Annotated in this window: 108 protein-coding genes and 6 pseudogenes (1 of these 114 running past the window's edge); 58 read left to right on the forward strand and 56 right to left on the reverse strand. The window is 64.1% G+C overall.

The window, feature by feature from the left end; all coding sequences use genetic code 11:
- Positions 1 to 66: 66 nt before the first annotated feature.
- The gene (gene thpR / locus PPL01S_RS10345; RefSeq protein ID WP_016393693.1) at positions 67 to 612 is read right to left on the reverse strand and encodes an RNA 2',3'-cyclic phosphodiesterase; all 546 of its coding nucleotides are present in this window, start codon (positions 610 to 612) and stop codon (positions 67 to 69) included.
- A gap of 158 nt (positions 613 to 770) precedes the next feature.
- Between thpR and lpxO the strand changes: the two genes are divergently transcribed.
- The 3 genes from lpxO (at position 771) to PPL01S_RS10360 (ending at position 2772) form a co-directional block, all read left to right on the forward strand.
- Entirely contained in the window at positions 771 to 1670 is a 900-nt protein-coding gene (gene lpxO, locus PPL01S_RS10350) for a lipid A hydroxylase LpxO (protein ID WP_016393692.1), read from the forward strand.
- 108 nt (positions 1671 to 1778) lie between these two features.
- Positions 1779 to 2123, forward strand: a complete 345-nt coding sequence (locus PPL01S_RS10355) for a carboxymuconolactone decarboxylase family protein (protein WP_028624945.1) — start codon at positions 1779 to 1781, stop codon at positions 2121 to 2123.
- Positions 2124 to 2202: 79 nt separating this feature from the next.
- Positions 2203 to 2772, forward strand: a complete 570-nt coding sequence (locus PPL01S_RS10360; RefSeq protein ID WP_016393690.1) for a GNAT family N-acetyltransferase — start codon at positions 2203 to 2205, stop codon at positions 2770 to 2772.
- Positions 2773 to 2775: 3 nt separating this feature from the next.
- Here the strand turns inward: PPL01S_RS10360 and PPL01S_RS10365 are convergent, their stop codons facing one another.
- From PPL01S_RS10365 to iacA, 7 genes are read right to left on the reverse strand one after another with little or no spacing between them, the layout of a single operon-like run.
- Complete coding sequence (locus tag PPL01S_RS10365) at positions 2776 to 3273, reverse strand: flavin reductase (protein WP_016393689.1); 498 nt, start codon at positions 3271 to 3273, stop codon at positions 2776 to 2778.
- Positions 3274 to 3284: 11 nt separating this feature from the next.
- Positions 3285 to 4244 carry a PDR/VanB family oxidoreductase gene (locus PPL01S_RS10370; RefSeq protein ID WP_016393688.1) on the reverse strand — a complete coding sequence of 320 codons (960 nt, stop codon included), beginning with the start codon at positions 4242 to 4244 and terminating at the stop codon, positions 3285 to 3287.
- A 20-nt stretch (positions 4245 to 4264) separates the two neighbouring features.
- Positions 4265 to 5005 carry an SDR family NAD(P)-dependent oxidoreductase gene (locus tag PPL01S_RS10375; protein ID WP_016393687.1) on the reverse strand — a complete coding sequence of 247 codons (741 nt, stop codon included), beginning with the start codon at positions 5003 to 5005 and terminating at the stop codon, positions 4265 to 4267.
- A gap of 10 nt (positions 5006 to 5015) precedes the next feature.
- A complete protein-coding gene (locus tag PPL01S_RS10380; protein ID WP_028624946.1) occupies positions 5016 to 5492 on the reverse strand; it encodes an aromatic-ring-hydroxylating dioxygenase subunit beta in 477 nt (158 codons plus the stop codon).
- A gap of 14 nt (positions 5493 to 5506) precedes the next feature.
- Positions 5507 to 6781 carry an aromatic ring-hydroxylating oxygenase subunit alpha gene (locus PPL01S_RS10385; protein WP_016393685.1) on the reverse strand — a complete coding sequence of 425 codons (1275 nt, stop codon included), beginning with the start codon at positions 6779 to 6781 and terminating at the stop codon, positions 5507 to 5509.
- A gap of 15 nt (positions 6782 to 6796) precedes the next feature.
- Complete coding sequence (locus PPL01S_RS10390) at positions 6797 to 7159, reverse strand: hypothetical protein (RefSeq protein ID WP_016393684.1); 363 nt, start codon at positions 7157 to 7159, stop codon at positions 6797 to 6799.
- 17 nt (positions 7160 to 7176) lie between these two features.
- Positions 7177 to 8346, reverse strand: coding sequence for an indole-3-acetate monooxygenase (gene iacA / locus PPL01S_RS10395; protein WP_028624947.1), 1170 nt, complete (start codon positions 8344 to 8346; stop codon positions 7177 to 7179).
- Positions 8347 to 8827: 481 nt separating this feature from the next.
- Here iacA and PPL01S_RS10400 point away from each other — a divergent pair, with 481 nt between their 5' ends.
- The 5 genes and pseudogenes from PPL01S_RS10400 to PPL01S_RS26010 all read left to right on the forward strand — a co-directional run bounded on the left by PPL01S_RS10400 (position 8828) and on the right by PPL01S_RS26010 (position 14176).
- Complete coding sequence (locus tag PPL01S_RS10400; RefSeq protein ID WP_028624948.1) at positions 8828 to 9745, forward strand: LysR family transcriptional regulator; 918 nt, start codon at positions 8828 to 8830, stop codon at positions 9743 to 9745.
- A gap of 210 nt (positions 9746 to 9955) precedes the next feature.
- Complete coding sequence (locus PPL01S_RS10405) at positions 9956 to 11200, forward strand: OprD family outer membrane porin (protein WP_016393681.1); 1245 nt, start codon at positions 9956 to 9958, stop codon at positions 11198 to 11200.
- A gap of 81 nt (positions 11201 to 11281) precedes the next feature.
- Complete coding sequence (locus PPL01S_RS10410; protein ID WP_016393680.1) at positions 11282 to 11908, forward strand: NIPSNAP family protein; 627 nt, start codon at positions 11282 to 11284, stop codon at positions 11906 to 11908.
- Between the two features lie 1263 nt (positions 11909 to 13171).
- A pseudogene (locus PPL01S_RS26005) lies at positions 13172 to 13318 on the forward strand (HAMP domain-containing protein); the annotation flags it as partial.
- A gap of 132 nt (positions 13319 to 13450) precedes the next feature.
- Complete coding sequence (locus PPL01S_RS26010; RefSeq protein ID WP_415639428.1) at positions 13451 to 14176, forward strand: methyl-accepting chemotaxis protein; 726 nt, start codon at positions 13451 to 13453, stop codon at positions 14174 to 14176.
- Here PPL01S_RS26010 and PPL01S_RS10420 read toward each other — a convergent pair.
- From PPL01S_RS10420 to PPL01S_RS10450, 7 genes are all read right to left on the reverse strand, one after another.
- Complete coding sequence (locus tag PPL01S_RS10420; protein ID WP_028624949.1) at positions 14138 to 15148, reverse strand: 3-hydroxybutyryl-CoA dehydrogenase; 1011 nt, start codon at positions 15146 to 15148, stop codon at positions 14138 to 14140. The genes PPL01S_RS26010 and PPL01S_RS10420 overlap by 39 nt on opposite strands.
- Complete coding sequence (locus PPL01S_RS10425; RefSeq protein WP_016393677.1) at positions 15145 to 16245, reverse strand: NAD/NADP-dependent octopine/nopaline dehydrogenase family protein; 1101 nt, start codon at positions 16243 to 16245, stop codon at positions 15145 to 15147. The genes PPL01S_RS10420 and PPL01S_RS10425 overlap by 4 nt, the downstream gene beginning before the upstream one ends.
- A 97-nt stretch (positions 16246 to 16342) precedes the next feature.
- Complete coding sequence (locus PPL01S_RS10430) at positions 16343 to 17302, reverse strand: helix-turn-helix transcriptional regulator (RefSeq protein ID WP_028624950.1); 960 nt, start codon at positions 17300 to 17302, stop codon at positions 16343 to 16345.
- A 1-nt stretch (position 17303) separates the two neighbouring features.
- Complete coding sequence (locus PPL01S_RS10435; RefSeq protein WP_028624951.1) at positions 17304 to 18662, reverse strand: spinster family MFS transporter; 1359 nt, start codon at positions 18660 to 18662, stop codon at positions 17304 to 17306.
- A 118-nt stretch (positions 18663 to 18780) separates the two neighbouring features.
- On the reverse strand, positions 18781 to 19716 hold the full coding sequence (catA, locus tag PPL01S_RS10440) for a catechol 1,2-dioxygenase (RefSeq protein ID WP_016393674.1): 936 nt from the start codon (positions 19714 to 19716) through the stop codon (positions 18781 to 18783).
- Between the two features lie 42 nt (positions 19717 to 19758).
- The gene (gene catC, locus PPL01S_RS10445; RefSeq protein ID WP_016393673.1) at positions 19759 to 20049 is read right to left on the reverse strand and encodes a muconolactone Delta-isomerase; all 291 of its coding nucleotides are present in this window, start codon (positions 20047 to 20049) and stop codon (positions 19759 to 19761) included.
- Between the two features lie 15 nt (positions 20050 to 20064).
- Complete coding sequence (locus tag PPL01S_RS10450; protein WP_016393672.1) at positions 20065 to 21186, reverse strand: muconate cycloisomerase family protein; 1122 nt, start codon at positions 21184 to 21186, stop codon at positions 20065 to 20067.
- Between the two features lie 133 nt (positions 21187 to 21319).
- On the opposite strand from PPL01S_RS10450, the gene PPL01S_RS10455 reads away from it, so the two are divergent.
- The 3 genes from PPL01S_RS10455 to dsdC all read left to right on the forward strand — a co-directional run bounded on the left by PPL01S_RS10455 (position 21320) and on the right by dsdC (position 24536).
- Positions 21320 to 22216, forward strand: coding sequence for a LysR family transcriptional regulator (locus PPL01S_RS10455; protein WP_016393671.1), 897 nt, complete (start codon positions 21320 to 21322; stop codon positions 22214 to 22216).
- 70 nt (positions 22217 to 22286) lie between these two features.
- Positions 22287 to 23621 (forward strand): D-serine ammonia-lyase, encoded by a 1335-nt coding sequence (gene dsdA, locus PPL01S_RS10460; protein ID WP_016393670.1) that lies wholly within the window; start codon positions 22287 to 22289, stop codon positions 23619 to 23621.
- A 3-nt stretch (positions 23622 to 23624) separates the two neighbouring features.
- The gene (dsdC, locus tag PPL01S_RS10465) at positions 23625 to 24536 is read left to right on the forward strand and encodes a DNA-binding transcriptional regulator DsdC (protein ID WP_028624952.1); all 912 of its coding nucleotides are present in this window, start codon (positions 23625 to 23627) and stop codon (positions 24534 to 24536) included.
- 295 nt (positions 24537 to 24831) lie between these two features.
- On the opposite strand, the gene PPL01S_RS10470 is transcribed toward dsdC, so the two are convergent.
- From PPL01S_RS10470 to PPL01S_RS10475, 3 genes are read right to left on the reverse strand one after another with little or no spacing between them, the layout of a single operon-like run.
- Complete coding sequence (locus PPL01S_RS10470; protein ID WP_248694056.1) at positions 24832 to 25635, reverse strand: M24 family metallopeptidase; 804 nt, start codon at positions 25633 to 25635, stop codon at positions 24832 to 24834.
- Positions 25542 to 25937 carry a hypothetical protein gene (locus PPL01S_RS25095; protein ID WP_156042648.1) on the reverse strand — a complete coding sequence of 132 codons (396 nt, stop codon included), beginning with the start codon at positions 25935 to 25937 and terminating at the stop codon, positions 25542 to 25544. Before PPL01S_RS25095 ends, PPL01S_RS10470 begins: the two co-directional genes overlap by 94 nt.
- Positions 25934 to 26413, reverse strand: a complete 480-nt coding sequence (locus PPL01S_RS10475) for a VOC family protein (RefSeq protein WP_016393667.1) — start codon at positions 26411 to 26413, stop codon at positions 25934 to 25936. The genes PPL01S_RS25095 and PPL01S_RS10475 overlap by 4 nt, the downstream gene beginning before the upstream one ends.
- Before the next feature lie 229 nt (positions 26414 to 26642).
- Between PPL01S_RS10475 and PPL01S_RS10480 the strand changes: the two genes are divergently transcribed.
- Both PPL01S_RS10480 and PPL01S_RS10485 read left to right on the forward strand, forming a co-directional pair.
- Complete coding sequence (locus PPL01S_RS10480; protein WP_016393666.1) at positions 26643 to 27860, forward strand: hypothetical protein; 1218 nt, start codon at positions 26643 to 26645, stop codon at positions 27858 to 27860.
- A 207-nt stretch (positions 27861 to 28067) separates the two neighbouring features.
- Positions 28068 to 28706 (forward strand): TIGR04211 family SH3 domain-containing protein, encoded by a 639-nt coding sequence (locus PPL01S_RS10485; protein WP_016393665.1) that lies wholly within the window; start codon positions 28068 to 28070, stop codon positions 28704 to 28706.
- 112 nt (positions 28707 to 28818) lie between these two features.
- Here the strand turns inward: PPL01S_RS10485 and PPL01S_RS10490 are convergent, their stop codons facing one another.
- The gene (locus tag PPL01S_RS10490) at positions 28819 to 29055 is read right to left on the reverse strand and encodes a PA2433 domain-containing protein (RefSeq protein ID WP_016393664.1); all 237 of its coding nucleotides are present in this window, start codon (positions 29053 to 29055) and stop codon (positions 28819 to 28821) included.
- 29 nt (positions 29056 to 29084) lie between these two features.
- Positions 29085 to 29210, reverse strand: a pseudogene (locus PPL01S_RS25630) (LysR family transcriptional regulator); the annotation flags it as partial.
- Here PPL01S_RS25630 and PPL01S_RS10495 point away from each other — a divergent pair.
- A pseudogene (locus PPL01S_RS10495) lies at positions 29209 to 29520 on the forward strand (SDR family NAD(P)-dependent oxidoreductase); the annotation flags it as partial. The pseudogenes PPL01S_RS25630 and PPL01S_RS10495 sit on opposite strands and share 2 nt — an antisense overlap.
- Positions 29521 to 29538: 18 nt before the next feature.
- Entirely contained in the window at positions 29539 to 29745 is a 207-nt protein-coding gene (locus tag PPL01S_RS10500; RefSeq protein ID WP_016393661.1) for a tautomerase family protein, read from the forward strand.
- 44 nt (positions 29746 to 29789) lie between these two features.
- On the opposite strand, the pseudogene PPL01S_RS10505 reads toward PPL01S_RS10500, so the two are convergent.
- Positions 29790 to 30316: pseudogene (locus tag PPL01S_RS10505) on the reverse strand (LysR family transcriptional regulator substrate-binding protein); the annotation flags it as partial.
- Between PPL01S_RS10505 and PPL01S_RS10510 the strand changes: the two are divergent.
- Positions 30242 to 30823 (forward strand): annotated as a pseudogene (locus PPL01S_RS10510) (N-acetyl-gamma-glutamyl-phosphate reductase); the annotation flags it as partial. The pseudogenes PPL01S_RS10505 and PPL01S_RS10510 overlap by 75 nt on opposite strands.
- A gap of 81 nt (positions 30824 to 30904) precedes the next feature.
- Positions 30905 to 31591, forward strand: coding sequence for a GNAT family N-acetyltransferase (locus PPL01S_RS10515; protein WP_028624953.1), 687 nt, complete (start codon positions 30905 to 30907; stop codon positions 31589 to 31591).
- 12 nt (positions 31592 to 31603) lie between these two features.
- On the opposite strand, the gene PPL01S_RS10520 is transcribed toward PPL01S_RS10515, so the two are convergent.
- The 5 genes from PPL01S_RS10520 to PPL01S_RS10540 are packed head-to-tail and all read right to left on the reverse strand — an operon-like array spanning position 31604 to position 36043.
- Positions 31604 to 32359: an ABC transporter permease gene (locus tag PPL01S_RS10520; protein WP_016393658.1), complete on the reverse strand. Its 756-nt coding sequence runs from the start codon at positions 32357 to 32359 to the stop codon at positions 31604 to 31606.
- Entirely contained in the window at positions 32359 to 33564 is a 1206-nt protein-coding gene (locus tag PPL01S_RS10525; protein ID WP_016393657.1) for an ABC transporter substrate-binding protein, read from the reverse strand. The genes PPL01S_RS10520 and PPL01S_RS10525 overlap by 1 nt, the downstream gene beginning before the upstream one ends.
- On the reverse strand, positions 33551 to 34372 hold the full coding sequence (locus PPL01S_RS10530; protein WP_016393656.1) for an ABC transporter ATP-binding protein: 822 nt from the start codon (positions 34370 to 34372) through the stop codon (positions 33551 to 33553). Before PPL01S_RS10530 ends, PPL01S_RS10525 begins: the two co-directional genes overlap by 14 nt.
- A complete protein-coding gene (locus PPL01S_RS10535) occupies positions 34369 to 35433 on the reverse strand; it encodes an acyl-CoA dehydrogenase family protein (RefSeq protein ID WP_016393655.1) in 1065 nt (354 codons plus the stop codon). The genes PPL01S_RS10530 and PPL01S_RS10535 overlap by 4 nt, the downstream gene beginning before the upstream one ends.
- A 49-nt stretch (positions 35434 to 35482) precedes the next feature.
- The gene (locus PPL01S_RS10540) at positions 35483 to 36043 is read right to left on the reverse strand and encodes a carboxymuconolactone decarboxylase family protein (protein ID WP_016393654.1); all 561 of its coding nucleotides are present in this window, start codon (positions 36041 to 36043) and stop codon (positions 35483 to 35485) included.
- Between the two features lie 102 nt (positions 36044 to 36145).
- Between PPL01S_RS10540 and PPL01S_RS10545 the strand changes: the two genes are divergently transcribed.
- Complete coding sequence (locus PPL01S_RS10545; protein WP_016393653.1) at positions 36146 to 37054, forward strand: AraC family transcriptional regulator; 909 nt, start codon at positions 36146 to 36148, stop codon at positions 37052 to 37054.
- Between the two features lie 9 nt (positions 37055 to 37063).
- Here the strand turns inward: PPL01S_RS10545 and PPL01S_RS10550 are convergent, their stop codons facing one another.
- Entirely contained in the window at positions 37064 to 37582 is a 519-nt protein-coding gene (locus tag PPL01S_RS10550) for an RrF2 family transcriptional regulator (RefSeq protein WP_016393652.1), read from the reverse strand.
- Positions 37583 to 37664: 82 nt separating this feature from the next.
- Positions 37665 to 39044 (reverse strand): trimethylamine monooxygenase, encoded by a 1380-nt coding sequence (locus PPL01S_RS10555; RefSeq protein WP_016393651.1) that lies wholly within the window; start codon positions 39042 to 39044, stop codon positions 37665 to 37667.
- Positions 39045 to 39581: 537 nt separating this feature from the next.
- Here PPL01S_RS10555 and PPL01S_RS10560 point away from each other — a divergent pair.
- Both PPL01S_RS10560 and PPL01S_RS10565 read left to right on the forward strand, forming a co-directional pair.
- Positions 39582 to 40781: an NAD(P)/FAD-dependent oxidoreductase gene (locus PPL01S_RS10560; RefSeq protein ID WP_016393650.1), complete on the forward strand. Its 1200-nt coding sequence runs from the start codon at positions 39582 to 39584 to the stop codon at positions 40779 to 40781.
- Positions 40782 to 40874: 93 nt separating this feature from the next.
- The gene (locus tag PPL01S_RS10565; protein WP_081833279.1) at positions 40875 to 42014 is read left to right on the forward strand and encodes a methyl-accepting chemotaxis protein; all 1140 of its coding nucleotides are present in this window, start codon (positions 40875 to 40877) and stop codon (positions 42012 to 42014) included.
- Positions 42015 to 42135: 121 nt separating this feature from the next.
- Here the strand turns inward: PPL01S_RS10565 and PPL01S_RS10570 are convergent, their stop codons facing one another.
- On the reverse strand, positions 42136 to 43542 hold the full coding sequence (locus tag PPL01S_RS10570) for a purine-cytosine permease family protein (RefSeq protein ID WP_028624954.1): 1407 nt from the start codon (positions 43540 to 43542) through the stop codon (positions 42136 to 42138).
- Between the two features lie 316 nt (positions 43543 to 43858).
- On the opposite strand from PPL01S_RS10570, the gene PPL01S_RS10575 reads away from it, so the two are divergent.
- From PPL01S_RS10575 to PPL01S_RS10620, 10 genes are all read left to right on the forward strand, one after another.
- Complete coding sequence (locus PPL01S_RS10575; protein ID WP_016393647.1) at positions 43859 to 44344, forward strand: flavin reductase family protein; 486 nt, start codon at positions 43859 to 43861, stop codon at positions 44342 to 44344.
- Positions 44345 to 44410: 66 nt separating this feature from the next.
- On the forward strand, positions 44411 to 45451 hold the full coding sequence (locus PPL01S_RS10580; RefSeq protein ID WP_016393646.1) for an LLM class flavin-dependent oxidoreductase: 1041 nt from the start codon (positions 44411 to 44413) through the stop codon (positions 45449 to 45451).
- A 251-nt stretch (positions 45452 to 45702) separates the two neighbouring features.
- Entirely contained in the window at positions 45703 to 46299 is a 597-nt protein-coding gene (locus PPL01S_RS10585; RefSeq protein WP_003256068.1) for an amino acid synthesis family protein, read from the forward strand.
- A 66-nt stretch (positions 46300 to 46365) separates the two neighbouring features.
- Complete coding sequence (locus PPL01S_RS10590) at positions 46366 to 47199, forward strand: alpha/beta fold hydrolase (RefSeq protein ID WP_016393645.1); 834 nt, start codon at positions 46366 to 46368, stop codon at positions 47197 to 47199.
- A complete protein-coding gene (locus PPL01S_RS10595; RefSeq protein ID WP_016393644.1) occupies positions 47196 to 48677 on the forward strand; it encodes an aldehyde dehydrogenase in 1482 nt (493 codons plus the stop codon). The genes PPL01S_RS10590 and PPL01S_RS10595 overlap by 4 nt, the downstream gene beginning before the upstream one ends.
- 13 nt (positions 48678 to 48690) lie before the next feature.
- On the forward strand, positions 48691 to 49182 hold the full coding sequence (locus PPL01S_RS10600; RefSeq protein ID WP_028624955.1) for a flavin reductase family protein: 492 nt from the start codon (positions 48691 to 48693) through the stop codon (positions 49180 to 49182).
- Between the two features lie 172 nt (positions 49183 to 49354).
- Positions 49355 to 49744, forward strand: coding sequence for a carboxymuconolactone decarboxylase family protein (locus tag PPL01S_RS10605; protein ID WP_028624956.1), 390 nt, complete (start codon positions 49355 to 49357; stop codon positions 49742 to 49744).
- Positions 49745 to 49832: 88 nt separating this feature from the next.
- Positions 49833 to 50585 carry a GntR family transcriptional regulator gene (locus PPL01S_RS10610; RefSeq protein ID WP_016393641.1) on the forward strand — a complete coding sequence of 251 codons (753 nt, stop codon included), beginning with the start codon at positions 49833 to 49835 and terminating at the stop codon, positions 50583 to 50585.
- A 2-nt stretch (positions 50586 to 50587) separates the two neighbouring features.
- Positions 50588 to 51151, forward strand: a complete 564-nt coding sequence (locus tag PPL01S_RS10615; RefSeq protein WP_028624957.1) for an NUDIX hydrolase — start codon at positions 50588 to 50590, stop codon at positions 51149 to 51151.
- A gap of 126 nt (positions 51152 to 51277) precedes the next feature.
- Positions 51278 to 52495, forward strand: coding sequence for a M12 family metallo-peptidase (locus tag PPL01S_RS10620; RefSeq protein WP_028624958.1), 1218 nt, complete (start codon positions 51278 to 51280; stop codon positions 52493 to 52495).
- A gap of 10 nt (positions 52496 to 52505) precedes the next feature.
- Here PPL01S_RS10620 and PPL01S_RS10625 read toward each other — a convergent pair whose 3' ends face one another.
- The gene (locus tag PPL01S_RS10625) at positions 52506 to 54668 is read right to left on the reverse strand and encodes a response regulator (RefSeq protein ID WP_042155866.1); all 2163 of its coding nucleotides are present in this window, start codon (positions 54666 to 54668) and stop codon (positions 52506 to 52508) included.
- 121 nt (positions 54669 to 54789) lie between these two features.
- Positions 54790 to 55404, reverse strand: coding sequence for a LysE family translocator (locus PPL01S_RS10630; protein ID WP_016393637.1), 615 nt, complete (start codon positions 55402 to 55404; stop codon positions 54790 to 54792).
- Between the two features lie 111 nt (positions 55405 to 55515).
- On the opposite strand from PPL01S_RS10630, the gene PPL01S_RS10635 reads away from it, so the two are divergent.
- Together PPL01S_RS10635 and PPL01S_RS10640 are read left to right on the forward strand one after the other, a co-directional pair.
- Entirely contained in the window at positions 55516 to 55968 is a 453-nt protein-coding gene (locus PPL01S_RS10635; RefSeq protein WP_028624960.1) for an Lrp/AsnC family transcriptional regulator, read from the forward strand.
- A 313-nt stretch (positions 55969 to 56281) separates the two neighbouring features.
- Positions 56282 to 57691, forward strand: coding sequence for a purine-cytosine permease family protein (locus tag PPL01S_RS10640; RefSeq protein ID WP_028624961.1), 1410 nt, complete (start codon positions 56282 to 56284; stop codon positions 57689 to 57691).
- A 67-nt stretch (positions 57692 to 57758) separates the two neighbouring features.
- On the opposite strand, the gene PPL01S_RS10645 is transcribed toward PPL01S_RS10640, so the two are convergent.
- Positions 57759 to 58646 (reverse strand): LysR family transcriptional regulator, encoded by an 888-nt coding sequence (locus tag PPL01S_RS10645; RefSeq protein WP_028624962.1) that lies wholly within the window; start codon positions 58644 to 58646, stop codon positions 57759 to 57761.
- 110 nt (positions 58647 to 58756) lie between these two features.
- Here PPL01S_RS10645 and PPL01S_RS10650 point away from each other — a divergent pair, with 110 nt between their 5' ends.
- Together PPL01S_RS10650 and ppnN are read left to right on the forward strand one after the other, a co-directional pair.
- The gene (locus PPL01S_RS10650) at positions 58757 to 59818 is read left to right on the forward strand and encodes a YeiH family protein (protein ID WP_028624963.1); all 1062 of its coding nucleotides are present in this window, start codon (positions 58757 to 58759) and stop codon (positions 59816 to 59818) included.
- Between the two features lie 50 nt (positions 59819 to 59868).
- Positions 59869 to 61242, forward strand: coding sequence for a nucleotide 5'-monophosphate nucleosidase PpnN (gene ppnN / locus PPL01S_RS10655; protein ID WP_028624964.1), 1374 nt, complete (start codon positions 59869 to 59871; stop codon positions 61240 to 61242).
- Between the two features lie 26 nt (positions 61243 to 61268).
- Here the strand turns inward: ppnN and PPL01S_RS10660 are convergent, their stop codons facing one another.
- Positions 61269 to 62435 (reverse strand): GGDEF domain-containing protein, encoded by a 1167-nt coding sequence (locus PPL01S_RS10660; RefSeq protein WP_033743026.1) that lies wholly within the window; start codon positions 62433 to 62435, stop codon positions 61269 to 61271.
- Positions 62436 to 62517: 82 nt separating this feature from the next.
- Entirely contained in the window at positions 62518 to 63843 is a 1326-nt protein-coding gene (pssA, locus tag PPL01S_RS10665; protein WP_028624966.1) for a CDP-diacylglycerol--serine O-phosphatidyltransferase, read from the reverse strand.
- Between the two features lie 157 nt (positions 63844 to 64000).
- On the opposite strand from pssA, the gene cahR reads away from it, so the two are divergent.
- Entirely contained in the window at positions 64001 to 64993 is a 993-nt protein-coding gene (gene cahR / locus PPL01S_RS10670; RefSeq protein ID WP_016393628.1) for a transcriptional regulator CahA, read from the forward strand.
- Positions 64994 to 65113: 120 nt separating this feature from the next.
- On the opposite strand, the gene katG is transcribed toward cahR, so the two are convergent.
- Positions 65114 to 67360, reverse strand: coding sequence for a catalase/peroxidase HPI (gene katG, locus PPL01S_RS10675; RefSeq protein WP_028624968.1), 2247 nt, complete (start codon positions 67358 to 67360; stop codon positions 65114 to 65116).
- Between the two features lie 384 nt (positions 67361 to 67744).
- Here katG and PPL01S_RS10680 point away from each other — a divergent pair, with 384 nt between their 5' ends.
- The 5 genes from PPL01S_RS10680 to PPL01S_RS10700 all read left to right on the forward strand — a co-directional run bounded on the left by PPL01S_RS10680 (position 67745) and on the right by PPL01S_RS10700 (position 72423).
- Complete coding sequence (locus tag PPL01S_RS10680) at positions 67745 to 68062, forward strand: DUF2388 domain-containing protein (RefSeq protein ID WP_016393625.1); 318 nt, start codon at positions 67745 to 67747, stop codon at positions 68060 to 68062.
- Between the two features lie 173 nt (positions 68063 to 68235).
- Entirely contained in the window at positions 68236 to 69735 is a 1500-nt protein-coding gene (gene glcD, locus PPL01S_RS10685; protein WP_016393624.1) for a glycolate oxidase subunit GlcD, read from the forward strand.
- The gene (gene glcE / locus PPL01S_RS10690) at positions 69735 to 70787 is read left to right on the forward strand and encodes a glycolate oxidase subunit GlcE (protein ID WP_016393623.1); all 1053 of its coding nucleotides are present in this window, start codon (positions 69735 to 69737) and stop codon (positions 70785 to 70787) included. The genes glcD and glcE overlap by 1 nt, the downstream gene beginning before the upstream one ends.
- 9 nt (positions 70788 to 70796) lie before the next feature.
- Positions 70797 to 72032 carry a glycolate oxidase subunit GlcF gene (gene glcF / locus PPL01S_RS10695; RefSeq protein WP_016393622.1) on the forward strand — a complete coding sequence of 412 codons (1236 nt, stop codon included), beginning with the start codon at positions 70797 to 70799 and terminating at the stop codon, positions 72030 to 72032.
- A complete protein-coding gene (locus PPL01S_RS10700; RefSeq protein ID WP_016393621.1) occupies positions 72025 to 72423 on the forward strand; it encodes a heme-binding protein in 399 nt (132 codons plus the stop codon). The genes glcF and PPL01S_RS10700 overlap by 8 nt, the downstream gene beginning before the upstream one ends.
- 107 nt (positions 72424 to 72530) lie before the next feature.
- Here PPL01S_RS10700 and PPL01S_RS10705 read toward each other — a convergent pair whose 3' ends face one another.
- Positions 72531 to 73112: a flavin reductase family protein gene (locus PPL01S_RS10705; protein ID WP_016393620.1), complete on the reverse strand. Its 582-nt coding sequence runs from the start codon at positions 73110 to 73112 to the stop codon at positions 72531 to 72533.
- Positions 73113 to 73314: 202 nt separating this feature from the next.
- On the opposite strand from PPL01S_RS10705, the gene PPL01S_RS10710 reads away from it, so the two are divergent.
- The gene (locus tag PPL01S_RS10710; protein WP_016393619.1) at positions 73315 to 73653 is read left to right on the forward strand and encodes a hypothetical protein; all 339 of its coding nucleotides are present in this window, start codon (positions 73315 to 73317) and stop codon (positions 73651 to 73653) included.
- Between the two features lie 19 nt (positions 73654 to 73672).
- Here the strand turns inward: PPL01S_RS10710 and PPL01S_RS10715 are convergent, their stop codons facing one another.
- Positions 73673 to 74593, reverse strand: coding sequence for a LysR substrate-binding domain-containing protein (locus PPL01S_RS10715; RefSeq protein WP_016393618.1), 921 nt, complete (start codon positions 74591 to 74593; stop codon positions 73673 to 73675).
- A gap of 161 nt (positions 74594 to 74754) precedes the next feature.
- Here PPL01S_RS10715 and PPL01S_RS10720 point away from each other — a divergent pair, with 161 nt between their 5' ends.
- The 8 genes from PPL01S_RS10720 (at position 74755) to PPL01S_RS10755 (ending at position 80274) form a co-directional block, all read left to right on the forward strand.
- Positions 74755 to 75537, forward strand: a complete 783-nt coding sequence (locus PPL01S_RS10720; protein WP_016393617.1) for a YqcI/YcgG family protein — start codon at positions 74755 to 74757, stop codon at positions 75535 to 75537.
- Positions 75538 to 75539: 2 nt separating this feature from the next.
- A complete protein-coding gene (locus tag PPL01S_RS10725) occupies positions 75540 to 76166 on the forward strand; it encodes a LysE family translocator (RefSeq protein ID WP_016393616.1) in 627 nt (208 codons plus the stop codon).
- Between the two features lie 27 nt (positions 76167 to 76193).
- Positions 76194 to 77279 carry a hypothetical protein gene (locus tag PPL01S_RS10730; RefSeq protein WP_016393615.1) on the forward strand — a complete coding sequence of 362 codons (1086 nt, stop codon included), beginning with the start codon at positions 76194 to 76196 and terminating at the stop codon, positions 77277 to 77279.
- Between the two features lie 88 nt (positions 77280 to 77367).
- Positions 77368 to 78072: a hypothetical protein gene (locus PPL01S_RS10735; protein WP_016393614.1), complete on the forward strand. Its 705-nt coding sequence runs from the start codon at positions 77368 to 77370 to the stop codon at positions 78070 to 78072.
- A 93-nt stretch (positions 78073 to 78165) separates the two neighbouring features.
- On the forward strand, positions 78166 to 78867 hold the full coding sequence (locus tag PPL01S_RS10740) for an AzlC family ABC transporter permease (RefSeq protein ID WP_033743027.1): 702 nt from the start codon (positions 78166 to 78168) through the stop codon (positions 78865 to 78867).
- On the forward strand, positions 78864 to 79178 hold the full coding sequence (locus PPL01S_RS10745) for an AzlD domain-containing protein (protein ID WP_016393612.1): 315 nt from the start codon (positions 78864 to 78866) through the stop codon (positions 79176 to 79178). Before PPL01S_RS10740 ends, PPL01S_RS10745 begins: the two co-directional genes overlap by 4 nt.
- A complete protein-coding gene (locus tag PPL01S_RS10750; RefSeq protein WP_016393611.1) occupies positions 79175 to 80008 on the forward strand; it encodes an AraC family transcriptional regulator in 834 nt (277 codons plus the stop codon). The genes PPL01S_RS10745 and PPL01S_RS10750 overlap by 4 nt, the downstream gene beginning before the upstream one ends.
- A 38-nt stretch (positions 80009 to 80046) precedes the next feature.
- Complete coding sequence (locus PPL01S_RS10755; RefSeq protein ID WP_016393610.1) at positions 80047 to 80274, forward strand: hypothetical protein; 228 nt, start codon at positions 80047 to 80049, stop codon at positions 80272 to 80274.
- A gap of 41 nt (positions 80275 to 80315) precedes the next feature.
- Here PPL01S_RS10755 and PPL01S_RS10760 read toward each other — a convergent pair whose 3' ends face one another.
- The 5 genes from PPL01S_RS10760 to PPL01S_RS10780 all read right to left on the reverse strand — a co-directional run bounded on the left by PPL01S_RS10760 (position 80316) and on the right by PPL01S_RS10780 (position 85748).
- Positions 80316 to 80795, reverse strand: coding sequence for a copper chaperone PCu(A)C (locus tag PPL01S_RS10760; protein WP_028624971.1), 480 nt, complete (start codon positions 80793 to 80795; stop codon positions 80316 to 80318).
- Positions 80796 to 81404, reverse strand: a complete 609-nt coding sequence (locus PPL01S_RS10765; protein WP_016393608.1) for an SCO family protein — start codon at positions 81402 to 81404, stop codon at positions 80796 to 80798.
- Positions 81405 to 81590: 186 nt separating this feature from the next.
- Positions 81591 to 82175: a Fe-S biogenesis protein NfuA gene (gene nfuA / locus PPL01S_RS10770; protein WP_016393607.1), complete on the reverse strand. Its 585-nt coding sequence runs from the start codon at positions 82173 to 82175 to the stop codon at positions 81591 to 81593.
- A 58-nt stretch (positions 82176 to 82233) separates the two neighbouring features.
- Positions 82234 to 83268, reverse strand: a complete 1035-nt coding sequence (locus PPL01S_RS10775) for an acyltransferase family protein (protein ID WP_028624972.1) — start codon at positions 83266 to 83268, stop codon at positions 82234 to 82236.
- A 179-nt stretch (positions 83269 to 83447) separates the two neighbouring features.
- Positions 83448 to 85748: a fatty acid cis/trans isomerase gene (locus tag PPL01S_RS10780; RefSeq protein ID WP_016393605.1), complete on the reverse strand. Its 2301-nt coding sequence runs from the start codon at positions 85746 to 85748 to the stop codon at positions 83448 to 83450.
- A gap of 167 nt (positions 85749 to 85915) precedes the next feature.
- Here PPL01S_RS10780 and metH point away from each other — a divergent pair, with 167 nt between their 5' ends.
- Positions 85916 to 89623 carry a methionine synthase gene (metH, locus tag PPL01S_RS10785; protein WP_028624973.1) on the forward strand — a complete coding sequence of 1236 codons (3708 nt, stop codon included), beginning with the start codon at positions 85916 to 85918 and terminating at the stop codon, positions 89621 to 89623.
- An 85-nt stretch (positions 89624 to 89708) separates the two neighbouring features.
- Complete coding sequence (locus PPL01S_RS10790; RefSeq protein ID WP_028624974.1) at positions 89709 to 89927, forward strand: DUF2970 domain-containing protein; 219 nt, start codon at positions 89709 to 89711, stop codon at positions 89925 to 89927.
- Positions 89928 to 90197: 270 nt separating this feature from the next.
- On the opposite strand, the gene PPL01S_RS10795 is transcribed toward PPL01S_RS10790, so the two are convergent.
- Positions 90198 to 91274 carry an ABC transporter substrate-binding protein gene (locus PPL01S_RS10795; RefSeq protein ID WP_028624975.1) on the reverse strand — a complete coding sequence of 359 codons (1077 nt, stop codon included), beginning with the start codon at positions 91272 to 91274 and terminating at the stop codon, positions 90198 to 90200.
- A 210-nt stretch (positions 91275 to 91484) separates the two neighbouring features.
- Between PPL01S_RS10795 and PPL01S_RS10800 the strand changes: the two genes are divergently transcribed.
- Positions 91485 to 93137, forward strand: a complete 1653-nt coding sequence (locus PPL01S_RS10800; protein WP_016393601.1) for a nitrite/sulfite reductase — start codon at positions 91485 to 91487, stop codon at positions 93135 to 93137.
- Entirely contained in the window at positions 93121 to 93615 is a 495-nt protein-coding gene (locus PPL01S_RS10805) for a DUF934 domain-containing protein (RefSeq protein ID WP_016393600.1), read from the forward strand. Before PPL01S_RS10800 ends, PPL01S_RS10805 begins: the two co-directional genes overlap by 17 nt.
- A gap of 220 nt (positions 93616 to 93835) precedes the next feature.
- On the opposite strand, the pseudogene PPL01S_RS25905 reads toward PPL01S_RS10805, so the two are convergent.
- Positions 93836 to 96160: pseudogene (locus PPL01S_RS25905) on the reverse strand (NEL-type E3 ubiquitin ligase domain-containing protein); the annotation flags it as partial.
- 221 nt (positions 96161 to 96381) lie between these two features.
- Here PPL01S_RS25905 and dkgB point away from each other — a divergent pair.
- The 3 genes from dkgB (at position 96382) to PPL01S_RS10825 (ending at position 98997) form a co-directional block, all read left to right on the forward strand.
- A complete protein-coding gene (gene dkgB, locus PPL01S_RS10815; RefSeq protein ID WP_016393598.1) occupies positions 96382 to 97185 on the forward strand; it encodes a 2,5-didehydrogluconate reductase DkgB in 804 nt (267 codons plus the stop codon).
- A gap of 6 nt (positions 97186 to 97191) precedes the next feature.
- Positions 97192 to 98373 (forward strand): MFS transporter, encoded by a 1182-nt coding sequence (locus PPL01S_RS10820; protein WP_016393597.1) that lies wholly within the window; start codon positions 97192 to 97194, stop codon positions 98371 to 98373.
- Between the two features lie 159 nt (positions 98374 to 98532).
- Positions 98533 to 98997: a nuclear transport factor 2 family protein gene (locus tag PPL01S_RS10825; protein WP_028624980.1), complete on the forward strand. Its 465-nt coding sequence runs from the start codon at positions 98533 to 98535 to the stop codon at positions 98995 to 98997.
- Positions 98998 to 99003: 6 nt separating this feature from the next.
- Here the strand turns inward: PPL01S_RS10825 and PPL01S_RS10830 are convergent, their stop codons facing one another.
- Positions 99004 to 100353, reverse strand: coding sequence for a HAMP domain-containing sensor histidine kinase (locus tag PPL01S_RS10830; protein ID WP_028624981.1), 1350 nt, complete (start codon positions 100351 to 100353; stop codon positions 99004 to 99006).
- On the reverse strand, positions 100350 to 101060 hold the full coding sequence (locus PPL01S_RS10835) for a response regulator (RefSeq protein WP_028624982.1): 711 nt from the start codon (positions 101058 to 101060) through the stop codon (positions 100350 to 100352). The genes PPL01S_RS10830 and PPL01S_RS10835 overlap by 4 nt, the downstream gene beginning before the upstream one ends.
- Positions 101061 to 101229: 169 nt before the next feature.
- Here PPL01S_RS10835 and PPL01S_RS10840 point away from each other — a divergent pair, with 169 nt between their 5' ends.
- Positions 101230 to 101997, forward strand: a complete 768-nt coding sequence (locus PPL01S_RS10840) for an MlaA family lipoprotein (RefSeq protein WP_016393593.1) — start codon at positions 101230 to 101232, stop codon at positions 101995 to 101997.
- Positions 101990 to 102226 (forward strand): hypothetical protein, encoded by a 237-nt coding sequence (locus PPL01S_RS10845; RefSeq protein WP_016393592.1) that lies wholly within the window; start codon positions 101990 to 101992, stop codon positions 102224 to 102226. Before PPL01S_RS10840 ends, PPL01S_RS10845 begins: the two co-directional genes overlap by 8 nt.
- Before the next feature lie 18 nt (positions 102227 to 102244).
- Here PPL01S_RS10845 and PPL01S_RS10850 read toward each other — a convergent pair whose 3' ends face one another.
- The 10 genes from PPL01S_RS10850 to flgE form a co-directional block, all read right to left on the reverse strand.
- Positions 102245 to 102532 (reverse strand): DUF3303 domain-containing protein, encoded by a 288-nt coding sequence (locus PPL01S_RS10850; protein ID WP_016393591.1) that lies wholly within the window; start codon positions 102530 to 102532, stop codon positions 102245 to 102247.
- 428 nt (positions 102533 to 102960) lie between these two features.
- Positions 102961 to 104007, reverse strand: coding sequence for a hypothetical protein (locus PPL01S_RS10855; protein WP_016393590.1), 1047 nt, complete (start codon positions 104005 to 104007; stop codon positions 102961 to 102963).
- Positions 104008 to 104022: 15 nt separating this feature from the next.
- Positions 104023 to 104928 (reverse strand): flagellar hook-associated protein FlgL, encoded by a 906-nt coding sequence (gene flgL / locus PPL01S_RS10860; RefSeq protein WP_033743029.1) that lies wholly within the window; start codon positions 104926 to 104928, stop codon positions 104023 to 104025.
- 33 nt (positions 104929 to 104961) lie between these two features.
- A complete protein-coding gene (flgK, locus tag PPL01S_RS10865) occupies positions 104962 to 106329 on the reverse strand; it encodes a flagellar hook-associated protein FlgK (protein ID WP_028624984.1) in 1368 nt (455 codons plus the stop codon).
- Positions 106326 to 107357, reverse strand: coding sequence for a lytic transglycosylase domain-containing protein (locus PPL01S_RS10870; RefSeq protein WP_028624985.1), 1032 nt, complete (start codon positions 107355 to 107357; stop codon positions 106326 to 106328). Before PPL01S_RS10870 ends, flgK begins: the two co-directional genes overlap by 4 nt.
- A gap of 12 nt (positions 107358 to 107369) precedes the next feature.
- Positions 107370 to 108473 (reverse strand): flagellar basal body P-ring protein FlgI, encoded by a 1104-nt coding sequence (locus PPL01S_RS10875; protein WP_033743031.1) that lies wholly within the window; start codon positions 108471 to 108473, stop codon positions 107370 to 107372.
- Between the two features lie 15 nt (positions 108474 to 108488).
- Positions 108489 to 109151 carry a flagellar basal body L-ring protein FlgH gene (gene flgH, locus PPL01S_RS10880; protein WP_028624987.1) on the reverse strand — a complete coding sequence of 221 codons (663 nt, stop codon included), beginning with the start codon at positions 109149 to 109151 and terminating at the stop codon, positions 108489 to 108491.
- Positions 109152 to 109159: 8 nt separating this feature from the next.
- Positions 109160 to 109945, reverse strand: coding sequence for a flagellar basal-body rod protein FlgG (gene flgG, locus PPL01S_RS10885; RefSeq protein ID WP_016393584.1), 786 nt, complete (start codon positions 109943 to 109945; stop codon positions 109160 to 109162).
- A gap of 19 nt (positions 109946 to 109964) precedes the next feature.
- Positions 109965 to 110693 carry a flagellar basal body rod protein FlgF gene (locus PPL01S_RS10890; protein ID WP_028624988.1) on the reverse strand — a complete coding sequence of 243 codons (729 nt, stop codon included), beginning with the start codon at positions 110691 to 110693 and terminating at the stop codon, positions 109965 to 109967.
- Positions 110694 to 110702: 9 nt separating this feature from the next.
- Positions 110703 to 110837: the 3' end of a flagellar hook protein FlgE gene (flgE, locus tag PPL01S_RS10895; RefSeq protein ID WP_028624989.1), read on the reverse strand. 1053 nt of this gene lie beyond the right edge of the window; the window shows 135 of its 1188 coding nt (coding positions 1054–1188); its start codon lies off the right edge, out of view; the stop codon is at positions 110703 to 110705.

The following is a 110837-nucleotide window of genomic DNA, read 5'->3' on the forward strand; positions in this document are numbered from 1 at the left end:
GCTCGCGATGCGCCGCGCGGGCGGCGCTCGATCTCACATCCCCAGAAATAACCAAGTCAAACACCATCACTCCACCAATGGCCACTCGGCCAGTGGCCAATAGCGCCCTTTGCGCGACTCGTACAAGGTGAAATGCCGGGCGCTGATGAAGAACTCCGGCGCCACCGTGGCCTCGGGCGCCTGGCCGCGATAATCCCGGGACAGGGTCAGGTGCGGCCGATACTCACGTGCCTGCTCGGCGAACCCCAGGGGCAGCAACGCCTGCTGCAACCCGTACACCAGTTGCCGCAACGCCACGGGTGTCTCATCCGGCTCCAATACCAGCACATTGGCCCGCGGCCACACCTTCAGCTGGTCGAGCAGCAACCGCAGCGCCGCCCCCGGGCGCGCGAGGGTGTCCACGGCGGCACAGATCGCCGGCACCTGGCCGGCGTCCACATCACCGAGAAACAGCAGCGTCAGGTGCAAGTTTTCACTCGGCACCGGCTTGCCACTGCGCAGGCTCAGGCCGCGTCGCCATTGGGCCAGCGAGCGCCGCTGGGCATCGCTGAGCGACAAGGCGAAGAACAGCCGTTTGAAGGGGGCGCCACTGGGGCGCAGGTCCTGAACCATGGAGTGCTCCTCATCCTGAATCGTTTGTGCAATCTACAGGCCATTACACCTAAGTCGCCCTGCAATCACCCAACAATATGTACAAACTACCCCACTGAACGTTTATGCTGGCGAGCTTATGCCATGGCGCATGGCCATTTTTCGATAAGTAACCGTCCATGAAAATTGCAATCGTACTGATCTTCGCCCTCTCGATCGCCTATGTTCACCTGCGCGGTCGCGTGCGTCACAAGCCGTCTCGCCAACTGGGTGACCACTCCAGCTTCCTGGCCCCGGTCAACAGCTTCCTCTACCTGTTCTCCAGGCACCCGGCCAAACCCTACCTGCCGGTAGAAGCCTTCCCCGAGCTGCAGCCGCTGCAGGATCACTGGCAAGAGATTCGCGAAGAAGCCCAGCGCTTGCTGCATGTGGGCGAGATCAAGAAATCCGACAACTACGACGACGTCGGTTTCAACTCGTTCTTCAAGACCGGCTGGAAGCGCTTCTACCTGAAGTGGTACGGCGAAAGCCACCCATCGGCGATGAATCTGTGCCCGCGCACCACCGAGTTGCTGCAGGGCATCGGTTCGGTCAAGGCCGCCATGTTCGCCACCCTGCCGCCGGGCGCCAAGCTGGTGCGCCACCGCGACCCCTATGCCGGCTCCTACCGCTATCACCTGGGGCTGGACACGCCGAACGACGATGGCTGCTACATCGATGTGGACGGCGAGAAGTATTCCTGGCGCGACGGCGAAGGCGTGGTGTTCGACGAGACCTACATCCATTACGCCGCCAATACCACCGAACACAACCGCATCATCCTGTTCTGCGACGTCGAGCGCCCGCTCAAGTACCGTTGGGCCACGGCGTTCAACCGCTGGTTCAGCCGCAATGTCATGGCGGCGGCGGCAGCGCCGAACGATGCCAATGACAAGACTGGCGGAATCAACCGCCTGTTCACCCGCATCTACAGGATCCGTGAACGCGGCAAGGCACTGAAGAAGCGCAACCGCAAGCTCTATTACCTGGAGAAGTGGGCGTTCGTGGCGGCGCTGGTGCTGGTGTTCATCTATATCTGATGGGCTGTACCGGCCCTATCGCCGGCAAGCCGGCGATAGGGCCGGTAGAGACACCCGATCTTCGTCTAGTCTGAAAGCTCCACTCGCAACCTCCCCAAGGTGAAGATGATGAGCATGATGGACTGGGACGCCTACCGTAAGCAGTTGATGGCCGGTATCGGCGACCTCAAGCAGTTGTCCCCCGACACCGTGGCCGGTTACATGACCGCCAGCGGCGCCGGTGCCAAGACCAACCACCTGGATGCCAAGACCCGCGAGCTGATCTCCCTGGCCGTGGCCGTCACCACCCGCTGTGACGGCTGCATCGCCGTGCATTCGCAGCAGGCGCTCAAGCAAGGTGCGACACGCGAAGAAATCGCCGAAGCCCTGGGCGTGGCGGTGGCAATGAACGCCGGTGCCGCACTGGTCTACTCGGCGCGTGCCATGGATGCGCTGGGCAAGGCCGGCAACTGAGCCGCAAACGGCGTCGCCGCCCTTGCGCGACGGCGCCGCGCCGCCCAGACTTGGCGCCCTAGCCCCGACAGGTACCGCCATGATCCACATCCGCCCCATGACGCCCGACGACTTCGAGCGCTTCTGGCCGACCTTCCAGGCCATCGTCCAGGCCCGCGAAACCTACGCCTACGACCCGGCCCTGAGCTTCGAGCAGGCCCGCCAGCTATGGCTGGAGCTGCCCTTGCGCACGCTGGTGGCCGAACAGGACGGTGAGTTGCTCGGCGCCTACTACCTCAAGGCCAATGCCGCCGGCCCCGGTGGCCATGTCGGCAACTGTGGCTACATGGTCAGCGAGGCCGCCCGTGGCCGCGGCGTGGCACGGCAGATGTGCGAACACTCGCAGAAACTGGCGCGCCAGGAAGGCTTCCTGGCGCTGCAGTTCAACTCGGTGGTGGCCAGCAACGAAGTGGCGGTGGCGCTGTGGCACACGCTCGGCTTCGACACGGTCGGCCGCCTGCCCAAGGCATTCCGCCACGCCCGCCTGGGCCTGGTGGACTGCCTGGTGATGTACAAGTGGCTGGCCGATGAGCCGGTGGTGGAGAAACCGCCGCTGCTGATCGGCCGCAAGAACATCGAGGCGCGGGTTTCGCGGCGGCGCGGTCGCTAGACCTCAGCAGGCCTTCGAGGCGTCGCACACCCGGTGATAGGCACGGTTGAAATACACCAGCCCGTCATCGGCGCCACCCTGGCGGATTTCCTGGATTTCGCAGTAGAAGATGCTGTGCGAGCCCACCTCATGCACCTGGGCAATCCGGCAGTCGAAGTTCACCAGCGCTTCCTGCATCACCGGCGCGCCACTTTCCAGCACGCTCCAGTGGGTGCTGGCGAAGCGCTCTTCCATGCTCAGCTGGCGATTGGCGAAAGCCCCTGACAGCTCCTGATGGGTCCCGGCCAGCACGTTCACGCACAACGCACCATTGGCCTTGAACTGCTCGTTGGAATACGACGAACGATTCATGCACACCAGCAAGGTCGGCGGCGAATCGGTGACGCTGCACACCGCCGAGGCGGTAAAGCCAAAGCGACCGGCAGGGCCATCGGTGGTGATGACCGACACGGCGCCACCGAGCATGGCCATTGCGTTGCGAAATTGGGTTACGTCAACCATGGTCATGCTCCTCAGATATCCAGCACCAGCTTGTTGGACTTGGCCCGCGAGCAGCACACCAGGATCTGGTCGTTCGCGGCTTTCTCTTCATCGGTCAGGTACACGTCGCGATGGTCCGGCTCGCCTTCGAGCACCTCGCACATGCAGGTACCGCACACACCCTGCTCGCACGAGATATCGATCTTGATGCCGACCTGGGCCAACGCATCGAGGATGCTCTGGCCCTCGGCAACCTGCACGGTCTTGTTGCTGCGCGCCGCGACCACTTCGAAGCTGGCGCCACTGGCATCCACCTCGACCTGGAAGTACTCCTTGTGGATGTGGTCCTCGGCGTAGCCCTGCTGGCGCGCGCCGGCGATCACCCAGTCCATGAAGCCCGACGGGCCGCAGGTGTACATGTGGGTGCCGGTCGCGCTGGCGCCGAGTACGGCAGGCAGGTCCAGGCGCTGGGCGGCGTCTTCGTCGTCGAAGTGGGTGAACACCCGCTCGGCGAAGGGCGCACTGGCCAGCGCTTCAAGGAACGCGCTGCGGCTGCGCGAACGCCCGCAGTAATGCAATTCGAAATCGGCGCCCTGCTGGTGCAGGGCATGGGCCATGGCGATCATCGGCGTGATGCCGATGCCGCCGCCCAAGAGGATCGAGCGGCGCGCATCGGCTGCCAGCGGGAACAGGTTGCGCGGCGTGCTGATCTGCACCTCGCGCCCCTCCACCAGCACCTCATGCACCCCCACCGAACCGCCACGGGAGGCCGGGTCCTTGAGCACGCCCAGGCGATACACCGAGGCATCGGCCGGGTCGCTGCACAGCGAATACTGGCGCACCACGCCAGGGGCCACATGGATATCCACGTGCGCGCCCGCCTCGAAGGCCGGCAGCGCCGCGCCATCGGCCAGCGCCAGGTCGAGGACGACCACGTCGGCCCCTTGGATCTCGCGCTTGCGCACGACGACATTCAACAATTGTTCATTCATGACCGGTGTCCTGTAGTGATTCATCGCATGAACAGGCCGCCGTTCACGTCCCAGGTCGCCCCGGTGGTGAAGTAGGCCTCGGGCCGCGCCAGCTGCACGATCAGGTCGCCCAGGAAATCCGCATCGCCCAGGCGCTGCACCGGGATGTTCGCCAGCAGCCCCTGCAGGCGTTCGGCTGGCACCGCGGCGTGCACCGCCGGCGAGTCGATCGGGCCGGGGGCGATGGCATTGACGGTGACGCCGCGGGCGGCGAATTCCTTGGCGAAAATCTTGGTCAGGGTGACGATCGCGCCCTTGCTCGCCGCATAGTGCGCGCCGGTGGCGGTACCGCCGTTCTGCCCGGCCAGCGAGGCCAGGTTGATGATCCGCCCGTAGCCGGCTTCGGCCAGGTGCGCACCCAGCACCTGGCAGCCGAGGAACACGCTGCGCAAGTTCAGGCCGACCACCGCGTCGAACTCTTCCGGGCTGATCTGCATCAGCGGCGTGGTCTTGGTCACCGCCGCGTTATTGACCACCACGTGCAGGGCGCCGAAGCGCTCCAGCACCTGGGCCAGGGCTTGCTCGAAATCCGCCTTGCTGGCGACGTCGAGCTTGACTGCCAAGGTGCGACCACCCTGCCCTTGCAGCTGCTCGGCAGCGGCCTGGGCCAATGCCAGGTCGCGGTCCGAGACCACCACATCGAAGCCTGCGGCCAGCAGTCGGGCGCAGAAGCGCTGGCCCAACCCTTGCCCTGCCCCGGTTACCAATGCGACTTGGTTCATGGCTGCTACCTCAGAGGATGTAACCGATACCTGCGAGGGTATCGTCGCTGTTGATCAGGCTGATCACCTTGCGCTCGATCTGGAACCCGCCCTCGGCACGCACCAGGGTGTAGGTCAGGTCGGCGCTGTAGTGCTTGAGGCTTTCCTTGCGGAACTCGCGGATGTTCTGCGCAGCGCGCACGGTGACCTTCACCCCGTCGTCGCTCAGCACGCGGATGCGCGAGATGCTGCGCACGGTACGCGGCTGCGGGCTGGTGGAGATCGACTCGCCGCCGATCAGCCGCTGCACGCGCAGGCGGCGCATATGGTGGTCGTCGTAGGCATAGTTCAAGGTGTTCTCGAAGTCGGTTTCCTTGGGGTTGATCGGGATGATGTAGGTCCCTTTCGCGGTCCACTGATCCAGCCAGACTTCGTACTCGCCGTGGTCGAGCATGTCGCCTTCCTGCCAGATGAAAGCGGTGACTTCTTGCAGCAATTGCAGGTTCATGGGGTTCTCCACTCTCAGGCCGACATCATCTTTTTCCACTGCTGGTACGCCGCGCGCATGCCGGTTTCGGCACTCACGTCGGACACCAGGCCATCTTCGCTCGGGCGCTCGCCCGGCAGACCGCGGTTCAACATGATCCACAGGTCTTCGCCGGCGTTGGCGCCCTTCTGCACGCGCTCCCAGGCTTCGGAATCGTCCGGGGTGCCAAAGCCCATCGGGCCCTGGAAGTGCTCGTGCAGGCGCAGGCGGTAGCGGTTGGCTGCGGCCGGGCCGCCGTCCATGGTGATCACCGAGTGATGGATTTCGGTCTCGGTCACCGAGATCGGCTGCAGCACGCGGAAAAACGCCATCGAGCAGGCGACGTTGGGGAACAAGTTAAGGTTGAAGCCCGACCCGCCGACGGCGCGCACGATGCGCCGCACTTGCTGCTCTTCGATACCTTCGTCGCGCAGTTCGGCAGCCAGCGATTCGAAGCGCTCGGGGATCGGCTTGTCCAGGTCGGCTTCCAGGTCGACCAGCTCGGGGATCATCACCATCACGCTGTGACCGTTGCCCAGGTCCTCGACGTAGCCGGGGCCCTTGACGAAGTCGAACAGTTCAAGCGTCTGCTCGTCCACGGACGACAGGAAGCTTTTGTGCACCAGCGGGAAGTGGTAGGCGTCGGTGGTGTTTTCCAGCTGGATCTTCCAGTTGCCGGGGAAGCGGAAGCGGTGCTCGCCCGGCACCTTGATGCCGTAGCCGGCGCCCTGTTTCATGAACAGGTCCATCCACTTCCTGGCAGCGCCGAGGAAGTCTTCCAGCGGCTCGATGTCGTCCTTGAAGGTGGCGAAGATCATGCCGGCATAGCTTTCGGTGCGCAGGCTGACCAGCGGCAGCTCGGCCTTGTCCAGGCAGTCGCCGTAGCTTTCCGGGTGCGGCACGCCACGCAGCGAGCCGTCGAGGGCGTAGCCCCAGCCGTGGTACGGGCAGACAAAGCTGTTGGTCTTGCCCTTCTTGTGCTCGCACACCGTGGCACCGCGGTGGCGGCAGCGGTTGAGCAGCACGTTCACGGCCTTCTTGCGGTCGCGCACGACGATCACCGGCTGCTTGCCGATGTAGGTGGTCTTGTAGCTGCCGGCCTCGGGGATCTCGCTCTCGTGGGCGACCCAGATCCAGGTGCTGTGGAAGATCTTCTCGAGCTCGGCGTCGAACAGCGCCGGGTCGGTGTACAAGGAGGTGTGAACGCGGTCGGCTTGCACCAGCTCGGCCGGGTCGACGCTCAGGTTGACGGCAGGAATCAGGTTGGTCACGGAATACTCCTCCACTCAGGCGCGCTGGATGATCAGTTCGCGGCCGACACGGGCCTCGACCTTGGCGTAGCGCCACAGTTTGTAGGGGCCATCGCCAACAGCGGTGGTACGGAACAGGTTGCAGGCGGCGTGCACGGTCTGGATGTCCGGTACATCGGCCAGCAGGTAGGTGGTCCAGGGGAAGCCATCGGACGGTCCGACCATGCTCTGGTCGTCGTCCATGTTGCCCAGCACGTCGACGCCGGCCAGGTCATGGATGCCGTTCCACATCGCGCTGAACGCGGCCCACACCTGCAGTTGCTCCTCGCGCGGGGCATCGAAGAAGTTCTGGTTGATGCCCATGCAGAACAGCACGCGCAAGGCTTTCTTATCGCTCATGACAAATATCCCGAGAGTTACAGGTAGCCTGGAAGAGGCTGTTTACCGAAGAACATCGCCCCGGCGTTCTGGTAGGTGACGTCGCCCATGAAGGCGTGCTGGGTAACCACCTGCGCATCGTTGACGCAGCGGGCTAGCGGGCTTTCGTTGTAGATGCCGGTCATGCCCGACAGCAGTTGCGCACTGCGCGCCACTTCCGCCGCCACCCGTGCGGCGTGGGTCGAGGACAGGCGCAGCAGGTTGGTCACTTCCATCGGCACCGGGTCGCCGGTCAGCACGTGCTGCCAGGCGCGCTCGATGGATTCGTAGAAGAACGCGCGGGCCGAACGCAGCGCGGCCTCGGCCTTGGCCACGTCGACCTGGGCCAGTGGCCGGTCGGCCAGGGCCGGGGCGCCGGTTACCGAGATACGCCCGCTGGCCATGCCCGACAACTCGTCCAGTGCGGCGCGGGCAATCCCTAAGCCGACCACCGAAAGCACCTGAGTGGCGAACGACAACGACGGGTAGCGGAAGAACGGCTCGTCCAGGTTGGGCTTGCCGCCGCGAACGAAGGTCCACTGCTCGCCCACCACCACGTCCTCGACCACCAGGTCGTGGCTGCCGGTACCGAGCAGGCCGACGGTGTCCCAGGTTTCCTCGATGCGCGCCTGGCTGCGCGGCATCACTGCCAGGCGTGGCAGGTCGAGCTTGTCGCCATTGCGCGGGGCGATGCCGACACCGACGATGTCGGCGCCCATGGAGCCGCTGGAGTACTTCCAGCGGCCATTGACCTTGAAGCCACCGGCGACGATCTCGGCAGGCTGCGGCGGGAAGATGCCACCAGCGAACACCGTGTCGGGGCTGTTGCCGTAGATCTCGGCGATGGTCTCCAGTGGCAGCGCCGCCAGGTACACCGGGCTCATGCCAAAACTGGCGACCCAGCCGGCGGAGCCGTCGGCGTGGGAAATGCGTTCGATCATCTCGCAGAACACACCCGGGGAGCATTCAAGCCCGCCAAAGCGCTTGGGCACCAGGGCGCGGTAGACGCCGTGGGCCTTGAAGGCATCGATCACATCGCGGGAAATATGGCGCTGGCGATCGAACTCACCCAGACGGGCACGATCACGAACACCGTCAAGCAGAGCCTCGAAGGCAGGGCCGGAGGCAAGCGCCGACTCGGGCGCGGCACGCAGGCAAAGCGAATCCATGGACATTCTCCGTCTCAGGCGCGGTTTTATTGTTGGAGCAGGTGTCGGTAGACAGGAGGCGAAATAGCAGGCTCGGCCACAGGCAAGTGGCGACCATGCAGGGGAGCAAAGGCGGGTTCGTGCGGCATGTTCTGTCTCTCTTGTTTTGGGTGCCGATGGCCAAAATCTGCGATGATTTACGTGAATTGTCAATTGAATTTTCAAGCTTAAATTCGTGATTTTTTCTCTCGAAAATGAGATACAAAAAGCATAAATACGCCTTAGCTAATTGATTTATATGCATTTTTCATGAAAAACCTGACACTACCGTCCAGCCAAAAAAACTAACAAAGACCGGCGATATGACGAAATATTTTTAATGGATTATTCACATGATTTCGCAAGGAAAGGACCTCGTGTAGCATGGCCGGGCATGGAGCCAGAAAAACAACCAATCCATCCCTCCGCCGCTGCCTGGCGTGCGTTCACCGAGGTCGAGGTCATGCCCACCCGCCCTATCGATCTGCAGGATCACCGCCTGCGCTACCTGCACCTGAGCCACGAGAAAGGCTCCATGCGCGCCGCCGCCGAAACACTGGGCGTCGCCACCTCATCGGTCAGCCGACAGATCGCCCGGCTCGAAGCAGAACTGGGCATCGACCTGGTGCGCCCTGGCACCCACCGCATCAGCCTGACCTGCGCCGGCGAAGCTGCGGTGGACTACTACGTCGAGCGCCTGCGCCAGCACAGCCAACTGCTCGGCCGCCTGGACGAACTGCGCAACCAGCAGCAAGCCTCGACGGTGATCGCGATCGGCGAAGGCCTGCTCGGTGCGCGGGCAATCAATGCGGTGCAGGGCTTTCTCCAAGCCCATGGCGCGCACAAGACGGAAATCATCAGCGCACCTTCGCTGGAAGTTCAGCGCATGGTCATGGCCGACCAGGCCGACCTGGGCGTGGTCTTCGCGCCCAGCCAGACGGCCTGCCTGAGCCGCCTGTTCAGCCTGGCGCAGCCACTGCGCCTGATCGTGCACCGCGACAGCCGCCTGGCCGAACGCAGCACCGTCAGCCTCGAAGACCTCGCCCGCGAATCGCTGGTGCTGCCCGGCCCCAATTTCCGCTTGCGCGAACTGGTGGACGAGGCCTGCAAGGGGCAGGCACTGAGCATCGTGCCAACGCTGACCTCCAACTCGCTGGCAGTGATCCTCGACTTCGTCCGCTCGGGCCTGGGGGCGACGGTGCTGGCCGAACTGCCCATCATCGACGAGCTCAAAGGCGGCACCTTCAAGGCGCTGAGCATCGATTGCGCGCAGATGAACACCACCGATATCCAGATCGTCAGCCGCCGCGGGCGCCCCCTGGACGACCTGACCCGGGCGCTGGCGAACGAAATGGCCAGGGCGATGCGCCGGGTACTGTGAGCCTGGCCGCAGGCATGCACCGTTGCGCAAAACGCAACGACATTGACCGTCCCTGTCATTGAGCCCCTGCCGCCCTGCCTTTAGCGTGCAGCCTTGTAACGCCTAGCCAAAACAACAAAAACAACGTGACAGACAAGCGGGCGCCAGACCTGCTGCCCAGTTGCACGACTGCCCGGCACTTGTCCTGATCACTCTGCAGGAATCCCCTCCATGGAACTCCGATGGTCCTTGCGTGCGAACGCGTTCTGCCTGTGCATGGCCTGCGCCCTGCCCCAGGCCAGCCTGGCCGACGTGGTCGATGACAGCCACCTTGCGGTGAACATCAAGAACCTCTACCTGAACCGCAACTTCACCCAGGAAAACGCGCCGGTGTCCAAGGTCGGCAACTGGTCCCAGGGCTTCGACCTGCAGTTCGAATCCGGCTATACCGACACGCCGCTGGCGCTGGGCTTCGACCTCGACGGGCAGTACGCCGTGCGCCTGGACTCCACCGGCAACGATGGCTCGCTGCCCTTCAGCCGCCATGACCGGCAGACTGCCGACGACTACAGCCGTGGCGGCGCGACGCTGAAGCTCAAGTACGCCAAGAGCGTGGTGAAGATCGGCGACCAGCGGCCGTTCTACCCGGTCGCCTCGAACGACCCGAGCCGTCAGCTCGACACCATCTACCAAGGCGCGGTGATCGAGTCGCGCGACATCGACAAACTGACCCTGGTGGGTGGGCGCTTCTGGTCGATCGTCACCCGCGAGTCGTCCAACCACGAGCGCCTGTACCGCTTCGGCACCTCCGACAGCCAGGACAGCGATGGCCTCGACTTCGCCGGCGCCACCTACGCCGTGACCCCGGATCTGCAGGGCAGCTACTTCCACGGCGTGCTCAACGACATCTACAAGCAGGACTACGCCGGCATCAAGCACACCCTGCGCTTCGCCGACGGCTACCAGCTGAAGACCGACATCGGCTACTTCAACAACCAGGAAGATGGCGCCGCCCGCAGCGGCGCGGTGGACAACCGCGCCTACTACGGCCTGGTGAGCGTGGAGAAGAGCGGCCACACGGTTGGCGTCGTCTACCAGCGCATGACCGGCGACACGGTGTTCCCGACCCTCAACGGCTTCGTGCCGCAGCTGTGGCTGCCGAACTGGGGCAGCATCCCGTTCATCCGCCCGGACGAACGCAGCTGGTCGCTGCGCTACGGCTACAACTTCGCGGCCCTTGGCATTCCGGGTCTCAAGCTGTTCACCCGCTACACCAAGGGTACCGACGTCGACCGCGGCCAAGGCCTGGCACGGGACGAGGAAAGCGAGCGCGACATCATGTTCAGCTATGTGGTGCAAAGCGGGCCGCTCAAGGACCTGGCCTTCGACCTGAAGAACATGCACACCAAGCAGAAGTACGGCAACGACTACGACGAAGTGCGCTTCATCACGTCCTACACCTGGAAGTTCTGGTAGACCCCCACCACCGTTTTTGCCCGGGCCTTTCCGTGCGGGGAGGGTTCGGGCTTTTCATTTGCAATCGAAGGAAACCCGTTGATGTCCGACCTCTACGAACTGCTCCGCTTCACCCTGCGCGTGCGTACCCCCGCCCAGGCCCTGCCCCGCCTTCAGGCGGCGCTGCAGGACGCAGGTCCTGGCGTGCAGCTGATCGGCTGCTGGCTCGCGGAGATCGGCCCGCAGAACAGCATTGCCGTGCTGCGCCGCTTCACCGATGCCCAGGCCCAGGCCGCCGAACGCCAGCGCGTGTTGCTCGCCAGCGATGCGTTCGGTATCGGCGAGTTCATCCTCGAACAATACATGGAGGACTACCGGCTGTTCCCCTTCCTCGAACCCCTGGCCCCCGGCAAGCACGGCCCGTTCTACGAGCTGCGCGAGTACGACCTGGTCACTTCGGGGCTGGCGCCAACCCTGGCCGGCTGGCGCAAGGCCGTCGGCCCGCGCACCGGAGCGGACTACTCCCAGGTCTATGCCGCGTTCTACGCCACCAGCGGCCGGCTGCCGCGCTACTTGCACATCTGGCCCTACGCGAGCCTGGAGCAGCGCCTGGATGTGCGCACCCGCGCAGTGCGCGACGGGGTCTGGCCACCGGAAAATTCGGCGCCGCAACTGGAGAAGATGCAGTCGGCGGTCTACCTGCCAGCGCCCTTCTCGCCCCTCGCCTGAAGCCGGTATTGCCTCTGCGTGCCAACCTCTTGCCGCTGCCTGCCAATCGGCAGCGCGCCCATACCGCTGGCGGCGACGGCCCGGTAGCCTGCCGCGAGCCCACCTCGCGTCGCGGAAACCACCGACATGACCAACGCCTTGAGCATTCACAACAAGATCACCTTGCTCGCCAGCCTGTGCCTGGCCGCCGTTGTCGTACTCCTCACCGCACTGGCCCTGGCCCAACGCCAGGCCAGTGAGGACCAGGTCAAGCGCAGTGCCAGCGACATGCTGCTGAGCGCTGCGCGAAGCAACCTGCGCGCCGAAGGCCAGGCCCAGGCGCTGCATATCCAACAGGGCTTCGACCGTGCCTTGAGCTTCGCCGAAGGCGTAGGCCGCCAGGTCATGCACCTGCGCCAGCGCGACGCCAACGGCCAGCTGCCCGCAGCCGAGCTGCGCCGCGACCTCACCGAGGTCCTGCGCCAGGCCCTGGCCGGACGACCGGAACTGCTGGGGCTGTTCATCACCTTCGACCAGAACGCCCTCGACGGCCGTGATGCCGACTTCCCTGGCCAGCTGGAACTGGGCAGCAACGACCAGGGGCGCTTCGCCTTGTACTGGCTGCAATCGGCCCCCGGCCAGCTACAGGCCGTACCGGGTGACGAGCATCTGCTGGCCGACACCTCGCCCGGCCCCAGCGGCGCGCCGTTCAATGCCTTCTTCAGCTGTTCGCGCCAAGCGGCCAAGCCCTGCCTGCTGGAACCCTATGTCGACAGCTCCAGCGGCACCGCGCGGCTGGTGACCAGCCTGACCCTGCCGCTGCTCGACCAAGGCCGGGTGGTTGCGGTGATCGGCCTGGACATCGACCTGGGCTCGCTGCAGCACGATGCCGAAGCTGCCAGCGCGGCGCTGTACCAAGGCCAGGGCGACATCGCCATTGTCAGCTCGGCCGGCCAGCTGGCCGGCGACAGCCGCCAGCCCGAACACCTCGGCGCCTTGCTCAAGGCGCGCCACCCCGAGCATGCCGCGGCGATGCTCGACGCGGTTCGCGCAGGCCTTGGGCAGACCTTCGAGGACGCCGACGCCATGCGCATGCTGGTGCCCATCAAGCCGCTGCCCGATGCCAGCCCGTGGGCGGTGCTGGTCAGCGTGCCAAAGGCGGTGCTCGGCGCACCGGTGAGCGCCCTGCAGGCGCAGATGCGCGAGCAACGCCTGCGCAGCCTGGCACTGCAGATCGGCCTGGGGCTGAGCATCGCCGTGCTGGGCGTGCTGATGATGTGGCTGATGGCGCGCAGCGTCAGTCGCCCGCTGCTCAATGTCGCCCACGTGCTGGAGGACATCGCCGAAGGCGAAGGCGACCTGACGCGCCGGCTCGCCTACCCCGGCCGCGATGAACTGGGGCGTCTGAGCCGCGCCTTCGACCGCTTCCTCGAGCACCTGCAACCGGTGGTCGCGCAGGTCCAGGCCGGTGTGCGCGATACCCGCGACACCGCCGACCAGTCGGCGCGCATCGCCAGCCAGACCAATGCCGGCATGCAGCAGCAGTTGCGCGAGATCGAGCAGATGGCCGCCGCCTTGCAGCAGATGTCCGCCACCGCCCAGGCCGCGGCCCACAGCGCCGCACAAGCGGCCGAGGCAGCGCGCCATGCCGACCAGGCCACCGGCGATGGCATGCAGGTGATCGAGGACGCCAGCCAGGGCATCCAGGCCCTGGCCCATGACATGAGCGAGGGCATGCAACGCCTGCATGCCCTGGCCAGCAGCGGTGAGCAGATCGGCACGGTGATGGCGGTGATCCTCTCGATCGCCCGGCAGACCAACCTGCTGGCCCTCAACGCGGCCATCGAGGCGGCCCGCGCCGGTGAAGCCGGCCGAGGCTTTGCCGTGGTCGCCGATGAGGTGCGCGGCCTGGCCCAGCGTACCCAGGCCTCGGTCGAGGAGATCGGCGCGATCGTCGACAGCCTGCGCAATGGCACCCGCGAGGTGACCCACGCCATGCAGCACAGCCACGAGCAGGCCCAGGCCAATGCCGAACAGGCCCGTCAGGCCCGCCAGGCGCTGGCGCAGATTCGCCAGGCGGTAAGCGTGATCACCGACATGAACGTGCAGATCGCCTGCGCCGCCGAACAGCAGAGCAGTGTCGCCGAAGAGGTCAACCGCAACGTCGAAGCGGTGCGCGATGTCACCGCTTCGCTGTCCGGCCAGGCCGAGCGTTCGGCGGGCATCAGCCAGCAGTTGAACGACTTGGCGTCAGAGCAGCAAGGGCTGATCCAGCGCTTCAAGGCCTGAAGCGAAATGCGGCGCCAGGCCCGCCTGGCGCACCCGCTGCATCAGCGCGGCCAGGCGCCCATGGCGATAGGCCGGCACATCGACCTGGCGGTAATCGTAGAAGCCCACGCCTTCGCGCAGGCCGTTGCGCCCTGCCGCCATGTTGTCCAGCACCGCCTGCGGCGCCTGGTAACGCTCGCCCAGGTGCTGGCTGAGGTAGCCCGAGGCGTGGTGCAGGATATCCCCACCGCCCCAGTCGATGAACTCCAGCAGGCCGAGCACCGAGAAGCGCAGGCCGAAGCCGCTGCGCACCGCCAGGTCGATCTGCTCGGCACTGGCCACGCCCTCCTCGACCATGCGCGCCGCCTCGTTCATCACCAGGGCTTGCAGCCTCGGCACGATGAAACCGGGGCTCGCATTGCAGACCACCGCCACCTTGCCGATACCCTGCAACGTCGCCAACAGCTCGGCGACCACCGTGTCGCAGGTCTGCGCGCTGCGCGAGACTTCCACCAGCGGCATCAGGTGCGCCGGGTTGAGCCAGTGCGCATTGAGCATGCGCTGCGGGCCAGAAACCATGTGGGCCAGTTCGGTGACCAGGAAGGTCGACGTGGTCGAGGCGATGATGCTGTCCGCCGCGACATGCCGATCGATCCAGGTCAGCGCCTCGCGCTTGGCCGCCAGCACTTCCGGCACGGCCTCGAATACCAGCCCGCAACCGGCCAGCGCCTGCCCACCGGCCTGCGGTCCCAGCAGGCGGATGCGCGCCAGCAGCTGCTGGGCCTGCACGCTGCCGATCAGCTCGAGAGCGACCAGGCTGTCGGCCTGGGCCTTGAGATTGCGTTCTATCGCCTGGAAATAATCGGCCTGGGCGGCGCGCTCCTTGAGGTCGATCAAGCTCACCTGCAGCCCGGCCTGGGCGAAGGCCAAGGCGATGCCCTCGCCCATGCGCCCGGCACCGACCACGGCAATATGGCGCAGTGGCCCGCTCATGCCGCCACCCCGTCCTGCAGCACGGCGGCCATCTGCGCCCGGTCCAGTGCAGCCAGCCCGAGGTTTTCCAGGGTCCGTCCTTCGCCGTAGAGGTCACGCCCGGTGACGGCCGACGCCAGCGCCAGCAAACCTTCGGCCACGGGCGTCGGCACACCGGCCCAACGGCCGACGGAGACCAGCAGCGACAGGCCCAGGCGCGTGTCTTCAAGCATGTAGCGGTGCTGCTGCAGGTCGATCTTCTCGCGCCAGTCGCCGCTGTCGGTGAGTTTGCCGTGGGCGCCACGGCCGTACATCCATTCATCGCCCTGGTCGGTGTTGTAGTGGTCGGCCAGCGGGAAGTGCGGCGCCGGGTAGCCGAGCGCTTCACGCACACGCATACGCTCGCTGTCGAGCTGGCTGGTGACGCGGCGGATCGCCGGCTGGGTGCCTTCGTTGTGAATGTCCCAGGACGGGAAGTGTTCCAGGGGGCCGGCGTTCATCAGGATCAGTGGTGGGTGGATGACCGGGCCTGCGTTCATCAGCGCACCGCTCAACGCGTCCTCGATCGGCTCGACGCTGGGATAGGCCTCGCGCAGCACCGCGAACGCGTGCGCCGCCAGGCGGCTGGGTAGCACGCCCGTCGGCAGGCGCGTGGCGTAGGCACTGATCACCAGCTGGTCGGGGCCATGCTTGCGTACCAGGTAAGGCAAGGTGCCGGTTTCGGCGAAGGCCACCTCGGCCGTGTTGCCACACTGGCGCATGGCCTTGGCGAACAGGTAGCTGCCGAAGGTCCCCGGCGGCAGGAACACCACCTGGCCATCGCGCAGCAACGGCGCCACTTCGGCGGCCAGCGCCTCGTGGGTAGTGGCTGGCAGCGGAATCACCACCAGCTCGGCACCTTCCAGTGCTTGGGCCAGGTCGCCGACCAGTTGCAGACGCGCGTCCAGCGGCACCTGCCGAGTGCCGCGATAGTCGCGCACGGTCAGGCTGCCGATGGCCTGCAGCGCCTGCAGCGCCACACTGTCGCGGCGCCACAGACGGGTGTCGTGGCCGCGTTCTGCCATGTCCACAGCTGCCGCGTAGCAGCCGTGGCCGCCGCCAAGGATAGTCACTTGCATGGGGGTAACTCCGCGTGTTGAGGTAGGCCGATGCTAGCCAGCGCGGGCATTGCCGACGCATCCGATCACGCAAACAGGCTACCGATTGCGCAGCTTCTCAGCGCTTGAGCGTGTCGGAGGGGCGGCAACCGAAGCGTTGCCGATACTGGCGGGTGAAATGCGCGGGGCTGTTGATGCCGTATCGCAGCAACACCTCGGTCACGCTGCCCTCGCCTTGTTGCAGCGCCCGGTGCACGGCCAGCAGGCGCCGGTCGCGGATGTATTCCACTGGTGTCTGGCCAAGGAACTGGCGAAAGCCGTTCTGCAGGGTGCGCACGGAAACGCCACTCAGTGCGCACAGTGTCGACAAGGCCAGCGGCTGGTCCAGGTGCGCCTCGATGTGGTCGCGTGCCCGGCGCACGTGGCTGGGCAGCGGTGTGCTGGCAGCCTCGCAGAGCACTTGGGAGTAGTTGTGCGGCAACTGGGTTAGCAACAGTTGCACCAGGTGGTCGGCCAGACCTTGGCGCATCGGCGCCAGGTCAAGGCCCAGGGCGAACAGCCGGCACAGGTAGTCAAGGGCCAGACCCAGGGCATGCACGCCAGGGTGGCCGGCACCGAGGGGCACCTGGAACGCCAGCGGCTGCCCCAGGCTGCGCCCCAGCAAATGCTGCAAGTGCAGCTCCAGGGCTTCGCGCGGCATGCTCAGCACCGCGTTGCGGCAGCCGCCACCGGTGACGATGCGGCTGCTGGCGAAGGGCGAGCTGACGCTCAACCCACCCGCGCCGACCGCCGCGCGCTGCTGGCCGTCACTGACTTCGCACTGCCCCTGCAAGGTGCTGCGGAACAGGTAGTGGGCACCGCTGCCTTCCAGGCTGATTTCCACCGGCGCGCCATAGTCCATTTGCAACAAGGAGGCGCCGGCGAACTCGATGCCGTTGACCTGCAGGTGTGGCGGCGTAGCATCCAACAGCCGCAGCCGATGCGGGCACAGGTAGCGGGCCAGTTGCACCTGCATCTGCGCCACATCGTGGCAATCGAGCAGCGGGAAGCGCTGCAGCAGCTGGATATCGGCGAGCATCTCAGGCCTGTACGGGGTGTTCGCGGCCCATGCTCTCACGGAAGCACTTGCAGCCTCTGGCCAGCAGCACGATGGCCAGCAGCGAAGCCACGCAGCTGACGATCGACATCGACGAGCCGACCGCCGCCGGTGCACCGAAGTAGCGGTCGGTGATCAGCGCCACCAGGGTGGTGCCAAGACCCAGCCCGAGCAGGTTGCTGATCAGCAGGAACACGGCCGATACCTGGGCCCGCACCTGGTTCGGCGAGAGGATCTGCATGGCCGCGGTGGAGGCTGGCATCGGGAACGAGGCGAAGAACATCGCCGGCACCAGCAAGGTCACCGACAGCCACAGCGGCTCGACCTGCGAATACAGCACGGTCGGCACGATCATGCCCACGGCCCCGATCACCCCGGTGCGCATGGCCGCATCGCGGTAGCCACGCTTGGCCAGGTGGTCGGTCAGCCAGCCGCCGAACACCACGCCGGTGGTGTTGGCCAGCAGCAGGATGGTGCCGAGCATGAAGCCGGCCTCTTGCGGGCTCAGGCCGTACTTGCGGATATACAGCGCCGGCGTCCAGCTCATCATGCAGAACAGCGCCATGGCGTAGAACGAGAAACCCAGGTAGTGGCAGCCGAAGGTCGCCCGGTGACGGCCGATGAAACGCAGGCCATCGGTGATCCTGACCTTTCGCACCTGGCCATCGGCATCGAGCTGCGCGCCCTTGCGCTGCGGGTTGCGTACCGTCAGCCAGATCAGCAGGCCGACAATCACCCCCGGCATGCCGACGATGAAGAACGCCAGTTGCCAGGCTTTCATGGCACCGAGCACGGCCACTTCGATGGTTTGCGCATCCTTGAGCAAGGTGATCACGTAGCCGCCGACCAGGAAGGCGATACCGCCGCCGACGAACGAGCCGATCGAGTAGATGCCCACGGCGCGGCCGAGCTTTTCCTTGGGGAACATGTCGCTGAACATCGAGTAGGCCGAGGGCGACAAGGCTGCCTCGCCGACACCGACGCCAATGCGCGCCAGGAACATCTGCGCGAAGTTCTTGCTCAGGCCACAGGCAGCGGTGGCGATGCTCCAGAACACTACCCCGAGCGCGATGATGCGTGGGCGGGAGAAGCGGTCGGCCAGGTAGGCGATGGGCATGCCCATGAAGGCGTAGAACAGCGAGAACGCCAGGCCGTGCAACAGGCTGAACTGGGTATCGCTGAGCTGCAGGTCGGCCTTGATCGGCTCGATCATCAGGGCCAGGATCTGCCGGTCAACGAACGAGAAGATGTAGGCCACCATGCACAGGATGACCACGTACCATTCGTAGATGTAGCGTTTGTTCTGCTGCTTGAGGGGTTGCTCTTGGGTGAGGATCGTCATGCTCGCACCTTTTATTGTTATTGGAATGGTGTATGGCGGGTGAACTGGCTGGGTTTGTACTGGCCCTATCGCCGGCTTGCCGGCGATAGGGCCATCACAGACAACACAAAGCTGTAAGTCAGCCGTCCTGCAGCGCCCGTGGGCGGTGGCTGCGGGCTTCGGCTTCGGGCGCCTTGGCCGTCTGCAACTGGAAGTCGAACGACAGCTCGGCAAAACGCTCGCCCTGCACGCCACGGTCATGTGCCGCGGCAGCATCGTCGACAAAGCGCAGATCACCGACCAGCCCATCACGGGTGGCGTAGGCAAAGTCGTCCCAGAGGTACTTGTCACCGGCGAAGTTGATCTGCGTGGTCAGGTGCCGATGCCCCGGCGCCGAGATGAAGAAGTGCACATGGGCCGGACGCTGGCCGTGGCGGCCGAGCAGGTTCAGGCATTCCTGGGTCGGCCCCTGCGGGTCGCAGCCGTAGCCCGACGGCACGATGGAGCGCGCGCGGTAGCGGCCTTCGGCATCGGTGACGATGCGTCGGCGCAGGTTGTACTCGGACTGGGTCGAGTCGAAGTACGAGTAGGTGCCTTGGGTATTGGCGTGCCACAGGTCGACCGTGGCACCCGCCAACGGCTGGCCCTCGGCATCGAACACCTGGCCCTGGAGGAACATCACCACGCCCGGGTCGGTGCCGTCGTCCATGCGCGCCTCACCCTCGGTCAGCGGCGCGCCAGCCACGTACAGCGGCCCTTCGATGGTGCGTGGCGTGCCACCGGTCAGGCCGGCTTCGGCGTCCTTGGCGTCCTGCAGCAGGTCGAGGAAGTGCTCGATGCCCAGGCCTGCGGCCACCAGGCCCGCCTCGTTGCGCCCGCCCAGGCGGTTGAGGTAGTCGACGGCGTGCCAGAACTCGTCCTCGCTGACCTCCAGGTCCTCGATCAGACGCGCCGTGTCCTGCAGCACACGCAGGATGATCTGCTTGAAGCGCGGGTTGCCTTCGGCGTTGCCCAGGCCCGCCACTTGCTCGAAGAAGGCCTGGATTTCAGGGGTGTGGGAGATCTTCACGGTCATGTTGCTTACCTCGTATTGTTCTTGTCAGGTAGTCGGGGCGATTCAGCGGTCGTCGGCATGGATCGACGAGGGATGGCGGCACAGGCCGTCGACCTCGATGTCCATGTACGGGAACAGCGGCAGCTGCATCAGCGTGTCGTGCAGCGCCTCGACGCTGGGCACGTCGAACACGCTGTAGTTGGCGTAGTGCCCGGCGATCCGCCACAGGTGGCGCCAGCTGCCCTCGCGCTGCAAGCGCTGGGCCAGTTCCTTCTCGTCGGCCTTCAGTTGCGCGGCCTTGGCCGGGTCCATGTCGAGCGGCAGCTTCACGGTCATCTTCACGTGGAACAGCATGGGGTTCTCCTTCGGTTATCGGCGGGCGAAACGCGCAAGACGGGCTTCGTCCAGGCTCAGGCCCAGGCCCGGGGTGCGCGGCACATGCAGCTGGAAATCGTGGTACTGCGGCGGCTCGTTGACGATCTCCTCGGTCAGCAGCAGTGGCCCGAACAGCTCGGTGCCCCAGGTCAGCTGGCGCAGGGTAAGGAAGGCGTGGGCCGAGGCCAGGGTGCCGACCGAGCCTTCGAGCATGGTCCCGCCGTACAGGGCGATACCGGCCGCCTCGGCGATCTGCGCGGTGCGCAGCACGGCGCGCGGGCCGCCGTTCTTGGCGATCTTCAAGGCGAAGATGCTGGCCGCGCCATCGGCAGCCAGGCTGAAGGCGTCCTCGACGCTTTCGATGGATTCGTCGGCCATGATCGGCGCCGGGCTGCGCTGGTTCAGGCGGATCTGCCCGCCGCGGTTGATGCGCGCAATCGGCTGCTCGATCAGGTCGATGCCGTTGTCGCCCAGCACCTGGCAGGCGCGGATGGCCTGGGACTCGTCCCAGTACTGGTTGACGTCGACACGCACGCTGGCGCGCTCGCCCAGCTCGCGCTTGATCGCCACCACGTGCTTGAGGTCCTGCTCCAGCGGGTTGGCGCCGATCTTCAGCTTGAACACCCGGTGCCGGCGCACTTCGAGCATGTGCTCGGCCTCGCTGATGTCGCGGGCGGTGTCGCCGCTGGCCAGGGTCCAGGCCACTTCCAGGCTGTCACGCACACGCCCGCCGAGCAGTTCGCTGACCGGCAGGCCCAGGCGCTTGCCCTGGGCGTCGAGCAGCGCGCTCTCGATACCGGACTTGGCGAAGGTGTTGCCCTTGGCCAGCTTGTCGAGCTTGAGCATGGCGGCGTTGATGTTGTCGGCCGGCAGGCCGATCAGCGCCGGCGCCAGGTGCGCGTCGATGTTGGCCTTGATGCCCTCGGGGCTTTCGTAGCCGTAGGCCAGGCCGCCGATGGTGGTGGCCTCGCCGAGGCCTTCGACGCCATCGCTGCATTTCAGGCGCAGGATCACCAGGGTTTGCTGCTGCATGGTGTGCATGGCCAGCTTGTGCGGGCGGATGGTCGGCAGGTCGACGATGATCGCGTCGATACGCTCGATCAGGGCGTTTGTCATGGTTCGAAGTCCCGTCAAATCGGGCTGCAGGGCGCAGATCCGATACTACATTTACTTGATTATTCAAGCATTGCGCGAGACCCTGAGGGCCGTCCAATATCAAATGAATCTCCCACCATACCCAGGAGGTCTGATGGAGCTGCGCCACCTTCGCTACTTCAAGGTCCTGGCCGAAACCTTGAACTTCACCCGCGCCGCCGAGTTGCTGCACATCGCCCAGCCACCGCTGAGCCGGCAGATCGGCCAGCTCGAGGAACAGCTCGGTACCTTGCTGGTGGTGCGCGAGCGCCCGCTGCGCCTGACCGAGGCCGGGCGCTTCTTCTATGAACAGACCTGCACCCTGCTGCAGCAGCTGGACAACATCAGCGACAACACCCGGCGCATTGGCCAGGGCCAGCGCCAGTGGCTGGGCATCGGCTTTGCCCCGTCGACCTTGTACACCGTGCTGCCGGAGCTGATCCGCGAGTTGCGCCAGGACAGCGAGCTGGAGCTGAGCCTGAGCGAGATGACCACCTTGCAACAGGTCGAGGCCCTGAAAAGCGGCCGCATCGACATCGCCTTCGGCCGCATCCGCGTCGACGATCCGGCCATCGTGCAACAGGTGCTGCGCGAAGACCCGCTGGTGGCCGTGCTGCCCAAGGGCCATGCCCTGGCCGGCGCTCCCCTGTCGCTGGCCCAGCTTGCCGGTGAGGCGTTCATCCTCTACCCCGCCAACCCCCGGCCCAGCTACGCCGACCACATCCTCGCGCTGTTCGCCCACCATGGCATGAGCATCAAGGTCAGCCAATGGGCCAATGAATTGCAGACCGCCATCGGTCTGGTCGCCGTCGGCCTGGGCGTGACCCTGGTGCCCGATTCGGTGCAGCGCCAGCACCGCACCGACATCGAGTACGCCAGCCTGCTCGACAGCAGCGCCGTCAGCCCGATCATCCTCAGCCGGCGCAAAGGCGACATGAGCCCGGTGGTGCAGCGCTGCCTGGCACTGATTGCGCAGCAGGCCTCACTTGACGCTGCATCATCCATGGCCTGAGCAGCCATCGTTTGTCGCGCTCGGCACGCTGTTATCTAATCGGGCGATCAACCCACAGGAAGCCCCTGCAATGATTCACGGAAAAACCCTTGCTCAATGGCGCGCCTCCCATCCCTTGATCGAGGATCTGGTCGCCCTGCGGGAAACCCAATGGTTCAACCCGGCCATCGCCCCTGCGGCCGAGGCCCTGGGCGACGTCGGCCTCACTGCAGCCGATGTGCAGGCCGCCAGCGCCCGCCTGCAGCGCTTCGCGCCGTACCTGGCCATGGTGTTCCCGGACACCGCCGCCAGCGGCGGGATCATCGAATCGCCCCTGCGGCCACTGCCCACCCTGCAGCGCACCTTGCAGCAGGAGGCTGGCCTTGCGCCCAGCGGCGCGCTGTGGCTCAAGGCCGACAACGAATTGCCGATCTCCGGCTCGATCAAGGCCCGCGGCGGCATCCACGAGGTCCTCAAGCATGCCGAGGACCTGGCCCTGGAAGCCGGCCTGATCACCCTGGACAGCGACTACCGTGTGCTGGCCGATGCACCGGCGCGGCAGTTGTTCAGCCAGTACAAGGTCGCGGTCGGCTCCACCGGCAACCTCGGCCTGTCGATCGGCATCATGAGCGCCAGGCTTGGCTTCCAGGCCACCGTGCACATGTCGGCCGATGCCCGGCGGTGGAAGAAAGACAAGCTGCGCGCCAGCGGCGTGAGCGTGGTCGAACATCAGTCGGACTACAGCGTTGCCGTCGAGCAAGGGCGCCAGCAAGGGGCGTGCGACCCGCTGTGCTATTTCGTCGATGACGAGAACTCGCCGCACCTGTTCCTGGGCTATGCAGTGGCAGCCGAGCGGCTGGCACGCCAGTTCGAGCAGCAGGGCATCGTGGTCGATGCCGAGCACCCGCTGTTCGTCTACCTGCCCTGTGGCGTCGGCGGCGGGCCTGGCGGTGTGGCCTTCGGCCTGAAACAGCTGTTCGGCGACCATGTGCATTGCCTGTTCGCCGAGCCCACCCATTCGCCGTGCATGCTGCTGGGGGTGTATACCGGCCTGCACGACCAGGTGTGTGTCCAGGATTTTGGCATCGACAACGTCACGGCCGCCGATGGCCTGGCAGTGGGCCGCCCTTCCGGCTTCGTCGGCAAGGCCATGCAGCGCTTGCTCGACGGCTACTACACGGTGACCGACGAAGCGCTCTACCGCCTGCTGGTGCTGGCCCACGACCAGCAACAGGCACGCCTGGAGCCTTCGGCGCTGGCCGGTGTGCCGGGTATGGTGCGGGTGCTGCAGGCCGCCCCCTACCTTGCGCGCATGGGGTTGTCGCCGGCGCGCCTGGCCAATGCCACGCACCTGGTCTGGGGCACCGGCGGCAGCATGGTGCCGGCCGACGAATACGCGGCCTACCTGGCCAAAGGCCGGAGCTGACGGATGCGCGAGCTCAGCGGGGCCCAGCTGGCCAACCTGCATACCTTCCTGGTCGCGGCGCGGCACCTGAGCTTCGCCCGGGCTGCCGATGAACTGTGCCTCACCGCCAGCGCGGTCAGCCACCGGATTGCCCGGCTGGAAGACGAACTGGCGCTGAAGCTGTTCCAGCGCCTGCCGCGCAAGGTTGCCCTGACCGATGACGGCGAACGCGTCTATCGCTCCATGCAGCAGGCCATGGATGGGCTGACCGACGCGGTGCGGGAACGCTCGGACGCGCAGCTGGCCGGGCAATTGACGCTCCATGTGCGGCCATCGGTGGCGCAGTGCTGGCTGGTGCCAAAGCTTGCCGATTTCACTGCCCGTTATCCGGACATCCAGCTGGACATCCGCGTGGGCAACGAGCGCATCGACTACCGCACCCGGCAGGTCGACTTGCTGCTGTGCTACTCCGATGGCGAACACCCCGGGCTTGTCAGCACCCGCCTGATGCCCGAACGCATCGCCCCGGTCTGCTCGGTGCAGTACGCCCGGCGGCTGGGCCTGACAAACAGCCCGGATGCCCTGGACGGCACTACCCTGCTGCACGATGTGGCGGCCTGGGACAACGCCGCTTTCGATGCCGAATGGCGGTTGTGGATGGGTACAGTGGGGTGGCAGCGTGCGCTGCCGTCGCGTCTGCTCACCTTCGACCGTTCCGACCTGTGCAGCCTGGCGGCGGTACACCACACCGGTATCGCCATCGGCCGCGAGCAGCTGGTGCGCGAACGGGTGGCCAGTGGCGAACTGGTGCTGCCGTTCGGCGATTTCCGGGAGGTTGGCAAGCAGGGCTATTACCTGGTGCATCCGGCGCATGAAGCCATGCCACGGCGCTTGCAGGTGTTGATCGAGTGGCTGCGCAGTGTGGTTGGCGGTTGAGGCATACAAGTGCATGCCTGGGGATTTGCTGCGCCGCGTAGATCGAGCGCCGCCCGCGCGGCGCATCGCGGCTGAAGCCGCTCCTACGTTTGTTTTTGGCCAGTAACGCCTGTCAGAGGCGCGCGCGACCGCCTTGTTGACACGACGCGATATCGAGCCAGGCGCCAAGGCGTTCGCGCGCAAACCACACAGGCATGATTGGCCAAAAACAAACGTAGGAGCGAGCATCGCTCGCGATGCGCCGCGCGGGCGGCGCTCGATCTACCGGACACTGCAAAACTCACGACATGCGCCCCTAGCCCCGCAAGAAGCTGTCCTCGAACGGATAACGCGTCAGCACCTCATGCCCCGTCTCGGTCACCAGCAACTGGTTCTCCAGCTTGATCCCGTCACGCCCGCCCACTTCGCCGACATAGGCCTCGACGCACAGCGCCATCCCCGCCTGCAACTCACCTTCATAGCCATACGACTCCAGGTCCTCCGGATAACGAATGCTCGGGTACTGATCGCACAGCCCGACCCCATGAAACATCACACCATAGCGCTGGGCACGGCAGCTTTCTGGCAAGCGGTGCCCGTTGCGGGTGAGCTCGGTAAATCGCACGCCAGGCCTGACCATGTTGGCATTGACCTGGATATGCTCGTGGGCAATGCGGTACAGGCGCTTCTGCTCGACTGTAGGCTCGAGGCCGCCGCAAATCCAGCTGCGCGACATGTCGACGCAAAAACCGTAGACACCGATCAGGTCGGTGTCGAACGAGAGCAGGTCGCCATCGCTTAACACACGCGGGCCGGATTCCTGGAACCAGGGGTTGGTACGCGGGCCGGAGCTGAGGATGCGGGTTTCGATCCATTCGCCGCCGCGGCGGATGTTGCCGGCATGCAAGGCGGCCCAGACATCGTTCTCGGTCGCCCCCGCACACATGGCCTGGCGCATCTCGCCCACTGCGGCTTCGCAGGCGGCAACGGCGCAGCGCATGGCGAGGATTTCGTCAGGGCCTTTGATCAGGCGGGCGAACTCGGTGACCTCCTGGCCGCTGTGCACCTGCACGCCAAGGGCGTCGAGGGCTCGCAGGCCGGCGACCTCGATGCGGTCCACGGCCAGCCGGCGATTGTTGCCGGCGTGACTGCGCAATACCTGGTCGACTTCGGCGCAGAAGCGCCGCTGCGCAACTCGCTGATCAAGGGCAAATGCGCACTGAGGTGATCGCAGCCGTGGAAATCCCACAGCACCACATGGCCACTGGCGGCGACGAAGCAGGCACGGGCGGGGTTGTGGGCGGTCCACAGCTGCATGTTGGTGGTGTCGGTGGCATAGCGGATGTTCAGCGGGTCGAACAGCAGGATGCCGCCCAGGTCGCGGGCGACCAGTTGCTCGACCTGGGCGCATCGATCGTTCACCCACGCAACGCCGCCTCGATGGCTGCCACGTCGATCTTGCCCATGGTCATCATCGCCTCGAAGGCACGCCTGGCCGCGGCCTTGTCCGGGTTGCCCAGCGCTTCGATGAGAATCCGCGGGCAGATCTGCCAGGAAATGCCCCACTTGTCCTTGCACCAGCCGCACTCGCTTTCTTTGCCGCCGTTGCTGACAATGGCGTTCCACAAACGGTCGGTTTCTGCCTGGTCTTCAGTGCTGACCTGGAACGAAAACGCCTCGCAATGCTTGAAAAAAGGCCCGCCATTGAGCCCCACGCAGGGGATGCCCATGACCGTGAACTCGACGGTGATCACATCGCCGGCCTTGCCCGACGGGTAGTCGCCGGGAGCCGGGTGCACGGCCACCACTCGGCTGTCCGGGAAGGTGCTGGCATAGAAGTTCGCGGCTTCTTCGGCGTCCTTGTCAAACCACAGGCAGATCGTGTTCTTGGCAGTCATGTCGGTCTCCGGCAAATCAGCGGTGAACCTTTGAGTCTAGCCATCGCACCCTGGTTGGCGATGCCCAGGGCCTGCGTTTCGTCGCAATAGGCCGATAAGCGCAACACTCAGAAAAGTCCTACAAACCTAGGTGAACTTCCCTACGGCCCGCCCCCTTCACAGTGCTGTCTGATTACCACCATCATCCCTCGCGAACCTAACAAGCGACGCTACGCAGGGAGAATCAGGTTTGTCCGATTTAGAAAGCAAGCTGCAGCACCTCACCCCGGAACAGGTCGAGGTGTTGTACCGCGAATACCTCGGCGGTGAAAGAATCGCCCTCCTGATCGAGCGCTACGCCATCGACGTGGCCCCCAACAGCCTGATCAAGACGTTCCCGCCCGTGCCCTGTCCGGCGCTGGCCTGCCCCTATTGCCAGGCCATCCTGTTCGAGCGGCGCAAGAGCAAGTCGGCCCACAGCTGGAACGACAACATGGCGTTCTGCAAGACCTGCGCGCACCGCCACTACTATCCGGGCCGTTCCCGCTGGCCGCGCGCCTGCACCTGCCCGCCCTGCCAGAACGCACGCGAACAGGCCAGGCAGGAGCAGGCGGTCGACCAGCGCAAGCGGATCAGGACACATTGGTCGCTGGCCAAACGCAAGCCACTGGTCCTGCACAGGCTTTCGTTTACCCGCAAGCTGCAGCTGCTGGCCATGCTCGACGTGCGCATGGACGTCCAGCACAACTGCCTGGCGCCCGGCGGGCAGTCCACACTGGACGCCCGTGTCAGCCCTTCCTCGGCCATGGATGCGGCCATCCTGCAAGCGCTGCACGAAGAGTCGATCCTGTTGGTCGACCCCGGCTCGCCACTGAATGCCTTCAGCGACGACCTGACCCCCAAGGCCTGGCGGGACAAGGTGCGCTGGGTTGCCAATGTCAGCCTGGACGGCCAGCAGCGAGCGGGCCTGGCGGACTTGTACCGGTTGCTGCACAAGGAGCTGTCCGGCGGACCGCTGCCACAATGGCGCGCACAGATCGTCGCGGTGATCCAGGCGTTGTCGACCGAAGAGGTATGCGCCTACATGGCCGACAGGTGCGCGGAGCATGGCTTGCCCTTCGAAGCCCGGAAAAAGACCGCAGAAATAGCCACACAACTGCTCCAGGCTCACCCCGTACGGCATGTATGGTCACTGGGCAACAGTGCCCTGCGCGGGGCGCTGTCCTACATGGCACGGGCCAACGTGACCCGGCGGCACGCCAGCAACACCATTCCCGCCAGCATGCTGGCGATGGGCGAGCGGGCGCTCAGGCAACAGTGGCAGTTCAACCCGTCGGGCTACGACAATCACCCGCCGCGTTCGAGCCTCAACCATCTGCTGTTCGACGTGCTGCTGCAGCAGGCTGACCATGGGCTGGAGCGCTGCATCGACGACTATGTCGCCGAGCTTCCCGGGGGGCCGGACTGATCGACGGGCCGTCCGGCGGGTGGCTGGCCGGCGCAAGCGCTCTAGCTCTCCACCCGTAACATTCTGCGGACAATTCCTGCCTCCAGTAGTGAACCTGCTTACAAAAATACGGTCTTTCGCTGACGGTCAATTCACCGACCCGTTCGCCGGTCCATCGCAGATCACGCGTCGACCGGGCCTTTTTTTCCTGCTGCAGCGAAGACCAACATGCCTGAATCCCGCCTCGCCTCCCTTGCCCTCCCCGCCCTGCTCGCCGCCCTGGTGGCCGTCGCCATCCCCGTGCATGCCGAAGAGCCGGCCAGCGATGCGCGTTGGGTCAGTGACAGCCTGAGCACCTACGTGCGCAGCGGCCCGACCGACGGCCACCGCATCGTCGGTACGCTCAAGTCGGGGCAGAAGCTCACCTTGATCGGCAGCCAGGGCAACTACAGCCAGGTGCGCGGGCAGAACGGCGACCTGGTGTGGATCCTCACCAGCGACCTGCAGTCAGTGCCGGGCCAGAATGAGCGCCTTCCCCAGCTCGACGCTCAGGTGGCGGAACTTTCCGGGCAGTTGAAGACCATCGACGACAGCTGGAAGAACCGTGTGCAGGGCATGCAGGAGACCCTGGATTCGCGCAAGCAACTGATCGATGAACTGGAAGCGCGCAACAAGGCGCTCAACGAACAGCTCGAGCAGACCCAGTCGAACCTGCGCGACACCCAGGCGCGGTTGGGCGACGAGAACAAGCAGGTAATGATGCGCTACATGGTATACGGCGGCAGCATCGCGGGCGCGGGGTTGCTGCTGGGGTTGATCCTGCCGGCGCTGACGCGTGGGCGGAAGAAGAACGACCGCTGGTTCTGAGTTCGCCGCAGTTCTCCTGGCGCCCATGAGATCGAGCGCCGCGCGGGCGGCGCTCGATTTGCGCGACAACATCACTCCCGCGCCATGCACCCAATGCCCACGCATCCGTCTCTCACTTGTTGCGTGCCTTGTTGTAGATGGTCTTGGCCTGGTCAGCCGAGGCCTGGCATTGGGTCATGTCTCCTGCCTCCCGAGCTGCCTTGGCGGTTTTCAGATGCTCCTTGTAGTCATGGGCCATGCCACCATGCAGTGCCTGACCACTGGCTTTGTAGATGTCTTCCAGCTCCTTGATCTTCGCATCACAGTTGCTCTTCGGGTCAGCATGGTGGCTCGATGCAGCGAAAAACATAGCCTTCCAGCACTTCCCGACAGCCCGCTTCAGCCCGACGGTTGTGCCCCCGGGGCAAGCAGAAAGTCGATGAACACCCGTACCCGCGATGGCATGTGCCGCGCCTGGGGGTAGATCAGCATGAACGGCCGCGAGGTACCGCCGTACTCGGCCAGCGCCCTGCAGCCGGATACCCGTGTACCGGCGCTGCTGCCGGTACTGGTCAAGGGTGGCTTGAACCAGGCGGTCAAGGGCCTTGCCCTGGAACTGGCAGCCAGCGGTGTGCAAGTCAACGCCGTGGCCCCGGGGATCATCGATACCCCGCTGCATGGCAATGTCGAGGGGCTTGGCGCCTTGTCGCCCAGTGGCCGTACCGGCTCGCCGCAGGATGTGGTGGATGCCGTGCTGTACCTGACCGACGCGCGCTTCGTCAGCGGCGTCATCCTGCCGGTTGACGGCGGCAGCACTGCCGGCACCTGGCACTGAACGGGGGAGCAAGCAGCCATGCCTTATGTCCATATTCGCGTGACCGACGAAGGCGTCAGCGCCGACCACAAACGCCAGTTGATCGAGGGTACGACCCGGTTGCTGGAGCAGGTGTTGGGCAAGCCGCCGGCCAGTACTTTTGTGGTGATCGAGGAAGTGCCCACGGATAACTGGGGGGTGGGTGGGGAAACGGTGACGGCGGTGAGGCAGCGAGAGCGGAGGTGAACCTGGAGCCGCTTTGCCGGCGATTGGGCTGCGCAGCAGCCCCTCTACTCGCGCAACCGATCGAGGGCCTCCAGCACATACGCGGTGGCCCTTTCCACTTCCCCTTCGCGGCAGGCAATCCCCAGTTGCCGCCACAGCCCGGGCCTCAGCGGACGACGCACGATCCTCCGGTCCAGTTCCGCTGCCTCGCCTTCATGTGGCAGCAAGGTCGCGCCATAACCCGCCCCCACCAGGCTCTTGATCGCATCGTTGTAATTCAGCTCGATCCGCGGTTCGGGGTACAACCCGGCCGCGGCGAACCATTGCCGATCACCCGCGACAACTGGGTGCTGCTGTCATTGAGGATCAACGCGCGCTGCCCGAGCCAGGCCGGGGTGACCCTGGCCGGCGGCTGCCAGTCGGCAGGCACGTAGGCAAGGATCGGGTCGCGCCGCCAGGGCGTGACCCCGACGCCTTTACCCGCCACCTGCGGCAAGGCCACCAGGCCGATGTCCAGGGCGCCATCGCCCTGCTGCGCCCGCTGGTCCAGGCCGGCTTGCTGCCGGCCGACTATCCACTGAGCATCCATGCCATTTCCGGCTACTCCGGCGGTGGCCGGGCGGCGGTCGAGCGCCATGAACAGCCAGGCGCAGAACCTGCGCCCACACTGCAGATCTATGGCCTGGAGCTGGCCCACAAGCATGTGCCGGAAATCCAGCTGCATGCCGGGCTGACGGTGCGGCCAGTGTTCCTGCCGGGGTATGCCGCCTATCGCCAGGGCATCGTCTTGAGCATCCCCCTGCAATTGCGCCTGCTGCCTGGCCAGGTAAGCGCCGAACAGCTGCAGGCCTGCCTGGAGCATCACTACCAGGGTGCTCGCCACGTGCAGGTCTCTGCCCTGCACCAGCATGGCCCGGCCGCTGCGCTCGCCCCTGAAGCCCTGAACGACAGCAACGACCTGCGCCTGACGCTGTACGCCAACCCCGAGCATGGCCAGGTGCTGCTGACGGCGGTGTTCGACAACCTGGGCAAAGGTGCCTCGGGCGCCGCCGTGCAGAACCTCGACCTGATGCTGGCGGCGCTGCAGGCACGAGGCTGATCCGGCAAAAAGGGTTTAGACTGTCCACCCCGCGCTACACCGGCGCGGGGTGATCCACTTGCAGCCGGAGCCCGTTACCCGATGTTCATCCTGAGCCGCCTCGACAGCGTGCCGCCCGAGTCCTTCCAGAACCAGATCCGCGAACTGGTGATCCACCATGTGGGCGACCTCAGCAGCGTGGCCATCCGTGCCGACAACCCGCTGTACCCGTTGTACCAGTACGGCGTCGGCATGGAGGTGCACCAGTACCTGCAGGCCATGGACGGCACCCGTGGCCTGGCCGTGGAGCTGATCCTGGCACTCGATGCCGAAGCCCCGGACCGGCTGCAGGGCTTTGCCCTGACCCTGCCGGCCCAGGACAACCCGCAGGCCTGCGCTGTGGCTTTTCTGGCCGTGGCGCCCGAGCACCGTCGCCAGGGGGTTGCCCGCGCCCTGCTGAGCGATGTGCAGGCGCGCTTTGCCAGCGTCGAGCTGAACGCCTTCGCGCGGCAGGTGCCGTGGTTCGAGGCCATAGGCATGCAGGTGGTGGCCGCCAGTGGGCCGCAGGTGTTGATGAGCAGTACCGGGCAGGCCAGCGGCGCGCTGATCGGACGGCTGGACATCGCGCCGATCTACCAGGCCACCGAGGTGCACCAGATCCATACCTACCTGCTCAATCAGCAGGGTGAGGATGCGATGATCGAGGCCGAGCAGCAGCGGGACGAGTGGCTGGATGAGCTGGCTGCGTTGGCGCGAGAGTGCGTCAGGCAACGCAAGACCGTGCATTGAGCTGAGGGCCCTTCAGGCATGTACCCAACGCCGATGCAGCCCACGCGCCAGGGCATCGAGCATGAACCCCAGCACGCCGATCAGCAGCACCATCGCCATCAACTCGGAGTACGCCAGCCGGTCACGGGTATCAAGGATGAAATACCCCAACCCCGCACTGACCCCCAGCATCTCGCACGGCACCAGCACGATCCACAGGATGCCGATCGCCAGGCGCACTCCGGTCAGCACATGGCCGATCACGCCGGGCACGATCACCTTGCACAACGTCTCCCAGCGCGTGGCGCTGAGGCTGCGACTCAGTTGCAGCCAGCGCGGGTCCAGCTGGCGCACGCCCGCGGCGGTGTTGAGCAGGATCGGCCACAGGGCGGCAAAGGCCAGCAGGAAGTAGATCGGTTGGTCGCCCACGCCCATCAGCATCACCACCACGGGCATCCATGACAGCGGCGAAATCATCCGCAGGAACTGGAACGCCGGTGTGGTCGCAGCCTCCAGGTGCCGGTAGCTGCCCACCAGCAGGCCCAGAGGCACGCCGATCAGCAACGCCAGCAGCAAGCCGACCAGAATGCGCTTGAGGCTGACCCAGACGTGCCCGTAGACCTCGCCCTGCCCCAGCAACTCGATCAGGCTGGCCAGTGTGGCCTGGGGCGAGAAGCGCGCCGACAGGCCGTCGGCCTCGCCAAATACCGCAACCCCGGCCCACCACAACAACAGCAAGCCCAGCAGACCGGCCAGCCCCAGGCCGGCATGTACGACATGCTTGCGCATCAGACCACGAACTCCTCGCTGCGCTCGAAGTTGTCGGCGATGCCGAACACCGACGGCCCGCCGACAGCGGCAATGGCGTTGCGCACGAAGCGGTCGTCGACCAGGTCGCGGGCGGTCTGCGCCGGGTCCAGGCCCGCCAGGAAGCCGTTGTCGCCTTCGATCAGGGTGCCCTTGAGGCGTTTGACCAGTTCCTCGGTGTAGCTGGGGAACGGGTACGGCTGGAAGTCGATGCGTTTCTCGTCCCATTGCTGGTGGCGAATGGCACCGCTGGCGATATAGCCGGCGCGGTCTTCGGCGGCCGGAGCCAGCACCTTGGCCAGCACCGCCGGCTCATGCGGGGTGTACTTGTTGGGGCCGGCCTTGGACAGCAGTGCGGCGGCTTCTGCGCGGTGGTCGCGGGTCCATTGCTGGGCCTTGACGATGGCGTTGACCACCTTCTGCGACCACTCGGGACGGTTGTTCAGGTCATGCTCGTGCATGAACACCACGCAGCAGGCATGGTTGCGCCAGACATCGCCGGTAAAGCGCTGCACCCGGCCGACCTTGAGATTCTCGGCCAAGGCATTGAACGGCTCGGCGACGATGTAGCCGGCGATGCGCTTGCTGGCGAGGGCCGGCGGCATGTCCGACGGCGGCAATACCAGCAGGTTGACTTCGTTGGCCGCCAATTGTGCGCTGGCGGGCTTCGACACCGGCGTCAGGCCGTTGTCGTTCAGCATCTGCTGCAGCACCACGTTGTGGATCGAATACCAGAACGGAATGGCCACGGTCTTGCCGCCCAGCTGCTTCATGTCGGTGATGTCCGGAGCCACGGTCAGGCCCGAGCCGCCCACGTGGTTCCACGCCACCACCTTGGCCGGCACCTTGCTGCCATAGCGCGCCCACACGGTCATCGGTGACAGCAGGTGAATGACGTTGACCTGGCCCGAGATGAACGCCTCGATAACCTGCGCCCAGCTGCGCAGCAGCACCGGGCGCTCGGCCTTGATGCCTTCGGCCTCGAACAGACCATTGTTGTGCGCCACCAGCAGCGGCGTGGCGTCGGTGATCGGCAGGTAGCCGATGCGTACCGGTGCATCGGGCTCAGCGGCGGCACGCGCCTGCAGGCTCGACAGCAGCGGCACGGCGCCGGCGGCAGTGAGCATGGCGCTGAGCTTGAGAAAGTCGCGACGCGACGTGGAGGAACAGCAGTCATCCATGCACATGGGCAGGCTCCGAAGACAACGAAGTGGGGGAAGGTTCGGTTGTGCGGCTCGCCCGCCGAAGGGTCTTGAGTATCTCGATGCGCAGCGCACCCAACGCCTCGACCCGCTGCGCCCGGGGCTGCGGCAGGTCGATGGACCATTGGCCGAGAATGTGCGCCGGGTGGTTGCCCAGTAGCAGCACCCGGTCGGACAACAGCAGGGCTTCGTCGATATCGTGGGTGATCAGCACCGCTGCGGTGTTGTGGGTGGCGATCAGTTGCAGCAACAGTTGCTGCATGTCGGCGCGGGTCACCTCGTCCAGGGCACCAAAGGGCTCGTCGAGCAGCAGCACTTCCGGCTGGCGCGCCAGGCAGCGGGCCAGCGCAGTGCGCTGGGCCATGCCGCCGGACAATTGCGCCGGGTACTGATTGCGCGCAGGGGCAAGTCCCACCGCGTCGATCGCATGATCGATGCGCGCACGCCGTTCGGCCGCGGCCAGCTTGGGCTGGCGGGCGAAGTCCAGGCCGAAGGCGACGTTCTTTTCCAGGCTGAGCCACGGCAGCAGGCTGGGGTCCTGGAAGGCCACCGCCAAGCGCGGGTGCGGGCCTTGCAGTGCCTGGCCGTGCAGCGTCACGCTGCCGCTGCGCGGCTGCTGCAAACCTGCCAGCACGCGCAACAGGCTGGACTTGCCGACGCCGCTGGGGCCAAGGATGGTCACCACCTCTCCGGGCGCCAGTTGCAGGTCGAAACGCGCCAGCACCTCCTGCCAACCGCCTTCGCGCGGGTAGCCCAGGCTGATGTCGCGGGCTTCGAGCAACACGTGGCTCATGCAGCGGCCGCCTGGCGATGCAGTTCGGCGCGCAGTTGCACCAGGCTCGGGGTGACGATCGGCACGAACGCCGACTCGCGCCAGCGGCGCGCAAACCCTGCGCCGAATTCGTCGAGGTAAGCCTTGCCGCCACTGGCCTGCAATTCCAGTTGCACGGCGTCGGCCGCGCTTTCGGCCAGGGTGATGCGCAGCTTGAACAGCGCCGCCGGCTGGCCTTCGAAGCGCCCGTCGAGCAGGCCCTGCTTGAGTTCGGTCACGGTGTTTTCCAGGCGTTCCTTGAGGACCTGGCGGTGTTCTTCGAGGAACGACAGGCGCCCGTGCAGGTGTTCGTGCACTTCGTCCAGCGAACGGCGCGCCAGGCCGATGGCCATGCCACATTGCAATGCGAGAAACGCCGGGCGCACCTTGGGCAGGAACTGCCGAGCGTTTTCGTGCAGCAGCCAGTCACGGCTCAGCGCCACCTGATGGAAGGCCAGGGCCGCGGTGTTGCTCGACTGCAGGCCCATCAGTTGCAAGTCGTCGGAACGCTCGAGGCCCTGCGCAACAGAAGGGATCGCCAGCACGAACGGCGCACCGCCGGCATCATCCTCGATGGCGGCGGCCACCACGAAGCCGCTCTTGCGCAGGTTGGTGACCCAGTGCAGGCGACCTTCCAGTGTCCAGCCTTCGGCTTCAGGCCGACCGCGAACCTGCAGCACTTCGATACCGGAGAGGAATTTCATGGCGTTGGACAGGCCCGTGGCACCGGCCAGCTCGCCAGTCAGCAGGCTCGGCAGCAGGCGCTCGCGCAGCGCCTGGTTGGGGCTTTGCAGCAGGTATTCGATGAAGGCACGCTGGCCCCAGCAGACGAACGCGCTGGCCAGCGAGCGGCTGGCAATGGCCGCGATGGCTTCGACCGCGTCGGTCACCGCACCGCCACTGCCGCCCAGCGCAGGGTCGACCCCGATACGCAGCAACTGCGACTCGGCGATGTGCGCCAGCACCTGCTGCGGGTCGCACTGGCCCTGGTCGATGGCTTCGGCATTGGCATCCAGCCAGCTGGCAAATGCAGCATCAAGCATATCCCTACTCCTTTTAGAAAACGCAGGCGCCCACGGCACCCGACGCGGATTAAGCAGAAGGCTGCCAGCGGTACTTGCCGAGCTCGTCGTTGAGCGGCGTCTGGGCGAACACATTAGCAAAGTTGCACAAGGTTGCGAGGCTCACCCCAAGTATCACTTCCAGGGCGTTGCCCTCGGTGAAACCGGCCTCGCGGAAGGCCTGGTAGGTGGCATCGCCGACATTGCCACGGGTGGCGATGACTTCGCGGGCGAACGCCGCCAGGGTCTCATAGCGGGCATCTGGCAATTCGCCGCGGGCACGCAGGGCCTCGACCACCTCGGGCGGCAACTTGGCCTTGTTCAGGGCAACCGCGGTGTGGCCAGCCACGCAGAAGTCGCAACCGTGCTGGGTGGCGGCGATCAATTGCACCACTTCGCGCTCGGCCAGGGTCAGTTCGGCCTTGCCATTGAGGGCCGAGACGGTCACGTAGGTTTCCAGGGCCGCCGGGGCATTGGCCAGCACGCCGAGCAGGTTGGGAATGAAGCCGGAATTCTTCTGGGCATTCTCGAGGAACGGGCGGGCCGCTTCCGGGGCGCTCTGCAGAGTGTGTAGAGTAATGCGCGAGGACATGGAGTGGTCTCCTTCGGTGTGTGTCCGTACAGTCTGTTGGTTATAAGAATCACCCTCCATATTCATCAGTCGCCTTTCCTTGCTCCTGAGTCTTTACATTAGATGATTTCATCCAGCCCACTTGTCGATTGGTTATTAGAGGGCCTCGAGCTCGATGCCAGCCTGTTCCATGTCGGCCGCTACTGCGGCGGCTGGCATGCCAGTACCCAGGGCATGGGCCGGGCCAGTTTTCATCTGGTGGTCCAGGGACATTGCTGGTTGCACCTGGATGACCAGGCCGAGCCCGTGCGCCTGGAGGCCGGGGACGCGGTGTTCCTGCTGCGCGACCTGGGCTATCGCCTGTCCAGCGACCAGGATCCGCTGCGCGCCTGCGCCCAGCCGCGCCAGGCCATGCAGGCGCTGGATGCCAACGCGGCCGACGGCGTGGGGCTGGTGTGCGGGTTCTTCCACTTTCGCCCCGGGTTGTCGTCATTGATCGTGGAGGGGCTGGCCGAGCACATTCTGTTGCGCGCCGACGAGCCGGCCGGGCATGCGGCGCGGGCGTTGTTCGGGCTGATCCTGGACGAATGCCAGCGCCTGCCGGCGCCTTCGCAAACCTTGCTGGAGCGGCTGACGCATTTGTTGTTCCTGTATGCACTGCGCCAGCAGGTGCATGCCGAGCAATCCCTCGGCGGCCTGGTCGCCCTGGCCCGGCAGCCGGCATTCGCCGGTTTGCTGGAGCGGCTGATCGAGCAGCCCGGGCAGGCCTGGACGCTGGAGAGCATGGCGGCCTGCACGGGGTTGTCGCGGTCGGCGTTTTTCAAACGTTTCAGCGAACTGGCCGGGCAGTCGCCGGGGCAGGTGCTGCTGGCGTTGCGCATGCGCCATGCCTGCCAGTTGCTGCAGGCGGGCAATACCGTGGAACAGGTCGGGGCGCAGGTGGGGTATCAGTCGGTGGCGGCGTTTACCCGGGCGTTTGCCAAGGCGGTGGGGGTGCAGCCGGGGGCGTATCGGCGCCGCAAGTCAGGGTGACTGTACCGGTCAAGACTGGCTTGCCGGGATCCGTCGCTCGCCCATCCACTCACTGACCTGCTGGCCGAACTCTGCCGGGGCCTTGCGCCCGACGCGGCGCGCCAAGTCGAGAATGGTCTGCTGCGCCAGCGCGTCTTCCATGCGCTTCTGCGCCCCCTGCATCACGGCGTGGATCGCGCAGGTGCCTTCAGTTGCCCAGCCCGGTGCCGAACCTTCGAACAGCGAGCAACGCTCGCGGATCTCGCGGCAGTCGAAGATCTTTTTCGGCCCGTCGATGGCACTGACGATGTCCAGCACGGTGATTTCGTCCGACGGCCGGGCCAGGCGGAAGCCGCCACGCACCCCTTCGGTGGCGACCACCAGCTTGGCGCGCGCCAGCTTGGTGAACACCTTGGCCAGGTATTCCTGGGGCACGCCTTGCAGCTCGGCGAGGTCGCGCACGCTGGACTCGCGCGTGTCACCGCACTCGTCCACGAGGTAGAGCAGACAATGGATGCCGTATTCGACGCCAGCACTGTAAAGCGACATTTCAATCTCCGACCAACTTTGTCGCAAATCATACGCCGGTAGCACCGGGTCGCCAACCACACCGTGCTGCAACAGAAGGCGTCTACCGGTGCAGCGCCTTCACCTCACCTTGCTTGCCGTCCGTTTCGCGCAGGTACTCCTGCAGCGAGTCGTCCAGCGCCTGCATCCAGCGGGTATGGTGCGGCACTGCTTTCGTGCCGGTGATAACCGAGCGGTACGACTTGTCGCGATAGCCCATGATGTCGTGCTTCTTGTCCTGCTTCCATTGCAGGAAAATGCGATTGACCGCATCGATGTCGAAGCTCGGGTAATCGGTCTGTTCGATCAGGTGCCTGATGTATCGCCCCTGGAATTCATACATCGAGGCTGTGCTTTCCAGGCGCTCTTCATCCTCGCGCCAGCGCTTGCTGTCGGCTTGCATGTCCGCCTTGGGCGGTAGCTTGATGCTGCCGAGCATATAGTCGCGCGCAAACCATGCCTGGGCGTCGAACAGGTTGAAGCTGTACCAGAGGTCCTGCATGCCCAGGTAGAGCAACTGCGGGTTGTGCTCCCAGACCACGCCTTGGTAGAGCCCCGCAGGCCACAGGCGGTTGTTGGTCTTGAGGGTCAGCTCATCCGGCAGGAACGGGAAGTGATGCTGGTAGCCCGTGCACAGGATGATCGCGTCGATGCGCTTGCTCGACCCATCGGCGAAGAACGCCAAGTCGTTCTCGACCCGGACCAGCTGGGGACGCTCTTCCCAACCCTTGGGCCATTTGTAGCCCATCGGCTGCGTACGGTAGGCCGTGGTGATCGAGCGCGCACCGTACTTGTAGCACTGCGAACCTATGTCTTCGGCGGAATAGCTGCTGCCGACGATGAGCAGGTCCTGGCCCTTGAATTCCACCGCTTCACGAAAATCGTGAGCGTGCAGGATACGCCCGGTGAAGCGCTCGAAGCCTTCGAACTCCGGTACGTGCGGGGTGGAGAAGTGGCCACTGGCGACCACCACGTAGTCGAACACCTGCTCGATGCCGACCCCTGCGCCGTAGTCATGGGCGCTGACGGTGAACTCGCGCGTCTGCTCGTTGAAGCTGACGTGCTTGACCACGGTGTTGAAGCGGATGAAATCGCGCACCCCGGCTTTTTTCACGCGGCCCTGAATGTAGTCCCACAGCACCTCGCGCGGCGGATATGAAGAAATTGGTCGGCCGAAATGCTCATCGAAACTGTAGTCGGCGAACTCCAGGCACTCCTTGGGGCCGTTGGACCACAAGTAGCGGTACATGCTGCCGTGCACCGGCTCGCCATGCTGGTCGAGCCCGGTGCGCCAGGTGTAGTTCCACATGCCGCCCCAGTCGGCCTGCTTTTCGAAACAGACGATTTGCGGCATGGGGGCGCCCTGGGCATGGGCGGACTGGAAGGCACGCAGTTGCGCAAGTCCGGATGGGCCGGCACCGATGATAGCTACACGAAGAGTCATAGTGATTCCTGAACGGTTGAAGGCTGAAAAAGATGCAAAGGCTCCCCAACCCCGAACGGCAATAGACCGGGGGTGGCGGAATTCAGGCGTTACCGTGCAGGTGGAGGGACGGGGCGTTTGCGCATCAGGCTGAGCAGGATGTTGGCGGGCGCGATCGACAACACGTGAAACAGATTTGAAAGCGGGGAAAGGATCATGGGGGTGGGCCCGTATCCATCAGCGCAGGGCGCGAAATGGGGGCCTGAGGGGCGCAAGATACGTGTGATCTCGTACATGGGGGCTGAATTGGCCTCTTTTCTTTGTGGTTTCCTTTTTACCTATAACGGATGGGGGTGGGGATATCAAGGTTTGTGGTCCTGTCGCCCTCCGGCCATCAGCGCACTCCTTTCTACCGGTCAACCGCTGAGCGGCCCGCCCGGCACGAAGAAAAAACTTGCAAACACAAACTACGACCAATAGAGTCGTAGTTATTCGAGAGGCACCTGCCGTGTACTCGAAGCCTCTTCTTCCCCTGTACGACATTTGCGGAGCACTCGCATGAAATCCAACATCCTGATCATCGGTGCCGGTTTCGCCGGCGTCTGGAGCGCCCTCAGCGCCGCCCGCCTGCTCGACCAGGCGCAACGCGACGACCTGACCATCAGCGTGCTGGCACCACTGCCGGAACTGCACATTCGCCCGCGTTTCTACGAGGCCAATGCGCATACGTTGAAGGCACCTGTCGGTGAGTTGTTCGATGCCGTGGGGGTGTGTTTCATCAGCGGCAGCGCAGAGGCCATCGATGCTGACGCACGGAGCGTGCGCTACACCGACAGCCACGGCCAGAAGCAGCAGATCGACTACGACCGCCTGATCCTCGCCGCCGGCAGCCAGGTGGCACGCCCGGCAGTTCCGGGCCTGGCCGAGCACACCTTCGATGTCGACCAGATGCAGTCGGCAGTGCGCCTTGAACAGCACCTGGCCAGCCTCGCCGCCCTGCCCGCTTCGCCTGCACGCAACACCGTGGTGGTCTGTGGCGGTGGGTTCACTGGCATCGAAACCGCCACCGAGATGCCCGCACGCCTGCGCGCCTTGCTCGGAGACAGCGATGTACGCGTGCTGCTGGTCGACCGGGGCGCCAGCGTTGGCGCGGCGCTCGGTGCGGGGATCAAACCGTCGATCATCGCGGCGTCCGAGCACGCTGGCGTCGAATGGCTGACTGCTACCTCGGTGGTCGCCGTCGATGCCGGCGGAGTCACCCTCGACAATGGCGACTACATCGCCAGCAAGACCGTGATCTGGACCGTTGGCGTCAAGGCCAGCCCGCTGACCGCGCAAGTGGCCGGCGAGCGCGACAACTTCGGCCGGCTCAAGGTCGACGACCACCTCAAGGTAGTGGGCCAGTCGCACATCTATGCCACGGGTGATACCGCCTGGGCGGCCGTCGACGAAATCGGCAACCACGCCCTGATGACCTGCCAGCACGCCATCCCCATGGGCCGCCACAGTGGCAACAACGCCATGGCCGACTTGCTCGGCATGCCACCCGTGGTCTACCGCCAGCCCAAGTACGTCACCTGCCTCGACCTCGGTGAATGGGGCGCGGCATACAGCGAAGGCTGGGAGCGCGAACTGAAACTGCACGGCCAGGAAGGCAAGGACCTGAAGCGCCAGATCAACACGGTCTGGATCTACCCGCCCGCCGCCGACCGCGCCGTGGCCCTGGCAGCGGCAGACCCGCTTATTGCCATCGTTTGATCGACAATCAAAGGCAGATCCGCCAGGAAGGTGACGGATCTGCCTTTTTTGTCGCTTTTTGAATAACTGGTCAACATTGATGGCCATAAAGCCATGTCCGCGCTGATCGCCTACAACGGCGAGGGCGCCGAGAAGGCTTCGCAACGCAGCAGCGACGTGGCCGACCAGGCCCTGCGCGTGATCATCGGCACACTGCTGGTGATCATGATCGCACTGGTCGCCATCGCCACCCTGCTCACCCGCAGCATCGTCGTGCCACTGGCCGATGCGGTGGCCGTGGCCGAGCGCGTGGCCACCGGCGACCTGACCCGGGACATCCTGGTCACCGGCCGCGACGAGCCAGCATCGCTGCTGCGCGCCCTCGGCCGCATGCAGACGAGCCTGCGCGACACCATCCGCAAGATCGCCGTCTCCTCCGATCAGCTGGCTTCAGCCTCCGAAGAGCTGCACACCGTCACCGAAGACACCAGCCGCGGGCTGCATCAGCAAAGCGCGGAGATCGACCAGGCGGCCACTGCCGTCAACCAGATGACCGCCGCCGTCGAGGAAGTGGCGAACAACGCCGTGAGCACCGCCGATGCCTCCCAGGGCGCCGACCGCACGACCCGCGATGGGCGTGACCAGGTCAACCAGGCGTTGGCCTCGCTGCAGCACCTGGTGTCGGACGTGACCGGCACCTCGGCCGAGATCGAGCAACTGGCCACCAACGCCAACGAGATCAGCCGCGTGCTCGACGTGATCGGCGCGATTGCCGGGCAGACCAACCTGCTGGCACTGAACGCCGCCATCGAGGCGGCTCGCGCCGGCGAAGCGGGCCGTGGCTTTGCCGTGGTGGCCGATGAGGTACGCGCCCTCGCCCACCGCACCCAGCAGTCCACCGCAGAAATCGAGCAGATGATCGCCGGCATCCAGAACGGCACCGAGCGTGCAGTGACGGCCATGCACAGCAGCCAGGGGCGTGCCACAGGGACGCTGGCAGTGGCTGAGGGTGCGGGTCAGGCGCTGGAGGTGATTGCCGAGGCGATCGCTTCGATCAACCAGCGCAACCTGGTGATTGCCAGTGCTTCGGAAGAACAGGCACAGGTGGCGCGGGAGGTGGATCGCAACCTGGTGAACATTCGCGACCTGGCGATGCAGACTTCGGCGGGGGCCAATCAGACCAGTGCGGCGGCGCAGGACTTGTCGCGCCTGGCGGTGGATCTGAATGGCATGGTGGCGCAGTTCAAGGTTTGAGCTGAAATGTTCGGGGCCGCGTTGCGGCCCATCGCGGGTAAACCCGCTCCTACAGGGATCACGCTGTACCTGTAGGAGCGGGTTTACCCGCGATGGGCTGCAAGGCAGCCCCTTTCACCGATCAATCGTTGACACTGACAGCCCGCACAGCCTTCTCGGCCGCCTTGCCCCGGGTTGCCAGGCAGTAATACAGCGGCACCGTCACGATCAAGCCGAACAGCCACGAAAGGTCCGCCCCTTCGACAATGTTCGAGTACGGCCCCACGTACAGCGCCGTATTGGCAAACGGCAACTGCACCAGGATCCCGCAGGCATAGGCGATGATCGCGTGGTGGTTGAAGCGCCCGTAGATGCCGCCATCGGCCTGGAAGATCGAGGCGATGTCGTACTGCCCCTTCTTGATCAGGTAGAAGTCGATCAGGTTGATCGACGCCCACGGCACCAGCACCAGCAGCAGCGCCAGGATCAGGCCGATGAACTGGCCGATGAAGTCCGCCGACGCATTCAACGCCACCATGGCGCAGGCCACCAGGATCACCGAGGCGAGGACCACCCGCACCTTGACGCTGGGCGTCCACTGGGCGACGAAGGTCTGGATGGCGGTGACGATCGACAGCACCGCGCCATACAGGTTGAGGGCGTTATGGCTGATGATGTTGAGCAGGAACAGCACCATCAGGATCGGGCCCAGCCAGCCGGTGGCCTGCTTGACCGCGTCCATCGCGTCGGTGCCTTCCGGCACGCACAGCACGGCGACCGCGCCGAAGCTGAAGCACAGGATGGTGCCCAGGGTGGCGCCGAAATAGGTCGCCCAGAACGGTCTGGCGATGCCTACTTCCTTGGGCAGGTAGCGCGAGTAGTCGGAAGTGTACGGTGAGAAGCTGATCTGCCAGATGGTACCCAGCGACACGGTGGCGATGAAGCCCGACAGGTTGAACGCACCGCGGCTGAAGAAGTCGGCGGGCAGCTCCTGGACGAACATCATGATGAAGCCGGCCAGCAGCGCCGAACCCATGACCCAGGTGCCGATGCGGTTGAGGATATGGATGAAGCGGTAACCGATCACGCCAATGGCCGTGGCGCTCAGGGCGCCGATGACGATTGCACCCGACATCGGCACGCTTGGCGCGATGCCATGGATGGTCTTGCCGGCGAGGACAATGTTGGAAATGAAGAAGCCGACGTAGATCAGCGCCGTGAAGAAAACGATCAGCAAGGCGCCGTAACGGCCGAACTGGCCACGGCTCTGGACCATCTGCGGAATACCCAGCTGCGGTCCCTGTGCAGAGGCCAGGGCGATGACCACGCCCCCGACAAGATGACCCAGCACGATGGCGATCAGACCCCACAGCAGGTTCAGGTGGAACACCTGCACCACCATGGCACCGGTGACGATGGGCAGTGGCGCGATGTTGGTACTGAACCAGAGGGTGAACAGGTCGCGCGCCTTCCCATGGCGCTCGGCAGGTGGAACGTAATCGACCGTGTGATTCTCGACAAACTGGTGTTGCGATGACGGTTGGGACATAGGATTCAGCTCGAAAGGTCGTTTTTATCTTTGTAAGGAAACCGCATCTAGGCGGCCTCTCAGCTGCGGACCATATTATGGTATTCCAAACTTTTGACAACACTGATCCGTAGGAAAAAGCCTCCACTGATCCGTTCGCAAAACCCCTGCGACAAACCGCCTCACCGCTCAAGGCCACGACATACGGGGCCTTGAGCCGTTCATCGTGAAAAACCTAGGCTGAAAATTCCGCTTGCAAAATAGGTATTACGGTATACCATCAGACACATCAACGATAAAAACCGCGGCCCACCGCAGCCCCTCAGAGGTATACGAGATGATCGACGCAACCGTCTACAAGAACGTCCTGGGCTCCTTCCCCTCCGGCGTTACCGTCATCACCACTCTGGACGACGACGGTTCGGTCGTCGGCCTGACCGCCAGCGCCTTCTCTTCCCTGTCGATGGACCCGCCGCTGGTGCTGTTCTGCCCCAACTACACCTCCGATTCCTACCCTGTGCTGATCAAGCAGAAGCGCTTCGCCATCCACCTGCTCTCCGGCGGACAGCAGGCCGAGGCCTACGCCTTCGCGAAAAAGGGCAAGGACAAGGCCGCCGGCATCGAGTGGACCCTGAGCGAACTGGGCAACCCTGTCCTGGCCGGTGCCACCGCCGTGATCGAGTGCGAACTGTGGCGCGAGTATGAGGGTGGCGACCACGCCATCATGGTCGGCAAGGTGCACAACCTGATCGTCCCGCAAGAAGCACCACGGCCGATGGTCTATTGCCGCGGCAAGATGGCCAGCCTGCCCGCCTTCGCCTGAGACGCCTATCGTTATCACTGACGCCTGGCGCGCCAGGCGAGACTTTCAAGCTCCGAGGAAAGCCCCATGAAATTTTCGTTGTTCGTGCACATGGAACGTTGGGATGAACAGGTCAGCCACCGCCAGCTGTTCGAAGACCTGACCGAACTGACCCTGATGGCCGAGAACGGCGGTTTCAGCACCGTGTGGATCGGCGAACACCACGCCATGGAATACACCATCTCGCCAAGCCCGATGCCGCTGCTGGCCTACCTGGCCGCGCGCACCGAGAAGATTCGCCTGGGTGCCGGCACCATCATCGCACCGTTCTGGAACCCGATCCGCGTGGCCGGCGAATGCGCCCTGCTCGACGTGATCAGCAACGGTCGCATGGAAGTGGGCCTGGCCCGTGGTGCCTACCAGTTCGAATTCGACCGTATGGCCAATGGCATGCCGGCCACCGACGGCGGCAAGGCGCTGCGCGAGATGGTGCCGGTGGTGCGCAAGCTGTGGGAAGGCGACTACGCCCATGACGGCGAAGTCTACAAGTTCCCCACCTCCACCAGTGTGCCGAAACCGTTCAACGCCACCCCGCCCATGTGGATCGCCGCCCGCGACCCGGACTCGCACAACTTTGCCGTGGCCAACGGCTGCAATGTCATGGTCACCCCGCTGATGAAGGGTGACGAGGAAGTATTGGACCTGAAGAACAAGTTCCAGGCTGCCCTGGACAACAACCCGGACGTGCCGCGCCCACAACTGATGGTGCTGCGCCACACCCACGTGCACAGCCCGGCCGAGCCGGATGGCTGGAAAGTCGGTGCCCAGGCCATCTCGCGCTTCTACCGCACCTTCGATGCCTGGTTCGGCAACAAGACCACCCCGGTCAATGGCTTCCTGGAGCCAAGCCCGGAATCGAAGTTCGCCGAAGTGCCTGCGTTCGCGCTGGAGAACATCCGCAAGAACACCATGATCGGCACGCCGGAAGAAATCATCGCGCGCATCAAGTACTACCAGGAACTGGGCGTGGACGAGTTCAGCTTCTGGTGCGACAACAGCCTGCCCCACGCCGAGAAGAAGAAGTCGCTCGAGCTGTTCATCAAGGAAGTGGTGCCGGCGTTCGCCTGAATTCCCATTGCCTGAAATCGTTGCGGGATCAGCCCGCTCCCGGAGGTCCTCGCGGCCTTCGCGAGCGGGCGTTTTTTTGGGCTCGTCGTGATGGTTGTGGCGCTCGATCTTCGCAACACCACACCTCTCTAGGCATGCACCCCCACCTTTCGTCCCCCTCCCAAGAGAAATTTCATCCCTCCTCTTGCACAACAAATATTATGGTATACCATCAGACAACAAGAGCTGATAACCCTCACCAGGAGCCCCCCATGAGTTTCGAAATCCGCAAGATCGTCACCTACTCCGAAGAGACCCGCATCGAAGGCGGCAAGGCCACCGACAAGCCGGTGACCATGGTCGGCCTGGCCGTCGTGATCAAGAACCCATGGGCCGGTCGCGGTTTCGTCGAAGACCTCAAGCCGGAAATCCGCGCCAACTGCTCCGAGCTGGGTGCACTGATGGTCGAGCGCCTGACCGCCGCCATCGGCGGTGCCGACAAGATCGAAGCCTATGGCAAGGCCGCCGTGGTCGGCGCGGACGGTGAAATCGAGCACGCCTCGGCCGTGATCCACACCCTGCGCTTCGGCAACCACTACCGCGAAGCCGTGCAGGCCAAGAGCTACCTGAGCTTCACCAACAAGCGCGGCGGCCCGGGCACCTCGATCCAGATTCCGATGATGCAGAAGGACGACGAAGGCCTGCGCTCGCACTACATCACCCTGGAAATGCAGATCGAAGACGCCCCGCGTGCCGACGAGATCGTCGTGGTCCTGGGTGCTGCCGACGGCGGCCGCCTGCACCCGCGCATCGGCAACCGCTACATCGACCTGGAAGAACTGGCGGCCGAAAAAGCCAACGCTCAATAACAACAAACCAGACGGGCCGGGGCGTTGCGTGCAAGCGCCACGCCCGACCTTCAAGGAGCGCCCTCCATGATTCAGCCTGTCGCTGAACGTACACCGGCCGGCACCAGTTACCTGGTCCAGGGCCAGGGCCAACCCGTGGTGCTGATCCACGGCGTAGGCCTGAACAAAGAAATGTGGGGCGGGCAGTTCGTCGGCCTGGCCAACGACTACCGCGTCATCGCCTACGACATGCTCGGCCACGGCCAGAGCGCCCTGCCCCCCGCCGACAGCGGCCTGGACCGCTACGCCGCCCAGCTCGCCGAGCTGCTCGACCATCTGCAGATTGCCCAGGCCACGGTCATCGGCTTCTCCATGGGTGGCCTGGTGGCCCGCGCCTTCGCCCTGGAATACCCGCAGCGCCTGTCCGCGCTGGTGGTGCTCAACAGCGTGTACAACCGCTCGCCGGAGCAGAGCGCCGGTGTCATTGCCCGCGCCGCGCAAGCCGCAGAGCTTGGCCCCGACGCCAACGTCGATGCGGCGCTCGACCGCTGGTTCAGCCGTGAATACAAGGCTGCCAACCCGGCGCAGGTCGCCGCGATCCGCCAGGTCCTGGCGAGCAACGACCCGCAGGGCTACCACACCACCTACTCACTGTTCGCCACCCAGGACATGTACCGCGCAGGCGACTTGGCCAGCATCCAGGTGCCGACGCTGATCGCCACTGGCGAACTCGACGCAGGCTCTACCCCGGCCATGACCCGCCAGCTCGCCGCCAGCATTCCCGGCGCGCAAAGCGTGGTCCTCGCCGAACAACGACATATGATGCCGGTAGAAGCGCCGCGGGAAGTCAACAAGATGCTCCTGGACTTCCTCAGCCAAGCCCGCACCCTCACCGAATCCGCCAAGGGGATTGTTGCATGACCCTCGTTCGTTTCCAGATGTGCATCGACGGCCAATGGCTCGATGCCCAGAGCGGCAAGACCTTCGACAGCCTCAACCCGGCCACCGCGCAAGCCTGGGCGCAACTGCCCGACGCCGACGAAGCCGATGTCGAGCTGGCCGTGCAGGCTGCCCAGCGCGCCTTCGAAAGCCCGGCATGGCGCAGCATCACCGCCACCGCACGCGGCAAGCTGCTGCGTCGCCTGGGTGACCTGATCGCCGAGAACAAGGAACACCTGGCCCAGCTGGAAAGCCGCGACAACGGCAAGCTGATCCGCGAGACCCGCGGCCAGGTCGGCTACCTGCCGGAATTCTTCCACTACACCGCGGGCCTTGCCGACAAGCTCGAAGGCGGCACCCTGCCGCTGGACAAGCCGGATCTGTTCGCCTACACCGTGCACGAACCGATCGGCGTGGTGGCCGGGATCATTCCGTGGAACAGCCCGCTGTACCTGACGGCGATCAAGCTGGCGCCGGCCTTGGCTGCAGGCAATACCATCGTGCTCAAGCCGTCCGAGCATGCCTCGGCGACCATCCTCGAGCTGGCCCGCCTGGCCCATGAGGCCGGCTTCCCGGCAGGCGTGGTCAACGTCGTCACCGGCTACGGTCCAAGCACCGGCGCTGCGCTGACCCGCCACCCGCTGGTGCGCAAGATCGCCTTCACCGGCGGCGCCGCCACCGCCCGCCACGTGGTGCGCAGCAGCGCCGAGAACTTCGCCAAGCTGTCGCTGGAACTGGGCGGCAAGTCGCCGAACATCATCTTCGCCGACGCCGACCTGGACAGCGCCATCAACGGCGCCGTCGCCGGCATCTATGCCGCCTCGGGCCAGAGCTGCGTGGCCGGCTCGCGCCTGCTGGTGCAGGACGAGATCTTCGATGAGTTCGTTGCCCGCCTGATCGAGCGCGCCAAGCGCATCCGCATCGGCAACCCGCAGGACGACGCCAGCGAAATGGGCCCGATGGCCACCGCCCAGCAACTGGCCGTGGTCGAAGGCCTGGTGGCTGCTGCCAAGGCCGAAGGCGCCAAGCTGCACCTGGGTGGCAAGCGCGCCGAGGTCGAGGGTGACGGCTGGTTCTACGAGCCGACCCTGTTCGAATGCGACAGCAACTCGATGACCATCATGCAGGAAGAAGTGTTCGGCCCGGTCGCAGCGGTGATCCGCTTCAAGACCGAGGAACAAGCCCTGGCGATGGCCAACGACTCGCAGTTCGGCCTCGCGGCCGGTATCTGGACCCGCGACCTGGGCCGTGCCCACCGCCTGGCCCGCGACGTGCGTTCGGGGATCATCTGGGTCAACACCTACCGCGCGGTGTCTGCCATGGCGCCGATCGGCGGGTTCAAGAACAGCGGCTACGGCCGTGAAAGCGGCATCGATTCGGTGCTGGCCTATACCGAGCTGAAGACCGTGTGGATCAACCTGTCCACCGCGCCGATGCCCGATCCGTTTGTGATGCGTTGAGAGGTAGCACGAGATGATCGAACCAGGCATCTACAAAGACGTGATGGGCTCGTTCCCGTCCGGTGTCACGGTGGTCACCACCCTGGATGCCGACGGCGGCATCGTCGGCATCACCGCCAGCGCGTTCAGCGCGCTGTCGATCGAGCCGGCGCTGGTGCTGTTCTGCCCCAACTACGCCTCCGACACCTACCCGATCCTGCGCGACAGCAAGCAGTTCGCCATCCACCTGCTGTCCGCCGACCAGACCGCCGAGGCCTATGCCTTCGCGGGCAAGGGCAAGGGCAAGGACAAGGCCAAGGGCATCGACTGGCACCTGAGCGAGCTGGGCAACCCGTTGCTGGCCAAGGCCACGGCGATCATCGAGTGCGAACTGTGGCGCGAGTACGACGGCGGTGATCACGCGATCATCGTCGGCGCGGTGACCAACCTGGTGCTGCCGGCCGATCCGGTGACGCCGATGGTCTATCACAAGGGCAAGCTGGGCGCCCTGCCGCCGCTGGGTTGAGCCCTTGGGGGCTGCCTTGCAGCCCAATCGCCGGCAAGCCGGCTCCTACAGGTCTTGTGGGAGCTGGCTTGCCAGCGATTGGGCCGCGAAGCGGCCCCGTCCCCCCCTTTTTAGGGGCCGCGCTACCCTCTCACCCTCGGTTGCGGCCCCTGTTTTCATTCGGAGCGAAGCAATGAGCAACGAAAAGTACGACAAAGGCCTCGCGATCCGCACCCAAGTGCTGGGCGAGGACTACGTCAACCGTTCCATCCAGAACGCCGACGACTTCACCAAGCCCCTGCAGGAACTGGTCACCGAGTACTGCTGGGGCCATGTCTGGGGTCGCGAAGGCTTGTCGCTCAAAGAGCGCAGCATGATAAACTTGGCCATGATTTCCGCGCTCAACCGGCCCCACGAGCTCAAGCTGCATATCCGCGGTGCATTGCGTAATGGCCTGAGTCGTGAACAGATTCGCGAGATCCTGCTCCAGGTCGGCATTTATTGCGGCGTGCCCGCGGCGGTGGACAGTTTCCGCCTGGCCCGTGAAGCGTTCGCCGAAACCGATGCGGAGTCAACCCGTTAACAACGGGCTGTTCGAACCACTGCAAGGAATGCCTCGGTTCGGGGTGTTCCGTGATGTTGGCGCAACAGCCTCATAAAGAGCGCACCTGATGAAACGCCAGCCACTCGACGACAGCTTCAAGGTCAACCGCAACCCCGTAACCCTGCGCGAAATCGTGCTCGACAAGCTGCGTGGAGCGATCATGAATTTCCACCTGCTCCCGGGCGACCGCCTGGTCGAGCGCGACCTCTGCGACCGCCTCGGGGTCAGCCGCACTTCGGTGCGCGAAGCCCTGCGCCACCTGGAATCCGAAGGGCTGGTGGAGTTCGCCGACGCCAAGGGCCCGCGCGTGGCCATCATCACCCTGGAAGATGCCCGCGACATCTACGAGCTGCGCTGCGTGCTCGAAGGCCTGATCGTGCAGCTGTTCACCCTCAACGCCAAGGCCAAGGACATCCGCGCCCTGGAACGGGCACTGGAGGTCAACCGCGAGGCGCTCGAGGAAGGCGAGCTGCAACAGGTGCTGGACTCGGTGCAAGGCTTCTACGACGTGCTCCTGGAAGGCTCCGGCAACCAGGTCGCGGCGCAGCAGCTGCGCCAGCTGCAGGCCCGTATCAGCTACCTGCGCGCCACCTCGGTGTCGCAAGAGAACCGCCGCGGCGCCAGCAACCGTGAAATGGAGAAGATCGTCGAGGCGATCAAGGGCGGCGACCCGCTGGCCGCCCACCAGGCCTCGGTCGATCACGTCCGTGCCGCCGCCAAGGTGGCCCTGGACTACCTGCGCCAGAAGCAGGACGACAACACCAAGGTGCGCGACATCGTCGAGCCCCTGGTTCTCAAAGAACCTCGCATAGGCCGCTGACCATGCCCACCGCCCCGCGCTACTGTCCGCACTGCACCACGGAACTGGCCCGGGGCGTTCCCACCGGCGACACCCACGAGCGCCTGCACTGCACCGGCTGCGGCTACATCCACTACGTCAACCCGAAGATCATCGCCGGCTGCATCATCGAGCGCGATGGCAAGTACCTGTTGTGTCAGCGCGCGATCCCGCCGCGCCCAGGCACCTGGACCTTGCCCGCCGGGTTCATGGAGGCTGGCGAAACCACCGAGCAGGCGGCTTTGCGCGAGGTGTGGGAAGAAAGCGGCGTGCGCGGCGAAATCGTCTCGCCGTACTCGATCTTCAGCGTGCCTACAATCTCCGAGGTCTACATCATCTTCCGCGCCATCGCCATCGAAGAAACCGGGCAGTACGGGCCGGAGACACTGGCCTACAAGTTCTTCGAACCGCACGAGATCCCCTGGGACGAAATCTATTACCCGGCGATCCGGCAGATCCTCGAACGCTACATCCTCGAGCGCCAGGCTGGGGTGTACGGGATCTACATGGGCAACGACGATACCGGCAAGGTGCATTTCATTCGCTGAGCCATCACCGGCTCTGCCAACCTGATATTTTTGCCAGGTTCGCGGCCCGGGTTCGACTGATACCGTTCCCTCATCTTGGGCAGATGACCGGCTTTTGGCAGGTCGTGCCTTCACGTGGTGAGGGAGATGGAAGAAATGCGCAAGCTGACAATTGGGGCTGGGCTGTTGGCCATTGCAGCGCTGTTCTGGATGGCCCGTACGACCAGTACCGATTTCCTTTCGACAGGCCAGGGCAAAGCAGGCCCGCAAGCGGCCTGGATCTCCAAACAGTGGTCAGCCAAGGTCGCCGTCGACGCATTGACGCAAAGTACCGAAAAGCTCGAACTGAACCTGGCTGATCAATACAGCCTGACTGCGCACAGATCGCAAGCTTTCAGCCGGGATGACGGCACGCTGGTATGGTACGGCTCACTGAGCGAAGCGGGCCAGGCGGCCCCCACCGCAGGTATGCTGGCAGCTGCAATGAACGGCATAGTGCTCGTCCTCTCGAACGGCCAAGTCTCCGGCTCACTGCGCTGGAATGGCCAGGTGTTCCGTCTGCTCCCCGCCAGCGACGGCTATGTGCTGGAGCAAGTGGATGGTGCGAAACTGCCACCGGATCACGCGTCTGACGACGCGCCGATGGCCTCGGCAAGCCAGGCCACACGCAAGCCTCAGCCCCACGAGCCTGGCCATGCGACTGTCCGTGTACTGATCGTCGGGACCAAGAACGCGGGTGAAGCTCATGAGGATTTGCAGGCGTTGGCGCATCTGGCCATCGAAGAGTCGAACCAGACTTACCTCAACAGCGGCATCGACATGTCCCTGGAACTCGCCGCCTTCAGGCAACTGGACTACGAGCAGCACAGCAGCAGCCCCGACATCGACCTGAGAAGGCTTGTGGCACCTGCCGATGGATTCATGGACGATGTGCACCAGATGCGAGACGAACTCAAGGCAGATGTCGTGGTGCTACTCGTCGATACCATCATGGAAGCCTGTGGTCGTGCTTCGGCAAGGCCGGCCACTGCAGACACTGCCTTCGCCTACGTCAACCTGAAATGCGTCGGGGTCTGGCGCTTTACCACCGCCCACGAGATCGCCCATTTGCAAGGGGCGTCCCATGAGTACTTCGATGACGACGACGGCCCATTTGTCCATGGACACGGCTTCATTCATGAACCAGAGAACGAACCCGGATGGCGTACGGTGATGGCTACCGTGGAAGCGGCCAACAGTGTCCGAGTACCCTTCTGGTCGGATCCGGAACGTCTCATGGATGGCGTTCCGATGGGGGATGCGCGAACGGCCAACAACCGTCGGCTGCTCGAAGAAACCAAATGGACTGTGGCAGGCTTCCGTTAATTTCGATCCGCTAGTGCCTGTTCAGCAGCCTTGCCACACTCTGCGCCAGTTCGGCACGTCGATACGGCTTGCGCAACACCTCGAAGCCCTTGAGTTCCCTGGGTGTCAGGTTGGCGTAGCCGGTGATGATCAACACCGGCAGATCGGCCTGACGCTCGCGCAGTTGCTGGGCAAAACGCACGCCAGTCATATCAGCCATGACATGGTCGGTCACAAGCACATCCGGCAGCCAACCTTGCTCCACCAACTGCAAGGCTGCCGCCGCACTGGCGGCTTCGGTCACGTCATAACCCAGGTCGCGCAATTGCAAGGCCGTGGCATGGCGCACGATTTCCTCGTCATCCACCAGCAACACCCGGCTCGCACGTTCGGCCAGTGGCACATCGACCATTTCGCTGTCACGCTCAATCGCCGCGATGCCGCTGATTGGCAGCCACAACGTGGCTTCGGTCCCCTCCCCCTGCTGCGATCGAATCGTGAAGCCGCCACCTGATTGCACCGCCAGTCCTTGTACCATCGGTAGCCCAAGGCCAGTGCCCTTGCCCACGCCTTTGGTGGAATAGAACGGCTCGATGCAACGCCGCAACTGCTCCTCGCTCATGCCGCAACCACTGTCGCGCACCTGCAGCCAGACCAGCGCACCGGTGACCAGCCCTGTGGGCTTCGGCGGCCCATCGACCATGAGACCGGCGGCGATGCTGAGCGCGCCGCCGTCGACCATGGCATCGCGGGCATTGACCACCAGGTTGAGCAGGGCCAGCTCCAGTTGATGCGGATCGACCACCACTGCGGGCAGCGTCGGATCGATCTGCACCCGCACGGCGATGGTCGGCCCCAGCGAGCGGGCCATGAGTTCGTGCATCTCCTCCACCAGCACGGCCAGCGACACAGCTTGCGGCTTGAGGGTCTGGCGACGGGCGAAACTGAGCAGGCGCCCGACCAGGTTGCGCGCCCGCTCGGCAGCCTGCAGGCCACCATCGATCAGGCGCGGAGCACGTTCGGAGTGTGGGTGCCGGCGCATCAGTTCGAAAGAGGCGATGATCGGCGTGAGCATGTTGTTCAAGTCATGGGCGATGCCACCGGTCAGTTGCCCGATCATTTCCAGCTTGTGCGCTTCGTGCAGTTGCAGCATCGCCGCCTCGCGCTCTGCCAACACCGCCGCGACGCGCTCTTCGAGGCTTTCGTTGAGCAGGTGCAGGGCGCGCTCGGCACGGGCATGGATTATCGCTGCCCAAGCTTGCTTGGCAGCGTCTTCCACCAGCTGGCATTCGTCTTCGAAGCAGTGACGCGGATTGCGAAAGTGCACGCCGAGCATCGCCTCCAGGCGACCGCCGCGCAGGACCGGCACATGCAGGCTGGCGCACAGACCGCCCACAGGCGTCGCTGCGCTTTCATAGGCCTGCTGCACCACCTGGCCTGCTGCCAGCTGCTCGCGCAACGACGCGCCGTACGTTGCATAGCTGTGCTGACCGACCATCGATGGCATGCCATCAGCCCAGTCCTGGGCAACCTTGAAACGTTCGCCGTCGCCTTGGTCTTCGCCGAAGCACACCTGCTGTGCCCCCAGTTGCTCGGCGAGGCGACTCACGACATAGGCCTCGATGCGTTCCGCCTCGCCCAGCCCAGGCAAGGTCCGGTTCAATTCGAGCAAAAATGCCTGGCGCTGTTGGAAACGTACCCGTTCGGTGGTCTCGGTGACCAGGCACAGCACCCCGCCGACACTGCCGTCGGCCTCTCGCACGGCGGAATAGGAGACGTCGAAGTAGACGGTTTCGCCCAGCCCGCGACGCTCCATGTAGAAGGGGCGATCCTTGGCCGAGAAGGTCTGACCGGTTTCACGCACGCTGCGCAACAGAGGTTCGAGATCGTCCCACAGTTCACGCCAGTTTTCCTCGCCCGGCCGCCCCAGCGCCTGGGGGTGCTTGGTGCCGATGGTCGGTGCATAGGCGTCGTTGTAGAGCGCGGTGTAGGCAGCCCCCCAGAACAGCACGAATTGCGCTTGGGCCGGCAGCAACGTGGCCATCACGGCCTGCAAGTGGGGCGACCAGCCCTGAAGCGGGCCGAGTGGCGAATCGCTCCAGTCCATCGACTGCAGCAGGTTGCCGATGGCACCACCATTGAGCAGGAAGTGCGGTGGCGTGGTAAGGGGATCGTGTTGCTGAAGCACTTTCATGTCTGGGAAGTCCCGGGCACATTGCCATCCATCTGAGGATGAGAGGTGTGCGCGGGCCGGTTCGTTCCCAAGGATTTTACCGGCCGATCAACGGTCCGTACCGGTCCTATCGCCGGCAGCCTCAACCCAGCTGCCCGACGATCAACCCCATGGCCACCAGAATCATCGCAAGCCCCGACACCCTGCCCACCATCTTGGCCGCCCCCGGCCGGGTGCTCAGCACCGCCTTGGCGCCATACCCCACCAGCGAGTAGATCACCAGCGAACTGAACAGGTGCACCAACCCCAGCAGCAGGATCTGCATCGGCACCGGCCAACTCGACTGCGGATCGGTGAACTGCGGCAGCAGAGCCAGGATCAGCAGGAACACCTTGGGGTTGAGCCCGCTCACGCAAAAGCCCTTGAACGCCCAGCGCGAGCCGGATTCTTCAGCGTCACCCTGCCCCACCTCGGGCACCGCGGGCTTGAGCAGCAGGTTGCTTCCCAGCCACAGCAGGTAGACGGAGCCAGCCAGCGTAAGCAGCGTCAATGCCAACGGGTGCCCGGCCAACAGGCTGCCCACCCCCGCCGCCACCACCAGGGTCGCCAGAAAATGCCCGGAGAGCATGCCGGCCACCGCCGGCATCACCCAGCGCCCACGCATGCCGGCGGAGATGGCATAGGCCCAGTCGGCACCGGGGGTAATCACGAACAGCAACGACACGGCCCAGAACGCCGTCAGCACACTGATTGCCACTTGCAGTCTTCCTTCACATGATTTGCGGATGAAGAAAGCCTAAAGATTTCGCTGGAGGATTTTCTTTCGTATATTCCCTCGCTACCGCTTCTTACTGGAAGATTCTTCCCAATGGACCGCACTGATCGCAAGATTCTTGCCGAACTACAAAAGGACGGCCGCCTCTCGGTAACTGAACTGGCCGACCGCGTGGGCGTGAGCCTGTCGCCCTGTCATCGACGGCTCAAGGCCCTCGAAGAAAGCGGTGCCATCCTCGGCTACCACGCTCGCCTGGCACCGAGCGCGCTGGGGCTGAATTTTGCCGCGCTGGTGTTCGTCACCCTGCGCGAAGTGACGCGTCAGCCGGTGGCGGATTTCGAGGCGGCGGTGGGCGAGATCCCGCAGATCGTCGAAGCGCAGCGGCTGTTTGGCGACCCGGACTACCTGCTGCATGTGGTGGCCAAGGACCTGCCGGCGTTTCAGAAGCTGTATGACGAGCAGTTGACCAGCATTCCCAATGTGAAGCGCTTGAGCTCGACGCTGGTGATGAAAGAGGTCATTCAGGACCGGATGCTGCCGATGTAGACAGGTTGCCTCTACTGGCCCCCCATTCACCTGCACTGCAAACGAGCATCTTGCACCAACCCGACACACCCGCTTGAGTTAACCCCCTCCCCAACCCGCCAAACCCGGCCCTTCCAGCCCGGTGGCCCGCTTGTTGCTACCACTCATCCCTTAACCTTTTGTCAGCCTTAGCTTTTTTAACGTTTATGGGCACATATTTACTAATTTCTCCTTCCCCCCGCACCCCGCATCATCGCTCCAACAAGAACGCGTCGCCCTTCGCCGGCACGTACCCGGGCAACACCCGATGCCCAACCTTGCCTTGGAGTCAGTCATGACCAGTGCAGCCAACTCGGCACCCCTGATAGAAAAACACACGATCGGCTACGTGCCCCCGCAAGACCGCCATGGAAAGGTAAGGGATCTGTTCACACTGTGGTTCGGCGGCAACATTGCACCGCTGCCCATCGTCACCGGCGCGCTGGGCGTGCAGCTGTTTCACCTGAGCCTGGTGTGGGGCATCGTCGCCATCCTGGTCGGCCACCTGGTCGGCGGTGTGCTGATGGCGCTGCACTCGGCCCAGGGCCCGCAGATGGGCATCCCACAGATGATCCAGAGCCGCGCCCAGTTCGGCTCGCTCGGTGCATTGCTGGTGGTGGTGATCGCCGGGGTGATGTACATCGGCTTCTTCGCCTCCAACATCGTGCTGGCCGGTAAATCGCTGCACGGCGTGGTCGATTCGGTACCGGTGCCGGTCGGCATCGTCGTCGGTGCGCTGGGCTCGGGGATCATCGGCATCATCGGCTACCGCTTCATCCACGTGCTCAACCGCATCGGCACCTGGGTGCTGGGCATCGGCATCGTGGTCGGCTTCGGCTACATCTTCACCCACGTGCAAAGCGACGACTTCCTGACCCGTGGCGGCTTCAACCTGGCCGGCTGGCTGGCCACCGTGTCGCTGGCGGCGCTGTGGCAGATCGCCTTCGCCCCCTATGTGTCGGACTACTCGCGCTACCTGCCGGCCGACGTGAAAGTCTCGTCGACCTTCTGGACCACCTACCTGGGCTCGGCCCTGGGTTCGAGCCTGTCGTTCATCTTTGGCGCGGTAGCGGTACTGGCCATTCCTGCCGGCATGGACACCATGGACGCGGTCAAGCTGGCCACCGGCACGCTCGGCCCGATCATGCTGGTGCTGTTCCTGCTCAGCGTGATCAGCCACAACGCCCTCAACCTGTATGGCGCGGTGCTGTCGATCATTACCCTGATCCAGACCTTCGCCTACCGCTGGATCCCCACCGCCAAGAGCCGTGCGGTGCTGTCGCTGATCGTGCTGGCGGCCTGCTGCGTGGTGGCGGTGTTCGCCTCGGCAGACTTCATCGGCCACTTCGTCGACATGGTGCTGGTGCTGCTGGTGGTGCTGGTGCCGTGGACGGCGATCAACCTGATCGACTTCTATGTGATCCACAAAGGCGACTACGACATCCAGTCGATCTTCAAGGTCGATGGCGGCATCTACGGGCGCTACAACCCGCAGGCACTGCTCGCCTACGCCGTGGGCATCGTGGTGCAGATCCCGTTCATGAACACGCCGCTGTACGTCGGGCCGATTTCCGAGCACATCAACGGTGCCGACCTGTCTTGGCTGGTGGGGCTGGTGATCACCTCGCCGCTGTACTGGTGGTTGGCCAGCCGTGACAGCGCCTATCGTCGTCGGCAGATGAGCGCCAAGCTGGCTGCTGCATAAGTCGCTTTGCCTGCAGGGCCCTATCGCCGGCAAGCCGGCTCCCACAGATAAACACCAGCCATCACCGTCAAACGAGGTAAGACGGCGCCAGGCACAACTCCATGAACCGTGCTGCCACCCGAGACGGTGTGGCAGCATGCGGCAGCAAGATCGAAAACCTGCGCACCAGCGGCTGCGGTGCAATTCGCACCTGCTGCAACGCGCCATCTTCGTGGCGGATCGACATCGCCGACACGAAGCCGATGCCCATCCCTGCCCGCACGGCCTCCTTCACCCCCTCTACCCCGGCAATCTCCAGCGCCACGCGCATCGCCACACCGCTGCGGGCAAAGGCTCGTTCGACGATCTGCCTGACCCCGGAGCCGCTTTCACGCAGCACCAACGGGTATTCGCCAAGCGCTTCCAGGGTGTGCTGCTGGGCATCGGCCAGTGGGTGGCCGTTGGGCACCACGGCCACGATCTCATCCTCTCGCCAAAGCGTCACCCCGGTCCCCAGGGGCAGCTCCTGCCCGGGCGGACCTTCGATCAGGGCGATATCGACACTGCCCAGCTCGGCGACGATCTCCGCCGTATTGCCGTGTGTGGTGGTCACCAGCACATCCGGGTAGCGCGCATGGAAGTCGGCGAGCAAATACGGCAGCAGGTAGCTGGCCGGCGTGGTGCTGGCGCCGATGCGCAAGGTGCCGCGCTCCAGCCCGCGCATGGCTTCGCGCAGCGCCTGGGCCTGGCGGAAGGTCTCGCGCAGGCGCTCGGCATGGGCCAGCAACTGCTCGCCGGCAGCCGTCAGCCGCACGCCACGGCCGGCACGCTGGTACAGCGGCTCGCCGAACGCTTCCTGAAGCAGCTTGAGCTGACCGGAGACAGCCGGCTGGGAAAGATGCAGGGCCTGGGCCGCATGGCTGATGTTGCCGTGTTCGGCAACGGTGGCAAACGTTATCAGCTGTTCTGGGGTCATGATTAAAAAATATCAGCTAAACGGATACTTGCCATTCTAAATTACGATTTTTTATAAGCTTATAACCGGATTAACGTAAGCCATGTCAAAAAATGTCCCGGAGGACTCACATGGCCACGGTTCCGTCCAATCCCGCTTTTGCGCCCACCCTCTCCACCCGGGGGCAGCTCAATGGCATCCTGTTCGTCGCGCTGTTCGCCATTGCCGTCACGCAACTGGCGTCAGTACCTGCCATCGCCAATCTGGGCATCAGCCCACTGATCGTCGGCATCGTCGCCGGCGCCCTGTACGGTAACGCCCTGCGCGATGGCGTGCCGGCCAGCTGGGCGGCGGGCATCAACTTTTCCGCACGCAAACTGCTGCGCATCGCCGTGGCCTTCTTCGGCCTGCGGGTGAGTCTGCAGGAAATCGCCGAGGTCGGCTGGTCGGGCCTGACGGTCTCGCTGCTGGTGGTGGTCAGTACCCTGCTGATCGGCCTGTGGGTTGGCATGAAACTGTTCAAGCTGGACCGCGACACCGCGCTGCTGACCGCCGCCGGCAGTGCCATCTGCGGCGCTGCCGCGGTGCTGGCCTTCGAATCGGCGCTGCGCAGCGCGCCGCACAAGAGCGCCATGGCCGTAGGCAGCGTGGTGCTGTTCGGCACCCTGTCGATGTTCATCTTCCCCGTGGCGATCAATGCCGGCTGGATACCGCTGGATACCGTCAGCGCCGGCCTGTTCCTCGGCGGCACCGTTCACGAAGTCGCCCAGGTGGTGGGCGCGGCCAGCAACATCAGCCCCGAGGCCACGCACATCGCCACCATCGTCAAGATGACCCGGGTGATGCTGCTGGTGCCTGTGCTGCTGATCGTGGGCCTGTGGATCAACCGTTCTCGCCAGGCCCACCACGCACACGGCAAAGGCCGTATCGCCCTGCCCTGGTTCGCCTTCGGCTTCCTCGGCCTGGTGCTGGTGAATTCGCTGCAGATCCTGCCGGGCAACGTGACCGGCGTGATCAACAGCCTCGACACCTTCGCCCTGACCATGGCCATGACCGCCTTGGGCATGGAAACCCGCTACAGCCAGATCCGCCAGGCCGGGCCACGCGCGCTGGCCACCGGGGCGATCCTCAACCTCTGGCTGCTCGGTGGCGGGCTGGCGATTACGCTGGGTGTGCAAAAGCTCTTCGCATGACATAAGGTGGTGGCAGAGAAGGATGTTTTACCTGCACAGGAAAGACTTAGATGCCCCAACGCCATGTCATCAATGCATCCGTCAGCCCCAAAGGCAGCCTGGAGACGCTGTCGCAACGTGAAGTCCAGCAACTGAGCGAAGTCGGTACCGGTAGTCTCTACACCCTGTTCCGCCAGTGCGCCCTTGCCATCCTCAACACCGGCGCCCATGTCGACAATGCCAAGACCATCCTCGAAGCCTACAAGGACTTCGAGGTGCGCATTCACCAACAAGACCGGGGCGTTCGCCTGGAGCTGCTGAACGCTCCGGCCGACGCCTTCGTCGATGGCGAAATGATCGCCAGCACCCGTGAAATGCTGTTCAGCGCCCTGCGCGACATCGTCTATACCGAAAGCGAGCTGGCCAGCCAGCGCATTGACCTGGAAAGCTCCCAGGGCATCACCGACTACGTCTTCCACCTGCTGCGCAACGCCCGTACCCTGCGCCCGGGCGTGGAGCCGAAGATGGTGGTGTGCTGGGGCGGCCACTCGATCAGCAGCGAGGAATACCAGTACACCAAGAAGGTCGGCCACGAACTGGGCCTGCGCAAGCTGGACGTCTGCACCGGCTGCGGCCCGGGCGTCATGAAGGGCCCGATGAAAGGCGCGACCATCGCCCACGCCAAGCAGCGCATGCACGGCAGCCGCTACCTGGGCCTCACCGAGCCGGGCATCATCGCCGCCGAGGCGCCGAACCCGATCGTCAACGAACTGGTGATCCTGCCGGACATCGAGAAGCGCCTTGAAGCCTTCGTCCGTGTCGGCCATGGCATCATCATCTTCCCCGGTGGCGCCGGTACCGCCGAGGAATTCCTCTACCTGCTCGGCATCCTCATGCACCCGGACAACCAGGACCTGCCCTTCCCGGTCGTGCTCACCGGGCCGCGCAGTGCCGAGCCGTTCCTGATGCAGTTGCATGCCTTCGTCGGCGCCACCCTCGGCGAAGCTGCCCAGCGGCATTACCAGATCATCATCGATGACCCGGCCGAAGTGGCACGGCACATGGTCGAGGGGCTCAAGGACGTCAAGCAGTTCCGCCGCGAGCGCAACGACGCCTTCCACTTCAACTGGCTGCTGAAGATCGACGAAGGCTTCCAGCGCCCGTTCGACCCGACCCACGCCAACATGGCCGAACTGGGCCTGCGCCGCGAATTGCCGGCACACGAACTGGCGGCCAACCTGCGCCGGGCGTTTTCCGGGATCGTCGCGGGCAACGTCAAGGACAAGGGCATCCGCCTGATCGAAGAGCACGGGCCGTACCAGATTCGCGGTGACAGTGCGGTGCTGGAGCCGTTGGGGCGCCTGTTGCAGGCGTTTGTCGACCAGCATCGGATGAAGTTGCCGGGTGGTGCGGCCTATGTGCCTTGCTATCAGGTTGTGACCTGACATCCCTGGGGCTGCCTTGCAGCCCGTTACCTGACCGTGCTCACCACGGTCCGGTCAATCAGCCGAATACTGTCCCGCCCACCCCGCTTGGACTGATACAACGCCACATCCCCCTGCTCGATCAACGCCGCCAGGCTCGCCGGCGGCTGGTCGAACAGATTGGCGCCGATACTCAGCGTCACCGCCTGAGGCGTCGGCATGGCCTGCTCGGCAAAATGCTGGAACTGCGTACGCAACAGCCCGCCCAGCTCCACCACCTGTTCGCTGCTGGCATTCCTCAGCAGGATGACGAACTCGTCGCCACCCAGACGCGCCGCCAGCGCGCGCTCCGGCAGCACGCCACGGATCATCTCGCTAAGCGTCACCAGCAAACGGTCGCCGGCTGCATGGCCATGCAGGTCGTTGACCAGCTTGAAGTTGTCGATGTCGATCAGCAACAGCGCGCCTGGGCGCGCCGGGCTCACCTCCTTGAACAGGTGCGTGGCCCGCACTTCCAGGGCACGGCGGTTGTACAACGCGGTCAGCGGATCACGCGCGGCCAGCCGCGCGATCCGCTCCTCGCGGCGATAGCGCACGGTACCGGTCATCGACAACGCGATCAGCATGATCGCCATCGCCCCCTCGACCAGTGAAATCTGGATGATCAGGCCACCGAAGGTCGCCAGGTCGATCAGCGTGCCTGGGGTGACTGCGATGACGGCCTTGGCCACATAGAACAGGCCGTGGATGAGCAGCACGTAGCGCAGCTGCACCGCGCCCACGCTCAATGACTTGCCGTGGGGCCGCAGCAGGAAGCTGGCCTTGAGCGTGAGCAAGGCCACCAGCAGTGAGTTGACCATCAGCATGACCTTGGACCACTGCGGCCCCACCGGTAACAGCAGCAAGGCGAACCACACCAGCACGATCAGCAGCCAGCCCCGGGACACCCGAGCCTGGGTAAAGCGCAACACGCCCCACAAGAAGAACCCGTGGGCCAGCACCAGCAAGCCATTGGCGAACCAGATGCCAATCAGCAACAGGCCGATGCCGCGCAACAGCGCCAGGGTCGAGCCGACCGTGATGGTGGCGAACCCTGCGCTCCAGAACAATAACGAAGGTTCACGGACGCTGCGCCATTCGATCGCCAGGTACAGGGCAGCGGCCGCGGCCAGGGCTATCGAGATGGTCAGCATCGTGGGTGGATCGAGCGCCATGAAGGAATTGGCCTATCTGGTTAACGTGGAAAACGCCAGATTGTAGCCGTTCGCCATGACTTTTCAGAGAGCCCTTCACGCCTCAGAGCACCCGCTTGATCAACGGTTCCAGACGGCTGTAATGCAGGCGACGGAGGAACTTGCGCACTTCCTTGGGATGCTCCGCCTTGACACCCAGATCTTGCGCCGAGCCGATCTTCGGTGCATGCCGGCGAATGCCCTCCAGCTCCGCTTCCCGAGGCGCCAGCCACTGCCCCAGGGGGTCATCGATCAACAGGCCGTTTTCCAGGTCCAGGTTGAAGCCGCGTGGGTTGAGGTTGTTGCCGGTCAGCAGCGAATAACGTTGGTCGACCCACACCCCCTTGGCATGGAAGGTATGGCCCGGGTCGTTCCAGATCCGTATCACCAGCTGACCACTGGCGATGGCGGCGTGGCGACGCCGGGCGAAGGCGCGCAGGTTGTCTTCGTACAGGTACGGCAACGCGCCGCTGGCACTGAACGGCTCGCCCGGGGCGATGTAGAAGTCGTTGGCGGTACGATCGCCGACGATCAGTTCGACCTGCACGCCGCGGTCCAGGGCGTGGTCCAGCTCGCGCATCACCACCCGCGGCGGGTTGAAGTACGGCGTGCTGATGATCATCTGCGTGCGGGCCGCGGCCAGCAGCGCGCACAGCGCACGGTTGAGCGGGTTGCCTCGGCCGACGCCGAGCAGTGGCACCACCCGCAGCCCCGGCCCCGACGCGGCCGCCGGCGCGTCATAGGCCATGCGCCGCAGCCGCGCACGCAGGCGGCGGATATCGCCACGCAGGTTGCGCATCTGCGGCGCCGGCAGGTCCAGGCGCGGCGTGGCGGTGTGGTGCAGCAGGCGCTTGACCAGGTCGACCATGGCATCGGCCAGGGGCGCCGACTGGAACAGGTGGTAGCGGTCCAGGCGATAGCGGTCGAAACGGTGCAGGTAGACGTTGTTCAGACTCGCCCCGGTGTAGATCACGCAGTCGTCGATGATGCTGCCCTTGAGGTGCAGCACGCCGAACAGTTCGCGGGTTTGCACCGGCACCCCATGGATCACCACATCCAGCCCGCGCAACTGGCGCTGGGCCTGGTACCAGGCGGCATTGCCCGGCTGCCGCCCGGCCCCCAGCAGGCCACGGCGAGCACGGAACCAGTCGACCACGATGACGATCTCCAGGTTCGGCCGGACGGCCTTGGCCTGATACAGGGCATCGAGCACCTCCTGCCCGGCCTCGTCCTCCTGCAGGTACAGCGCGACGATGACGATGCGCCGGGTCGCGGCGGCAATCCGTTCGAGCAGGCAGGCGCGGTAAGTGGCGGCGTCGGGCAGCACCTGGATCGCGTCTGCGGCGATGGCGAAACCTGGCAGCGCCGCCAGCATGGAATCGGGGTTCACGTAGGTCACCTTCTGTCTGCAATCAGGTCCATTCCTGGTCGCTGCGTGCGGGGTGTAAGATCACCCGGCAACGACCCATAACAACAAGAAACGTGCGAGGCCTGTTTTTCCCACTGCCCCTGACGAACTATGCCTCAGCTTGCACAGGAAGATCGCAATGGTCCACCCCGCTCCTGCCATCCTAACCCCTTCGCGCACCAGGACCTTCGGTTTTCTGGTCCTGCCCAACTTCACCACCATCGGCCTGGCCTCAGCGGTGGAAACCCTGCGCATGGCCAACCTGGCCGCCCGCCGCACCCTGTACCGCAGCGTGCTGATCGCCGCCGAACCCGCGCCGGTGATGGCCAGCAACGGCATGCGCATCCTGCCCGATCACAGCATCGCCGACACCCCACCGCTGGATGCGTTGTTCGTGGTGGGTGCCAACCCGATCGACCGCGGCCGCGGCAATCGGCCGCTGACTGACTGGCTGCGCCAACTGGCCCGCCAGCAGGTGCCGCTGGGCGGAATCTGCACCGGCAGCTACCTGTTGGCCAAGGCCGACCTGCTCAAAGGCTACCGCTGCACCATCCATTGGGAAGACATCCAGGCCTTGCAGGAGCACTTCCCCGGCATCGTCATCTCCAGCCAGCTGTTCGAACTGGACCGTGACCGCTACACCTGTTCCGGCGGCGTAGCGGCCATGGACATGATGCTGCAACTGGTGGCGCGGGAGAAAGGCGGCCAGGAAATTGCCGCCAAGGCGGCCGAACTGCTGCTGTGCGACCGCGTGCGCGGCGAGCGCGAGCGCCAGCGCGTACCACTGCGCACCTTGCTGGGCAGTGCCCAACCCCTGTTGAGCCAGGTGGTGGCGATCATGGAGGCGAACCTGGAGGAGCCGCTGGGGCTGGAAGAACTGGCCAGCCTAAACGAAGTGACCGTGCGCCAGCTGGAGCGCCTGTTCCACAAGTACCTGCAGCGCACGCCCAGCCAGTACTACCTGGAGCTGCGCCTGTCGCGGGCACGGGAGTTGCTGCTGCGCAGCAATGTGCAGGTACGCGAGGTGGCGCTGGCCTGCGGGCTCAGCTCGCCGGCGCGCTTTTCCAAGAGTTACAGCCGGTTCTTCGGCTTGTCACCGCTGGGGGAGCGGCGGCAGGCTTCGTTGCACTGAAGGGCCGTATCGGCCCGATCGCCGGCAAGCCGGCTCCCACAGGGGCCCCACAATGCTCAAGCGCTGTGGTCTACCTGTGGGAGCCGGCTTGCCGGCGATCGGGCCGCAAAGCAGCCCCTGTTACTTCAGATCAAACCGGTCCAGCTCCATGACCTTCTCCCAGGCCGCCACGAAGTCCCTGACAAACTTGTCCTTGCCATCGCTGCTGCCATACACCTCGCTCAATGCCCGCAACTGGGCATGCGAGCCGAACACCAGGTCAACGCGGCTGCCGCTCCACTTCACCTGCCCGGTCTTGCGGTCGCGACCCTCGAAGGCCTCGTTGTCGGCCGAGGTCGGCTTCCACTCCACGCCCATGTCCAGCAGGTTGCGGAAGAAGTCGTTGCTCAAGGTGCCCGGCTTGTCGGTGAACACGCCGAGCTTGCTGCCACCATGGTTGGCGCCCAGCACCCGCAGCCCACCGATCAACACGGTCAGCTCCGGCGCGGTCAGGGTCAGCAACTGGGCCTTGTCCAGCAGCAGCTTCTCGGCCTTGACGCTGTAGCGGGCCTTGCTGAAGTTGCGGAAGCCATCGGCCAGCGGTTCCAGCACGGCGAACGACTCGACGTCGGTCTGCGCCTGGGAGGCATCGACGCGGCCTGGGCGGAACCTCACACTGCCACTGTAGCCGGCATCCTTGGCGGCCTTTTCCACCGCGGCGGTACCGCCCAGCACGATCAGGTCGGCCAGGGAGACCTTGTTGCCGGACTCGGCGCGGATTTTCTCCAGCGCCGCCAGCACCTTGTCGGTGCCCTGGTTGGCAGCCCAGCCGTTCTGGGGTGCCAGGCGCAGGCGGGCGCCATTGGCGCCGCCGCGCTTGTCGGAGCCGCGGAAGGTCGAGGCGGCAGCCCAGGCCGTGGAGACCAGCTCGCCAACGCTCAGGCCCGAGGCGAGGATCTTGCTCTTGAGTGCAGCGATGTCCTGCTCACCCGGCGCCGCCTGGTCGGCCTTGGGCAGCGGGTCTTGCCAGAGCAGCTCCTCGTTGGGCATCTCCGGCCCGAGGTAACGCGCCAACGGGCCCATGTCGCGGTGGATCAGCTTGTACCAGGCGCGGGCAAAGGCATCTGCCAGCTGGTCGGGGTTGTCCTTGAAGCGCCGGGCGATCGGCTCGTAGATCGGGTCGAAACGCAGCGCCAGGTCGGAAGAGAGCATGGACGGCGCATGCTTCTTGCCCGGATCATGGGCATCCGGCACGGTGCCTGCGCCCTTACCCTCCTTCGGTCGCCACTGGTTGGCGCCAGCCGGGCTCTTGGTCAGCTCCCATTCGAAGTTGAACAGGTTGTTGAGGTACTCGTTGCTCCAGCGCGTCGGCGTCGAGGTCCAGGTCACTTCCAGGCCGCTGGTGATGGTGTCGCCACCCTTGCCAGTACCGAACTTGTTGGCCCAGCCCAAGCCCTGCTGCTCCAGGCCTGCGGCTTCCGGCTCGGGGCCGACGTTGTCGGCGGGGCCTGCGCCGTGGGTCTTGCCGAAGGCGTGGCCACCGGCAATCAAGGCCACGGTCTCTTCGTCGTTCATGGCCATGCGCCCGAAGGTCTCGCGGATGTCTATGCCAGACTTCACGGGGTCGGGCTCACCTTCCGGGCCTTCCGGGTTGACGTAGATCAGCCCCATCTGCACGGCAGCCAACGGGTTTTCCAGGTTGCGCTCGGCCTGCAGGTTGCGATTCTGTTCCTCGCCATGCTTGGCGGGCTCGGCCACCAGGTCACCCTGCCCGGGCGGTTGGGCCTTGAGCTGCTCCTTGCCATAGCGGGTATCACCACCCAGCCAGACCTTTTCCGAGCCCCAGTACACGTCTTCGTCCGGCTCCCAGACGTCGGCGCGACCGCCCGAGAAGCCGAAGGTCTTGAAGCCCATGGATTCCAGAGCGACGTTGCCGGTGAGCACGATCAGGTCGGCCCAGGAGATCTTGTTGCCGTACTTCTGCTTGATCGGCCACAGCAGGCGCCGGGCCTTGTCCAGACTGACGTTGTCGGGCCAGCTGTTGAGCGGAGCGAAGCGCTGCTGGCCCGAACCTGCCCCCCCTCGGCCGTCACCGATGCGGTAGGTGCCGGCGCTGTGCCAGGCCATGCGGATGAACAGCGGGCCGTAGTGGCCGAAGTCGGCCGGCCACCAGTCCTGGGAATCGGTCATCAAGGCCGTAAGATCACGCTTCAAGGCCTGGAAATCGAGGCTCTTGAATGCCTTGGCGTAATCGAAGTCCGGGTCGGGACTGGACTTGGCGGAGTGCTGGTGGAGAATCCTCAGGTTGAGCTGGTCAGGCCACCAGTCACGGTTGGTGGTGCCGCCACCTGCGGTTTGATGGAACGGGCATTTCGATTCGTTCGACATCTGCTATTACCTTTGGGTCGGTTATCCAGATTTCCGGTCTATGCCAGGTGTTCTTTCCAGCCGAGCACATGGGCTCATGCCTACCCCTCATCAGGTCTGGTCGGTCACGTTCCGACACAGGGCTCGCGAAGCTTGCGCGGCGTGGCGGCGCGGTTTGCACCAGGTGCCGGAACGCCGCCCGCGCGCGCGATCCGCGGGGCCACGGTCAAGACTAGTCGAGCTTGGGCAGACTTCTAATAGAGTGGCTATTGCGGGTTGATAGGTTGGCTCTGTCAGGGATGACCGACGCTGCTTGTCTGCCGCCGATTGAACTCCCGCGATTGTCCGGTCCTCTTAACAGTGAGTGGTAATTTCCTTCGGCTTCACGCTATTGGAGAACACGACATGCGCCACCTAATCCTCGCCCCTGCGCTGCTGCTCCTGCTGCCTGCCGGAGCTGCCCTGGCTGACGTCGATGCGGAAGACGTCGCTACCTCCGCCGGGGTCTCCGCTTCGCTGTACTCAACCTTCAAGGACGACAAACGGATCATTCCGGCCCGTGACGAACTCTCTGCCTTCGTCGCCAGTGACGGGGTGATACGTGGCGCCTATGTGGAGTCGGCGCTTGAACAAGTGCGCAGGGACCATCCTGGCCTGCAGGCCAATGACGAAGAAATCGCCAGGGCCATCCTGTCCCAGGACGAATCCATCGCCAATCATTGAACCCCTGTCGCCGGCAAGCCGGCTCCCCCCCATCCAGGTGGGAGCCGGCTTGCCGGCGACAGGGCCGCCGCGGCCCCTCCCCCACCCTGTCCCTATTCATCATCGCCCGCACCCTGCGCTGTTCGTACTACCCTCCAATCTGGCCATCCCAAACTGGCAAACCGAGTGAGCCCATGAACATCCTCTACGACGAACGCGTCGATGGTGAGTTGCCGGCCGTTGACCTGCCAGCTTTGCTGCAGGCCCTGCGTGCTGCGCTGCCCGACCTCGAGGTCCTGCACCGCACGGAGGACCTCAAGCCCTACGAGTGCGACGGCCTTTCGGCCTACCGCACCGTGCCGCTGCTGGTCGTGCTGCCCGAGCGCCTGGAACAGGTACAGACCCTGCTCAAGCTGTGCCACCAGCGCGGTGTGCCGGTGGTGGCGCGCGGTGCCGGCACCGGCCTGTCAGGGGGCGCATTGCCGCTGGCCAAGGGCATCCTCCTGGTTATGGCGCGCTTCAACCGCATTCTCGAAGTAAACCCCAAAGGCCGTTTCGCCCGTGTACAACCGGGCGTGCGCAACCTGGCGATCTCCCAGGCCGCCGCGCCCCATGGCCTTTACTACGCCCCCGACCCCTCCTCGCAGATCGCCTGCTCGATCGGCGGCAACGTCGCCGAGAATGCCGGGGGCGTGCATTGCCTCAAATACGGCCTGACCGTGCACAACCTGCTCAAGGTCGAGATCCTCACCGTCGAAGGCGAACGCCTGACCTTGGGCAGCGACGCCCTCGACAGCCCCGGTTTCGACCTGCTGGCCCTGTTCACCGGCTCCGAGGGCATGCTCGGCATCATCACCGAAGTCACCGTCAAACTGCTGCCCAAGCCCCAGGTCGCCCGCGTCCTGCTGGCCAGTTTCGACACTGTCGAGGATGCCGGCCGGGCCGTGGCCGAGATCATCGCCGCCGGGATCATCCCCGGCGGCCTGGAAATGATGGACAACCTGGCGATTCGCGCCGCCGAAGACTTCATCCACGCCGGCTACCCGGTGGATGCGGCAGCGATCCTGCTGTGCGAGCTCGATGGCGTCGAGGCCGACGTGCAGGACGACTGCGAGCGAGTCGCGGCGGTGCTGCGCCAGGCGGGCGCCCGCGAGGTGCGCCTGGCCTGCGACGAAGCCGAGCGCGTACGTTTCTGGGCCGGGCGCAAGAATGCCTTCCCGGCGGTGGGGCGAATTTCGCCGGACTACTACTGCATGGACGGCACCATCCCGCGCCGGGAGCTGCCGCGGGTACTCAAGGGCATCAGCGAGCTCTCCGCCGAGTACGGCCTGCGCGTGGCCAACGTCTTCCATGCCGGCGACGGCAACATGCACCCGCTGATCCTGTTCGATGCCAACCTGCCCGGTGAACTGGCGCGGGCCGAGGCCATCGGCGGGCGCATTCTCGAACTGTGCGTGGCGGTAGGCGGCAGTATCACCGGCGAGCACGGTGTGGGGCGGGAAAAGATCAACCAGATGTGCGCCCAGTTCAACAGCGACGAAATCACCCTGTTCCATGCGGTGAAGGCGGCGTTCGACCCCCAGGGGCTGCTCAACCCGGGCAAGAACATCCCCACCCTGCACCGCTGCGCCGAGTTCGGCGCACTGCACGTGCATCACGGGCAACTGCCCTTCCCCGACCTGGAGCGTTTTTGATGAGCATGGACCGCGACATGAGCCAGGCACTGCTGGAGCAGGTCAACCGGGCCTTGAACCTGGGCACCGCGCTGCGCATCCAGGGCGGCAACAGCAAGGCCATGCTAGGTCGTCCGGTGGCCGGTGAGGTCGTCGATACCCGCGGCCATCGCGGCATCGTCAGTTATGACCCCACCGAGCTGGTGCTTACCGCGCGCGCCGGTACGCCCTTGCGGGAGATCGAGGCGGCGCTGCACGAAGCCGGGCAGATGTTGCCCTGCGAACCTCCGCACCTGGGTCCCGAGGCGACGCTCGGCGGCATGGTCGCGGCCGGGCTGTCCGGGCCACGCCGGCCCTGGGCTGGGTCGGTGCGCGACTATGTGCTGGGTACGCGGGTCATCACCGGTCACGGCAAGCTCCTGCGCTTTGGCGGCGAGGTGATGAAGAACGTCGCCGGCTATGACGTCTCGCGGCTGATGGCTGGCAGCTTCGGCTGCCTCGGGTTGCTGACCGAGGTGTCGCTCAAGGTACTGCCGCGCCCGCGCCAATGCTTGAGCCTGCGCCTGGAGCTGGGCCGCCGTCAGGCGCTGGGCGCCCTCGTCGAGTGGGGGCAGCAGCCATTGCCGATCAGCGCCGCGTGCCACGACGGCGACGCCCTGTACCTGCGTCTGGAGGGCGGCGCAGGCTCGGTGCAATCGGCCCGTCAGCGCTTGGGCGGCGAAGTGCTCGACAGCCGCTTCTGGGGTGACCTGCGTGAACAGCGCCTGGCGTTCTTCGACAACCCGGCCCCGCTCTGGCGTCTGTCGGTGCCCACCGGCACGGCCGAACTCGACCTGCCCGGGCAGCAACTGATCGATTGGGGCGGGGCGCAGCGCTGGCTCAAGTCGAACGCATCGGCGCTGAAAATCCGCGAACAGGTGGCCAATGCCGGCGGCCACGCCACCGCCTACGCTCCAGGCGACGTCAGCACTGCACCGCTGCCGGCCGGGCTTATGCGCTACCACCGCACCCTCAAGCGACAACTCGACCCCCAGGGCCTGTTCAACCCTGGCCGCCTGTACCCCGATGTGTGAGGCCACGCCATGCAAACCAACCTGAGCGAAAGCGCCAAGCGCCTGGCCCGTGGCGAAGAGGCCGAAAGCATCCTGCGCACCTGCGTGCACTGCGGCTTCTGCACCGCCACCTGCCCCACCTACCAGTTGCTCGGCGATGAACTGGACGGACCGCGCGGGCGCATCTATCTGATCAAGCAGGTGCTCGAGGGCGAGCCGGTCAGCGCCAGCACCCAACTGCACCTGGACCGTTGCCTGTCCTGCCGCAACTGCGAAACCACCTGCCCGTCCGGTGTGAAATACCATGACCTGCTGGACATCGGCCGCGCCGTGGTCGAGCAGCAGGTGCCGCGATCACTCAGCCAGCGCTTGCTGCGCCAGGGCCTGCGCGCGGTGGTGCCACGGCCGGCGCTGTTCAAGGCCCTGGTGCAGGCCGGCCGGGCCCTGCGCCCGGTGCTGCCGACAACCCTGAAAGACAAGCTGCCTGCCCAGGTGGCACCTGCTGGCGTACGCCCGGCGCCGCGCCATGCGCGGCGGGTGCTGTTGCTCGAAGGCTGCGTGCAACCTGCCCTGTCGCCCAATACCAACGCGGCAGCAGCGCGCCTGCTGGACCGGCTGGGGATCAGCGTCGAGCCTGTGCCCGAGGCCGGCTGCTGCGGTGCGGTGGACTACCACCTCAATGCCCAGGAACAAGGCCTGCAGCGTGCCCGACACAATATCGACGCTTGGTGGCCGGCCATCGAAGCCGGCGCCGAGGCTATCGTGCAGACGGCCAGCGGCTGCGGCGCCTTCGTGCGTGACTATGGCCACCTGCTGGAACAGGACCCGCACTACGCCACCAAGGCCGCACGGGTCAGCGCGCTGGCACGCGACCTGGTGGAAGTGCTGCGCGACGAGCCCGTCGAGCAACTGGGCCTGTGCGCCGAACAGCGCCTGGCCTTCCACTGCCCCTGCACCCTGCAGCACGCCCTCAAGCTCGGTGGCCAGGTGGAAAGCCTGCTGACTCGCCTGGGCTTCATCCTTACCCCGGTGCCGGACGGGCACTTGTGCTGCGGCTCTGCCGGCACCTATTCGCTGACGCAACCGGTGTTGTCGCGGCAATTGCGCGACAACCGCCTCAACGCGCTGGAAAGCGGCAGACCGCAGCTCATCGCCACTGCCAACATTGGTTGCCAGACCCACCTCGAGGGTGCGGGCCGAACGCCAGTGCGGCACTGGATCGAAATCGTCGAAGCAGCCCTGAACCCGGAGAACCGCCATGCATAGCAAGTCCGTGATCGGCCAGGCCGAAGTGACCCGCCTGCTCGCCGCCGCCCGCCAGGAGGCCGAGGCACAACAGTGGAGCGTGACCATCGCCGTGGTCGACGACGGCGGCCACCCGCTGGGCCTGGCGCGTCTGGACGGCTGCGCCCCGGCCAGCGCCTACATCGCCCTGGAAAAGGCGCGCAGCGCAGCCCTCGGGCGCAAGGAAACGCGTGACTACGAACAGATGGTCAATGGCGGACGCACCGCATTCGTCACCGCACCCATGCTCACCAGCCTGGAAGGCGGTGTACCGTTGCGGGTCGATGGCCAGGTGGTGGGCGCCATCGGCGTGTCCGGGGTCAAGCCGGAACAGGATGCCCAGGTCGCCAAGGCCAGTGCTGCAGCATTGTGAGGGTGAGTCCTTGCAGCAGGGTACGCCTGCTGAGTTGCTGGGGCCGCTGTGCGGCCCATCGCCGGCAAGCCGGCTCCCACAGGCTGAAAATACCCTGGGCGGCATGCTCATTCCTGAGTATCGACCACCACCGCCTCGCCAATCGCATAGAAATGCCCACCCGCCACATAGTGCAAGCTGCGCCACTGTGGGTCGGCATGCTCATAGGCCCAGTGCCCGTCCCTGAACACCCGGTCATCCGCCCAGGCCGCCACCACCTCGCCAATGAACAGGTCATAGGTGCTCTGGTTGTGCGGCTCGTCGATCACCCGGCACATCAGCCAGGCCGAGCAGCCTTCGACCAGCGGCGCCGCATGCCCCTCCACCCGCACCAGCCCGACGCCCAGGCGGGCGAGCTTGTCGGGTTGGTCGAACAGGCTGCGGGTACCGACCTGGTGGGTCAGCCGGGCCTGGGCAGCCGTCGGCACCTGAAGCACGAACCAACCACTGCCTTCGACCAGTTGCCGGGTACGGGCGGTCTTGTCCAGCACCACGGTGACCTTGGGTGGATCGAAGTCCAGCGCGCAGGCCCAGGCTGCGGCCATGACGTTGTCCACGCCTGCATGGCTGGCCGAAACCAGCACGGTCGGGCCGTGGTTGAGCAGGCGGTAGGCCTTCTTCAGGTCGACGGGTTGAAAATGGCTGTTCATCGAAGTCCTCGGTCTGCGAACGGGTGGGCGAACAATTGTGTCGCATCGGCACGGCTGGAGCACCCTTTCAACGCTATCAGAAAATTCCTACGCAACCCTCGGAATCGCCTTAATTGCCGACCTCAACATCTGGAACAACCATCGTCCCTGGACGGTACCGGCCTCAGCCCGGCGCCAGCGTTAGATCCAGAGGAATTTCCGCATGCATCCGCACCTCAGCACCACCGCCGAACTGCGCAAGACCTTGCGTGAACTGATGGCCCACGATGTCAGCAACCCGGACGATGACCCACACCTTTCGGGTGTGCTGTTCTTCTGCGCGACCGACGAGCGCACGCGGCAACTGGTGGAACGCATCGAACTGCTGGCCAGCGAAGCGTTCTTCGATGTCTGCGGCCGTGCCATCGCCCAGCAGATGCGGGCCGTCGCCATCGAGGGCGTGTGCATCAAGCAGAAACGCAAGGCGTGCGTGGACGAAACGGTCATTCGCATCGCCGTGCTCGACAAGGGCTACATCACCGTGAGCACCGCCCGCCTGTGAGCCCCAAGGGTCGGCTTGCTCAGCCGTAGAGGTAGTCGATGTCCTTGTAGGCCAATGCCGGTACCTGGCCGAGCAGGAAGTCGCGCAATTTGCCCATCTGCCGCGCCTTGGGGCTGGATTTGAGCCACGTCATGTAATAACCATCGCCAGTGGCGACGGCGTGCTTGAACGGCGTGACCAGCCGCCCGGCACCCAGGTCGGCGGTAGCCAGCGCCAGGTCGACCACCGAAATGCCAAGGCCTTGCTGGGCGGCCGAGATCCCCTGGTCAAGGGTATCGAACACCTGGCCCTGGTCGATGCTGATGTCCAGCGCATCCATGCGCGCCAGCCAGCGTCGCCAGTCGCGCCGGTCGGGAGAAGGGTGCAGGATCTCGCAATGGCGCAGGTCTGCAAGCTCCGGCTGGGCCTGCTCCATGTAGTCCGGATGGCAGACCGGGATCAGCCACTCATCGAACAGCTTGACGCTCTCGACATCGGCCGGGAAGCGCCCGCTGGCCAACAGAATGGCGCAGTCGTAGGGCTCGGAGTAGAAATCCACCGAGTCGATGTCCATCCACACGCTCGACAATTGCACGCTGCAAGCGTCGTCTGCCTTCTTGAAGGCATCCAGGGCCCTCAGTAACCAGCGCACCGTGAGGGTCGAGGGCGCCTTCAGGCGCAAGCCATAGCGGTCCTGGCGCAACAGCGCGCAGGCGTTCTCGATGATCTTGAAACCGACCTTGAGCTCCTGGGCCAGCAGGCGCCCGTGCTCGGTAAGGCTCAGCTTGGGGCCACGGCGCTCGAACAGGTCGCAACCGAACATGGCTTCCAGGGTCTTGATGTGATGGCTGACCGCGCCCTGGGTGAGCGCCAGCTCTTCGGCCGCGCGGGTAAACGACCCGTAACGCGAGGCGACCTCGAAGGCACGCAGTGCGTGCAAAGCCTGGATCCGTTCCGACATGAAGCCCCCGAAGCATGAGTGAGACTAATAGTAGGTCATAGTTCCACGCGTTTTACAACGTTAAGTACGTCTCAGAAAATGCAGGTAAATAACAAAGATAAGCCAATAACCTGCCTGCATATCACTGGAACTTTTCGTTTAATTGAACGCCTGGGGAAATCATGTTTACGGGTTATGGAAATTGCTATCGCCTGGATGCGCTAGAGCTGACCGCTGAACCTGTGCGGAACACGCAACACTGGACATACCAGACACTACAACACTTTCGCGACGTTCTCGCCAACCCCGAGTTTCCGTGCCTGTTCGGACGCAAGGCGGTGAACGGTGCGACCTGCCATATCCTCTTCGCCCGCGCCGAGCAACTGGCCGACGACATCGCCCAGGGCCTGGCCGACTACGTGCGCCACATTGCGCCGATACCGGTCAAGCAACGCATCGGCAGCCCGCTGGTGGTGTTTCTCGAAACCGCCGCCGAGAGCACCCTTGCCGATCAACAGGCACTGGCCTGGAAAGTCCTGCGCGGCGTCCATGCGCGTGACCCGCACCCCTGGCCATCGTCGGTCCCCACCGACCCGGACGACAACGGCTGGTCGTTCTGCTACGCCGGCATGCCGCTGTTCATCAACATGAATTTCCCCGGCCATCGGCAGATGAAAAGCCGCAACCTGGGCAAGCACATCACCTTCGTCATCAACCCGCGGGAAAACTTCGACGAAGTGGCCAATGCCGGCACCGAGAGCGGCCAGCGCATTCGCGCACGCATCCGCGATCGCGTGCGCCACTACAACGACGGCGTCATGCCGGACAGCCTGGGCTTCTTTGGCCAGGACGACAATTTCGAATGGAAACAATACCAGTTGCAGGAAGCAGGCTCGCTCAACCCGTCGCGCTGCCCCTTTCATGCCCACTCCCGTGCAACACCTGACACATTGACCGAGAACTGATCGTGAATACCGCCCTGACCGCTACCTACGCTTTGACTGTCCTGCTGCTGATCGCCACCCCAGGTCCGGTGGTGGCGCTGATCGTCAACACCGCTGCGGCATCTGGCTCGCGAAAGGCCATGTTCACCGCTGTCGGCACAAACTGGGCATCGTTGGTGCTGATCGGCGCCGCGGCCTGGGTCATCCTGACCAGTGCAGCCATCGACAAGGCCTGGCTCAGCGGCATGAGCCTGCTGGGATGCCTGTTCATCGGTTACATCGCCGTGGGCACCTTGCGCGAGTGCCTGCAGGCGCCGGCCGGCGAAGACCTCCAACAGACGCCGAAAGCTGGACGCGGCGGCCTCTGGCAAGGCTTCATGGTGGGCATTTCCAACCCGAAGGACATCATCTTCTTCATTGCCTTCTTCCCGCAGTTCATCCAGATCACCGAGTCGTTCGGCAAGAGCATGGTGGTGCTGTCGCTGCTGTGGGTGCTCATCGACTTCGCCGTGCTCAGCCTGTACATCTTCGCCATAGGCAAGATCGCCTCGGCGCGCAGCAATCGCATCATCTCCCTGGCCTCTGGCGTTGCCCTGCTGCTGATTGCCGCCGGCGGCCTGGCCTACAACCTCAAGGAACTGGCGGGCTGACGCCCGGCCAGCCCCAAGGAAGCGCCCATGACGCCCCTCGATACCGCGGTACAGGGCCTGCGCGCCGTGCTGCAGCAGGATTACCAGCGCTTCCTGCAACTGGGCAGCCGCCGCGCGCCCCACAACCTGCACGTCCATGAAAGCGGCTACCGCTCCGGCACCATCAATACCGACGCCTTGGGTCTGCGCTACAGCCATCACGCCGGAAAACGCTTTTCGGCAGCTGAACGCGGTGGCGTGGCGCGCATCAACCTGCTGGTAGGCGGCTCGACCGCGATGGGCATCGGGGCCAGTTCCGACGAGCATACGGTGGCTTCGCACCTGTCGATGCTGACCGGGGAAGTGTGGCTGAGCCTGGCGGGCTGCGGGCTCAATGCCAGCCAGGAACTGTTGCTGTTCCTCACGCACCAGCACCGCCTCGGCGAGGTTGGCCATGTGGTGCTGCTCAGCGGGCTCAATACCCTGGCACACGAAGCCCTCGGCGAAGTCCTGGCCGGCCCCCACGATCCGCACCACGCCAAGGCCCACCTGGCCTACCTCGGCAGCTTCAACGAAGGCATGCCGCCTGTTGGCCCGACCCGGCCAGCGTCCCTGTTGCGACGCCTGGGGCAGGCTTTCATTCCACCTCGCCCGGAGCCCCTTGCGGACTGGCCGCTGTGCGCGCCTGAGAAGCGCCTGGCGCGCGCCGCCGACACGGTGGGCCGGACCCTCCGCCAGTGGGACCGCATGCTGGCCGACAGCCATGCCACCCTCACGTTCATCCTGCAACCGCTGTTGCCCTGGTGCCGCGAAACCCTGCCAGCCGGCGAACAGGCAATGCTGACGGCACTGGAACGGCATCCGGCCAACTTCGACCGCCTGCTGCAAGGCACCTTCGACAGCCAGCTGCACATGGACTTCTTCCGGCGCATCAAGAGCCAGGCCGACCCGGTGCCGTGCTACGACATGAACAGCATGCTCAGCAGTTCACCGGTATTCGGAGCCGATCTGTTCATTGACCGTCTGCACCTGAACGACATGGGCAACAATGCCTTGGCCAAGGTCATTACCGCCAAGTTGGGCCTGGCCCAGGAAAAGCACGCGCGCAAGGTGACGCCGATCAAGCTCGTCTGACAATCGCATCCCGACCTTTCGGTCAGGCCGCTCGGTTGGCTAGAATAGCGGGTCGTTCCGATAGGCCCGAGGCCCACCTGCATTGGTCATGAACAACCAAGCCGTCCGTCCATTCCTGGCTGCGCTGCTCATCGCACTGGTGCCGCAGGCCGCGCACGCGCTCGAAGTACGTATCGACCCCCATGCCGACCTGCTCTATCGTCAGGCCCTGCCGCTGCTGGAACAGGCCGATAGCCAGAATGACAACATCAGCCCCATGCGCACGGCCATTGGCAACGATCCCGAGCTCAATCGCCAGGGTGAGGCCATGGCCCGCACCCTGCCAACGGCTGTGGCACTGCTGAAGAAGTCGGTGGAGCTTGGCCATCCGGTGGCTCAGTATCGCCTGGCGCTGTACTACACGACGTATCTGCCTGCGGCGCAAATCCCCGATGCCGCCTGCCCGCTGCTGGAAGCGAGCCTACAACAGGGTTTCGCCCCGCCCGCGATGGCGATCGCCACCTGGTGCCCGCCCTATAACGCCAGCCTGGCCTACCGTGAAGCGCTGGAAGCGATCCCGACCATGGCCTCGCTGTATGCATCCTACTATCCGCAGCCGGCCACGCGCCTGGCCTGCAGCCGCAGCCAGCCGCAGGGTCTGGAAATGCAGTGGGGCCGGCAACGTGATTACCAGGCCGAGATCTATCGACTATTGAGCGACCTCGATCCACGGCATCGCGCGACACTCTTGCAGAAGGCGGTGGAGATCAACGGATGTGTAGCTGCGCAGCGACGACTGACCAGCCTTCGCTGATCGTTCCACGCTCGCCAAACGAGCAAGATCGTTCAAGCCAGCCGCACTGTCCTCTGGCAAGCTGTCCTGCCGAGTAACCGTATCGCAGCCATCATGCCCAGCCATCCCCCCGCAGCTCGCCAAGCCTTTCTCCATGGCGCCATTGCCATTCTTCCACTCTCGCTTGCAGTGGCTCCTTGGGGCCTGCTGGCAGGCTCCATGGCCATCGAGGCCAACCTCAGCGCCTGGGAAGGCCAGGGCCTGTCGGCGATCGTCTTCGCCGGCGCTGCGCAACTGGTGGCCATCGGCATGCTCAAGGGCGGCGCCAGTCTGCTGTCGATCCTGTTGACCACTCTGCTGCTGACCTCGCAGCACTTGCTCTACGGCCTGTCGATGCGCCCCGTGTTGTCCAACCAGCCGCTGCGCTGGCGGCTGGGGCTGGGCTTTCTGCTGACCGACGAATTCTTCGCCCTCACCAGCCAGTACGACCAACAACAGTTCAATCGCTGGTATGCCCTGGGCGTCGGCCTGACCTTTTACGTGGCCTGGAACCTGTTCACCCTGGCCGGCATCGTGCTGGGCCAGAACATCCCGCACCTTGACCAGCTGGGCCTGGACTTTTCCATCGTCGCCACCTTTGTCGCGCTGATCGCGCCACTGGTACGCAACCTCGCCACGGTGGTCTGCGTGGCGGTGTCGCTGTTCTGCTCGGTGCTGTTCAGTCACTGGCACTGGGAGACCGCCCTGGTGGCGGCCGGCCTGCTGGGCATGGCAGCCGGCTTCATCTGCCAGAAATTTTCCGGAGCGCGCGCATGACCTGGTTGCTGATCTTCGCCATGGGCGCGGTGGTGTTCCTCAACCGCTACGCCTTCCTCGAACCGCGGCTGCCGCTGCGCCTGAGCTCCAACGCGCGTCAGTTCCTCGGCTTCGCCGTGCCCGGCATGCTCACCGCCATCTGCGGGCCGATCATCTTCCTGCCCGGCCACCAGCTCGACCTCAGCCTGCTCAACCCTTACCTGCTCGGCGCCCTGGTCGCCATCGCCCTGGTGCTGTTGACCCGCAGCGTATTGCTGAGCATGCTGGCGAGCATGTTGATCTTCTTCCTGCTGCGCAGCTGGCTGGCATGACCACGCCCCTGCGCGAACAGACCCATCTCTGGCAAGCGCCCGCCCTGGGCGATGTCGAGATGTTGCATGCGCGCTACTTCCAGCAACGCTTCGCACCGCATGTGCATGAGGGCTACGTGTTCACGGTGATCGAGTCCGGCGCCCAGCGTTTCTGGCACCGTGGCAGCGAGCACCTGGCGCCGGTCGGCAGCATGGTGCTGATCAACCCGGATGAACTGCACACCGGCGCCACCGCTCACGAAGCTGGTTGGCGCTACCGCGGCTTCTATCCCGAGCATGAACGGGTTACCGGCGTACTGGACGAGTTGGAATTGGGCCGCCACGGCATGCCCCACTTCAAGGACAGCGTGATCCAGGACCCGGCACTGGCATTGGCTTTCAGTCAGCTGCACCAGTTGTCGGAGTCGAGCGCCAGCGCCCTCGAACAGCAGACCGCCTGGCGCCAGGCGGTGCTGGCGCTGGTGCAGCGTCATGGCCATTGCCCTGAACCCACGGCCCCTGGCAACGAGCCCGTGGCTGTTGCCCGCGCCCGCGAGTTACTGGAAAGCCAACTGGCGGACCCGCCCTCGCTGGAGGCGCTGGCGGCTGCGGTCAACCTGTCACCCTTCCACTTCGCCCGGGTGTTCCGCCAGGCCACCGGGTTGCCGCCGCATGCCTGGTTGAAGCAGCGGCGTCTGGCTCGGGCAAGGGAATTCTTGAAGCGCGGCCTTGCCGCGTCTGACGTGGCCTTCAGCCTTGGATTCGCTGACCAGAGCCACTTGAGCCGGCAGTTCAAACAGGCTTTTGGGGTAACTCCAGGCGCTTATCGCAGCGCCTGCCTGGCCGGATAAGCCTGCTACACTGACAGGGCTAAACGGAGGATCCTGCCATGTCCGAAAGAGAGCTCACCACCCTCCTGTCGCTGATGACCCAGCGCCAAGCCTGCCTGAGCAGTGCCTGCAAGGAGATTGCCGACTGGATCGACCGGCAGGGCGATGTGCCCGCCGCCGGCAAGATCCGCGCTAGCCTCAAGGCGCTGGAGGCCGACGAAGCCCAGGTCCGCAAGACCTTGACCTCGCTGACCCTCGACAGGCCTTTGCCACGTTTTCGTAGCTGAATGAACTGGGGCCCAAAGCGGCCCCAGGCGAATCGGTTGTATCAGTGGTTCATGTGCATGTGGTCATGCCCGCCCGCGCCCGCAGTCAGGGCTCGAACTTCTGCCTGCACGTCCAGCGTTTCCTTCGCGCCCTTGGCATCTTCGATGGTCAGGGTCAGCGGCACGTTCTCGCCTTCCTTCACCTGCTGGGTCAGGCCCATCAGCATCACGTGCAAACCATTCGGGTCCAGGGTCACCGGCTTGCCCGCCGGCAACTCGACGGCCTTCACTTCCTTCATGCCCATCACGTCGCCGTTCATGGTCATCTCGTGCACCTGCACGGTCTTGGCCACTGGCGAAGCCACGCCCACCAGCTTGCTGTCGGTGCTGGCGGTCAGCGTCAGGAAGGCACCGGTGGATTGCTGGTGCGGCACACTGGCACGCACCCAGGCATCGCTCACGGTGGTCTCGGCAAGGGCCGGCAGGGCCAGGCCCATCAAAGCCAGAACGGCCAGGCCGCGCTTGATCAGTTGCATCGACATTCAGCAGATCTCCATCAGGGTGCGCAGGTCTTCGGCACATTCCTCGGCGTTCAGGGAATGGCCCAGGCTCAGGCGCAAGGTGCCACGTGTGTCGTAGACGTAGCTGGTGGACGAATGGGAAATGGTATAGGTGTCACCGGCCGGGACCTTCTCGTAGAACACCTTGAACTCCTTGGCCACCTCGGCGATTTCCTCGGGGGTGCCGGTGAGCGCGGTGAACGTCGGGTCGAAGGCCTTGACGTAGGCATCCAGCACTTCAGGCGTGTCACGCTCCGGATCCAGGGTGATGAACACCGCCTGGAACAGGTCGCGGTCGCGGCCCTTGAGCAGCTTGCGGATTTGCGCAGCGCGCGCCAGTGCGGTCGGGCAGACGGCCGGGCACTGGGTGAAGCCGAAGAAGATCATCGGCATGCTGCCGTAGAAGCTCGACAGGGTACGCTCGTTGCCCTGTGGGTCCTTGAGGCGGAACTTGCGCCCGAGGATCTCGTTGCTCATGTTCTTGCCGTACTTGAAGTCGAGCCCCCGGGCCGGGCTGCAGCCAGCCAGCAGGCCGAGCCCGAGAACGCCCATCCCGGCGACTACCGCGCGCCGGGTCAACAGATCAGTCATGGAACCATCCTTTTCAGGGAAGGTGCCGGCCCCAGAAGCGGGCCGGCTGAAAAACCGGGGCATTCTTGCATGACACCCAGAAGGGTTCTACCCGACCAGGGCGGTGACGGCCTGCAGCCCTTTAAACATGGGCTGCGGCCTGTTGTCGCAGGGGTTGAAACCGTAACACTTTGTTGCTAGCGCCCATCAGTAGTAGGCATTTTCTTTCTGGCTGTGGTCGGTCACGTCACGCACGCCCTTGAGTTCTGGAATACGCTCTAGCAACGTACGCTCGATGCCTTCCTTCAAGGTCACGTCGGCCTGGCCGCAGCCCTGGCAGCCGCCGCCGAACTGCAGCACGGCGATGCCGTCGTCGACCACATCGACCAGGCTCACCTGGCCGCCGTGGCTGGCCAGACCTGGGTTGATCTCGGTCTGCAGGTAGTAGTTGATGCGCTCGTTGATCGGGCTGTCTTCGTTGACCATCGGCACCTTGGCGTTAGGCGCCTTGATGGTCAGCTGGCCACCCATGCGGTCGGTGGCGTAGTCGACCAGTGCATCTTCCAGGAACGGCACGCTGACCGCGTCCAGGTAGGCGGTGAAGCTCTTCAGGCCGACCGGCTCGTCGTCGGGCTTTTCTTCGCCCGGCTTGCAGTAGGCGATGCAGGTTTCGGCGTACTGGGTGCCCGGCTGGGTGATGAAAATGCGGATGCCGATGCCAGGCGTGTTCTGCTTGGAAAGCAGATCGGCCAGGTAATCATGGGCGGCGTCGGTAATGGTTATAGCGCTCATGGAAGTTCCTCACAGACTTGCGGCCAAGTGTACGCCAACCTGGCCTTTGTACAAAGTCCTAGTATTTGACTCGGGAAAGCGCGAACGCCGGGGTTTGCTCCCGTGGTGCCGCCAGCCAGGCCTGCAGCCGCCGGTACAGGCCACGCTCCAGCCACTGATAGCTGAACCACGACATTAGTCCAATGGACGGCACGCACAGGGCGAACACCAGGTAGGGGTTCAGGTGCAGGCGCTGGCTGGCGAACCAGCCGGCGTACAGCACCAGCACGTGGACCAGGTACACCGAGTACGAGCAATCGCCCAGCGCCTTGAGCACGCGGTTGCCATGGAAGTACGGCTCCAGGGCAATGAAGGCCAGCACTATCAGAGCGCTTGGTAGCCCCCAGTGCAGCAGGCGCTGGGATGCATCCAGGTGATAGAGCGCATAACCCGCCACCCCGAGCACCGCCAACGGCAACCACAGGCCCTGTCGTACCAGGCCACGGCGGTACAGCACACCGATGCCGATGCCGAGCAGGAATTCGTAGATGATGTCGTTGCTGTAGAAATGGCTGAGCACGCCAAGGCGGCCCAGCCCCTCGCTGACCAGCAGCAAGGCGGCCGTCACCAGCAGCAGGTGGTGACGCTGACGCACCAGGAACGCCAGGCCGAACAGCAGATAGAAGAACATCTCGAAATTCAGCGTCCAGCCCACGTTCAAGGTCGGGTACAAACCGTAGCCGCCTGGGTTTTCCGCCGGGATGAAAAACAGCGACAGCAACAGGTGCCGCCAGGCGAACGCCTGGTGCGGCATCCATTGGCTGAAGGCCAGCAGCAGCGCCGCCATGAGCGCCGTGTAGAACCAGTAGGCAGGGACGATCCGCAGCGCCCGGTTGAGCAGGAACTGGCCCGGCTCGATGGCTTTGTCACGGGTCGAAAGGTAGATCACCAAGCCGCTGATGACGAAGAAGATGTCGACGCCCGCAGCACCGCGATCGGTGAGGAACTGGCCAACGGGGCCGGTGGCGTGGAAGTCGAAGAAGATCTGCATGAAGTGGTGGCAGACCACCACCCAGGCGGCGAACGCCCGCAGTGCCTGAAGCGAATACAGCATGAAATACCCTGCGATTGCCGGTGCATTGAGGCCCGGCGAGCGCATCGCGCTCGATCGCCGGCAAGCCGGCTCCCACAAAGGTCAGGTGCAACATCGATCCCTGTAGGAGCCGGCTTGCCGGCGATTGGGCCACCCACCGTTTCCGACCGCAGTGCCTTCGGAAAGGTCAGCCGAACCGATCAGAGGTTCTCGTAGCGGTTCATGTCCAGCACACCCGCCTCCACCGGCGTGGTCTCCTTGATGTAGCTGTTCAGGTCATGGAAGTAGCGCCAGAAATCTGGATGACTGCGGCGCACTCCCCAGCGCATGACGATGCGCTCGAACTTGGCCGCATCGTCACGCGCGTACTCCATGTCTTCGACGAACTCCGGCACATCCTTGGTCGGAATGTTGAACATGAAGTTCGGATAGCTGCTGAGCACCCCCGGGTACAGGGTCAAGGTGTCCAGCCCCGGCATGTAGCGACGGGCCTCGCCCAGCAGGAAGGCGACGTTGCTGTGCGCCCGGTTGCGCAACAGGCTGTAGACCTGGCGCTGACCGCCCTCGCCTTCGATGCGCAGCATGGTCGCCTCGGGCAGCTGGTTGATCACCGGCAGGCCCGCTGCCGGGCGCGACACCAGGCGGCTGAGCGACTGCTCGGCATTGCGGAACTCTTCCGTCATCTGCGGCCGCGAGCAGTAGGCGCCCTGGCAGCGGTTGATCGGGTCGGGCGCGGCATTGAGGCTGCCGGTGCGCTGCAACAACTTGAGGCCGAAGTCGCGCTTGGGGTCGCGCGGGTCAAGCTTGATGCCGCTTGGGGTGTCGGTGTCGATATCCTCGTAGTCGAGCCACATCTTCACCTTGCCGCTGTGCTGGTACCAGTCACTGAGGATCGCCCCGCGCTGGTCCGCCGGCATCAGGCGCAGGAAGTTGATCTCGGCACCGTTGCGGATCAGGTCGAAGTACAGGCGCGTCTGCAACTGGTGCGAGACATTGCCGAACACATCGAAGTTGACCGCCAGCTGGTAATAGGTGCGCTCGAACAGCGGGTAGTCGAACAGCCACACGGTCAGCGGTACGTCACCGATCAGGCCCTTGGTCACCGAGGCGCTGTCGAAGTGGCGGAAGATGCTCAGCAAGGCGTTGTCGTTGCCCGCCCACAGGGTCGCCCAGCCCGGCGCTGGCATTTCGGCATAGGCTTCGCGGCGCAGCTTCTCGTAGTCGTTGCGCTTGTCGCGGTAGGCGTGCCAGAGGCTGAGGACGCTGCCTACGTCGTCGATCTGACCGGGCATGGCCAGCAACGGCGTGGCTTTGCCCCGGTACTCGGCGTCGGTGAGGTAGCGGTCGTGGGCCGGCTCCTGGAACAAGGCCCAGAAGTTGTCGCGGATCACGTCGGTGGCGATCTGCCCGCGGCACACCGGGCCACGGATGAAGGTCCGCACGAAGTATTCGGCGTTGTCGAGCATGAATTGGTAGCGCGCCACCGCCGGGATCGCCTCGAAGGTCTCGAACGGGTTGGCCCGGTGGCGCGGCCCGTAGCCCGGCAACGCCGAGGCGTGCCAGTCGCCGGCATAGAACAGCTGCTTGACCCGCTTGAGCTTCTGCGGCCCCATCGGGTAGGTGATGTGGGTCTTGTGCACGATCACGCCTTGCACCGGAATCAACCGATAGTAGAAATCGGTGCCCGGCGGGTCGTTGGGGCGCCGGGTGGCGATCAGGTCGACCGGCTGGCCGCTTGGCGTGCGCGAACGCACCCACTGGAAGAAGTGGCCCTGCTCGCCACCCACGAAGTAGATGTGCGCCAGGAACAGGTGCTCGTACAGCCAACGACCGACCAGCGCCTCGGTCGAGCCAGGGCGATTGAGCAGCTCTTCCCATTCGCTGATCTGACTGGCTTCCGCCGAACTGGGCTGGATCGGCTGGTACTCGACCGGCGCGCCGGCTGCCAGCCAGTGCTGGAGGGTCTGGTACTCCTTGTCGGTCAGGCCGGTGACCGCCAGCGGCATGCCCTCTTTCGGGTGGGCGCCGGCATAGGCGTCGAACTCGTGGGGCAACGGGCACATGTTGTTGCGCTCGAGGCCCAGGACGATGTCCTCGGGCAGCTTGGCATTGGGGGTCAGTGGCGTCTTGTGCCCCAGCTCGAGCATGCGCGCCATCAGCGCCGCCTGGCTGCCCTGGTTGTCGAGCACCGAATAGAAGCCCTTCTTGCGCCACGCTTCTTCGCTGTGGGCGTCGTAGAACAACCGCGTGGTGGCCACCGCCTTGCTCCGATCACCCTGGTACACCGGTACCTTGGTGGCACCACGTACCGCGCCCTCGGGGCTTTCCAGCTTGAGCTGGCAGGCGGCGTCGTTACACGCGTGGCAGGCCACGCACTTCTCGGTGAAGATCGGCTGGATATCCCGGGTGTAGGAAATTGCCGGGCTCGATTGGGGGGGCTGCCCGAACACCATGCTGCTGGTCAGCAAAGCGAGGGCGGCAGCCATGAGGCGATGCACCATGTGCCGTAAGTCCTGGTTCTTGAAAGCTATCACGATTGCCTGGTCGTCCCTGGGTGCTGGAAGCCTCAACATGAACAGAATTCATGCAAATGGCCGATGCGCCTAAAATCCGCGCAGCTTTGTTATGATTCCGCACCTTCTGATATTTGCCCGACCAGGTAGTTCCTATGTCCGACCGCAGCGCTCGTCTCCAAGCACTCCAGAACGCCCTCAAAGAGCGCATCCTGATCCTCGACGGCGGCATGGGTACTATGATCCAAAGCTATCGACTCGAGGAACACGACTATCGTGGCACGCGCTTCGCCGATTGGCCAAGCGACGTCAAAGGCAACAACGACCTGCTGCTGCTCAGCCGCCCGGACGTGATCGCCGCCATCGAGAAAGCCTACCTCGATGCCGGTGCCGATATCCTCGAAACCAACACCTTCAACGCCACGCAGATTTCCCAGGCCGACTACGGCATGGAATCGCTGGTCTACGAACTCAACGTCGAAGGCGCGCGCATCGCCCGTCAGGTCGCCGACGCCAAGACCCTGGAAACGCCAGACAAGCCGCGCTTCGTTGCCGGCGTGCTCGGCCCGACCAGCCGCACCTGCTCGATCTCCCCGGACGTCAACGACCCCGGCTACCGCAACGTCACCTTCGACGAACTGGTGACCAACTACATCGAAGCCACCCGCGGCCTGATCGAGGGCGGCGCCGACCTGATCCTGATCGAGACCATCTTCGACACGCTCAACGCCAAGGCGGCGATCTTCGCTGTGCAGCAGGTGTTCGAGGACGACGGCATCGAACTGCCGATCATGATCTCCGGCACCATCACCGATGCCTCTGGCCGCACCCTGTCGGGCCAGACCACCGAGGCGTTCTGGAACTCGGTGCGCCACGCCAAGCCGATTTCCGTAGGCCTGAACTGCGCCCTCGGCGCCAAGGACCTGCGTCCATACCTCGAGGAGCTGTCGACCAAGGCCGACACCCACGTCTCGGCCCACCCCAATGCCGGCCTGCCCAACGCCTTCGGTGAGTACGACGAAACTCCGGCGGAAATGGCCGCGGTGGTCGAAGAGTTCGCCGCCAGCGGTTTCCTCAACATCATCGGCGGCTGCTGCGGCACCACCCCGGGTCACATCCAGGCCATCGCCGAGGCCGTGGCCAAGTACCCGCCACGGGAAATCCCGGAAATCGCCAAGGCCTGCCGACTGTCGGGCCTGGAGCCGTTCACCATCGATCGCCAGTCGCTGTTCGTCAACGTCGGCGAGCGCACCAACATCACAGGCTCGGCCAAGTTCGCCCGGCTGATCCGCGAAGAGAACTACACCGAGGCCCTGGAAGTCGCCCTGCAGCAGGTCGAGGCCGGCGCCCAGGTGATCGACATCAACATGGACGAAGGGATGCTCGACTCCCAGGCCGCCATGGTCCGCTTCCTCAACCTGATCGCCGGTGAGCCGGACATCTCGCGCGTGCCGATCATGATCGACTCCTCCAAGTGGGAAGTGATCGAAGCGGGCCTCAAGTGCATCCAGGGCAAGGGCATCGTCAACTCGATCTCCATGAAGGAAGGCGTCGAGCAGTTCAAGCACCACGCCCGCCTGTGCAAGCGCTATGGCGCCGCCGTGGTGGTGATGGCCTTCGACGAGGTCGGCCAGGCCGACACCGCCGCGCGCAAGAAGGAAATCTGCCAGCGCAGCTACGACATCCTGGTCAACGAAGTGGGCTTCCCCCCGGAAGACATCATCTTCGACCCGAACATCTTCGCCGTTGCCACCGGCATCGAAGAGCACAACAACTACGCCGTCGACTTCATCGAGGCCTGTGCCTACATCCGTGACCACCTGCCCCATGCCCTGAGCTCGGGCGGTGTATCCAACGTGTCGTTCTCGTTCCGTGGCAACAACCCGGTGCGCGAGGCGATCCACTCGGTGTTCCTCTATCACGCCATTCGCAACGGCCTGACCATGGGTATCGTCAACGCCGGCCAGCTGGAGATCTACGACGAGATTCCGGCCGAGCTGCGCGAGAAGGTCGAGGACGTGGTGCTCAACCGCACCCCGCACGGCACCGACGCGTTGCTGGCCATCGCCGACGACTACAAGGGCGGCGGTGCGGCCAAGGAAGTGGAGAACGAAGAGTGGCGCTCGCTGCCGGTGGAGAAGCGCCTGGAGCACGCGCTGGTCAAGGGCATCACGGCGTTCATCGTCGAAGATACCGAAGAGTGCCGCCAGCAATGCACACGCCCCATCGAAGTCATCGAGGGCCCGCTGATGAATGGCATGAACGTGGTCGGCGACTTGTTCGGCGCCGGCAAGATGTTCCTGCCGCAGGTGGTGAAGTCCGCCCGCGTGATGAAGCAGGCGGTGGCCCACCTGATTCCGTTCATCGAGGCCGAGAAAGGCGACAAGCCCGAGGCCAAGGGCAAGATCCTCATGGCCACGGTCAAGGGCGACGTGCACGACATCGGCAAGAACATCGTCGGCGTGGTACTGGGCTGCAACGGCTATGACATCGTCGACCTCGGGGTGATGGTGCCGGCCGAGAAAATCCTGCAGACCGCCCGCGAGCAGAAGTGCGACATCATCGGTCTGTCCGGGCTGATCACCCCGTCGCTGGACGAGATGGTCCATGTTGCCCGCGAGATGCAGCGCCAGGGCTTCAACCTGCCACTGATGATCGGCGGCGCCACCACCTCCAAGGCGCACACGGCGGTCAAGATCGAGCCCAAGTACAGCAACGACGCCGTCATCTATGTCACCGACGCCTCGCGCGCGGTGGGCGTGGCGACCCAGCTGCTGTCCAAGGAGCTCAAGCCAGGTTTCGTCGAGAAGACCCGCCAGGACTACGTCGAAGTCCGCGAGCGCACCGCCAACCGCAGCGCCCGCACCGAGCGCCTGAGCTATGCCCAGGCGGTGGCGACCAAGCCCAAGTACGACTGGGCCGGCTACCAGCCAGCGGTGCCCTCCTTCACCGGCGTCAAGGTGCTGGAGAACATCGACCTGCGTACCCTGGCCGAGTACATCGACTGGACCCCGTTCTTCATATCCTGGGACCTGGCCGGCAAGTTCCCGCGCATCCTCACCGACGAAGTGGTCGGCGAAGCCGCCACGGCGCTGTACAAGGACGCCCGCGAGATGCTCGACAAGCTGATCGAAGAGCAACTGATCAGCGCCCGCGCCGTGTTCGGCTTCTGGCCAGCCAACCAGGTGGCCGACGACGACATCGAGGTGTATGGCGAAAACGGCCAGGCCCTGGCCACCCTGCACCACCTGCGCCAGCAGACCATCAAGCCCGATGGCAAGCCGAACTTCTCCCTGGCCGACTTCGTTGCACCGAAAGACAGCGGCGTCACCGACTATGTGGGCGGCTTCATCACCACCGCTGGCATCGGTGCCGAGGAAGTGGCCAAGGCTTACCAGGACAAGGGCGACGACTACAGCTCGATCATGGTCAAGGCCTTGGCCGACCGCCTGGCCGAAGCCTGCGCCGAATGGCTGCACGAACAGGTGCGCAAGGAGCACTGGGGCTATGCCTGCGATGAGCACCTGGACAACGAGGCGCTGATCAAGGAGCAGTACAGCGGCATCCGCCCTGCCCCGGGCTACCCGGCCTGCCCGGACCACACCGAGAAGGAAACGCTGTTCCGTCTGCTCGACGGCACCGCGATTGGCGAGACCGGGCCAAGTGGCGTGTTCCTTACCGAGCACTTCGCGATGTTCCCGGCGGCAGCGGTCAGCGGCTGGTACTTCGCCCACCCGCAGGCGCAATACTTTGCCGTGGGCAAGGTCGACAAGGACCAGATCGACAGCTACAGCGCGCGCAAGGGGCAGGATGTGAGCGTCAGCGAGCGCTGGTTGGCGCCGAACCTCGGGTACGACAGCTAAGCCCCATCGCCGGCAAGCCGGCGATGAGGCCGGTACATTTCACCTACACTGTCCCTGATTGCCTCTGATTTCCTCAGGAGCCCCCATGGACGATTCCAGCCAAGGCAACCCCCCGACCTTCTGGCAGATGCTGCACAGCGTCCTTGCCGCCGCCTTCGGCGTGCAGAGCGGCAAGAACCGTGCACGCGACTTCACCCATGGCAAGGCCAGCCATTTCATCGTGCTGGGCACGCTGTTCACCTTGATCTTCATCCTGGTGCTGATCGGCCTGGTGCAGCTGGCCTTGCACCTGACCGCCCGCTAGAACGCAATCCGCCCGCGGAAGTCCATTCCGCGGGCGGCTCAGGTTGCATCACGGTCTTGAGATTCAAGGTGCTACTGGTGGCTGACCCAATATACGGCAGTGACCACCACCAGAACGATCAGACAGAGGATCGCCCAGGCATCGACGCTGCTGTCAGCTTTGCGGACCTTGGTAGAGTTTCCCATTGCATTGCCTCTTGTAGTGGTTATGGGAATGCACTTCACCACCAGCAGTTAAGACGACCAAAGTCCTTTGCTCAAGCAAGGTCTTTCAATACTCGACGGGTGACGCAAGAAAGGGATATTGATAGTTGGCAGGCCGCCCTTCGGCACTGTAACGCTGGAAATCGACACCGTAGTCTTCCTTTTCCAGCAGCTTGAGCCAGCGCTTGGCCTTGGCCTGATCGATAGATTGCAACACTGGCAGCACATGCTCGGCTCGCCCATCCCGGTTGACCTGCAGCCCTTTGGCGTCGTCATGCAGCATGACCATGGCCCAGCCACCCAGGCTGAAATGGCCGCCCATCAACACCCCCAGGCGCCCGTCGATCCGCGCACGCAGCGCTTCGGGGGAGCTGTTGACCGCGCTGAACACCACATCGCGCCCCGGCATGCGCCCCGCCGCCTCGAACGCCTGCATGGCGCCAAAGGCCATCTCGTCATTGGCCGACCACACCAGCTTGGTCTGCGGGTAACGCTGCAACAGCAGTTGCGCCTGCTCGAACGCCCTCTGCCGGTTCCAGCCGCCGTACACCACCTGGCGCAACCTCACCTGGGGGAAGTCGGCCAGGGCCCGACGCATGCCCTGTTCGCGCAACTGCGAGGCAGGCGTCGTCTTGACCCCGGAGAATGCCACCAGGTCGATCGGCTCGTTGCTGCGCGGCAGCAAGGCCACCATCTGGTGCAGCATCTGGTAGCCCGCCTGCTCGTCATTGCCGGTGAGCGTGCCCAACAGCTCCCCGTACTTGCCAGGTTGCCCCTCGATGCTGTGGGCCTGGCCCGCCGTCAGGCCGTTGTTGACCAGGAACAGCTTGACCCCGGTGCCCTTGGACAGGCGAATGATTTCCGGCGCCACGTACTGTTCGTTGACCAGTACCAGGTATTCAGGCCGCTGCGGGCCTTGCAGAATCGCCCGCGCCTGGGTCAGCGCCCGTTCGGCATTGCGCTCGCCATACTCCACTCGCAAGGTCATGCCCAGGTCGTCTGCGGCCGCCTGCATGAAGCGAGAATAATCAAGCCAGAAGGTTTCAGTGGATTGGCCGGGGTTGAGGAAAACCACCGAGGCGGCCTGGGCCGTGGCTGCCAATGGCAAGCTCAGCCACAAGCTTCGGCACAGCGCCTTGAGCATGCGGTCAACCCCGTGGACAAACGCGGGAGTATAAACGCCGGCGGGGCATTCAAGAACAAATGCCAGTCAGTCTCAGTTAGTTCGTTTGGTTCTTTTCATATGCAAAAACATCACTTTAGCGCATAACCCCAACCTGATATCGTTCCCCCGCTCCGTACCGGAGTGCGCGGCCGTGCGCGCGAATAGCTGCATGCCTGAGACAGGACTTTTATGTACGTATACGACGAGTACGATCAGCGGATCATCGAGGACCGCGTCAAGCAGTTCCGTGATCAGACCCGCCGCTACCTGGCCGGAGAGCTGAGCGAAGAAGAATTCCGCCCTCTGCGCCTGCAGAATGGCCTCTATATCCAACGTTTCGCGCCGATGCTGCGCGTCGCCGTGCCTTATGGCCAGCTGAACGCCCGCCAGGTCCGCACTCTGGCCAAGATCGCTCGCGACTACGACAAAGGCTACGCCCACATTTCCACCCGCCAGAACGTGCAGTACAACTGGCCGGCACTGGAAGACATCCCGGATATCCTCGCTGAACTGGCCACCGTGCAGATGCACGCGATCCAGACCAGCGGCAACTGCCTGCGCAACACCACCACCGACCAGTTCGCCGGTGTGGCCGCAGACGAAATCATCGATCCGCGCCCCTGGTGCGAGATCGTCCGCCAGTGGACCACCTTCCACCCGGAATTCGCCTACCTGCCGCGCAAGTTCAAGATCGCCATCAACGGCTCGAAAGAAGACCGCGCCGCGATCGAGGTGCATGACATCGGCCTGGAGCCGGTGCGCAACGCCGCCGGTGAGCTGGGCTTCCGCGTGCTGGTTGGCGGCGGCCTGGGCCGTACCCCGGTGGTCGGTTCGTTCATCAACGAGTTCCTGCCGTGGCAGGACCTGATCAGCTACCTGGACGCCATCCTGCGCGTGTACAACCGTTACGGCCGCCGTGACAACAAGTACAAGGCGCGGATCAAGATCCTGGTCAAGGCACTGACCCCTGAAGTGTTCGCCGAGAAAGTCGAGGCCGAAATGGCCCACCTGCGCGGCGGTAACAGCACCCTGACCGAAGCCGAAGTGCAGCGCGTCTCGCGCCACTTCGTCGATCCGGAGTACCTGGCCCTCGACAACGTCGACTACAGCGCCCAGGACGCCGAGAACCCAGGCTTCGCCCGCTGGCGCTCGCGCAACACCCGCGCCCACAAGCGCCCTGGCTATGTCGCCGTGACCCTGTCGCTCAAGCCCACCGGCGTTGCCCCTGGCGACCTGACCGACAAGCAGCTCGACGCTGTGGCGGACCTCGCCGAGCGCTACAGCTTCGGCTTCCTGCGCACCTCCCACGAGCAGAACATCATCCTCGCCGACGTCGAGCAGCGCCAGCTGCACGCCTTGTGGCTGGAACTGCGCGAAGGTGGCTTCGCCACGCCGAACATCGGCCTGTTGACCGACATCATCTGCTGCCCGGGCGGTGACTACTGCTCGCTGGCCAACGCCAAGTCGATCCCGATCGCCGAATCCATCCAGCGCCGTTTCGACGACCTGGACTACCTGTTCGACATCGGCGAGATCGACCTGAACATCTCCGGCTGCATGAACGCCTGCGGCCACCACCACGTCGGCCACATCGGCATCCTCGGCGTGGACAAGAAGGGCGAAGAGTTCTACCAGGTGTCGCTGGGCGGCAACGCCGCGCGTGACGCGAGCCTGGGCAAGATCCTCGGCCCGTCCTTCGCCCAGGATGACATGGCCGATGTGATCGAGAAGCTGATCGCCGTGTACGTCGAGCGACGTACCGAGGAAGAGCGTTTCATCGACACCTACCAGCGTATCGGCATCGACCCCTTCAAGGAACGCGTCTATGCAGCGAATCATTAAGCACAACCAGATCGTCGACGAAACCTGGCACCTACTGCCCAAGGAAACCACCCTCGACGAGCTGACCAACTGCGACGACTACATCGTCCCGCTGCAGCTGTGGCGCGACCATGCCCACGTGCTCAAGGCCCGCGACGGCGGCCTGGGCGTGTGGCTGGACAGCGACGAGCAAGCCGAAGAAATCGGCGACGACGTCAAGCACTTCCAGGTCATCGCCCTGAACTTCCCGGCCTTCACCGACGGGCGCAACTACTCCAATGCGCGCCTGCTGCGTGACCGCTATCAGTTCAAGGGTGAACTGCGCGCCATCGGTGACGTGTTGCGTGACCAGCTGTTCTTCATGGCCCGCTGCGGTTTCGATGCGTTCGCCATCCGTGCCGACAAGGACCCGGAAGACGCGCTGCAGAGCCTGAAGGACTTCTCGGTGACCTACCAGGCCGCCACTGACGAACCGCTGCCGCTGTTCCGCCGCCGCTGATCGTCCCTGCCGTACCGACCAGCCCGCCTTTGGCGGGCTGGTTCGTTTGTGCCGCCTGGATTATCCGATCTGCCAGCCCTGGCGCTGTACCGCTTCGCGGCTCAGCTCGATGAGCAAACCCTGCTCTGCTGCTTCGCGTTCGGTCACGACCTGCTCCACCTGCTGCAGGTATTGCTGATCTGCCATCATTGCCCCCTGCTCGATCAATGCCTCCAACCGCCACCTCGGCATGCTGCTCGCAGGCGTCGATGATCTGCCACACCCGCGCCTGCATGTCGCGGGGCTGGTTGTGGTACTCACGGGTATCAAGCAGGTCCGTGAAGAACCGCATCAGGTCCCCCGACTGCGGATCACGTTGCAGACGCTGCCATTGCGCCAGCCGCTGTTCACGCTGTGCGGGGGTGAAGCCACGCAACCATTGCGCGTCAGGCGCGCCTCCCGCCGGGGCGTGTACCCGGCGGGACGATCCCCCCGCATCAGCACTGGCACGCGCGCGCTGCAGACGCAACGCGCTATCCTCGGTGAGCGGGTTGTCGTGCAAATGCAGGCGCTGCAACAGCCGCGGCGAGTAGCCGAAAAGCTCGTCAGGCAACACACGAATCTGATTGTCGCGCATGTCCAGCGCCTGCAAGTGGGGATGCACCGACAACTCTGCCGGCAATACCTCCACCCCCGTGCGGCGCAGCGACAAGCGACGCATCTGCGCAAACGACGCCAGCGGCGGCAGCATGCCGATGGGGTTGTCATTCAGGTCCAGGCGCCGCAGGCCGCTCAGCTGCGCCAACCGTTGATTGTCCTCGGCCGTGAGCACGATGCGGTTGTTGCCCAGGCGCAGGTTCCTGAGCCCGCCCAGCTGTTCGACCCCTACAGGTAGGCGGGTCAGGCGATTGCCTCTCAAGTCCAGGTTGCGCAGCCCGGAGAAACGCGCGAACAAGGAGGCATCGAGTGCATCCAGCTGCATGTCGCGCAGGGTCAGGTGAGTGATATGACTGAAGTCCACATCCGCAGGTAATGCCGGCAACTCGCCTACCCGGTCGCCTTCGATGGCCAAGTGGAAGTCACCTTGCACCATGCCCGGATACATGCGCCGCCAACTGCACAGAATGCGCCTGGCCACCCAGGCACGGCGCAAGCGCCGGATCAACCCTTGGCCTGGCTCGTTGCGCCAGGTGTGCAAGGCCTGCTGCAGGCTTGCCCGGGCCTGACGCAACTGGCTGAAGTGTTGCCACGGATCCAGCTGACGCTGCGTCAGCGCCTGCACGTAACCCTCCAGCTGGGCATCATCCAATAGCGGAAACAGCTGCCCAAACCCCTGCAGCAAAGCCTGCCGGCCTCCCTGGCCGCGACCGCTGAGCGGATAACCCAGGCGCCCGTCCATCAAACGCTGTGGGGGGCGCATGCCCTGGCCGACCGGCACCAGGCCAATCTGCTTCGCCACCGCCGCGCGGTCCACCGTCACGTCCTCGCCAATGGCCGCTTGTTGATACAAGGCGGCACAAGCACGGTCCAGCCGGCTGTCGCGTACCGCCCAGCGTGCCCGTTCAGCCAGGCTCAATGGCACTCGTTGCCCATTGAGCAGGCTGTCCAGCTCGACGCTGTTGGCCTGCTCGACGATTTCCCGTGCGCAGCGCGGTGTGAGCCCTGCGAAGTCACGCATCAGCACCCGGTCTGCCGGTTGCGGATTGACCTGGCGGTTAATGAAGATTTCTTCGAAGGCATCGCCCTGCACGCGCGGATAGCGCTCACGCAATTGCTGACGCTCGATGACATCCAGCAGCCGCGCGGGGGGCGCGGCGTTTTCCAGATGCAGCCGACGCAGACAGTCGGTGTCGATGCCTGTGATACGCAGCGCGCTCTGTGCCGCTTCCTCGGTGATTGCAGCCGTTCGACTGGAAAGGCGCCGTAGCAGATAGACAGGATCATTCCAGTATCGCGGCTGTTCCAATTCATGCGTCCAGCCACCGGCGCCGTTGTGCACCAACTGTGGCCTGTAGGCATCGGGGTGGTCAGGGTGGCGGATACGCCAGCCATCGCCGGTCGAATCCTGCTCGACCACGTAAGCCCCTTGGTACAGGCGCCTGTGCTGTCGGCCACCCTGGTGGACGATCTGGCCTACCTCCAGTGCCTGCTCGCCCTCCTCGAGGGCATACCCTGGCAGGTCAGGGTCACACAGACGTAACCGCCCATCTGCAAGCGACACCGGCAACAGCCTGTCGACCCTGGCGACCCGCTGCACCAGCTTGCCCATGCCGTGCGCAGCGGCAGATGTAACCCCAACCAGCGCGACCGTTTCAGCGACATTGAAGAGATGACCCAGCGCCGCCTGCCGGTCGCCCAGTTGCCAATCCTGGTAACCTTCATAGACATCGCCGGCAATCTGAATGGCGATGGCACCGAGCATCACTTCACCAAGCCCTGGCACGAAGAACGCTGCCAACCCCAGCAGGTCGAGCGCCAACTCCGTGTAGGCCTGCAAACGCGCCAGACGATCCGCGCTGTCCTCGTCCCCCGTCGGCACCGCCAGTACCCGAGCGTCATCGGTCATGGCAGGGGGCCCGTTCGGGAAGAGGAACGGCAGCTGACCTCGGAGGGCCCGATGACAGGCTGTATCTATGTATCGATGGCATAGCCGGCAAGGTGATTCGTGCTCACAGGTCAAATAACCTTGACTGAGGTGAGCCTTAATCAATGCGGGTGAAACGCGCACACTGCCTGTCACTCGAACATCGACCGGGCCACGGCCCGCTGAATTCAGGAGCAGCCACCATGAGCATTCCATCCTTCGGCCTCGGCACCTTTCGCCTTACCGGCCAAGCCGTCATCGATTCGGTAAAGTCCGCCCTGGAGCTGGGCTACCGGGTCATCGACACCGCGCAGATCTACAAGAACGAGGCCGAAGTCGGCCAAGCCATCGCCGAAAGCGGCGTGGCGCGCAACGAACTGTTCATCACCACCAAGATCTGGGTCGACAACTATGCAGCCGACAAACTCATCCCCAGCCTGCGCGAAAGCCTGACTAAGCTGCGCACCGATTACGTCGACCTGCTGCTGATCCACTGGCCAGCACCTGGCAATGGCGTTGAACTGCGCGAATACATGACCGCACTGGCCGAGGCGAAGACGCTCGGACTGACGCGGCAGATCGGTGTTTCCAATTTCAACATCGAACTGACCCGGCAAGCGATCGAGGTGGTCGGCAAAGGTGAACTCGCCACCAACCAGATCGAACTCAGCCCCTACCTGCAGAACAGCAAGCTGGCAGGTTTCCTCAAGGACCAGGCCATTACCGTCACCTCCTACATGACCCTGGCCTACGGCAAGGTGCTGAAGGACCCAGCGCTGGCGGAAATCGCCGCCAAGCACAAGTCCACCGTCGCGCAGGTGGCGCTGGCCTGGGCGCTGCAGCTGGGTTACGCGGTCATTCCGTCGTCCACCAAACGCGAGAACCTGGCAAGCAACCTGCTCGCCCGCGACCTGAAGCTGGATGCCGATGACATGGCCCACATCGCCTCGCTCGAACGCAATGGCCGCGAAGTCAGCCCTGACGGCCTGGCGCCGGAGTGGGACTGACCAGCGATGAGCACACTCTCTCCTAAACGGGTCCTGTTCGCCCTGGCCATCGGCGCCTTCGGCATCGGCACCACCGAGTTCACCCCAATGGGCCTGCTGCCGGTCATCGCCGAAGGCGTGGATGCCAGCATCCCCAGCGCGGGCATGCTGATCACCGCCTACGCCATCGGCGTGATGGTCGGCGCACCGATCATGACCCTGCTGTTCAGCCGCTTCGGCAAGCGTGCAGCGCTGATGTCGCTGATGGCCATCTTCACCCTGGGCAACCTGTTGTCGGCACTGTCGCCGGACTACTACACCCTGCTCGCCTCGCGCCTGGTCACCAGCCTCAACCACGGGGCCTTCTTCGGCCTCGGCGCGGTGGTCGCCGCCAGCGTCGTGCCCAAGGACAAGCAAGCCAGCGCCGTGGCAACCATGTTCATGGGACTGACCATCGCCAATATCGGCGGCGTGCCGGCGGCCACCTGGATTGGCCAGCAGGTCGGCTGGCGCATGGCGTTCGCCGGTACCGCCGTGCTTGGCCTGCTGGCCATGGCCGCGCTGTGGTATGCCTTGCCCAAGGGTGAGCGCGGTAGCGTGCCCCACGTGCGCAAGGAACTGGCCGTGATCGCCCGCCCCAACGTCCTTCTGGCGATGGCCACCACCGTGCTCGGGGCGGGGGCGATGTTCACCCTGTACACCTACGTGGCGCCGGTGCTCGCCGAACTGACCGGCGCCTCGGACAGTTTCGTCACCCTTGGCCTGGTGTTGATCGGGGTCGGTTTCACCCTGGGCAACAGCCTGGGTGGACGCCTGGCGGACTGGTCGCTGGACGGCGCGGCGCGGATCTTCCTCGGCGCCCTGGCGCTGATCATGTTGCTGATGCCGCTGGTGCTCGGCAGCCACTTGGGTGCCGCCCTCGCCTTGCTGGTGTGGGGCATGTTCACCTTCGCCGTGGTACCACCGCTGCAGATGCGGGTGATGACCGCAGCCGCCGAGGCGCCAGGCCTGGCTTCGTCGATCAACGTCGGCGCATTCAACCTGGGCAATGCCGTGGGCGCGGCCTTGGGCGGCGCGGTGATCAGCCTGGACCTGGGCTACGCCGCGGTACCGATGGCCGGTGGCATGCTGGCCGCTGCCGGCTTGCTGCTGGTCTGGCTCGGCGGGCGCGGCAAGGTGGCTGAAAAGGCCCTGAGCGGCACGGCCTGATCGCCAGCGCACCGAGGCTGCGTTGCAGCCTCGGTGCCTTGTTCGTCGGCGAGACCGATCATTGCGCTTGCCGAAATGATGAAATGCCGCGGGCGCCCATTCTCGGCCCCGCTCCCCCGTACTACGCTCCTACTGCGAATTCATTCCGAGGAGCTCACGATGTCCCGCCCCCCATTGCCGCCGTTCACCCGCGAAAGCGCCATCGAAAAGGTCCGCCTGGCCGAAGACGGCTGGAACAGCCGCGACGCCGCCAAGGTGGCGCTTGCCTACACGCCCGATACCGTCTGGCGCAATCGCGTGGAGTTTCCCCGTGGCCGTGATCAGGTAGAGGCCTTTCTGGTGCGCAAGTGGAACCACGAACTGGAATATCGGCTGATCAAGGAGCTCTGGGCCTTCAGCGGAAACCGCATCGCCGTGCGCTATGCGTATGAGTACCACGACGACAGTGGCCAGTGGTTCCGCGCCTACGGCAACGAGAACTGGGAGTTTGCCGACGATGGCCTGATGCAGCATCGCCACTCGAGCATCAACGAACACCCGATCACGGAATCGCAGCGCAAATTCCGCTGGCCCCTGGGCCGGCGCCCGGACGATCACCCCGGGCTCAGCGACCTCGGACTCTGAGGCTGGTCAGCCGATGGGCAGCGTGACCTTGACCTCGAGCCCACCACCGAGGCGGTTTTCCAGGGTCATGCTGCCGCCCTGCTCGAGCACGATGGCGCGCGCTGCCGGCAAGCCGAGGCCAACGCCACCGGTGTCCTTGTTGCGCGAGCCTTCGATGCGAAAATACGGCTCGAACACACGCTCCTGCAGTGGCACGGCAATCCCCGGCCCACGGTCGAGCACACGGATCACCAGTTGTTCGGCATCGACCGTGAGCCTTACCGAAGGCTCGCAACCATACTTCGCCGCATTGTCGATCAGGTTGACCACGACCCGCTTGATACCGATCGGCCGGCCGACATAGACACAGCGCTGTGGCCCGACGTAGCTGACATCCAGCCCGCCATCGCGGAAGTCGTCGACCGCCGTCTGCAACAGCTCGCCCAGGTCGAACGCGGTGGCCGGCTCCAGCCGCGCGTCATCGCGGAAGAACTGCAAGGCGGCATCGACCATGGCCTGCATCTCGTCCACGTCCTTGAACATCTTCGCCTGCAGTTCGGTGTCCTCGATGAACTCGCCGCGCAAGCGCATGCGCGTCAGCGGCGCGCGCAAGTCATGGGAGATGGCCGCCAGCATCTGCGTGCGGTCATCGATGAAATGCTTGAGCTGGGCCTGGGTGGCGTTGAACGCCAGGATGGCCTGGCGCAGGTCGTGGGGACCGACCACCGGGATCGGTGGCGCGTTGAAGTCCTTGCCGAAGCGTCGCGCACCTTCGGTGAAGCGCTCCAGCGGGTCGGCCAGGTAACGGGCGGCAAACCAGGCCACTGCAAGGCTGGAGAACATCATCAAGGCCAGGATGATCAGGTTGCGTGGCAGCTCATCCAGGCCCCAGCTGCGATCGTTGACGTGAAACAGCACCCACGACCGGTCCGAGAGCTGGACCAACAGGGCATAGCCGCGTTGCGCCGCTGGCAAGTTGCCGGGCCCGAACACCTCGATCTGCACATCCGGGCGTTGCAACAAGGCGCTCAGAATCGCCGCGCCCTTGTGCGTGTCGCGCTGCACCTGCGCCGGCAAGCCGGTCTCGTCCCGCTGGCGCAGCCATTGCACGCTGTACGAGCCATCGCCCGCAGCACTGGCGATGTTGGCGCGCTGCGACACCTCGGCTGCATCGACCATGCGGGTAACGGTGGCGATCTTCTCGATGACGCCGCTTTCCAGCAACGGCGGCTGTGCCCAGACACCCAGCACCAGGCTGAACAGCCACTTGAGCAGCAACAGGCTGAGCATGGCCGCCAGGGTGGTCAGCGCGATCCAGCGGGCGATGGTAATACGTGGCCGGGGCATGGCCTTGCGTGCCCGGGCAAGCCAGCTCATCGCTTGTTCACGGTGGCAGTGAACAGGTAGCCGACATTGCGCAGGGTGCGAATCAGTGGCTCGCTGTCGCTGTCGGTTTCCAGCTTGCGGCGCAGCCGGCTCACTTGCACATCGATGCTGCGATCGCAGGCGTCGTGCGCCTCGCCGCGCGCCAGGTCCAGCAACTGCTGGCGGCTGAGCACGCGCCGGGGGTGCTCGGCGAACACCAGCAGCAGTTCGAACTCACCATTGGACAAGGGAATTAAGACGTTCTCGGGCGAACGCAGTTCACGGCGCATCACATCCAGCTGCCAGCCCGAGAACTCGAGAAATGCCCGTGGGCTGGCGGGCGGGTTGCTGGCACTTTCGCTCGCCCGGCGCAACACCGCGCGCACCCTGGCCAGCAGCTCGCGGGCCGCGAATGGCTTGGTCAGGTAATCGTCCGCGCCCAGCTCCAGCCCGACCACCCGGTCGCTCAGCTCGCCCATGGCGGTCAACATGATCACGGCGACCTTGTATTCGGCGCGCAGGCGCTGGCACAGCACCAGGCCGCTGTCGCCTGGCAGCATCACATCGAGAATGACCAGGTCCGGCACGCGCCGCTCGAGCGCCTGCCAAAGCCCTGCGCCATCACTGGCGACATCGACTTCATAACCTTGCTGGCGAAGGAATTTCTGTAACAGGTCAAGCACTTCGACATCATCGTCGACAATTAGCAAATGACTCACGCCGGGGCACCGCGAACGAAGTGAAATAAGGCGTACTGTAATGCCACCTTCCGCTGTTCGTCATATATTTCTGCGCTGCAACAAAGTGTCTTCGCCGAGATAATCCGGACATTCCCAGGCAATCAATCCTCTGCAGCATTGGCACCAGTTCTTGACTGGAATCTGCCCCATGCCCAAGTCTTCTTCAGCTTACAAAACGGTTCTCGCCCTGACCCTGGTCGCCGCCAGCGGCTGCAGCAATCGCCCGCCTGCCAGTACCTGCGGGCACGCGGCCTATCAGGTCAGCGACCCGGCCGAGCCAGCCAACCGCGCCGTGTTCGCCTTCAACCGAAGTGTCGACGACTACGCGCTGGCCCCGGTCGCCCGTGGCTACAAGCACTTGCCGGACTTCACCCGCCAGGGCGTGCACAACTTCACGACCAATTTCGGCGAGCCGAAGGTCTTTGTCAACGATGTGCTGCAAGGCAATGGCGAGCGGGCGATGACCAGCCTGTCGCGCTTCATGTTCAACACCACCCTGGGTGTGGCGGGCCTGTTCGACGTGTCCAGCAAGATGGGCCTGCCTTACCACACCTCGGACTTTGGCCAGACCTTCGCGGTATGGGACATGGCCGATGGCCCGATCGTCGAAATGCCGCTGCTGGGCTCGCACAACCTGCGTGATGCCACCGGCGCCGTGCTGGGCCTGGCGCTCAACCCATTTGGCGACAGCAGCGACACGGTCGCCACGATGACCACCGTGGCGACAGCCGGCGGCATGGTCGACGGTCGCGCGGCAGCGTTGCCGGTGACCGACATGCTGAGCCTGCAACCCGATTACTACAGCGCCTTGCGTGACTACACGGCCCAGCAGCGTGCTGACCGGGTAGCCGAGGCCGAGATCGGCGCGCCGGGCAAACGCCCGTCGAGCTGCCAGGAGACGACTCGCGATGAATGATGTCGTCCAGTCCCCGGTGCTGTTGTTCCGCCGTCTGGAAAGCGACCCGCAGCAGGCGCTGCTGCACGAGCTCGAGGCGCGGGTGTCCGACGATGGCCGGGACCTGATCGTGAGCCGCTATCGCGAGCGGTACGGCAACGGCAATGCCATCCAGCGCCAGGAAGTGCATCGCCGCGTGCCGATTGCCACGCTGTTGAAGTGGATGGCCAGGGAAGGCCTGACGCTCTAGCCATCCATTAGCGAGGGTTCAGAGCGCCATCTTGCTGACGGCGGCAACGAGCAGCGGCCCGGTCTGCTCGTCGGTCATCGCCGGATAGACGTGCATCTGCATCAGGTCGCTCCAGTCCATCGTCCATTGCAATACCGGGTTGAGGTCATCGCTTTCGACCACGGCGAACCCCAGCAGCTGCCCCACGGCATGCCAGCGGCCCAGCACCTTCAGGTTGGCGGGCGCCACCCCGCCGGTCTTGGCGAAGCGAGCCATGGCGGCATTGCGATTTTCCGGGGCGATGGTCCAGTGAATGATGAACAGCATGTGGCACCTCCCAGTTGCTCGGCACCTCTGCGATACGCCCGCCCTGGGGCACCGCGGCCATGAGCGAGTGAATGCGCCAAGATTAGGCATAGCAGCGACCAGGGCCTTTTGCACGGTTGCCCGTCAAGGCGGCGTGCGAAAGCGCCAGTTCCATATCTTCCCGATGTCTGTCATTCAAATTACGCCGCCGCCTGGTCAGCTCATCAAGATCACTGTCGCCCTCTGTGCCTTATCAGGAAATCGGCATTTCTCACACTTTTAAAATGGCCTATCAAAAATGTCAGTAGACCGCCTGACAGACTTGGGCAACTATTTGGACAACACGCGCACCTTTGGCACACAAGTGAATCTGGAGCCAAGACATGGACGAAACAACCAGCACGGCCACTCATGCCCACAGGAGCATCTTCGCAGCAGCGCTTTGCAATTTAGCCCAATACCCCAACAACGCCATGCTGAGACAGTTGCGCCTGGCTCAATACAATCTCGGCCACGCGGCTGTACGGCGAATTTTGACGCACAGGCGGCTGGAACAAACGTCCGACAACATCATGCGCCCAGCGTTGTTCATCCTTGCTTTCATGGTGCCTTAGTTGCTCTGTGGATTCGGCCTGACGTCGATTGAGCTGGTCGACAACCCCGCTAATATGCTGCAAGGCTTTGTCCAGCCGGCTGATCAGTCGCTTTGTCTCTTCACGCCCGCATTTAGGCACGGCCAATGGCGCCCCCAGCAGGTTGTCTTTCTGACTGTCTATCGGGGTAAAACCGTCTTTGCGAAACAGCTTGTCCTCCCCCTGAACCGACAGCTGATCCTTGAGTTTGCGCCAGTGCACTTCGTCAGCCGAGAAACTCAGTTGGTCTGCACCGGCCAATTGCACATGTATACCCGCTCGGGACAGTGCGCTGTTGATCCGATACAGCAACTGCTTCGGCGGCATATCGTCATCCAGCACCACAGCAATAGGGCCCGGCAAGTAGCGCCCGGTGTTAAACAGTAAGGTCTCACTGCCGGACGCCTGCACAGCCTGCATAGACTCCAGCCCCTTTATGGTGAATCGGCTGCGTAACGGCTCATCAAGTTTGAGGTTCAACTGAGCATCCAGGCTACTGCCCGACCGTTGAGAACGGTCGTCGAGCAATCGATTGAGCCGGACTACCAAACGGCTGAGGGCGTTTTCATCCACTACTGCCCCGCTTGAGGCATTAGCACCGTCGCGCAACCCTCGCTTGAGCTCGTCAAGCAGCTCGGCCACCTCTTGCAGGTAGGCCAGCGCGGACTGAACAGAAGAGGACTGCTGGTTGATTTGCACACTCAGCTGTGCAATTTTCTCCATCTGCAGTTGTGCGGATGGCGCAGGTATCGGAAACGCCACACGGAGGTCACGCTGAGTTTCGACGGTATTGCGCAATTGACTGCGCGCCCGCACGCCGATGCCATAAGACGCAACAACCGACCGTTCTTTGGCAATTTTCATGAGCGCCTCGTTTGTTTAAATCAGTTCAAACGGAGAAAATTTCGCCAGTAAGCTGTATACTTTCTGGCTGGCTTGCATCGACACTTCATAGTTGCGCAGCTTTAAAATCGCTTCAGTCATGTCCTGCTTCGCCAAACCATCTTGCGTTCTCTGGTTAACCCCTTGACGATCAATGTTAATGTTTTCCATCAACTGCAACATATTTTGTCGCGCCCCCAGGTCGCCGATGGCACTCCGTACCTTGGCGCGAGCAACCTCCAGGAAAGCTAACGAGTCTTCCAGCAATTGCTTGGGGCTTTCCTCCCCCGGGGTGATTTTTTTAAGCCCGTCGACCAACTTATGCAGCCCGTTAAGCAAGTCAGGGGATTCACCCAGTAAATCTGCGGCCGTGACATTTGCGTCAATCTCAACGCGGTTACCGACCACGGCCTTCCTGACCGTGCTATTGCCAATAATCTTATACTCGCCTTCGCTGTACCGAACCGCCGGCGTGTCGGTTTTCGTACCGGAAAACAGGTAGTTTCCAGCGTCATCCTTGGCATTGAAGCAATCGACTACGATTTTCGCGTAATTCGACAGCTCACTGGCAAACGCCGCCAGGTTCTCGGCGCCATTACTTCCGTTACTCGCTGCCAGTAACAAATCGCCCAAGGCGTCCAGCGCATCGGAGCTCGACTTCAGATGGACTTCCTGAATCTGCAGGTCGCCGATCACGCTGCCAATGTCTTTATTGTATCGAACCAAGCTAGCCTGCTCGCTCTGCATAGCTCGCAGGCGAGCACTGGCGACCGGGTCGTCCGAGGGTTTATCCATCCGCTGACCGCTGGCGATCTGCGACTGCAGCTTGGCGATTTCTTCGCTTTTACGGTTCAGGTTGGCCTGCATCGCGGCACTGGTTTGCGCGTTTGAAACTCGGGGCATCGTTAACCTTTCCGAACTCATCGTGGATGCGGCTCAAAAGCACGCTAGGAGGTAGCCGAACAACTCGTTGTCGACCTGGATTACCTTCATATTGGCCTGCACTGTCTTGCTGTAATCCATTATCGCCAGCGCTTCTTCGCTGTCGCTCACGGCGCTGACACTATCGCGCTGTGCCTGTGCCTGCATGGCAACATCGGTGGCAGTTTTGAGATCTGCTTGATTACATCGGCTGACGCTGGCGACTTGCCCCAGCATCGAGCTGAAGGCCTCACTCAATGTGACCTGGTTGCCCTGGATTTGAACTTTTTTGTTTTTCAACTCGATCATGCCCAACAAAACGGTATTGCTGCCCTTTTCGTCCGGCTTATCAGCAAACGCCAGCCCCTCAGGCCTGAGGTCGTTCATCTGCAGCAACTTGGTGACATTGCCGGGATTGCAAGTCAACAATTCCAGGCCAACCAGGCCATTGAGGCCATAACCTCGCGACTGGGACTCATTGACCATTTCCGTCAACGCTTGTGCCATTTTCCCTAGGCGTTCTCGTGCCTCCAACAGTTCGCCATGCTCGACATTGTGCAAGCCACCTAAAGCGCCACCCAGCGCGCTCTGCCCCAAGACGAAGTGGCTATCGATAAAACTCAGCGAAACCTCCTGCCCTCCTCCGGCAAGGGCCATGATCGACAGCTGCCCTGCCGTATGTCCTGATACCATTGGCAGCCCATCAGCCAGGGAAACGCTCAATGCGCCTGTCCGAGCCTCGGTAACGCGTATATCGACGTACTGGCTCAGTTTGCCTATCAACAAGTCGCGCTCGTCCTGCAACACAGAACTGTCACCGCCATGGGACTGGGTTTCTACGACTTTCTTATTCAAGCGGGCCAAGTTACCTGCCAAGCCATTGATCTCATTGACAATGTCAGAACGTTGCCCACGCAGTGCCTTGAGTTGGTCGTCAATGTTGCTATTCAAGCCATTGACGCACTGGGTGAGACTTTTCGTCTCGTCCAAAACCTGCTGACGCTGCGGCAGATCAGCAGGACGGCTACTGGCCTCGCTCAGGGCAGCAAAAAATTGGTCAAGGCCAGTGCGGACGCTTGCCCCCTCGCTGTCCATGGCGCACTCCAGCGAGCCCAGGTACTCTTGGGCGGCCTTGTACCGATGCATTTCAGTGGTTGCGTGCCATAGCTGCCGATTTTTGAAGTCATCAACAATGCGACGCACCTCCGAGACCTCCACGCCGCCGCCCGCCGACAAGCTGCTCGGCCCTGCAAGCGACCCCGTCACGGTAGTCAGACGGCTATACCCTGGGGTGTTCAAATTCGCGACATTCTGCGCCGAAGCGTGCAACCCGCGCTGTCCGGCAGCTATGCCTGAATAGCCGATCTGGCTCATCGAACTCATGATTCAATCTCCTGGCGCACAAGCCGCAGGTTCGGGGCAAAAGCCGCCGAGCGAACGCCAGCTGTGCTGATGACGGTGGACGTTGGTCCTGTACTAAAGGCGACCCTTGCCTCCATACCCTTAAGCGTTGTCGCCTGGATAGCCGAAACGGTCGGCTGGGGTGTCGGCAAGCTGCGTGTTCGGGCAACGGCGTCCAGATCGGCCAGAATCGAGCGGGTGTACTGGCGTGTCTCCTGGAACGGAATTCGCTCCACCCATTGTTCCACGCTGAGGCCGCCCTGACGGGGATCGCCAATGCTCTTGAGCCACTGGTCTATATACCCGGGGCCAGCGTTGTAAGCAGCAACCGCCAGGGCAACCGCACCGTCGTAACGTTTGAGCATTTTGCTCAGGTAGGCGCTACCCAGACGCTTGTTGTAGTCAGCGTCGGAAGTCAGTCGTCCTTCGGAATACTCCAGACCTAACTCATCGGCCATTTCACGAGCAGTCTCTGGCATCAGTTGCATCAGACCACGGGCACCTTTGTTGGAAACAGCAGCAACCTGACCGGCAGACTCGTGTTTGATCACCCGCTCGACCAAGGCCATCAATCCCTTGGCTGTTGAGGCAAGACTGTCAATACCCTGTTGCCAGGTATCGATGATCGGTGCCAGCAGGCCATCAACTGTTGGAGGAGCGGATGCTGCAGGGGGCAGGTCATGATGCGTAGCCCCATCGACAGCCGCTGCGCGACTCCCTGAAAGTTGCTTGACCAGCATTTCGGTGACCCCGGTCTTACGCTGGCTGGCAAGGTTGTCGGCCAGGGCTTCGTCGTAGAGCTCACTCAGGGTGTCCATCTGGCGGCTGCGCAGTGAACTGCCTTCAGACAGAACGTCACTAGCTTTGCGCATCTGCTTCAGAATCTGGCGCAGAAACATCGCTTCGAACTGTTCGGCGGCCATCTCCAGACGAGCCTGTTGAACCACAGGTGCATCCTGATTCCCGCCGGGTACCGGTTTTCCGTGCTGCGTAATAGGAGTAACGCTCATGACAGTAAGGCCTTAAATCACAATCAGTTCGGCGTTCAATGCACCGGCCTGCTCAAGGGACTGAAGAATGCTCATGACATCGTCAGGCGTTGCCCCGAGGCTGTTGATGGTCTTGATAATGCTGTCGAGGTCGGAACCTTCAGGCCAGGCGAACATCCCGTTGCGGCTGTGGCTGACATCGATATCGGAGCGCGGCACCACGGCGGTCTGGCCTCGCGAAAACGCCCCGGGCTGACTGACTTGCGGGGCCTCACTGATCGTCACACTCAAACTGCCGTGAGCCACGGCCGCCGCCTTGACCCGCACCCCCTGCCCCACCACCACCGTGCCGGTGCGACTGTTGAACACCACTTTCGGTCGGCTTCTACCCTCTTGCACCTCAACTGACTCCAGTATGGCCATGAACGTGACTCGCTGGCTGCTCGACTGCGGCGCTCGCACCGATACCTTGGTACCGCTCAGTGCCCTGGCCGTGGAGGCACCGAAAAGGGCATCAATCGCTGCAACGATGTGGCTGGCAGTCTGGAAGCTTGGGACACGAATATTGAGCATGACATCACTGCGCTCGCTGAAGTCGCCGGGAATCATCCGCTCGATGGTTGCGCCATTGGCTATCCGCCCACCGTTAGCGGTATTGACCGTAACGCTGGAACCGCTTGCCCCCTCGGCCTTGAGGCCGCCGACCATCAGCGCCCCCTGGGCCAGGGCATAGACCTCTCCGTCAACGCCACGCAACGGCGTCATCAACAGCTGTCCGCCTCGCAAGCTCTTGGCATCGCCCATGGACGCGACGGTGACATCCACCGTCTGGCCGGCGCTATAAGACGGCGGCACTGTTGCAGTCACCATCACTGCGGCCACGTTCTTGAGTTTGGGGTCCATGTTGGGCGGCAGGTTGACACCGAATTGTTTGATCAAGTTGACCGTAGACTGGCTGGTGAACTTGACCTGAGATTTGTCACCCGTACCATCGAGCCCGACGACGAGACCGTAGCCGATCAACTGGTTACCTCGGATACCTTCGACATCCACCAGATCCATCAGGAGGACTGCCTGCACGGGGGCACACAACACAACGCTACATGCCAGCAGCAGGTACTTCAGAGCACATTGCATAGGATGAATTTTCACTCACAAAGGAAATAAAGGGTGGGTGAAAACACGCGTCAACCAACCGGCAGAGTTGCTGTCGTTCAATGCGCCGCGACCAGCGTAGGAAATACGTGCGTTGGAAATGCTCTGGGACGACACTTGGTTGTAACGATTGATATCTTCTACCCGCACCAGACCAGCCAGACGAATGAATTCATCGCCCTGATTCAGACGCAGAGATTTCTCACCCTTTACCAGCAAGGTGCCGTTGGGCAATACCTTGTGCACCGTGACAGCAATGGAGCCCCGCAAAGTGTTCTGCTGCAGGCTTTTCGCCGAGCCATCGAACTTCCGGCCCGCAGCGACGGAAGTCTCCATATCGGGGTAAGCCTTGCCCAACACCGTGGGTACTTCGATGTCTATGCCTGTACGCTTGCCAAAACTTGTACCGGCGCTTTTGCTCGATTGAGTGGATTCGTCGAGCACCACGGTCAGGATGTCACCAACCTTGAGGGCTCGCGTGTCCTGGTACAGCGAACCGCCATTGCCGAACCGGTAAAGCCCGCCGTAGCGCGCCGTCGCCATGTCGTACTCCAGTGGCAACGGTTCATAGGCACTGGAGTCTTCGTCGGGCAGCAGATCGGAAAAGCTTTGGCACCCGCCCAGAGTCAACAGCAACGAAAGCAGGATTATTGTGCGCATTATGATGTTCAGACCGTCTGATTGAGGAACTGCAACATCCCCGACGACGCATCCAGGACCTTGGCATTGGCTTCATAGGCACGTTGAATTGCCATCATCGAAACCATGGCCTCAACTACCTGAACGTTCGACCCTTCCAACTGCCCTTGCTTGATCACACCCAACCCGTCCTCACCGGGAACACCCTCGACCGGTTCACCACTGGCAACGGTCTCTGCGTACAGGTTGCCGCCCAACGCCTGCAGCCCGGATGGATTGGTAAAATTGACCAGGGTAATCTGCCCCACTTCTACCGGCTCACTCCCGCCCGGTAGCTCGACGGTGACGGTACCATCAGTGCCGACCTTGAAGCCCTTATGGCCCACCGGCAGTTCAATCGTAGGTGACAATGGCAAGCCCTGGCTGTTGACCAGCATGCCCTCGGCATTGAGCTGCAACTGCCCGTTCTGGGTGAAATAAATTTCGCCATTGGGGCCTTCAACCTGGAAGAAACCTGGGCCGCTGATCAGCAGGTCCATCGGTTGCCCCGTAGCCTGAATAGTGCCCTCGGTGAACACTTTCTGGGTGCCGGCCACCCGCACGCCACTGCCTAGTTGAATGCCCGAAGGCACCGTGTTGACAGCATCGGCCTGGGCGCCTGGCGGCACCTCGATGCTGTAAAACAGATCTTCGAATACCACCCGGTCGCTTTTGTAGCCAACCGTGTTGACGTTCGCCAGATTATTGGCCACGGTTGCCATGGCCTTGTCTTGTGCGGCCAAGCCAGTCTTACTGATCCAAAGTGCGGAAGTCATGTGTTTTTTCCTCTGGGCATCAAGTGCCGCGAATCATGCCGTTACCGGCCTTGGACAAGTCGTCGGCAGCTTTCATCATCTTGACCTGGGTTTCGAACAAGCGACTCAGGCTCATGCTGCCAACCAGCTGATCGATCGCATTGACATTGCTCGCCTCAAGAAACCCGGGGACCAAGGTCACGTCTTCATCTGTAGCGGCCGGCTCGCCGGTGCGGCTGACCAACAAGCCCGCACTGTCCTTTTGCAACTGCTTAGCCGGAAGGTTCACCAGCTTGATGCGGTCGACTTCGACCATCAACGGCTCGCCCCGTGGCAACACCGAGACGCGCCCATCGTCAGCGATATAGATCGTGTCGAACTCAGGCAGCTCGATAGGCCCACCTTCGCCCAACACTGAACGCCCATTGATGGTCAGACGCCGCTCTGCGTCCACTTGCAAACTGCCGTGACGGGTATAGGCTTCGCCGCCCTTGCCCTCCACGGCAATCAGCCCCGCACCCTGGATGGCAAAATCCATCTCACGCCCGGTCGCCATCAACGCGCCGGGGGCCAGATTGACACCATTGCCTTGGGCCGTTACCAGGTGCCGGCTGTCATAACCCGCGCCACGCAGCGGCACATGCGCCGACTGTTCCATATCAGCGCGAAAGCCAGGGGTATTGACGTTGGCCAGGTTGTTGGCGCGCACACTCATCGCGGTCATGGTGCGACAGGCGGCCCCCATCGCCGTGTATATCAAATGCTCCATGAGTCAGCCTCAGATTGCGTGGAACAGTACTTGGATCAGCTCTTTGTCAGTCGACAACACTTTACTGTTGGCCTGATAGTTGCGCTGCCCTTCCATCAACGCCACCAGTTGCTGGGTCATATCCACATTGGACTTCTCCAGCGC

The sequence above is a fragment of the Pseudomonas plecoglossicida NBRC 103162 = DSM 15088 genome, from assembly GCF_000730665.1.
GTDB classification, from domain to species: Bacteria; Pseudomonadota; Gammaproteobacteria; order Pseudomonadales; family Pseudomonadaceae; genus Aquipseudomonas; species Aquipseudomonas plecoglossicida.

Bases quoted from the DNA above. Each gene is read 5' to 3' on its own strand.
- PPL01S_RS10600 (WP_028624955.1), top strand. From the start codon at position 48,691: ATGATCGAACCAGGCATCTACAAAGACGTGATGGGCTCGTTCCCGTCC.
- PPL01S_RS10795 (WP_028624975.1), bottom strand. From the start codon at position 91,274: ATGCTCAAGGCGCTGTGCCGAAGCTTGTGGCTGAGCTTGCCATTGGCA.
- PPL01S_RS10405 (WP_016393681.1), top strand. From the start codon at position 9,956: ATGGAACTCCGATGGTCCTTGCGTGCGAACGCGTTCTGCCTGTGCATG.
- PPL01S_RS10820 (WP_016393597.1), top strand. From the start codon at position 97,192: ATGAGCACACTCTCTCCTAAACGGGTCCTGTTCGCCCTGGCCATCGGC.
- thpR (WP_016393693.1), bottom strand. From the start codon at position 612: ATGGTTCAGGACCTGCGCCCCAGTGGCGCCCCCTTCAAACGGCTGTTC.
- PPL01S_RS10370 (WP_016393688.1), bottom strand. From the start codon at position 4,244: ATGAATGAACAATTGTTGAATGTCGTCGTGCGCAAGCGCGAGATCCAA.
- flgK (WP_028624984.1), bottom strand. From the start codon at position 106,329: ATGAGTTCGATGAGCCAGATCGGCTATTCAGGCATAGCTGCCGGACAG.
- PPL01S_RS10780 (WP_016393605.1), bottom strand. From the start codon at position 85,748: ATGGTGCATCGCCTCATGGCTGCCGCCCTCGCTTTGCTGACCAGCAGC.
- PPL01S_RS10435 (WP_028624951.1), bottom strand. From the start codon at position 18,662: ATGACGATCCTCACCCAAGAGCAACCCCTCAAGCAGCAGAACAAACGC.
- PPL01S_RS10390 (WP_016393684.1), bottom strand. From the start codon at position 7,159: ATGAGCGATAAGAAAGCCTTGCGCGTGCTGTTCTGCATGGGCATCAAC.
- PPL01S_RS10715 (WP_016393618.1), bottom strand. From the start codon at position 74,593: ATGTCGGAACGGATCCAGGCTTTGCACGCACTGCGTGCCTTCGAGGTC.
- flgH (WP_028624987.1), bottom strand. From the start codon at position 109,151: ATGCGCACAATAATCCTGCTTTCGTTGCTGTTGACTCTGGGCGGGTGC.
- PPL01S_RS10535 (WP_016393655.1), bottom strand. From the start codon at position 35,433: ATGCTTGATGCTGCATTTGCCAGCTGGCTGGATGCCAATGCCGAAGCC.
- PPL01S_RS10700 (WP_016393621.1), top strand. From the start codon at position 72,025: ATGCATAGCAAGTCCGTGATCGGCCAGGCCGAAGTGACCCGCCTGCTC.
- PPL01S_RS10570 (WP_028624954.1), bottom strand. From the start codon at position 43,542: ATGTCCCAACCGTCATCGCAACACCAGTTTGTCGAGAATCACACGGTC.
- PPL01S_RS10740 (WP_033743027.1), top strand. From the start codon at position 78,166: ATGCCCAGCCATCCCCCCGCAGCTCGCCAAGCCTTTCTCCATGGCGCC.
- dsdC (WP_028624952.1), top strand. From the start codon at position 23,625: ATGCGCGAGCTCAGCGGGGCCCAGCTGGCCAACCTGCATACCTTCCTG.
- PPL01S_RS10360 (WP_016393690.1), top strand. From the start codon at position 2,203: ATGATCCACATCCGCCCCATGACGCCCGACGACTTCGAGCGCTTCTGG.
- PPL01S_RS10585 (WP_003256068.1), top strand. From the start codon at position 45,703: ATGAGTTTCGAAATCCGCAAGATCGTCACCTACTCCGAAGAGACCCGC.
- PPL01S_RS10625 (WP_042155866.1), bottom strand. From the start codon at position 54,668: ATGAAAGTGCTTCAGCAACACGATCCCCTTACCACGCCACCGCACTTC.
- glcD (WP_016393624.1), top strand. From the start codon at position 68,236: ATGAACATCCTCTACGACGAACGCGTCGATGGTGAGTTGCCGGCCGTT.
- PPL01S_RS10400 (WP_028624948.1), top strand. From the start codon at position 8,828: ATGCCCACCCGCCCTATCGATCTGCAGGATCACCGCCTGCGCTACCTG.
- PPL01S_RS10455 (WP_016393671.1), top strand. From the start codon at position 21,320: ATGGAGCTGCGCCACCTTCGCTACTTCAAGGTCCTGGCCGAAACCTTG.
- glcF (WP_016393622.1), top strand. From the start codon at position 70,797: ATGCAAACCAACCTGAGCGAAAGCGCCAAGCGCCTGGCCCGTGGCGAA.
- PPL01S_RS10840 (WP_016393593.1), top strand. From the start codon at position 101,230: ATGCCCAAGTCTTCTTCAGCTTACAAAACGGTTCTCGCCCTGACCCTG.
- PPL01S_RS10640 (WP_028624961.1), top strand. From the start codon at position 56,282: ATGACCAGTGCAGCCAACTCGGCACCCCTGATAGAAAAACACACGATC.
- PPL01S_RS10555 (WP_016393651.1), bottom strand. From the start codon at position 39,044: ATGACTCTTCGTGTAGCTATCATCGGTGCCGGCCCATCCGGACTTGCG.
- PPL01S_RS10765 (WP_016393608.1), bottom strand. From the start codon at position 81,404: ATGACTGATCTGTTGACCCGGCGCGCGGTAGTCGCCGGGATGGGCGTT.
- PPL01S_RS10755 (WP_016393610.1), top strand. From the start codon at position 80,047: ATGTCCGAAAGAGAGCTCACCACCCTCCTGTCGCTGATGACCCAGCGC.
- PPL01S_RS10515 (WP_028624953.1), top strand. From the start codon at position 30,905: ATGTTCATCCTGAGCCGCCTCGACAGCGTGCCGCCCGAGTCCTTCCAG.
- PPL01S_RS10855 (WP_016393590.1), bottom strand. From the start codon at position 104,007: ATGAAAATTGCCAAAGAACGGTCGGTTGTTGCGTCTTATGGCATCGGC.
- PPL01S_RS10540 (WP_016393654.1), bottom strand. From the start codon at position 36,043: ATGTCCTCGCGCATTACTCTACACACTCTGCAGAGCGCCCCGGAAGCG.
- dkgB (WP_016393598.1), top strand. From the start codon at position 96,382: ATGAGCATTCCATCCTTCGGCCTCGGCACCTTTCGCCTTACCGGCCAA.
- PPL01S_RS10500 (WP_016393661.1), top strand. From the start codon at position 29,539: ATGCCTTATGTCCATATTCGCGTGACCGACGAAGGCGTCAGCGCCGAC.
- PPL01S_RS10875 (WP_033743031.1), bottom strand. From the start codon at position 108,473: ATGCAATGTGCTCTGAAGTACCTGCTGCTGGCATGTAGCGTTGTGTTG.
- PPL01S_RS10825 (WP_028624980.1), top strand. From the start codon at position 98,533: ATGTCCCGCCCCCCATTGCCGCCGTTCACCCGCGAAAGCGCCATCGAA.
- PPL01S_RS10750 (WP_016393611.1), top strand. From the start codon at position 79,175: ATGACCACGCCCCTGCGCGAACAGACCCATCTCTGGCAAGCGCCCGCC.
- flgG (WP_016393584.1), bottom strand. From the start codon at position 109,945: ATGACTTCCGCACTTTGGATCAGTAAGACTGGCTTGGCCGCACAAGAC.
- PPL01S_RS10425 (WP_016393677.1), bottom strand. From the start codon at position 16,245: ATGCAAGTGACTATCCTTGGCGGCGGCCACGGCTGCTACGCGGCAGCT.
- PPL01S_RS10590 (WP_016393645.1), top strand. From the start codon at position 46,366: ATGATTCAGCCTGTCGCTGAACGTACACCGGCCGGCACCAGTTACCTG.
- PPL01S_RS10710 (WP_016393619.1), top strand. From the start codon at position 73,315: ATGCATCCGCACCTCAGCACCACCGCCGAACTGCGCAAGACCTTGCGT.
- PPL01S_RS10635 (WP_028624960.1), top strand. From the start codon at position 55,516: ATGGACCGCACTGATCGCAAGATTCTTGCCGAACTACAAAAGGACGGC.
- PPL01S_RS10800 (WP_016393601.1), top strand. From the start codon at position 91,485: ATGTACGTATACGACGAGTACGATCAGCGGATCATCGAGGACCGCGTC.
- PPL01S_RS10615 (WP_028624957.1), top strand. From the start codon at position 50,588: ATGCCCACCGCCCCGCGCTACTGTCCGCACTGCACCACGGAACTGGCC.
- PPL01S_RS10420 (WP_028624949.1), bottom strand. From the start codon at position 15,148: ATGAGCGGGCCACTGCGCCATATTGCCGTGGTCGGTGCCGGGCGCATG.
- PPL01S_RS10450 (WP_016393672.1), bottom strand. From the start codon at position 21,186: ATGACAAACGCCCTGATCGAGCGTATCGACGCGATCATCGTCGACCTG.
- cahR (WP_016393628.1), top strand. From the start codon at position 64,001: ATGGTCCACCCCGCTCCTGCCATCCTAACCCCTTCGCGCACCAGGACC.
- PPL01S_RS10430 (WP_028624950.1), bottom strand. From the start codon at position 17,302: ATGCTCGCCGATATCCAGCTGCTGCAGCGCTTCCCGCTGCTCGATTGC.
- PPL01S_RS10705 (WP_016393620.1), bottom strand. From the start codon at position 73,112: ATGAACAGCCATTTTCAACCCGTCGACCTGAAGAAGGCCTACCGCCTG.
- glcE (WP_016393623.1), top strand. From the start codon at position 69,735: ATGAGCATGGACCGCGACATGAGCCAGGCACTGCTGGAGCAGGTCAAC.
- PPL01S_RS10890 (WP_028624988.1), bottom strand. From the start codon at position 110,693: ATGGAGCATTTGATATACACGGCGATGGGGGCCGCCTGTCGCACCATG.
- PPL01S_RS10850 (WP_016393591.1), bottom strand. From the start codon at position 102,532: ATGCTGTTCATCATTCACTGGACCATCGCCCCGGAAAATCGCAATGCC.
- PPL01S_RS10645 (WP_028624962.1), bottom strand. From the start codon at position 58,646: ATGACCCCAGAACAGCTGATAACGTTTGCCACCGTTGCCGAACACGGC.
- PPL01S_RS10790 (WP_028624974.1), top strand. From the start codon at position 89,709: ATGGACGATTCCAGCCAAGGCAACCCCCCGACCTTCTGGCAGATGCTG.
- PPL01S_RS10605 (WP_028624956.1), top strand. From the start codon at position 49,355: ATGAGCAACGAAAAGTACGACAAAGGCCTCGCGATCCGCACCCAAGTG.
- PPL01S_RS10730 (WP_016393615.1), top strand. From the start codon at position 76,194: ATGACGCCCCTCGATACCGCGGTACAGGGCCTGCGCGCCGTGCTGCAG.
- PPL01S_RS10575 (WP_016393647.1), top strand. From the start codon at position 43,859: ATGATCGACGCAACCGTCTACAAGAACGTCCTGGGCTCCTTCCCCTCC.
- dsdA (WP_016393670.1), top strand. From the start codon at position 22,287: ATGATTCACGGAAAAACCCTTGCTCAATGGCGCGCCTCCCATCCCTTG.
- PPL01S_RS10845 (WP_016393592.1), top strand. From the start codon at position 101,990: ATGAATGATGTCGTCCAGTCCCCGGTGCTGTTGTTCCGCCGTCTGGAA.
- ppnN (WP_028624964.1), top strand. From the start codon at position 59,869: ATGCCCCAACGCCATGTCATCAATGCATCCGTCAGCCCCAAAGGCAGC.
- catA (WP_016393674.1), bottom strand. From the start codon at position 19,716: ATGACCGTGAAGATCTCCCACACCCCTGAAATCCAGGCCTTCTTCGAG.
- PPL01S_RS10530 (WP_016393656.1), bottom strand. From the start codon at position 34,372: ATGAGCCACGTGTTGCTCGAAGCCCGCGACATCAGCCTGGGCTACCCG.
- PPL01S_RS10735 (WP_016393614.1), top strand. From the start codon at position 77,368: ATGAACAACCAAGCCGTCCGTCCATTCCTGGCTGCGCTGCTCATCGCA.
- PPL01S_RS10485 (WP_016393665.1), top strand. From the start codon at position 28,068: ATGCCTGAATCCCGCCTCGCCTCCCTTGCCCTCCCCGCCCTGCTCGCC.
- PPL01S_RS10550 (WP_016393652.1), bottom strand. From the start codon at position 37,582: ATGTCGCTTTACAGTGCTGGCGTCGAATACGGCATCCATTGTCTGCTC.
- PPL01S_RS10365 (WP_016393689.1), bottom strand. From the start codon at position 3,273: ATGGTTGACGTAACCCAATTTCGCAACGCAATGGCCATGCTCGGTGGC.
- PPL01S_RS10595 (WP_016393644.1), top strand. From the start codon at position 47,196: ATGACCCTCGTTCGTTTCCAGATGTGCATCGACGGCCAATGGCTCGAT.
- nfuA (WP_016393607.1), bottom strand. From the start codon at position 82,175: ATGAGCGCTATAACCATTACCGACGCCGCCCATGATTACCTGGCCGAT.
- PPL01S_RS26010 (WP_415639428.1), top strand. From the start codon at position 13,451: ATGGCCGCCGCCTTGCAGCAGATGTCCGCCACCGCCCAGGCCGCGGCC.
- katG (WP_028624968.1), bottom strand. From the start codon at position 67,360: ATGTCGAACGAATCGAAATGCCCGTTCCATCAAACCGCAGGTGGCGGC.
- PPL01S_RS10355 (WP_028624945.1), top strand. From the start codon at position 1,779: ATGAGCATGATGGACTGGGACGCCTACCGTAAGCAGTTGATGGCCGGT.
- catC (WP_016393673.1), bottom strand. From the start codon at position 20,049: ATGCTGTTCCACGTGAAGATGACCGTGAAGCTGCCGCTCGACATGGAC.
- PPL01S_RS10490 (WP_016393664.1), bottom strand. From the start codon at position 29,055: ATGTTTTTCGCTGCATCGAGCCACCATGCTGACCCGAAGAGCAACTGT.
- PPL01S_RS10650 (WP_028624963.1), top strand. From the start codon at position 58,757: ATGGCCACGGTTCCGTCCAATCCCGCTTTTGCGCCCACCCTCTCCACC.
- PPL01S_RS10870 (WP_028624985.1), bottom strand. From the start codon at position 107,357: ATGAGCGTTACTCCTATTACGCAGCACGGAAAACCGGTACCCGGCGGG.
- PPL01S_RS10475 (WP_016393667.1), bottom strand. From the start codon at position 26,413: ATGACTGCCAAGAACACGATCTGCCTGTGGTTTGACAAGGACGCCGAA.
- PPL01S_RS10720 (WP_016393617.1), top strand. From the start codon at position 74,755: ATGTTTACGGGTTATGGAAATTGCTATCGCCTGGATGCGCTAGAGCTG.
- PPL01S_RS10545 (WP_016393653.1), top strand. From the start codon at position 36,146: ATGATTTCATCCAGCCCACTTGTCGATTGGTTATTAGAGGGCCTCGAG.
- PPL01S_RS10805 (WP_016393600.1), top strand. From the start codon at position 93,121: ATGCAGCGAATCATTAAGCACAACCAGATCGTCGACGAAACCTGGCAC.
- PPL01S_RS10660 (WP_033743026.1), bottom strand. From the start codon at position 62,435: ATGGCGCTCGATCCACCCACGATGCTGACCATCTCGATAGCCCTGGCC.
- PPL01S_RS10610 (WP_016393641.1), top strand. From the start codon at position 49,833: ATGAAACGCCAGCCACTCGACGACAGCTTCAAGGTCAACCGCAACCCC.
- iacA (WP_028624947.1), bottom strand. From the start codon at position 8,346: ATGGATTCGCTTTGCCTGCGTGCCGCGCCCGAGTCGGCGCTTGCCTCC.
- PPL01S_RS10560 (WP_016393650.1), top strand. From the start codon at position 39,582: ATGAAATCCAACATCCTGATCATCGGTGCCGGTTTCGCCGGCGTCTGG.
- PPL01S_RS10580 (WP_016393646.1), top strand. From the start codon at position 44,411: ATGAAATTTTCGTTGTTCGTGCACATGGAACGTTGGGATGAACAGGTC.
- metH (WP_028624973.1), top strand. From the start codon at position 85,916: ATGTCCGACCGCAGCGCTCGTCTCCAAGCACTCCAGAACGCCCTCAAA.
- PPL01S_RS10830 (WP_028624981.1), bottom strand. From the start codon at position 100,353: ATGAGCTGGCTTGCCCGGGCACGCAAGGCCATGCCCCGGCCACGTATT.
- PPL01S_RS10565 (WP_081833279.1), top strand. From the start codon at position 40,875: ATGTCCGCGCTGATCGCCTACAACGGCGAGGGCGCCGAGAAGGCTTCG.
- PPL01S_RS10745 (WP_016393612.1), top strand. From the start codon at position 78,864: ATGACCTGGTTGCTGATCTTCGCCATGGGCGCGGTGGTGTTCCTCAAC.
- PPL01S_RS10525 (WP_016393657.1), bottom strand. From the start codon at position 33,564: ATGTGCATGGATGACTGCTGTTCCTCCACGTCGCGTCGCGACTTTCTC.
- PPL01S_RS10760 (WP_028624971.1), bottom strand. From the start codon at position 80,795: ATGTCGATGCAACTGATCAAGCGCGGCCTGGCCGTTCTGGCTTTGATG.
- flgL (WP_033743029.1), bottom strand. From the start codon at position 104,928: ATGCCCCGAGTTTCAAACGCGCAAACCAGTGCCGCGATGCAGGCCAAC.
- PPL01S_RS10520 (WP_016393658.1), bottom strand. From the start codon at position 32,359: ATGCGCAAGCATGTCGTACATGCCGGCCTGGGGCTGGCCGGTCTGCTG.
- PPL01S_RS10375 (WP_016393687.1), bottom strand. From the start codon at position 5,005: ATGAACCAAGTCGCATTGGTAACCGGGGCAGGGCAAGGGTTGGGCCAG.
- PPL01S_RS10620 (WP_028624958.1), top strand. From the start codon at position 51,278: ATGGAAGAAATGCGCAAGCTGACAATTGGGGCTGGGCTGTTGGCCATT.
- PPL01S_RS10380 (WP_028624946.1), bottom strand. From the start codon at position 5,492: ATGAACCTGCAATTGCTGCAAGAAGTCACCGCTTTCATCTGGCAGGAA.
- PPL01S_RS10680 (WP_016393625.1), top strand. From the start codon at position 67,745: ATGCGCCACCTAATCCTCGCCCCTGCGCTGCTGCTCCTGCTGCCTGCC.
- lpxO (WP_016393692.1), top strand. From the start codon at position 771: ATGAAAATTGCAATCGTACTGATCTTCGCCCTCTCGATCGCCTATGTT.
- PPL01S_RS10410 (WP_016393680.1), top strand. From the start codon at position 11,282: ATGTCCGACCTCTACGAACTGCTCCGCTTCACCCTGCGCGTGCGTACC.
- PPL01S_RS10775 (WP_028624972.1), bottom strand. From the start codon at position 83,268: ATGCTGTATTCGCTTCAGGCACTGCGGGCGTTCGCCGCCTGGGTGGTG.